103 protein-coding genes, 1 pseudogene and 1 riboswitch (1 of these 105 running past the window's edge) are annotated in these 112,795 nt (G+C 73.8%); of the genes and pseudogenes, 49 read left to right on the top strand and 55 right to left on the bottom strand.

The window, feature by feature from the left end:
• Positions 1-121: the end of a S8 family peptidase gene (locus ACLQ2X_RS01920; RefSeq protein ID WP_425679150.1), read on the top strand. The gene continues 1,364 nt to the left of window position 1, outside the view; 121 of the gene's 1,485 nt are visible here — the last part of the coding sequence; its start codon lies beyond the left edge, outside the window; it ends in the stop codon at positions 119-121.
• Positions 122-229: 108 nt separating this feature from the next.
• The gene (locus tag ACLQ2X_RS01915) at positions 230-730 is read left to right on the top strand and encodes a hemerythrin domain-containing protein (protein ID WP_425679149.1); all 501 of its coding nucleotides are present in this window, start codon (positions 230-232) and stop codon (positions 728-730) included.
• A gap of 67 nt (positions 731-797) precedes the next feature.
• Here the strand turns inward: ACLQ2X_RS01915 and ACLQ2X_RS01910 are convergent, their stop codons facing one another.
• Positions 798-1,604 carry an SDR family NAD(P)-dependent oxidoreductase gene (locus ACLQ2X_RS01910; RefSeq protein WP_425679148.1) on the bottom strand — a complete coding sequence of 269 codons (807 nt, stop codon included), beginning with the start codon at positions 1,602-1,604 and terminating at the stop codon, positions 798-800.
• A 113-nt stretch (positions 1,605-1,717) separates the two neighbouring features.
• Positions 1,718-1,807: riboswitch (ZMP/ZTP riboswitch) on the top strand.
• A gap of 18 nt (positions 1,808-1,825) precedes the next feature.
• Here ACLQ2X_RS01910 and ACLQ2X_RS01905 point away from each other — a divergent pair.
• Complete coding sequence (locus tag ACLQ2X_RS01905) at positions 1,826-3,262, top strand: glycine hydroxymethyltransferase (RefSeq protein WP_425679147.1); 1,437 nt, start codon at positions 1,826-1,828, stop codon at positions 3,260-3,262.
• A 72-nt stretch (positions 3,263-3,334) separates the two neighbouring features.
• On the opposite strand, the gene ACLQ2X_RS01900 is transcribed toward ACLQ2X_RS01905, so the two are convergent.
• The 6 genes from ACLQ2X_RS01900 to ACLQ2X_RS01875 all read right to left on the bottom strand — a co-directional run bounded on the left by ACLQ2X_RS01900 (position 3,335) and on the right by ACLQ2X_RS01875 (position 9,627).
• Positions 3,335-3,586: a hypothetical protein gene (locus ACLQ2X_RS01900; RefSeq protein ID WP_091056082.1), complete on the bottom strand. Its 252-nt coding sequence runs from the start codon at positions 3,584-3,586 to the stop codon at positions 3,335-3,337.
• A 70-nt stretch (positions 3,587-3,656) separates the two neighbouring features.
• Positions 3,657-4,970: a PLP-dependent aminotransferase family protein gene (locus ACLQ2X_RS01895; RefSeq protein WP_425679146.1), complete on the bottom strand. Its 1,314-nt coding sequence runs from the start codon at positions 4,968-4,970 to the stop codon at positions 3,657-3,659.
• A gap of 1 nt (position 4,971) precedes the next feature.
• Complete coding sequence (locus ACLQ2X_RS01890) at positions 4,972-6,072, bottom strand: alpha-hydroxy acid oxidase (protein ID WP_425679145.1); 1,101 nt, start codon at positions 6,070-6,072, stop codon at positions 4,972-4,974.
• Complete coding sequence (locus ACLQ2X_RS01885; protein ID WP_425679144.1) at positions 6,065-7,033, bottom strand: alpha/beta hydrolase; 969 nt, start codon at positions 7,031-7,033, stop codon at positions 6,065-6,067. Before ACLQ2X_RS01885 ends, ACLQ2X_RS01890 begins: the two co-directional genes overlap by 8 nt.
• Positions 7,030-8,253 (bottom strand): cytochrome P450, encoded by a 1,224-nt coding sequence (locus ACLQ2X_RS01880; RefSeq protein ID WP_425679143.1) that lies wholly within the window; start codon positions 8,251-8,253, stop codon positions 7,030-7,032. Before ACLQ2X_RS01880 ends, ACLQ2X_RS01885 begins: the two co-directional genes overlap by 4 nt.
• 63 nt (positions 8,254-8,316) lie before the next feature.
• Positions 8,317-9,627: an SGNH/GDSL hydrolase family protein gene (locus tag ACLQ2X_RS01875; RefSeq protein WP_425679142.1), complete on the bottom strand. Its 1,311-nt coding sequence runs from the start codon at positions 9,625-9,627 to the stop codon at positions 8,317-8,319.
• A gap of 283 nt (positions 9,628-9,910) precedes the next feature.
• Between ACLQ2X_RS01875 and ACLQ2X_RS01870 the strand changes: the two genes are divergently transcribed.
• Genes ACLQ2X_RS01870 through ACLQ2X_RS01850 form a run of 5 tightly spaced genes read left to right on the top strand, consistent with a single transcriptional unit; the run spans position 9,911 to position 14,511 of the window.
• The gene (locus ACLQ2X_RS01870; RefSeq protein ID WP_425679141.1) at positions 9,911-11,491 is read left to right on the top strand and encodes a class I adenylate-forming enzyme family protein; all 1,581 of its coding nucleotides are present in this window, start codon (positions 9,911-9,913) and stop codon (positions 11,489-11,491) included.
• Positions 11,488-12,708, top strand: coding sequence for an MFS transporter (locus ACLQ2X_RS01865; RefSeq protein WP_425679140.1), 1,221 nt, complete (start codon positions 11,488-11,490; stop codon positions 12,706-12,708). Before ACLQ2X_RS01870 ends, ACLQ2X_RS01865 begins: the two co-directional genes overlap by 4 nt.
• A 33-nt stretch (positions 12,709-12,741) precedes the next feature.
• On the top strand, positions 12,742-13,134 hold the full coding sequence (locus ACLQ2X_RS01860) for an MmcQ/YjbR family DNA-binding protein (RefSeq protein ID WP_425679139.1): 393 nt from the start codon (positions 12,742-12,744) through the stop codon (positions 13,132-13,134).
• Complete coding sequence (locus tag ACLQ2X_RS01855; protein WP_425679138.1) at positions 13,131-13,793, top strand: HAD family hydrolase; 663 nt, start codon at positions 13,131-13,133, stop codon at positions 13,791-13,793. The genes ACLQ2X_RS01860 and ACLQ2X_RS01855 overlap by 4 nt, the downstream gene beginning before the upstream one ends.
• Positions 13,794-13,803: 10 nt before the next feature.
• Positions 13,804-14,511 carry an SGNH/GDSL hydrolase family protein gene (locus ACLQ2X_RS01850; protein WP_425679137.1) on the top strand — a complete coding sequence of 236 codons (708 nt, stop codon included), beginning with the start codon at positions 13,804-13,806 and terminating at the stop codon, positions 14,509-14,511.
• Positions 14,512-14,769: 258 nt separating this feature from the next.
• Here the strand turns inward: ACLQ2X_RS01850 and ACLQ2X_RS01845 are convergent, their stop codons facing one another.
• From ACLQ2X_RS01845 to ACLQ2X_RS01785, 13 genes are all read right to left on the bottom strand, one after another.
• Positions 14,770-16,119, bottom strand: a complete 1,350-nt coding sequence (locus tag ACLQ2X_RS01845; protein ID WP_425679136.1) for a hypothetical protein — start codon at positions 16,117-16,119, stop codon at positions 14,770-14,772.
• Positions 16,120-16,122: 3 nt separating this feature from the next.
• Positions 16,123-17,088: an alpha-ketoacid dehydrogenase subunit beta gene (locus ACLQ2X_RS01840; RefSeq protein ID WP_425679135.1), complete on the bottom strand. Its 966-nt coding sequence runs from the start codon at positions 17,086-17,088 to the stop codon at positions 16,123-16,125.
• Entirely contained in the window at positions 17,088-18,059 is a 972-nt protein-coding gene (locus ACLQ2X_RS01835) for a thiamine pyrophosphate-dependent dehydrogenase E1 component subunit alpha (protein ID WP_425679134.1), read from the bottom strand. The genes ACLQ2X_RS01840 and ACLQ2X_RS01835 overlap by 1 nt, the downstream gene beginning before the upstream one ends.
• Positions 18,056-18,853, bottom strand: a complete 798-nt coding sequence (locus ACLQ2X_RS01830) for a DUF3050 domain-containing protein (RefSeq protein ID WP_425679133.1) — start codon at positions 18,851-18,853, stop codon at positions 18,056-18,058. The genes ACLQ2X_RS01835 and ACLQ2X_RS01830 overlap by 4 nt, the downstream gene beginning before the upstream one ends.
• A 2-nt stretch (positions 18,854-18,855) precedes the next feature.
• A complete protein-coding gene (locus tag ACLQ2X_RS01825; RefSeq protein WP_425679132.1) occupies positions 18,856-19,779 on the bottom strand; it encodes a phytanoyl-CoA dioxygenase family protein in 924 nt (307 codons plus the stop codon).
• Positions 19,776-20,849 carry a 4-hydroxyphenylpyruvate dioxygenase gene (gene hppD / locus ACLQ2X_RS01820; protein WP_425679131.1) on the bottom strand — a complete coding sequence of 358 codons (1,074 nt, stop codon included), beginning with the start codon at positions 20,847-20,849 and terminating at the stop codon, positions 19,776-19,778. Before hppD ends, ACLQ2X_RS01825 begins: the two co-directional genes overlap by 4 nt.
• 60 nt (positions 20,850-20,909) lie before the next feature.
• Positions 20,910-22,172 carry a beta-ketoacyl-[acyl-carrier-protein] synthase family protein gene (locus ACLQ2X_RS01815; protein WP_425679130.1) on the bottom strand — a complete coding sequence of 421 codons (1,263 nt, stop codon included), beginning with the start codon at positions 22,170-22,172 and terminating at the stop codon, positions 20,910-20,912.
• Entirely contained in the window at positions 22,169-23,788 is a 1,620-nt protein-coding gene (locus ACLQ2X_RS01810) for a class I adenylate-forming enzyme family protein (RefSeq protein ID WP_425679129.1), read from the bottom strand. Before ACLQ2X_RS01810 ends, ACLQ2X_RS01815 begins: the two co-directional genes overlap by 4 nt.
• Positions 23,785-24,291 (bottom strand): beta-ketoacyl synthase chain length factor, encoded by a 507-nt coding sequence (locus ACLQ2X_RS01805; RefSeq protein ID WP_425679128.1) that lies wholly within the window; start codon positions 24,289-24,291, stop codon positions 23,785-23,787. Before ACLQ2X_RS01805 ends, ACLQ2X_RS01810 begins: the two co-directional genes overlap by 4 nt.
• Complete coding sequence (locus ACLQ2X_RS01800; protein ID WP_425679127.1) at positions 24,288-25,418, bottom strand: beta-ketoacyl-[acyl-carrier-protein] synthase family protein; 1,131 nt, start codon at positions 25,416-25,418, stop codon at positions 24,288-24,290. Before ACLQ2X_RS01800 ends, ACLQ2X_RS01805 begins: the two co-directional genes overlap by 4 nt.
• Positions 25,411-25,656 carry an acyl carrier protein gene (locus ACLQ2X_RS01795; protein ID WP_425679126.1) on the bottom strand — a complete coding sequence of 82 codons (246 nt, stop codon included), beginning with the start codon at positions 25,654-25,656 and terminating at the stop codon, positions 25,411-25,413. Before ACLQ2X_RS01795 ends, ACLQ2X_RS01800 begins: the two co-directional genes overlap by 8 nt.
• Positions 25,656-25,919 carry an acyl carrier protein gene (locus ACLQ2X_RS01790; RefSeq protein ID WP_425679125.1) on the bottom strand — a complete coding sequence of 88 codons (264 nt, stop codon included), beginning with the start codon at positions 25,917-25,919 and terminating at the stop codon, positions 25,656-25,658. The genes ACLQ2X_RS01795 and ACLQ2X_RS01790 overlap by 1 nt, the downstream gene beginning before the upstream one ends.
• Positions 25,920-26,055: 136 nt before the next feature.
• The gene (locus ACLQ2X_RS01785; RefSeq protein WP_425679124.1) at positions 26,056-27,402 is read right to left on the bottom strand and encodes a class I adenylate-forming enzyme family protein; all 1,347 of its coding nucleotides are present in this window, start codon (positions 27,400-27,402) and stop codon (positions 26,056-26,058) included.
• A gap of 455 nt (positions 27,403-27,857) precedes the next feature.
• On the opposite strand from ACLQ2X_RS01785, the gene ACLQ2X_RS01780 reads away from it, so the two are divergent.
• A complete protein-coding gene (locus tag ACLQ2X_RS01780; RefSeq protein WP_425679123.1) occupies positions 27,858-28,007 on the top strand; it encodes a hypothetical protein in 150 nt (49 codons plus the stop codon).
• An 18-nt stretch (positions 28,008-28,025) separates the two neighbouring features.
• On the opposite strand, the gene ACLQ2X_RS01775 is transcribed toward ACLQ2X_RS01780, so the two are convergent.
• From ACLQ2X_RS01775 to ACLQ2X_RS01740, 8 genes and pseudogenes are all read right to left on the bottom strand, one after another.
• Complete coding sequence (locus ACLQ2X_RS01775) at positions 28,026-29,273, bottom strand: beta-ketoacyl synthase N-terminal-like domain-containing protein (protein WP_425679122.1); 1,248 nt, start codon at positions 29,271-29,273, stop codon at positions 28,026-28,028.
• On the bottom strand, positions 29,270-30,541 hold the full coding sequence (locus ACLQ2X_RS01770; protein ID WP_425679121.1) for a beta-ketoacyl-[acyl-carrier-protein] synthase family protein: 1,272 nt from the start codon (positions 30,539-30,541) through the stop codon (positions 29,270-29,272). The genes ACLQ2X_RS01775 and ACLQ2X_RS01770 overlap by 4 nt, the downstream gene beginning before the upstream one ends.
• Positions 30,538-30,948: a cupin domain-containing protein gene (locus tag ACLQ2X_RS01765; RefSeq protein WP_425679120.1), complete on the bottom strand. Its 411-nt coding sequence runs from the start codon at positions 30,946-30,948 to the stop codon at positions 30,538-30,540. Before ACLQ2X_RS01765 ends, ACLQ2X_RS01770 begins: the two co-directional genes overlap by 4 nt.
• On the bottom strand, positions 30,945-31,652 hold the full coding sequence (locus tag ACLQ2X_RS01760; protein ID WP_425679119.1) for an SRPBCC family protein: 708 nt from the start codon (positions 31,650-31,652) through the stop codon (positions 30,945-30,947). The genes ACLQ2X_RS01765 and ACLQ2X_RS01760 overlap by 4 nt, the downstream gene beginning before the upstream one ends.
• A complete protein-coding gene (locus ACLQ2X_RS01755) occupies positions 31,649-33,097 on the bottom strand; it encodes an acetyl-CoA carboxylase biotin carboxylase subunit (protein WP_425679118.1) in 1,449 nt (482 codons plus the stop codon). Before ACLQ2X_RS01755 ends, ACLQ2X_RS01760 begins: the two co-directional genes overlap by 4 nt.
• Positions 33,097-33,579 (bottom strand): annotated as a pseudogene (gene accB, locus ACLQ2X_RS01750) (acetyl-CoA carboxylase biotin carboxyl carrier protein); the annotation flags it as partial. The pseudogene accB and the gene ACLQ2X_RS01755, both read right to left, overlap by 1 nt.
• Positions 33,552-35,264 carry an acetyl-CoA carboxylase carboxyltransferase subunit alpha gene (locus ACLQ2X_RS01745; RefSeq protein WP_425679117.1) on the bottom strand — a complete coding sequence of 571 codons (1,713 nt, stop codon included), beginning with the start codon at positions 35,262-35,264 and terminating at the stop codon, positions 33,552-33,554. The gene ACLQ2X_RS01745 and the pseudogene accB, both read right to left, overlap by 28 nt.
• The gene (locus ACLQ2X_RS01740) at positions 35,261-35,623 is read right to left on the bottom strand and encodes a TcmI family type II polyketide cyclase (RefSeq protein WP_425679116.1); all 363 of its coding nucleotides are present in this window, start codon (positions 35,621-35,623) and stop codon (positions 35,261-35,263) included. Before ACLQ2X_RS01740 ends, ACLQ2X_RS01745 begins: the two co-directional genes overlap by 4 nt.
• A gap of 415 nt (positions 35,624-36,038) precedes the next feature.
• Here ACLQ2X_RS01740 and ACLQ2X_RS01735 point away from each other — a divergent pair, with 415 nt between their 5' ends.
• The 4 genes from ACLQ2X_RS01735 (at position 36,039) to ACLQ2X_RS01720 (ending at position 38,831) form a co-directional block, all read left to right on the top strand.
• Positions 36,039-36,851, top strand: a complete 813-nt coding sequence (locus tag ACLQ2X_RS01735) for an AfsR/SARP family transcriptional regulator (RefSeq protein WP_425679115.1) — start codon at positions 36,039-36,041, stop codon at positions 36,849-36,851.
• Between the two features lie 62 nt (positions 36,852-36,913).
• Positions 36,914-37,261, top strand: a complete 348-nt coding sequence (locus tag ACLQ2X_RS01730; protein WP_425679114.1) for a TcmI family type II polyketide cyclase — start codon at positions 36,914-36,916, stop codon at positions 37,259-37,261.
• A 171-nt stretch (positions 37,262-37,432) separates the two neighbouring features.
• On the top strand, positions 37,433-38,434 hold the full coding sequence (locus tag ACLQ2X_RS01725; RefSeq protein WP_425679113.1) for a helix-hairpin-helix domain-containing protein: 1,002 nt from the start codon (positions 37,433-37,435) through the stop codon (positions 38,432-38,434).
• Between the two features lie 190 nt (positions 38,435-38,624).
• Positions 38,625-38,831, top strand: a complete 207-nt coding sequence (locus ACLQ2X_RS01720; protein ID WP_425679112.1) for a hypothetical protein — start codon at positions 38,625-38,627, stop codon at positions 38,829-38,831.
• Positions 38,832-38,976: 145 nt separating this feature from the next.
• On the opposite strand, the gene paaI is transcribed toward ACLQ2X_RS01720, so the two are convergent.
• Positions 38,977-39,384 carry a hydroxyphenylacetyl-CoA thioesterase PaaI gene (gene paaI, locus ACLQ2X_RS01715; protein ID WP_425679111.1) on the bottom strand — a complete coding sequence of 136 codons (408 nt, stop codon included), beginning with the start codon at positions 39,382-39,384 and terminating at the stop codon, positions 38,977-38,979.
• A gap of 1 nt (position 39,385) precedes the next feature.
• Positions 39,386-40,693, bottom strand: coding sequence for a phenylacetate--CoA ligase PaaK (paaK, locus tag ACLQ2X_RS01710; protein ID WP_425679110.1), 1,308 nt, complete (start codon positions 40,691-40,693; stop codon positions 39,386-39,388).
• Between the two features lie 336 nt (positions 40,694-41,029).
• Here paaK and ACLQ2X_RS01705 point away from each other — a divergent pair, with 336 nt between their 5' ends.
• Complete coding sequence (locus ACLQ2X_RS01705) at positions 41,030-41,512, top strand: FluC/FEX family fluoride channel (RefSeq protein WP_425679109.1); 483 nt, start codon at positions 41,030-41,032, stop codon at positions 41,510-41,512.
• Positions 41,509-41,865 carry a fluoride efflux transporter CrcB gene (gene crcB / locus ACLQ2X_RS01700; protein ID WP_425679108.1) on the top strand — a complete coding sequence of 119 codons (357 nt, stop codon included), beginning with the start codon at positions 41,509-41,511 and terminating at the stop codon, positions 41,863-41,865. The genes ACLQ2X_RS01705 and crcB overlap by 4 nt, the downstream gene beginning before the upstream one ends.
• Before the next feature lie 8 nt (positions 41,866-41,873).
• Here the strand turns inward: crcB and ACLQ2X_RS01695 are convergent, their stop codons facing one another.
• Together ACLQ2X_RS01695 and ACLQ2X_RS01690 are read right to left on the bottom strand one after the other, a co-directional pair.
• The gene (locus ACLQ2X_RS01695) at positions 41,874-42,206 is read right to left on the bottom strand and encodes a hypothetical protein (RefSeq protein ID WP_425679107.1); all 333 of its coding nucleotides are present in this window, start codon (positions 42,204-42,206) and stop codon (positions 41,874-41,876) included.
• A gap of 93 nt (positions 42,207-42,299) precedes the next feature.
• Positions 42,300-43,535 carry an MFS transporter gene (locus ACLQ2X_RS01690; protein WP_425679106.1) on the bottom strand — a complete coding sequence of 412 codons (1,236 nt, stop codon included), beginning with the start codon at positions 43,533-43,535 and terminating at the stop codon, positions 42,300-42,302.
• A gap of 117 nt (positions 43,536-43,652) precedes the next feature.
• Here ACLQ2X_RS01690 and ACLQ2X_RS01685 point away from each other — a divergent pair, with 117 nt between their 5' ends.
• A complete protein-coding gene (locus ACLQ2X_RS01685; protein WP_425679105.1) occupies positions 43,653-44,642 on the top strand; it encodes a LacI family DNA-binding transcriptional regulator in 990 nt (329 codons plus the stop codon).
• Between the two features lie 7 nt (positions 44,643-44,649).
• Here the strand turns inward: ACLQ2X_RS01685 and ACLQ2X_RS01680 are convergent, their stop codons facing one another.
• Positions 44,650-45,786: an FUSC family protein gene (locus ACLQ2X_RS01680; protein WP_425679104.1), complete on the bottom strand. Its 1,137-nt coding sequence runs from the start codon at positions 45,784-45,786 to the stop codon at positions 44,650-44,652.
• A gap of 162 nt (positions 45,787-45,948) precedes the next feature.
• On the opposite strand from ACLQ2X_RS01680, the gene ACLQ2X_RS01675 reads away from it, so the two are divergent.
• The 17 genes from ACLQ2X_RS01675 to ACLQ2X_RS01595 all read left to right on the top strand — a co-directional run bounded on the left by ACLQ2X_RS01675 (position 45,949) and on the right by ACLQ2X_RS01595 (position 61,070).
• Positions 45,949-46,410: a nitroreductase/quinone reductase family protein gene (locus tag ACLQ2X_RS01675; protein WP_425679103.1), complete on the top strand. Its 462-nt coding sequence runs from the start codon at positions 45,949-45,951 to the stop codon at positions 46,408-46,410.
• A gap of 141 nt (positions 46,411-46,551) precedes the next feature.
• A complete protein-coding gene (locus ACLQ2X_RS01670; protein ID WP_425679102.1) occupies positions 46,552-47,415 on the top strand; it encodes an LppM family (lipo)protein in 864 nt (287 codons plus the stop codon).
• Positions 47,416-47,539: 124 nt separating this feature from the next.
• Entirely contained in the window at positions 47,540-47,905 is a 366-nt protein-coding gene (locus tag ACLQ2X_RS01665) for a hypothetical protein (protein WP_425679101.1), read from the top strand.
• A gap of 15 nt (positions 47,906-47,920) precedes the next feature.
• A complete protein-coding gene (locus tag ACLQ2X_RS01660) occupies positions 47,921-48,529 on the top strand; it encodes a glycine zipper family protein (RefSeq protein WP_425679100.1) in 609 nt (202 codons plus the stop codon).
• Positions 48,526-49,206 carry a carboxypeptidase-like regulatory domain-containing protein gene (locus ACLQ2X_RS01655; RefSeq protein WP_425679099.1) on the top strand — a complete coding sequence of 227 codons (681 nt, stop codon included), beginning with the start codon at positions 48,526-48,528 and terminating at the stop codon, positions 49,204-49,206. The genes ACLQ2X_RS01660 and ACLQ2X_RS01655 overlap by 4 nt, the downstream gene beginning before the upstream one ends.
• A 16-nt stretch (positions 49,207-49,222) precedes the next feature.
• On the top strand, positions 49,223-50,461 hold the full coding sequence (locus ACLQ2X_RS01650) for a phage tail sheath family protein (RefSeq protein WP_425679098.1): 1,239 nt from the start codon (positions 49,223-49,225) through the stop codon (positions 50,459-50,461).
• 1 nt (position 50,462) lies between these two features.
• On the top strand, positions 50,463-50,945 hold the full coding sequence (locus ACLQ2X_RS01645) for a phage tail protein (protein ID WP_425679097.1): 483 nt from the start codon (positions 50,463-50,465) through the stop codon (positions 50,943-50,945).
• Positions 50,946-51,828: 883 nt separating this feature from the next.
• Entirely contained in the window at positions 51,829-52,434 is a 606-nt protein-coding gene (locus ACLQ2X_RS01640) for a hypothetical protein (protein ID WP_425679096.1), read from the top strand.
• On the top strand, positions 52,434-53,189 hold the full coding sequence (locus ACLQ2X_RS01635) for a hypothetical protein (protein WP_425679095.1): 756 nt from the start codon (positions 52,434-52,436) through the stop codon (positions 53,187-53,189). The genes ACLQ2X_RS01640 and ACLQ2X_RS01635 overlap by 1 nt, the downstream gene beginning before the upstream one ends.
• Positions 53,186-54,757, top strand: coding sequence for a phage baseplate assembly protein V (locus tag ACLQ2X_RS01630; protein WP_425679094.1), 1,572 nt, complete (start codon positions 53,186-53,188; stop codon positions 54,755-54,757). The genes ACLQ2X_RS01635 and ACLQ2X_RS01630 overlap by 4 nt, the downstream gene beginning before the upstream one ends.
• Positions 54,757-55,095 (top strand): hypothetical protein, encoded by a 339-nt coding sequence (locus ACLQ2X_RS01625; RefSeq protein WP_425679093.1) that lies wholly within the window; start codon positions 54,757-54,759, stop codon positions 55,093-55,095. Before ACLQ2X_RS01630 ends, ACLQ2X_RS01625 begins: the two co-directional genes overlap by 1 nt.
• A complete protein-coding gene (locus ACLQ2X_RS01620) occupies positions 55,092-55,553 on the top strand; it encodes a GPW/gp25 family protein (protein ID WP_425679092.1) in 462 nt (153 codons plus the stop codon). Before ACLQ2X_RS01625 ends, ACLQ2X_RS01620 begins: the two co-directional genes overlap by 4 nt.
• Positions 55,550-58,171 (top strand): putative baseplate assembly protein, encoded by a 2,622-nt coding sequence (locus ACLQ2X_RS01615; protein ID WP_425679091.1) that lies wholly within the window; start codon positions 55,550-55,552, stop codon positions 58,169-58,171. The genes ACLQ2X_RS01620 and ACLQ2X_RS01615 overlap by 4 nt, the downstream gene beginning before the upstream one ends.
• A complete protein-coding gene (locus ACLQ2X_RS01610; RefSeq protein ID WP_425679090.1) occupies positions 58,152-58,838 on the top strand; it encodes a phage tail protein in 687 nt (228 codons plus the stop codon). Before ACLQ2X_RS01615 ends, ACLQ2X_RS01610 begins: the two co-directional genes overlap by 20 nt.
• On the top strand, positions 58,835-59,755 hold the full coding sequence (locus tag ACLQ2X_RS01605; RefSeq protein ID WP_425679089.1) for a hypothetical protein: 921 nt from the start codon (positions 58,835-58,837) through the stop codon (positions 59,753-59,755). Before ACLQ2X_RS01610 ends, ACLQ2X_RS01605 begins: the two co-directional genes overlap by 4 nt.
• Positions 59,756-59,810: 55 nt before the next feature.
• A complete protein-coding gene (locus ACLQ2X_RS01600) occupies positions 59,811-60,287 on the top strand; it encodes a hypothetical protein (RefSeq protein ID WP_425679088.1) in 477 nt (158 codons plus the stop codon).
• Positions 60,288-60,305: 18 nt separating this feature from the next.
• Complete coding sequence (locus tag ACLQ2X_RS01595) at positions 60,306-61,070, top strand: hypothetical protein (protein ID WP_425679087.1); 765 nt, start codon at positions 60,306-60,308, stop codon at positions 61,068-61,070.
• Between the two features lie 12 nt (positions 61,071-61,082).
• Here the strand turns inward: ACLQ2X_RS01595 and ACLQ2X_RS01590 are convergent, their stop codons facing one another.
• The 9 genes from ACLQ2X_RS01590 to ACLQ2X_RS01550 all read right to left on the bottom strand — a co-directional run bounded on the left by ACLQ2X_RS01590 (position 61,083) and on the right by ACLQ2X_RS01550 (position 70,084).
• Positions 61,083-62,435: an ABC transporter substrate-binding protein gene (locus tag ACLQ2X_RS01590; RefSeq protein WP_425679086.1), complete on the bottom strand. Its 1,353-nt coding sequence runs from the start codon at positions 62,433-62,435 to the stop codon at positions 61,083-61,085.
• Between the two features lie 62 nt (positions 62,436-62,497).
• Positions 62,498-63,112 carry a bifunctional 4-hydroxy-2-oxoglutarate aldolase/2-dehydro-3-deoxy-phosphogluconate aldolase gene (locus ACLQ2X_RS01585; protein WP_425679085.1) on the bottom strand — a complete coding sequence of 205 codons (615 nt, stop codon included), beginning with the start codon at positions 63,110-63,112 and terminating at the stop codon, positions 62,498-62,500.
• Positions 63,109-64,152, bottom strand: coding sequence for a sugar kinase (locus tag ACLQ2X_RS01580; protein WP_425679084.1), 1,044 nt, complete (start codon positions 64,150-64,152; stop codon positions 63,109-63,111). The genes ACLQ2X_RS01585 and ACLQ2X_RS01580 overlap by 4 nt, the downstream gene beginning before the upstream one ends.
• Positions 64,149-65,039, bottom strand: coding sequence for a PmoA family protein (locus tag ACLQ2X_RS01575; protein ID WP_425679083.1), 891 nt, complete (start codon positions 65,037-65,039; stop codon positions 64,149-64,151). The genes ACLQ2X_RS01580 and ACLQ2X_RS01575 overlap by 4 nt, the downstream gene beginning before the upstream one ends.
• On the bottom strand, positions 65,036-65,665 hold the full coding sequence (locus ACLQ2X_RS01570) for a hypothetical protein (RefSeq protein ID WP_425679082.1): 630 nt from the start codon (positions 65,663-65,665) through the stop codon (positions 65,036-65,038). Before ACLQ2X_RS01570 ends, ACLQ2X_RS01575 begins: the two co-directional genes overlap by 4 nt.
• Complete coding sequence (locus tag ACLQ2X_RS01565; protein ID WP_425679081.1) at positions 65,662-66,531, bottom strand: carbohydrate ABC transporter permease; 870 nt, start codon at positions 66,529-66,531, stop codon at positions 65,662-65,664. The genes ACLQ2X_RS01570 and ACLQ2X_RS01565 overlap by 4 nt, the downstream gene beginning before the upstream one ends.
• Positions 66,532-66,586: 55 nt before the next feature.
• Positions 66,587-67,567 carry a carbohydrate ABC transporter permease gene (locus ACLQ2X_RS01560; protein WP_425679080.1) on the bottom strand — a complete coding sequence of 327 codons (981 nt, stop codon included), beginning with the start codon at positions 67,565-67,567 and terminating at the stop codon, positions 66,587-66,589.
• Between the two features lie 29 nt (positions 67,568-67,596).
• The gene (locus ACLQ2X_RS01555) at positions 67,597-68,940 is read right to left on the bottom strand and encodes an ABC transporter substrate-binding protein (protein WP_425679079.1); all 1,344 of its coding nucleotides are present in this window, start codon (positions 68,938-68,940) and stop codon (positions 67,597-67,599) included.
• A 97-nt stretch (positions 68,941-69,037) separates the two neighbouring features.
• Positions 69,038-70,084 carry a LacI family DNA-binding transcriptional regulator gene (locus tag ACLQ2X_RS01550; protein WP_425679078.1) on the bottom strand — a complete coding sequence of 349 codons (1,047 nt, stop codon included), beginning with the start codon at positions 70,082-70,084 and terminating at the stop codon, positions 69,038-69,040.
• 241 nt (positions 70,085-70,325) lie between these two features.
• Here ACLQ2X_RS01550 and ACLQ2X_RS01545 point away from each other — a divergent pair, with 241 nt between their 5' ends.
• The 8 genes from ACLQ2X_RS01545 (at position 70,326) to ACLQ2X_RS01510 (ending at position 79,833) form a co-directional block, all read left to right on the top strand.
• Positions 70,326-71,654: a Gfo/Idh/MocA family protein gene (locus ACLQ2X_RS01545; RefSeq protein ID WP_425679077.1), complete on the top strand. Its 1,329-nt coding sequence runs from the start codon at positions 70,326-70,328 to the stop codon at positions 71,652-71,654.
• Between the two features lie 16 nt (positions 71,655-71,670).
• Entirely contained in the window at positions 71,671-73,104 is a 1,434-nt protein-coding gene (uxaC, locus tag ACLQ2X_RS01540) for a glucuronate isomerase (protein ID WP_425679076.1), read from the top strand.
• Complete coding sequence (locus ACLQ2X_RS01535) at positions 73,101-74,402, top strand: enolase C-terminal domain-like protein (protein ID WP_425679075.1); 1,302 nt, start codon at positions 73,101-73,103, stop codon at positions 74,400-74,402. Before uxaC ends, ACLQ2X_RS01535 begins: the two co-directional genes overlap by 4 nt.
• Complete coding sequence (locus tag ACLQ2X_RS01530; protein ID WP_425679074.1) at positions 74,393-75,877, top strand: mannitol dehydrogenase family protein; 1,485 nt, start codon at positions 74,393-74,395, stop codon at positions 75,875-75,877. The genes ACLQ2X_RS01535 and ACLQ2X_RS01530 overlap by 10 nt, the downstream gene beginning before the upstream one ends.
• A complete protein-coding gene (locus ACLQ2X_RS01525; RefSeq protein WP_425679073.1) occupies positions 75,874-77,046 on the top strand; it encodes a Gfo/Idh/MocA family protein in 1,173 nt (390 codons plus the stop codon). Before ACLQ2X_RS01530 ends, ACLQ2X_RS01525 begins: the two co-directional genes overlap by 4 nt.
• Positions 77,047-77,074: 28 nt before the next feature.
• Entirely contained in the window at positions 77,075-78,394 is a 1,320-nt protein-coding gene (locus ACLQ2X_RS01520; RefSeq protein ID WP_425679072.1) for a pectate lyase family protein, read from the top strand.
• Positions 78,395-78,632: 238 nt separating this feature from the next.
• Positions 78,633-79,076 (top strand): ATP-binding protein, encoded by a 444-nt coding sequence (locus tag ACLQ2X_RS01515; RefSeq protein WP_425679071.1) that lies wholly within the window; start codon positions 78,633-78,635, stop codon positions 79,074-79,076.
• Positions 79,077-79,083: 7 nt separating this feature from the next.
• Complete coding sequence (locus tag ACLQ2X_RS01510) at positions 79,084-79,833, top strand: HD domain-containing protein (RefSeq protein WP_425679070.1); 750 nt, start codon at positions 79,084-79,086, stop codon at positions 79,831-79,833.
• Between the two features lie 4 nt (positions 79,834-79,837).
• Here ACLQ2X_RS01510 and ACLQ2X_RS01505 read toward each other — a convergent pair whose 3' ends face one another.
• The 3 genes from ACLQ2X_RS01505 to ACLQ2X_RS01495 all read right to left on the bottom strand — a co-directional run bounded on the left by ACLQ2X_RS01505 (position 79,838) and on the right by ACLQ2X_RS01495 (position 95,339).
• A complete protein-coding gene (locus tag ACLQ2X_RS01505; RefSeq protein ID WP_425679069.1) occupies positions 79,838-90,589 on the bottom strand; it encodes an amino acid adenylation domain-containing protein in 10,752 nt (3,583 codons plus the stop codon).
• Entirely contained in the window at positions 90,586-91,812 is a 1,227-nt protein-coding gene (locus tag ACLQ2X_RS01500; RefSeq protein WP_425679068.1) for an MFS transporter, read from the bottom strand. The genes ACLQ2X_RS01505 and ACLQ2X_RS01500 overlap by 4 nt, the downstream gene beginning before the upstream one ends.
• A gap of 596 nt (positions 91,813-92,408) precedes the next feature.
• A complete protein-coding gene (locus tag ACLQ2X_RS01495; RefSeq protein WP_425679067.1) occupies positions 92,409-95,339 on the bottom strand; it encodes a M36 family metallopeptidase in 2,931 nt (976 codons plus the stop codon).
• A gap of 335 nt (positions 95,340-95,674) precedes the next feature.
• Here ACLQ2X_RS01495 and ACLQ2X_RS01490 point away from each other — a divergent pair, with 335 nt between their 5' ends.
• Positions 95,675-96,349 carry an HAD family hydrolase gene (locus tag ACLQ2X_RS01490; protein WP_425679066.1) on the top strand — a complete coding sequence of 225 codons (675 nt, stop codon included), beginning with the start codon at positions 95,675-95,677 and terminating at the stop codon, positions 96,347-96,349.
• 26 nt (positions 96,350-96,375) lie between these two features.
• Here ACLQ2X_RS01490 and ACLQ2X_RS01485 read toward each other — a convergent pair whose 3' ends face one another.
• The 3 genes from ACLQ2X_RS01485 to ACLQ2X_RS01475 all read right to left on the bottom strand — a co-directional run bounded on the left by ACLQ2X_RS01485 (position 96,376) and on the right by ACLQ2X_RS01475 (position 99,910).
• Positions 96,376-96,696 (bottom strand): hypothetical protein, encoded by a 321-nt coding sequence (locus ACLQ2X_RS01485; RefSeq protein ID WP_425679065.1) that lies wholly within the window; start codon positions 96,694-96,696, stop codon positions 96,376-96,378.
• On the bottom strand, positions 96,693-98,870 hold the full coding sequence (locus ACLQ2X_RS01480) for an EAL domain-containing protein (RefSeq protein ID WP_425679064.1): 2,178 nt from the start codon (positions 98,868-98,870) through the stop codon (positions 96,693-96,695). The genes ACLQ2X_RS01485 and ACLQ2X_RS01480 overlap by 4 nt, the downstream gene beginning before the upstream one ends.
• Positions 98,871-99,064: 194 nt before the next feature.
• Positions 99,065-99,910, bottom strand: a complete 846-nt coding sequence (locus tag ACLQ2X_RS01475) for an alpha/beta fold hydrolase (RefSeq protein WP_425679063.1) — start codon at positions 99,908-99,910, stop codon at positions 99,065-99,067.
• Positions 99,911-99,984: 74 nt separating this feature from the next.
• On the opposite strand from ACLQ2X_RS01475, the gene ACLQ2X_RS01470 reads away from it, so the two are divergent.
• Positions 99,985-100,203, top strand: coding sequence for a hypothetical protein (locus ACLQ2X_RS01470; RefSeq protein ID WP_425679062.1), 219 nt, complete (start codon positions 99,985-99,987; stop codon positions 100,201-100,203).
• A gap of 45 nt (positions 100,204-100,248) precedes the next feature.
• Positions 100,249-100,752, top strand: coding sequence for a hypothetical protein (locus tag ACLQ2X_RS01465; protein ID WP_425679061.1), 504 nt, complete (start codon positions 100,249-100,251; stop codon positions 100,750-100,752).
• Positions 100,753-100,758: 6 nt separating this feature from the next.
• Here the strand turns inward: ACLQ2X_RS01465 and ACLQ2X_RS01460 are convergent, their stop codons facing one another.
• Complete coding sequence (locus tag ACLQ2X_RS01460) at positions 100,759-100,998, bottom strand: winged helix-turn-helix domain-containing protein (RefSeq protein WP_425679060.1); 240 nt, start codon at positions 100,996-100,998, stop codon at positions 100,759-100,761.
• Positions 100,999-101,309: 311 nt separating this feature from the next.
• On the opposite strand from ACLQ2X_RS01460, the gene ACLQ2X_RS01455 reads away from it, so the two are divergent.
• Positions 101,310-101,585 carry a DivIVA domain-containing protein gene (locus tag ACLQ2X_RS01455; protein WP_425679059.1) on the top strand — a complete coding sequence of 92 codons (276 nt, stop codon included), beginning with the start codon at positions 101,310-101,312 and terminating at the stop codon, positions 101,583-101,585.
• Between the two features lie 56 nt (positions 101,586-101,641).
• On the opposite strand, the gene ACLQ2X_RS01450 is transcribed toward ACLQ2X_RS01455, so the two are convergent.
• On the bottom strand, positions 101,642-102,187 hold the full coding sequence (locus tag ACLQ2X_RS01450) for a hypothetical protein (protein ID WP_425679058.1): 546 nt from the start codon (positions 102,185-102,187) through the stop codon (positions 101,642-101,644).
• 4 nt (positions 102,188-102,191) lie between these two features.
• Positions 102,192-102,866, bottom strand: a complete 675-nt coding sequence (locus tag ACLQ2X_RS01445) for a hypothetical protein (protein ID WP_425679057.1) — start codon at positions 102,864-102,866, stop codon at positions 102,192-102,194.
• A 354-nt stretch (positions 102,867-103,220) separates the two neighbouring features.
• Here ACLQ2X_RS01445 and ACLQ2X_RS01440 point away from each other — a divergent pair, with 354 nt between their 5' ends.
• Complete coding sequence (locus ACLQ2X_RS01440) at positions 103,221-103,928, top strand: hypothetical protein (RefSeq protein ID WP_425679056.1); 708 nt, start codon at positions 103,221-103,223, stop codon at positions 103,926-103,928.
• Between the two features lie 44 nt (positions 103,929-103,972).
• Here ACLQ2X_RS01440 and ACLQ2X_RS01435 read toward each other — a convergent pair whose 3' ends face one another.
• On the bottom strand, positions 103,973-104,848 hold the full coding sequence (locus ACLQ2X_RS01435; protein WP_425679055.1) for an endonuclease/exonuclease/phosphatase family protein: 876 nt from the start codon (positions 104,846-104,848) through the stop codon (positions 103,973-103,975).
• Between the two features lie 223 nt (positions 104,849-105,071).
• On the opposite strand from ACLQ2X_RS01435, the gene ACLQ2X_RS01430 reads away from it, so the two are divergent.
• Positions 105,072-106,106, top strand: coding sequence for a glycoside hydrolase family 43 protein (locus ACLQ2X_RS01430; RefSeq protein ID WP_425679054.1), 1,035 nt, complete (start codon positions 105,072-105,074; stop codon positions 106,104-106,106).
• Positions 106,107-106,184: 78 nt separating this feature from the next.
• Here the strand turns inward: ACLQ2X_RS01430 and ACLQ2X_RS01425 are convergent, their stop codons facing one another.
• A complete protein-coding gene (locus tag ACLQ2X_RS01425; protein WP_425679053.1) occupies positions 106,185-106,742 on the bottom strand; it encodes a M23 family metallopeptidase in 558 nt (185 codons plus the stop codon).
• Between the two features lie 169 nt (positions 106,743-106,911).
• Between ACLQ2X_RS01425 and ACLQ2X_RS01420 the strand changes: the two genes are divergently transcribed.
• Positions 106,912-109,680, top strand: coding sequence for an AAA domain-containing protein (locus ACLQ2X_RS01420; RefSeq protein ID WP_425679052.1), 2,769 nt, complete (start codon positions 106,912-106,914; stop codon positions 109,678-109,680).
• 76 nt (positions 109,681-109,756) lie between these two features.
• On the opposite strand, the gene ACLQ2X_RS01415 is transcribed toward ACLQ2X_RS01420, so the two are convergent.
• Positions 109,757-111,541, bottom strand: coding sequence for an ABC transporter ATP-binding protein (locus ACLQ2X_RS01415; protein ID WP_425679051.1), 1,785 nt, complete (start codon positions 111,539-111,541; stop codon positions 109,757-109,759).
• 81 nt (positions 111,542-111,622) lie between these two features.
• Here ACLQ2X_RS01415 and ACLQ2X_RS01410 point away from each other — a divergent pair, with 81 nt between their 5' ends.
• Positions 111,623-112,042, top strand: a complete 420-nt coding sequence (locus tag ACLQ2X_RS01410) for a MarR family winged helix-turn-helix transcriptional regulator (protein WP_425679050.1) — start codon at positions 111,623-111,625, stop codon at positions 112,040-112,042.
• A 49-nt stretch (positions 112,043-112,091) separates the two neighbouring features.
• On the opposite strand, the gene ACLQ2X_RS01405 is transcribed toward ACLQ2X_RS01410, so the two are convergent.
• Positions 112,092-112,715: a TetR/AcrR family transcriptional regulator gene (locus tag ACLQ2X_RS01405; protein ID WP_425679049.1), complete on the bottom strand. Its 624-nt coding sequence runs from the start codon at positions 112,713-112,715 to the stop codon at positions 112,092-112,094.
• Positions 112,716-112,795 lie beyond the last annotated feature (80 nt).

Genomic DNA, 112,795 nt, shown 5'->3' with positions numbered 1-112,795 from the left:
GTACAACCCGGTGCCGCTGATCCCGGCCGGCCCGAACGCCTATGACGCCACCTGCTCCGGTGGGAAGCGCAACAGCTTCTACGGCGCCGGCGTCGTCGACGCGTACAACGCGGTGAAGTAGCCGCGACACCGACGGAACGGGCTCGGCGTGAGCACGTCGGGCCCGTTCTGTTTGTCCAGTTCAGGACGCGGGTACCCGGGCATCGTCAGCCGATTTGGGAGGTAGCCGGTGTCCACAGACGCGATCGTCCTGCTCAAGGAGGACCACAAGGAGTTCCGTCGTCTCTTCAAGGCCTTCCAGGGGGCCGAGGAGGGGCCGGCGAGCGAACGCGGGAAGATCGTCAAGCGGATCCTCGAAGCTCTGACGGTGCACACCTACCTGGAGAACGAGGTGATGTACCCGGAGGTCCGCAAGCTGGTGCCCGACGTGGAGGACGACATCCTCGAGTCGTACGAGGAGCACCACGTGGTGGACGTGCTCTGCTTCGAGCTGTCCACCATGACCCCCGACGACGAGCGGTACAACGCCAAGACCACGGTGCTCATCGAGAACGTCCTGCACCACGTCGAGGAGGAAGAGGAGGAGTGGTTCCCGAAGGTCCGGGAGGCACTCGGCCGCAACCAGCTCCAGGAGATCGGTCAGCGGATGCTCGACCTGCGCCCCACGGCGCCGAAGACGCCGACCGCGCCGAAGGCGTTGAAGAAGGCGCTGGACGCCGTGGTCGCCTGACCTGCGCCAGCACACGCCGAGCGGGACCCGCCCTCCCGGGGACGGGTCCCGCTCGGCGTGCCGGCGCTCAGTCTCCGGCGCCGGGCTCGGCCATCTTCCGGTGCTGCTCGGCCTTCAGCCGATCTGGAATGATCTTGCCGGCGGCGGTCTGCAGCTTGTTGACGAACGAACCCGCCGCCACCTTGTGCTCCCCCTTCATCAGCGCCTCGAACGCGTCGGCGGCCACCGTGCGCGGATCGTCCTTGGGCCCCTGGCCGACCCGGGTGTCCCCCAACTCGGCCCGGTCGAAGAACTCGGTGTCGGTCGGGCCGGGCATCAGCGCGGTCACCGTGACACCGCTGTCCTTCAGCTCGTTGCGCACCCCCTCGGCGAAGGACTGCACGAACGACTTCGAGGCGTTGTAGACCGCCTGGTACGGGCCGGGCATCGTGGCGGCGATGGAGGACGTGAACAGCACCCGCCCCGCGCCCCGGCGGACCATCTCCGGCAGCAGCAGCTTGGCCAGGTGCACCGTCGAACGCACGTTCAGGTCGACGATCGTCAGCTCGTCGGCGAGGTTGGTGCCGCCGACGAAGTCCCCGCCCGCGCCGCGGCCGGCGTTGAGCGCCAGCGCGTCGACCGGGCGACCACGCCCGGTCACCGCCTCGGCGAGCCGTTGCACGCCCTCGGGCGTAGCCAGGTCCACCTGGACCGGGTAGACCTCCGGGCCGCCGTCGCGCCGCAGGTCCCCGGCCGCCCGTTCGATCGCCGCGTCCTCGGCGGCGACCACCACGTCGTACCCGTGTTCGACGAACTGCGCCGCCAGCTCGTACCCGATGCCGCTGGACGCGCCGGTCACCACGGCCAGCGGCCGTCCGGTGGTGGGTGTGGTCATGCTCGTGCCTCCTCTCCCGGGGCCGGACCGCGCTCGCGGTGCCTGCCCTCCCGGTGGGTGTGCCCCGCGACGGGCGGCCCAACCCCGCCGGCCGCACCCCGGCCGGTAGGATCGGCGCGGGCCGTGACTGGCGCGTGGAGATGGAGCACCATCGGGGAGCGGCCTCGTCATGAGGACGCATGCCGAGCGCCTGGGCCTTCCGCACGTCACCAGGAGGTCGCATGTCGCCCAACGCCGAGTCCACCGCCTTCCGCAGCGCGTTGGAGGTCATCCGCGGCGTCGAGCCACGGGTGGCGGACGCCATCGCCGCGGAACTGGCCGACCAGCGCGAGTCGCTCAAGCTCATCGCCAGCGAGAACTACGCCTCCCCGGCGACGCTGCTGGCCATGGGCAACTGGTTCAGCGACAAGTACGCCGAAGGCACCATCGGGCGGCGCTTCTACGCCGGCTGCCAGAACGTCGACACCGTCGAGGCGCTCGCCGCCGAGCACGCCCGGGAACTGTTCGGCGCCACCCACGCCTACGTGCAGCCGCACTCCGGCATCGACGCCAACCTGGTCGCCTTCTGGGCGGTCCTGGCCGACCGGGTCGAGTCCCCCGCCCTGCGCAGGGCCCAGGTCCGCCAGGTCAACGACCTCACCGAGGCGGACTGGTTCGCGCTGCGCCGGGAGCTGGGCAACCAGCGGATGCTGGGCATGTCGCTGGACGCGGGCGGCCACCTCACCCACGGGTTCCGGCCGAACATCTCCGGCAAGATGTTCGACCAGCGCAGCTACGGCACCGACCCGACCACCGGCCTGATCGACTACGACCGGGTGGCCGAGGCGGCCCGCGAGTTCAAGCCGCTGATCCTGGTGGCCGGCTACTCCGCGTACCCGCGCAAGGTCAACTTCCGGGTGATGCGGGAGATCGCCGACTCGGTCGGCGCCACCTTCATGGTCGACATGGCCCACTTCGCCGGCCTGGTCGCCGGCAAGGTCTTCACCGGCGACTTCGACCCGGTGCCGCACGCCCACATCGTCACCACCACCACGCACAAGTCGCTGCGCGGCCCGCGCGGCGGCATGGTGTTGTGCGGGCCGGAACTGGCCGACCAGGTCGACCGGGGCTGTCCGATGGTCCTCGGCGGCCCGCTGCCGCACGTGATGGCCGCCAAGGCGGTCGCGCTGGCCGAGGCGCGGCGGCCCGACTTCGCCGACTACGCCCAGCGGATCGTGGACAACGCCCAGGCGCTCGCCGACGGGCTGCTGCGGCGGGGGGCCACGCTGGTCACCGGCGGCACCGACAACCACCTGGTGCTCATCGACGTGTCCGGCTACGGCCTCACCGGCCGGCAGGCCGAGCAGGCACTGCTGGACTCGGGCATCGTGACCAACCGCAACTCGGTGCCGCAGGACCCGAACGGCGCCTGGTACACCTCCGGCATCCGCATCGGCACGCCCGCGCTGACCACCCGAGGGCTGGGCGCCACCGAGATGGACGCCACCGCCGAGCTGATCCACACCGTGCTCAGCCGGACCACGGCGGGCACCGGCCCGGACGGCGCCGCGTCGAAGGCGAAGTACGTCCTGGACCCGGCGGTGGCCGAGTCCGTCGGCAAGCAGGCCGCCGACCTGCTCATCCCGTTCCCCCTCTACCCCGCCGTCGACCTGGGCTGAGTCGACCACGCTGCGGTCTGTCACGACGTCGGCGCCACCGTGCACACGGGGGCGCCGACGGGCGGACGGGCGTCAGCGCAGCGGGCGTTTGAGGTGGTAGCGGTGCACCTCGGTGCTGCCCTGCACGTTGTTCACGTCCTCGGCGGCGGAGACCAACTCCCAGCCCTCCCGGCCGACCCGGTTGAGATGCGCGACCGCGGTGTCGCCGTACGCGGTCACGTCGGTGCGGGACCCGTCCGGGCCGTACCAGACGAACGAGACGTGGAAGTTCCTCCCCTGCCCCTGATAGCGACGGACCAGCAACGCGTACTCCCAGGCAACCATCGGTCCATTATCAACGGATCCGGCGGGCCGGAGAACACGGGCGGTGCCGCGACCGCGACCCCCTGCGGTGTCAGGCCGGCACGCCGGCACGCGCGGCGGTGTCCGTGACCAGCGCGGCGAGCCGGTCCAGACCGACATCGATCAGCTTCGGTGTGACCGCACTCACCGACAGTCGCAACGCGTTCACCGGCGTGCCCGCGTCGTAGAAGTGCGCCATCGGCGTCCACAACACCCCGTACTCCCCGGCCGAGCGGTGCAGCAGCGCGTCGTCCACCGGGAACGGCACACTGACCACCACGAAGAACCCGCCCGCCGGGACGGTCCAGGTCACCGCGCCGCCGGCCGGGAACCGCCGGGCCAGACCGTCCACCAGGTGGCGCAGGTTGCGGGCGTACGCGGCCCGCTCCCGGGCGTTCGCGGCCACCAACGAACAGTCGTGCGCCAGCAGGGCGCCGCCGATCACCGCCTGACTGATCGGCGAGGTGTTCACCGTGACCATGCTCTTGATCTTCGCGAGGTGGTCGGCGAGCGGCACCACCACACCGTCCGGGCCGCCCACCCGCTGGTCGGCCACCACGTAGCCGACCCGCGCCCCGGGCAACACCGTCTTGGCGAACGAACCCAGGTAGATCACCCGTCGGTCGGTGTCCAACGCCTTGAGCGTGGGCCGCCGCGGCGTGCCCTCGGCCGGGAACAGGCCGTACGGATTGTCCTCGATCAGCAGCAGGTCCTCCTCGGCGGCCACCTCCAGCAGCCGCCGCCGCTGCCCGGTGTCCATGCTGACCCCCGACGGGTTGGCGAAGTCCGGCATCACGTAGCAGCCCCGCGGGCGCAGCCCCGCCGCGCGGGCCCCGCGCACCTGCGCGCGCAGGTCGACCAGGTCGACCCCGTCGGGGCCGCCGGCCACCGGCCGCACCGGCATGTCGACCAGGCGGGCCGCCCCGGTGAGCCCGACATAGGTGGGCGCGACCGCGAACAGCACGTCGGCCGGCCGGGCCCGCAACGCGCGCAGGACCAGGAACATCGCCTCCTGGCAGCCCACCGTCACCACGATGGACTCCGGGTCGACGGTGAGCCCCTCGTCGACGGCGAGATTGCGGGCGACCAGATGGTGCACGATGCCCTTGGTCCGGCCGTACTGCAACAGCATCCGGTCCACCTGGACCCGGTCGAGCCCCAGGTCCTCGTCCAGGTGCCGGCGGAAGCGGTCCAGGTGCGCGTGCAGCAGCGTGGAGTCGAAGAACTCCTCGTACGGCCGCCCGGCCGCCAGCGACACCGCCCGCGGGTAGTGCTGCGCCACCTCGTTGAGGAAGTTCATCGAGTTCAGCGCCGGGTCACCGACGCTGCCGTGCAGGGCCGTGACGGCCAGATCCACCGACTGCACGTCAACCCCCGATCCGGGTGGACAACAGGCGGGCCGCCGCCGGGTCGGCGCAGCCGCTGAGGATGAGCGCGTCCCGCAACTCGGCCGCGAGCAACGCCAGCGCCGCCTCCGCGCCCGCCCGCCCGCCGGCGGCCAGCGCCCACAGCAGCGGCCGGCCGACAAGCACCCCGGCCGCGCCGAGCGCCAGCGCACGCAGCACGTCCACGCCGCCGCGCACGCCGCTGTCCAGCAGCACCGCGCACCTGTCGGCGACCGCGTCGACCACGTCGGGCAGCACGCCCACGCTGGCCGGGGCGGCGTCGAGCTGCCGGCCGCCGTGGTTGGAGACGACCACCGCGTCGACGCCGGCCGCCGCCGCGCGGACCGCGTCGCGCGGGTCGAGGATGCCCTTGACCAGCACCGGCACCGGGGTACGCGCGCGCAGCCAGTCCAGGTCCGCCCAGCTCAGCGCCGGGGCGAAGACCGCGCCGGTGTGCACCGCCACCGCCGACACCCCGGGCGTGCCCTGGTGGGCCAGGTCGTCCCGGCCGCCCGGCAGATTGGCGGCGGTGACGTGCGGCGGCAGCGCGAAGCCGTTGCGCGCGTCACGCAGCCGCCGGCCGAGCACCGGCACGTCCACGGTCACCATCACCGCCGCGCACCCGGCCGCCGCCGCCCGGTCCAGCAGGTCGGCCACCAGAGCGCGGTCACGCAGCCAGTAGAGCTGGAACCACACCGTCGCCCCGGTCGCCGCGATCTCCTCGATCGGCGTGCTGGACAGCGTGCTGATCACATAGGGCACGCCGGCCGCGCCGGCCGCCGCCGCGAGCGCCGGCTCACCGTCGGGATGCAGCAACCGCTGGTACGCCATCGGCGCGACCGCCACCGGCAACGCGGCCCGACCACCGGGCAGCGGCGCCTCGGTGGACGGGTCGTCCACCCCGGCGAGCATCCGGGGCAGCACCGCCACCCGGTCCAGCGCGGCCCGGTTCGCGGCCAGAGCGGTCTCGGTGCCGCTGCCGCCCTCGACGAAGTCCCACACGTCGGCCGGCAGCACCGCCCGGGCCAGCCCGGCGAACTCCGCCAGGCTGGCCGGCGCGACGAACCCGGACCGGTCAGCCATGGTCGACCCCCACCGGCGCCTGCGCCCCGCCGACGCCGAAGTGCCGCCGCAGGAAGGCGGCCGCCCGCTCCTGCGCCTCGCGACCGGCGTCGAACACCCCCGGCATGGCGAAGAACCCGTGCACCATCCCCGGATAGTGGGCCGTCTCGACGGGCACACCGGCCTCGTCCAGCCGAGCCGCGTACCGCCGGCCCTCGGCGCACAGCGGGTCGTACCCTGCGGTCACCACCAGCGCCGGCGGCAGCCCGGTGAGGTCCTCGGCGAGCAGCGGCGAGGCCAGCGGGTGCGCCGCATCGTCGGGGCCGGCGAGGTAGTGGCCGCGGTACCAGCCCACCGAGTGCCTGTTGAACAACAGCGGATCCTCGTCGTCGGCCGGTCGCCGGCCGGGACGCTGGTCGGTGTTCGGGTACACCAGCAGCTGCGCGGCGAGCCGGGGACCGCCGTCGGAACGGGCCAACAGCGTCACCGCGGCGGCGAGGTTCCCGCCGGCGCTGTCCCCGCCCACCGCCAGCCTGTCCGGGTCGACCCGGAACCGCCCGGCGTACGCGGCCAGGTGACGCAGCGCCGCGTGGCAGTCCTGCACCGCGGCCGGGAACGGATGCTCGGGGGCCAGCCGGTAGCCGACGGTCACGCTCTGGCAACCGGTGAGGTTGACCAGCCGGCGGCAGATCCCGTCGGCGGTGTCGACGCTGCCGAGCGTCCAGCCGCCGCCGAAGAAGTAGACGAGGGTGGGCAACGGACCGTCACCGGCGGGCCGGTGGATCCGCACCGGCAGCGGCCCGGCCGGGCCGGGCACCGTCGTGTCGCGTACCTCGGCGACCGGCTCGACCGCGCCGGAGCCGGCGCGGATCGCGGCGAGGTCGGCGGCACGGGCCTCGGCGAGGCTCTGGGTGTAGAGCGGCGCGGCGCCGGCGGCGGCCCGCGCCGCCCGCCACGCGACGACCTGCGGGTCCAGTGTCATCCGGCCTCCCCGGTGGTGACGAAGAGTTTGTCGACGCCGCGCAGGAACAGGCTCCCGCTGTAGGTGTACGGCTGGGTGACCGCGAGGCGGGGGAAACGCGCGAACAGCCGGGGCAGGGCGATGCGGCCCTCCAGCCGGGACACCGCCGAGCCGAGGCAGAAGTGCAGCCCCACCCCGAAGGCCAGCGGCGGCGGGCCGCCACGGCGCGGGTCGAACCGGTCCGGGTCGGGGAACCGGGCCGGGTCGCGGTTGGCGGCGGCGATCAGCAGCAGCACGTTGTCGTCCCGGCCGACCGGCACCCCGCCGATGTCCACGCCGGCCGGGGCGGAGCGGGCCAGGAAGTGCACCGGGCTCTCCATCCGCAGCACCTCCTCCACGCAGCCCTGGGCAAGGGCGTCGTCACCGGGCAGCGCGGCGGTCACCTCCGGGTGGGCCAGCAACAGCGGCAGACCGTTGCTGAACATGTAGACGGTGGTGACGAAGCTGGCGTTGAACAGCACGATCAGGTTACTGATCAACTCCGCCTCGGTGAGGTCGACGCCGCCCGCGTCGAGCACCTCGACCAGGCCGCTGATCAGGTCGGTGCCCGGCGTGCGGCGGCGCAGCGCGATCAGGTCCCGATAGTAGGCGCGCAGTTCCTCGGCGGCCTGGTTGGCCCGGGCCAGGCGCTCCGGGGTCTTGCCGGCGACGTCCATGTACTCGTCGATCCAGTCGACCCGCTGCCGGTACCAGGCCAGGTCCGCGGCGGGCAGCCCGATGAACTCGGCCATCACCAGAGCCGGGACCGGGTACGCGAAGTCGGCCACGAAGTCCACCTCGGTGCCGTTCGCGCCGGCCTCGGCCATGTGGTCCAGGCGTTCGTCGACGATCCGCGTCACCACCGGCTCCAACGCGCCGAGCCGGCGCGGGGTGAACGTCTTCGCGAACACCGCGCGCATCCGGGTGTGGTCCGGCGGGTTGACGAACATCATCGAGGTGAGGAAGGTGCGCAGGATCTCCTGCTCCTCCCAGCCGGGCGGGAAACCCTTGTACCAGCCCGGGTCGCGCAGGATCTGGTCCACCACGTCGTACCCGCCGGCCACGGCGGTCACGGTGCTGTGCTCGGCGCGGGCCGGAACGGCGTTGATCGGCCCGTGCTCGTGCAGGGCCGCGTAGAAGGGATACGGGTTCTGCCGGCCCTGTTCGCTGTACAGGCCGGTCAGGATCTCGCTGACGTCCACGTGCTTCCTCCCCAGGAATGGCGGCGGGGGCGGCGTCGTGTCGACCGCCGCCCCCGCCCGGTGTCACAGGCCGAGCAGTTTCAGTGGCACGGCGTTCGCCATCGCCTGCGCGCCCGCGTCGTTCGGGTGGATGTGGTCTCCGGAGTCGTACGCCGGCAGCAGCCGGCTCGGGCGGGCCGGGTCCCGCAGCACCGCGTCGAAGTCGACCACGCCGTCGAACTCGGCCCGGCCGGGGCCGCGCAGCCAGGCGTTGACCGCCTGCCGGGTGGCCTCCTTCTCCTCGGTCCACACGCCCGGCCCGCCGTTGCCCTCGTACGGCGTGAGCGTGCTGACCAGGCTGGTCAGGTCGCGCGCCTGGACCTGCCGGTTGAGCTGGCGCAGCGAGGCGATGATCGCCTCCGGGCTGTCACCGCTCATCCAGATGTCGTTGATGCCCAGTTGGGTCACCACGGTGCGCACCCCGGTCTGCGGGAACACGTCCTCGTTGATCCGGGCCAGCGCGTTCGGGCCCAGCTCGTAATAGCCGGGGAAACCACCCGCGCCGGGCTCGGTGCCCTCGTGGTTGAGCCGGTTGCCGGCCAGGCTGAGGTTGAGCACACCCGGCGTACGCGGCTCCGGGCGGGCGTCGAGCAGTCGCTTCGCCAGCAGGTCCGGCCAGCGGCGGTCGGCGTTGACGGTGCTGCCGTTGCCGTCGCTGATCGAGTCGCCGAGCACCACCACGGAACCGGGCGTGACCTTACGCTCCACGTCGATGCCGGACAGGAACATCCAGCAGCAGTTGGGCCGGATGGTGAAGCCGGTGCCGTCGGTGGCCGAGGTCAGGTCGGTGGCGCCGATGAAGTTGGTGACCCGGGACTGGCCGTGGAAGGTGACCGGGCCGGTGAGCACCGGGAAGTACAGGGTGACCACCAGGTCCTCCTGCTCGGCCACCGGGAAGGTCAGCGGGTCGCTGAGCAGTTCCGCACCCTTGTTGATGGTCGACGAGCCGGACCCGGAAAACGTCAGCGGCCGGATGCTGGCCGGGTCGACGTCGGACAGGTCGTCGGCGGTCGCGGTGTTCGGCCGGGCGATCGTGGCCCGGCCGACCTGGACGGCCTGCTGCCCGTACAGGTTGGTGAGGCGCACCCGCAGGCGCGGACCGCCGACCGAGGTCTGCACGGTCATCCGGATGCTCTGGTCGTTCAGGCCGGTCTCGGTGAGGCCGACGGTGTTCCCGCGGGTCACCGCCGCGGCCCAGGTGCCGGTCCAGTCGGCGCGCCCGTGCCCGGCGCGGTCGGTTGCGGTGGGGCCGGCGCTCGCGGTGACCGCCGGGGTGGCGGCGATCAGCATCGTGACGGCGGAAGCTATGACGTGCCATCTTCTCGGGGTCGGCATCGATCCTCCATGGTCGGCAACCCCGGGCGTGCCGCGTTGGGCGCCACTGCCCGGGCGATGGACCGGAAACTAGCCGCCGGTCGCGACGAGCGTCAATCAACCTGATCGACATGATCAAATGCCCGCGGGGCGGGACGCAACGACGATCGGCTCTGTCCCCGGTGGACCGCGGCTGCCTAGGCTCGCACTGGCGGCGGTGCGGTCGCCTACCCCGGCACCCGCCGTCACGTACCGGCCACGTTCCGGCCGGACGCCGCTAGCGGACCATGATGGGGGCTGCCCGATGACCAACCGGCCGAACTACGTACGCGAGGCGCTGGAACTCTTCGCCGGCTTCGGCGACCGGGAGGCACTGGTCGGCGGCGAGCGCCGCCTCACCTACCCCCAGGTCGCCGCCGACGTGCGTGACCTGGCCGCCGCGCTGCACCACCACGGGGTACGCCCCGGCGCGGCGGTGCTGGTCATGCTCGGCAACACGGCCGAGGGGCCGCTGTTGCAACTGGCCCTGCACCTGCTCGGCTGCCGGAGCATGTGGGTCGCCCCGGTCACCTCCCGGCGCGAGGTCGACGAGTTCGTCGCGCTGGCCGCGCCGGAGGTGTTCGTGCACGACCCCCGCGACCCGCTGGCCGTCCAGATCGCGGCGGGCCTGACCGGCGTACCCGTGCTCTGCCTCGGCCCCGGCGGCACCGGCCCCGACCTGACCGCGGCGGCCGACCCCGACGGCCCGCCCGTCGACCTGCCCGCCGACGTGCCCGCCCCGGAGTCGTTCCTGCAGACCAGCGGCACCACCGGCACCCCGAAGCTGGTGCACCACCGGGAGAGTTTCTACCGGCAGGTGCTCGCCCTGGCCGCCGATTTCCGGGCCGCCGGCTTCCCGCTGCTGCGGCACCTGTCGCACTCGCCGATGTGGCTGGCCAGCGGGCAGGTGACCACGCTGTTCAACCTGTTCACCGGCGGGGTGCTGTTCCTGCGCGAGCAGTGGGACCCGGCGGCGTTCATCGCCACCGCGCACAACGAGCGGCTGACCTCCACGTTCGTCACCCCGCCGATGCTCTACGAGGTGCTTGACCACCCCGACCTGCCGGGCGCGGACCTCTCCGCCATGTTCATGTTCAACGTGGGTGCCGGACCCGCCGCACCGGCCCGGCTGCGCCAGGCCATCGCCCGCTTCGGCCCGTGCCTGCGCATCGTGTACGGGCTCAGCGAAGCCGTGATCATCTGTGCGCTGCCCGGACTCACCGAGGACCCGGAGCACCCGGAGCGGCTGCGTTCCTGCGGCCGCCCGTACGGGGACGTGACGGTGCAGATCCGCGACACCGACGGCCGGGTGCTGCCCGCCGGGGTCGACGGCGAGGTGTGGGCGCGCACGAAACTCAGCTTCGCCGGCTACCACGGCCAGCCGGAGCTGACCGCGGACACGCTCGTCGACGGCTGGGTGCGCACCCGCGACATCGGCCACCTCGACGCCGACGGCTACCTGTACCTGGTGGACCGGTTGCAGGACCGCATCCTCACCCGCCAGCGCAGCTGGCCGATCTACTCCCGTCCGATCGAGGACGCGCTCGCCGGGCACCCCGAGGTACGCGCCGCCGCCGTCATCGGCGTGCCCGACCCGGTGGCCGGGGAACTGCCGTACGCGTACGTGGTGCCGACGCCGGACGCCACGGTGACCGGGGACGAGCTGATCGCACTCGTGGTGCGGGAACTCAGCGAGACCTGGGCGCCCGGCGCGGTGGAGTTCATCGACGCGCTGCCGCTGAACCGGTCATCCAAGGTGGACAAGCGGGCGTTGCGCGCCCGGTACGCCGCCGCGCGTCCCGCCGACGCCGACTCGCCGGGCAGTGGGATCGGCGCCCCGGCATGAACCCCCGCCGGGAGTTGTACACCCTGGTCGGCGCTGACCTGCTGTCCAACCTCGGCACCCGCATCTCGGTGGTGGCCATCCCCTGGCTGGTGTTGGAGACCACCGGCAGCCCCACCCGGATGGGTCTGGTCGCGGCGGCGGAGACGCTGCCGTACATGCTTTCCAGCGCGCTGGCCACTCCATGGGCGGACCGGTTCGGGGTGCGCCGCACCTCGGTCTTCGTGGACGCGGCGAGCGCCGCGGCGATGGCGGTGGTGGCGCTGGCGCCCTGGCTCGGGTTCGGCACGCTGCTGGTGCTCGTGGCGATCGCCGGTGGGCTGCGCGGCATCGGCGACCGGGTCAAGCACGTGCTGTTCAAGCCGGCCGCGGAACGGGCCGGGGTGCCGCTGATCCGGCTCACCAGCGCCTACGACGGGCTGGCCCGGGGCATGACGCTGTTCGGCGCGGTGCTCGGCGGGCTGCTCATCGACTGGGTCGGCCTGACCACGGCGATCTGGATCGACGCGGCCACGTTCGCGGTGTGCGCGCTGCTGATCGGCGTGCTGGTCCGGCCGCCCGCGCCGACGCAGGTCGCGCCCCGCGAGCCGTACCTGCGGGCGCTGCGCGGCGGCTTCGCGTACCTGCGAACCGACCGGACGTTGCTGACCATGCTGATCGTGGTGTCGGTGTCGAACATGTTCGCCAACGCCAGCGTCGCGGTCTGGATCCCGCTGTGGGTCAACGAGGTGCTCGGTGACCCGGCCGGGTTCGGCTTGCTGCTGGGTCTGTTCTCGGCCGGCGCGCTGCTGGGCAACCTGCTGTTCACGATGCTCGGCACGCGGCTGCCCGGCGGCGTGGTGTTCGCGGTGGGGCTGGTGATCAGCGGCCCGCCCCGGCTGCTCGCGCTGGGGCTCAGCGAGAACCTGCTCGTGGCGCTTGTGGTGACGTTCCTGTCCGGCATCGGCATCGCGGCGGTGAACCCGCTGCTCGGCACCGCCCTCTACCAGCGGGTACCGGCGGCGTTGCAGACCCGGGTGCTGGGCATCTCCGGTTCGGTGGCGTTCCTCGGCCTGCCCGTGGGGGCACTGCTCGGCGGCTGGTCGGTGGCGTTGCTCGGGCTGACCCCGGCGCTGCTGGTGATGGCCGCGGTCTGCCTGGTGCTGACCGTGGGGCCGCTGCTGCTGAACCGGTCGTCCCGGCACCCGGTCGCGGAGCCGGCGACACCCACGCCGGTCTGACCCGCGCGACAGGGCTTCGGTAGGGTCGTGGCCATGGCGACCTGGGACGACGTGCGGCGCATCGCACTGGCCCTGCCGGAGACCACCGAGCGGCCGACGTACGACCAGGCGCCCGCCTGGCGGGTCCGCGACAAGTCGTTCGTGTGGGAGCGGCCGCTGCGCCGCGCCGACCTGGAGACGCTCGGCGACGCCGCGCCCGACGGCCCGGTCCTCGGTGTCCGGGTGCCCGACCTGGGCGCCAAGGAGGCGTTGCTCGCCGACGACCCGGCGGTCTACTTCACCACACCCCACTTCGACGGCTATCCGGCGGTGCTGGTCCGACTCGACCGGGTCGACGTGGACGAGCTGACCGAGTTGGTCACCGAGGCGTGGTGTGCGCGCGCACCGAAGCGGCTCGCCGCCGCGCACCGGGCGGAGCACGGATGAGCGCGCCGGTGGACGCGGTGGTGTTCGACATGGACGGCACGCTCATCGAGTCGCACGAGGTGGTGCCCTCGGCGTACCGGGCGGCGGTGCGTGCCGGGGGCGGGCCCGAGTACACCGACGCGGAAGTCATCGCCGGCTACTCGCTGGGTTCGCCGGTCGACCTGCTGACGCACCTGCTCGGGCGGCCGGCCACCGACGAGGACCTGGCCCGCTACCACACCGAGCTGGCCGACGTCGCCGGGCGGGTGTGCGTCTATCCCGGCGTCGCGGACATGCTCACCGAGGTGGCCGAGCGGGTGCCGGTGGGCCTGTTCACCGGCGGGAGCCACGTCGCGGCCGGCATCATGCTCGACCGGGTGGGCATCCTCGACCGGTTCGGGGTCGTCCTCGGCGGGGATCAGGTTCCCCGACCCAAGCCGGCGCCCGACGGCGTGGTGTTGGCCTGTCGACGGCTCGGGGTGTCGCCGGGCCGGGCGGCGTACGTCGGTGACTCGCCGCTGGACCTGCGGGCCGCCCGGGCCGCCGGCGCGGTGGCGGTGGCCGCGGCGTGGGGGCACCAGTACGATCCGGCCGAGCCGGCCGATCTCACCCTGTCCCGGCCGGCGCAGGTGCGGTCCCTGCTCGACGGGCCTCTTTCCCCGCCCGGGCGGCTCGGCTAGCCTGCCGGGCATGCCATCGACGCTCACCGAGGCGACGGACCCGTGGTGCCTGCGACCCGGCGAGGCCGCCGACCTGCTGCGTGGGCATCCGTGGCAGCGGTTCGTGGTGCTGGGCGACAGCGTCGCGGAGGGCCTGTGCGAGCCGGTCGACGGCTACCCCGACGTGCAGTGGGCCGACCGGGTCGCGGCCGAGCTGCGGGCGGTGCGACCGGGCCTGGCCTACCTGAACCTGGGCCGCCGCGGGCTGCGCGCGCACGAGGTCCGCGCCACCCAGTTGGCCGAGGCGCTGGCCTTCCGGCCGGACCTGGCACTCGTGGTGTGCGGCGGCAACGACGCGTTCCGCTCCTCCTACGACCCGGAGGCGGTCGACGCGGAGCTGGCCGCCGTGGTCGCCGCGCTGCGGGACGCCGGGGCTGACGTGATCACGGTGGGCATGTTCGACGTCTCGCACAGCCCGGCGGTGCCCGACGCGCTGCGGCCGGGCCTGGGCGAGCGGATGCGCCTGCTGTCCCGCCACACCCGGGCGGCGGCGCACCGGCTCGGCGCGCTGCACGTGCACCTGACCGACCACCCGCTGGTCGCCGACCCGTCGCTCTACAGCAGCGACGGCCGGCACGGCAGCGCCCGCAGCGACGCCATCGCCACCGCCGAGACGCTGCGCGTCCTCGCCCGCCGGCCGGCACCCGACGCGCCTGCCGTGGACCCGCCGCCGCGGTAGCCGGACGCCGACCACCACTCGGGCGTCACACCGCCACGGTCGGACGCTCCCCACCGCGACTCCGGTGCGGAACCGGGAGACCGGCTCCTGACCCAGCCCGGGACCCGCGGTGGGACTCTGAGACCGGACTCCGGCCCGGGCTTCGGGGCGAGTTCCGACACCGGGCTGCGGGACCGGTAGCGGTGTCGGTGAATCGTTCCTGGCATCAGCTCGAAAGGCGGCGGGCGCCCTCCGGGACGGTGGGCGCGGCGGGGTCGGTCAGTCGGTGAGGAGAATGCCGGTCATCAGGACGCCTCGGGCCAGGTTCAACACGCCCTCACAGCCGGGGTAGCCGACCCGGGCCAGGGCGCCGGAACCGGTGCGGCCGAACAGGTACGGGGCCAGGCTGTAGGGAACCTCGGCGGTCACCGTCTCCCCGGTCTCGATCTGCACGAAGTCCATCGCCACCCGGTCCGCCTCGTGGTAGCGCTGCAGGATGTTGCCGCCCGCGTCGATCGCCGCGCGCACCCCCTCGGCCCACGCCGCCGCGCTCATCTCCGGGCCGATCAGCACCCCGTGCCCGGCCGAGCCGCCGGCCGGCTTGGCGACCAGGTCGGCCTGCTCGGCCAGCGCCCGGTCGAGCTGGTCGGCGGTCAGCGCGACGGTGTGCGGCACGTACCGGCGGACCAGCGTCCGGTCGTCGGCCGGCAGCAGGTCCAGGTCGTCCCAGAGCCAGGCGTAGTTGAGCTTGTTGCTCAGCAGCCAGGCGGCGGTGCTGACGAACATCGGCAGCGTTCCGGCGGACAGGGCGCCGGCCACCGCGTCCAGCCCGGCGCTGGGCGTGACCCGGTTCGGTACGAACAAGCGGAACAGGGCGTCCACCGGGGCGCCACCGACGACCAGCCGACTCCGCTCGTCCAGGGTGGCGGTGGAGACCGGGGCGATGACCAGGTCGATGCCGAACCGGCGGGCCTGGTCGGCCAGCGGGGACAGGATGCGGATGAACGTCTCCGGGTCGTCCAGCCCCGGATAGTCGGCGTCGAAGTCCATCAGCAACGCCACCCGGGCCCCGTCGGGCAGGTCGAGCGTGTCCCGGATGGCCACGAACCGCTGGTCCAGCAGCGACGGCGCGGGCCGCACGCCGTCGAGCAGGCCGTGTGAGCGGTACAGGTCGGCGTACCGCTGGATCACCGTGTCGGCGTCGAAGCCGCCACCGAGGCTGCTGTCGATGTTGTACTCCACGATGCACGGCACGCCGCCGGAGAACAGCACATCCGGCCGGTACGCGGCGAGCAGCCCCTCGTGCAGCACCTCGTCCGGGTCGAGCAACTGGGTCTCCCCGTCCGGCACGTCGAGCAGCCGACGCAACTCCCCCGCGGTACGCGCACGACGCCGGCAGGCGTCCAGGATGAGCTGCACGATCCGGTCGCTGACCTCGTTCAACTCGCGGAACGCGTCCGCGGTGAGCACCGGCGGGCGGGCCAGCCGCCACTGCTTGTTGTAGGTGGCCCGGCCGTGGAAGATCTCCTCCCACGCCCCGGCCCCGGCGGCCACCATCGCGGTGCGGGTGGACCCGGGCAGATCGGTCCACGCCTGCCCGAGCGGCGGCCACGCATAGTTCGGGTCCATCGTTCATCCGTCCTTGACAGTCAGTTGGATGGCGGCGGTGAGCTGGTCCCGGCCGGGTTGCACGGCCCGGTCCAGAGCCGGCGCGAAGGGCAGCACCGCGCCGTCGGGACGGGTCACCCGCCGGGGCGGCGCGGCCAGCCGGACCCGCTCCACCACGGTCGCGATGATCTCCCCCGCGATGCCGCAGGAGCGGTTGCCGTCGTCGAACACGACCAGGCGGCCGGTGCGGCGCACCGACTCGACCAGCCCGTCCCAGTCGAACGGGTACAGCGTGCGCGGGTCGAACACCTCCACCGACGCCTGGCCGGCCAGCTCGTCGGCGACCGCCAGCGCGTCGTGCACCAGGTGCCCGACGGCCACCACCGTCACGTCGATGCCGCCGCGCCGGATCACGCCCCGGCCCAGCGGCACCGGCGTCAGGTCGGTGACGTCGGCGCGCAGGTCCAACGCGCCGGCCGGGGCGAAGACCACCACCGGGTCGTCGCAGCGGATCGCCGAGACCAGCAGCCCGTACGCGTCGGCCGGGGTGGCCGGCACGACTGTGGTCACCCCGACGTGGGCGAACAACGCGTACGGCTGGTCGGAGTGCTGCCCGGCCCAGCCGGTGCGGGAACCGGAGCCGGGCACCACGTAGGTGACCGGCACCGCGCACTGGCCGCCGGTCATCAACGGAAACTTGTGCGCGTGGTTGACGATCTGCTCGAACACCAGGAACAGCAGCGACGGGATCTGGAACTCCACCACCGGGCGGGCCCCGGCCAGTGCCGCGCCGGTGGCGAAGCTGGTGAACGCCTGCTCCGACAGCGGGGTGTCGCGTACCCGCTCCGGGCCGAACTTCTTCAACAGGCCGGTGGTCACGTTGGCGGCGGCCACCCGGATGTCCTCGCCGAGCACGATCACCGAGTCGTCGCGGGTCATCTCGTCGGCGAGCGCCCGGGTGAGCGCCCTGCGGTAGGAGAGCCGGGGCATCAGCCACCTCCGGTCCGGGCACGCAGCCCACTGGCGTACAGGTGGTCCAGGGCGGTCGCCGGGTCCGGGTGCGGGCCGGCCAGCGCGAAGTCGACGGCGGCGGTGAGGACCGCCTCCACCTCGGCGTCCACCTCTGCCCGCACCGCCGGGTCCAGCCGGGCGCCGGCGATGTCGACCGGGTCCCGGGCCCGCCCGGCGGCCACCTCCTGCGGCGACCGGTAGTCCAGGCGTACCCGGTGCTCGAACGTGTGGTGGGCGTCGAACCGGTAGGTGTGCGCCTCGACCAGCTCGGGGCCGCCGCCGGCGCGCATCCGCGCGACGGCGGCGGCGGTGATCTCGCGTACCGCCGCCGGGTCCTGCCCGTCGACGGCGGTCGCGGGGATGCCGAACGCGGCGGCCCGCCCGGCGATCGTGCCGGCCACCGCCCCGGCCACCGGCATCGTGGTGGCGTAGCCGTTGTTCTCGCAGACGAACAGCACCGGCACCCGCCACAGCGCGGCCAGGTTGAACGCCTCCAGCAGCATGCCCTCGTTGACCGCGCCGTCGCCGAAGAACGTGACGCCGACCAGGTCGGCGCCGCGCCGCCGGCGCTCCCACACCGCTCCGGTGAGGATCGCGCCGGCGGCCCCGACGATGGCGTTGGCGCCGAGCACGCCCACGCCGAAGTCGGCGGCGTGCATCGACCCGCCCCGGCCCCGGTTGAGCCCGGTGACCCGCCCGCACAGCTCGGCCAGCATCCGGGCCGGGTCGGCCCCCTTGGCCAACACGTGCCCGTGTCCCCGGTGGGTGCCGGTGACCAGGTCGTCGGCGCGCAGCGCCGCGCAGACCCCGGCGGCGACACCCTCCTGACCGAGGTACGGGTGGATGCCGCCGACGATCTCCCCGGCGTCGACCAGTTCGATCGCGCGTTCCTCGAAGCGGCGGATCAGGCGGACCATCCGGTAGAGCCGGAGCGGGTCGGGGTCGGTCACGCCGGCCGGCCCTCCTTGACCGCGGTGAGGATGTCGTCCCAGAGCCGGGCACGGGCGGCCAGCGCCATGTTCACCGTGTCCGCGCACTCCTGCCACTTGGTGTCGTCGTCACCGCACAGGTCGGCGAGCATCTGCATGGCCATCGGGGTGTGCTGCTCCCCGTCCACCTCGATGTGCCGCTCCAGGTAGTCGACGAACTTGTTCAGCCGGTTGCTGCGCTCGTTGACGGCGACGACCTGGGTGAACATCTCCGGGATGAGGTCCTCGCGGCCGAACGCGAACGCCGCCGCCTGGCAGTGCACCGGCGTCGACTCGATGATCTGCCAGGTGGTGCCGGCGAACGCCGCCGACGCCGCGGGTACGCCGGCCGCGCCGAGCGCCTCGGTCACCGGCATGCCGGCGCGCAGCAGGTCGACGAGCTTCTCCACTGCCGTGGTGTCCGCGCCGGCCTCGGCCATGCCCTGCACGTACAGCTCGAAGTGGCTGATGTAACCGTCGCCGAGCTCGTCGCTCTCCTCCACCATGACGATGTCGTTGATGAGCCGGCGGCTGCCGGTCGGACCGGTCGGGATCCACGGCACCGTGACGCAGGTGAGCTGCCGCTGCAACGACTTCAGCAGGGACATGAAGTCCCAGACCGCGAAGACGTGGTGCTCCATGAACGTGACGAGCGCGTCGTGGGTGTCCAGGTTGGCGTAGAGGGGGTGCTTGACCACCACGTCGCGGCGCTCGGTCACCGCCCGCTCCAGCCGCTCGATGCCCGGGTGCGTCTTACCCCAGTCGTACCGTGACATTGTCAGCCTCCCTGCTGGGCGCGATCGCGCCAGATGACCGGGCAGTAATCGGGGTCCGCGTAGTCCGGCCGGCCCTCGTGGGTGCGGCGGACCAGCACCTCGTGGTTGTACGCGGCGCGTGTGCCGTCGGAGAGCGGATACTCCCGCCAGGCGTTGTCGCCGTCCTGCAGGTGCAGCGAGACGGCCCGCCGGGGCCGCCCGCTGACGTTCGCACCGCTGCCGTGGTAGGTGCGGCAGTGGTGGAAACTCATGTGTCCCTTCGGGATCACCATCGGGATCTTGCGGATCTCGGCCCCGTTGTACGCCGCGTTCTCGGCCAGCATCGTCTCGAGCTGGTCGCGGTCCCGGTCGGCGAAGTGCCGCACCACCGTGTCGTCGGCGCCGATCTCCCGCCACCGGTGCGAGCCGTCGACCATGGTGATGGTGCCCATCTCCACGCCGCAGTCGTGGAACGGGATGAACGCGGTGAGCATGTTCTCCGACGACGAGGACGCCCAGTAGTGCTTGTCGAAGTGCCAGGGCACGATGTTCGACGGTTCCCCGGCGATCGGCGGCTTCCAGATCAGCGTGGACTGGAAGATCCGGATCTCGGTGGCGCGGGCGAGCCGGGCGGCGACCGCCCCGATCAGCGGCTTGCGCAGGATGCGGGCGATGCCGTCGTGCTCGTGGTGGACGTAGTCGTTGTGCCGCTGCACGTCGCCCCTGGCCGGCTCCCAGTAGGCAAGCTTGGGCGGGCGCACCGGCAACCGCCGGTCGCGTTCCCCGGCGTAGTAGCTGTCGGTGGCCGCGACCAGCTCGTCCACCTCGTCGTCGGTGAGCAGCTTCTTCGACAGGTACCAGCCGTGTTCGGCGTAGTGCCGGACGTCCTCGTCGGAGGGCAGCAGCGCCTCCTCCTCGGCGGTCAGCCCGGGATCGATGGTGGTCATGCCTTCACCCCTCCGGCCGCGGCCAGCTCGCGTTCCTTGGCCTCGTAGAGCGCCTTGATGTTGCCGCTGCCGAAGGTGCGTGCCCCGCGCCGCTCGATGAGTTCGAGGAAGAGGGTGCGCCGCACGTGCATCGACTCGGTGAAGATCTGCAGCAGTTGCCCGTCGTGGTCGGAGTCGACCAGGATGCTCAGTTCGCGCAGCCGGTCCACGGGGGCGTCGAGCCGTCCGACCCGCTGTTCCAGGTCGTCGTAGTACGCCACCGGGGTGCGGGCGAACCGCACCCCCCGACCGGCGAGCGCGTCGACCGCGCCGACGATGTCATCGGTGCGCAGCCCCAGGTGCTGCACGCCGGCGCCGGCGTGCCAGCGCAGGAAGTCCTCGATCTGCCCCGGTCGGGCACCGGTGTCCGGCTCCAGCAGCACGAACGTGACCTGCCCGGACGGGCTCTGCACCACCTTGGAGTTCATCGCCTGGCCGGCGACCTCGATGTGCTCGGTGAAGATGTCGGCGAAGCCGAACACCTTCTGGTAGTGCGCGACCGTCGCGGCGAGCTGTCCCGGCGGCACGCACACCGCCAGGTGGTCGACCTCGGCCAGCAGCGGCTCCCCGGCCGGGCCGGGGACCGGCTCGATCGCCCCGGGCAGGAACACGCCCGGCTCGCCACTGCGCTGCACCAGGCGGTGCACCACGTCGCCGAAGCCGCCGACCTCGGCGAGCACCACCTCGGCGCCCGCGCCGCGGTAGGTACGCGGCGGCGTCAACCCGGTCGCACCCCGGGCCACCATCTCCGCGTACGCCCCGGCGGCGTCGTCGACCGCCAGCGCCACCACGGCCACCCCGTCGCCGTGCCGGTGCACGTACGTGGCCGCCGGGTGTTCCGCGGACAGTCCGGTGGTCAGCAGCAGCCGGATGCCGCCCTGGGCCAGCAGCAGCGAACGCTGCCCGTCCAGCCCGGTCTCCGGCCCGCCCTGTCCGTGCAGCCGGAACCCGACCGCGTTGTCGAAGTAGAAGGCCGCCTGCCGGGCGTCTCCCACATACAGTTCGAGGTGGTCTATGCCGTTGATGTGCATGGGCTTCCCCCTGTTCCCCCCGTGATCGCAACCCGGGCGGACGCCCGGGGATGGTGTCGGTCAGCCCGCCGCCGGGGTGGCGGACCGGCGGGCCGGCGTGGTGAGCCGGCGCAGCAGCAGGCTGACGTTCTGGCCGCCGAACCCGAACGAGTTCGTCAGCGCGTGGTCGGCCCGGGTGGGCCGGGGCGCGGCGCGGACGTGGTCCGCCTCGCAGTCCGGGTCCGGGTCGTCCAGGTGGTAGGTGGGCGGGAGCAGGCCACGCCCCAGTGCCAGCGCGGTGACCGCGGCCTCCAGCGCCCCGGACGCGCCGAGCAGGTGCCCGGTGAGCGCCTTGGTGGAGCTGACCGGCACGCCGCCGGCCCCGAACACCTCGGCCAGCGCGGTGGTCTCGGCGAGGTCACCGAGTTTCGTGCCGGTGCCGTGCGCGTTGACGTACCCGACGTCGTCCGGGCCGATCCCGCCGGCGGCCAGGGCCCGGCGCATGCACGCGGCGGCGCCCGCGCCGTCCGGCCGGGGCGCGGTCGGGTGGTACGCGTCGGTGTTCGCCCCGAAACCGGCGACCTCGGCGTAGCCGTCCACCCCACGGGCGGCGGCGTGCCCGGCGCGTTCCAGCACCAGCAGCGCCGCGCCCTCGGCGAGCACGAAACCGTTGCGCCGCTTGTCGAACGGGCGACTCGCCTCGGTGGGCTCGTCCCATCCGCGGGCCAGTGCGCGGGCGTTGCCGAACGTGTCGGCGAAGGTGGGGAACAGCGGCGCCTCGCTGGCCCCGCAGACCACCACGTCGGCCTCGCCGGTGCCGATCAGGCGTACCCCGTCGGCGATCGCCTGGGCGCCGGAGGCGCAGGCCGTGCCGACCGCGGAGCTGTAGCCGCGGATGCCGTGCGCGATGGCGATCCGCGCGGAGGGCATGTTCGGCAGGATCCCGGTGAGCAGGTACGGGCTGACCGCCGCCCGGCCCCGGGCGGCCCGGGCCAACACCTGCGACTCCAGCGTGGACATCCCGCCGACCCCGCCGACGATCACCGCGATCCGGTCCGGGTCGACGTCGCGGCCCACCTCGACGCCGGCGTCGGCGAGCGCCTCGGCGGCGGTGAGCAGGGCCAGCAGCACCACCCGGTCGAGGACCTTCGTCTCCGGCCCGGAGGCGACCGTACGCGGGTCGATGGCCGGCAGCACCCCGGCGACCTCCAGGCTGCCGGCCGCCGGGTGGTCCGCGGGCGGGCGGCGCAGCCCGGACCGGCCGGTGAGCAGCGCGTCGAACGTCTCCTCGACGCCGCGCCCGGCCGGGGTGAACAGGCCCATGCCGGTGACCAGCGCGGTCACGACGGCGCCTCGGTCAGGTAGCGCTCGCGCAACGCCACCTTGCGGACCTTGCCGGTGACGGTGACCGGGATGTCGTCGGCGCGTACCGGGACGACCCGGCGCAGCGTGGCCGCCAGGTCCGGGTCGAGTGCGGCGCGGACGCGGTCGGTGCGGTCGGCCGCCGGGTCCGCGCCCGCGGAAAGTTCCAGCAGCACGTCGGTGGTCACCGAGTCGTCGTCCGCCCGGACGATCACCACGGTGCAGTCGGTGACGTCGGGGCAGGCGGCGAGGATCCGCTCCTCGGACAAGGCGGTGAAGAACCGCTTCCCGTCGCGTGTGGTGACCGAGTCGACCGCCCGGTCGAGGTGGTAGTAGCGGCCCTCGTCGTCGGCGTACACCAGGTCACCTGTGAGATACCAGCCGCGCAGCCGGAAGCGGTAGGTGGTCACCGAGTCGTTCCAGTAGCCGCGGAACAGCGACGGCGAGTCGATGCCCAGCCAGCCGACCTGCCCGGCGGGCAGCTCGTTGCCGTCGGCGTCGAGCACCGCCACCGTCGCGAACCGGTACGGGCGGCCGACGCAGCGGCCGTAGCGGTCGGTGTCGGCGGTGTGGGTGATGTGGAACATCGAGTGCCCCATCTCGCTGGAGCCGAGCCCGTCGATGAACACCGAGCCGGGTACCCGGGTCCGGCCGTCGCGGGTCACCACGTCGCGGGAGCCGACCGCGACGAGCCGGCGGACGTGCGGCTCGTGCGAGCAGTCGCCGGTGTTGAACCACAGCCGCACCGAGTCCAGGTCGTAGCCGGACAGGTCGAAGCGGGCCAGCTCGGCCCAGGTCACCGAGAAGCCGAACACGCCGTCCGGGCGCCACCGCTGGATCGCGTCGAGCACCCGGTCGCCGCCCTGCTCGGAGAGCAGGAACATCTCCGCCCGGTTGCCCAACGCCTGGTTGACCATGAGCACGGTGGCGGTGTGCGGGGCCGGCAGGGCGTTGAGGATGCGTGTGGTGCCCTGCGCCTGCGGCATGGACAGCAGGTGGCGGGTGGCGGCGAAGAGGCTGGCGTGCGAGTGCAGCACCGCCTTCGGCACGCCTGTGGTGCCGGAGGTGTGGGTGATGACGATCGGGTCGTCCGGGTGGTGCCGGTAGTGCGCGGGGGCGGCGGCCGGGTCACCCTCGCCGGCCTGCGCGGGCTCGCCGAGCATCGGCGCCCCCAGGTCGTGTCCGGCCAGTGCCGCGGCGTGCCCGGCGTCGGCGAGCACCCCGGCGGCGCGCAGCCGGCGGATGTACTCGGCGGCGATCTCCGGGCGCAGCTTGCCGTTCATCAGCGCCGGGACGGCCCCGAGCCGGGTCAGTGCCAGGAACGACAGCACCATGTCGGCGGCGGTGCCGGCCCACACCGCCACCGGGTCGCGGGGCTTCACCCCGCGCTCGTGCAGCCAGGCGGCCCGGGCGGCCACCATCGCGTCGAGCCGGCCCAGGGTCAGTGGGGTCTCGGCCGGGTGGCCGTCGACCTCGGTGTCGAACGTCAGCCCCGGCCCGTCCGGGTCGGCGCCGTGGGCCAGCACCCGGGCGAGCATGTTGCCCGCGCCCAGTTCGGTGTCGGCGGCGAGTGCGCCGCGTAGCCCCTTCGTCCTCATTGCCGTGTCCCCTCCCCCAGCAGCACCGCGGTCGCCTCGCCCGACGTCCCGTCCGGTGCCAGTTCGATCAGGATCAGCAACGCCTGCGCGGCGTCGCCGTCGTACATCAGCAGGTCCGCCTGGGCCTCCCCCTCGGCCCGCGGGTCCCCGCCCGGGCTCAGGCACACCACCGGCCCGTCCAGCCCCCAGCGCGCCGCGACGTGCCCGGCCACGCTGTTGGGTACCGACTGGAAGAAGAACAGCGGCCCGATCCGGCCGCCGGCGGCCACGGTGGCGCGTACGTGCGCCGCGCTGGCCGTGTCCCCACCGGCGCTGACCAGCACCACCGCGGTGCGGTTGCCCGCCGGCAGCGGCCCGTCGGGGTACCGCCGGACCAGACACCGCTGCGCCACCTCCGCCGCCAGCGGCGCGAACGGCGAGTGCACGAACCCCGGCACTTTCGGCGGCACCCCGTCCCCGGGCTCGGGCCACCGCGCCTGCGCGAGCACCGCCAATCCCGTCACGGGGTGCTCACCAGAAGGGCGGTGTTGGCGCCGCCGAACGCGGCGTTCAGGGTCAACGCGTGGGTGGTGCCGGCGGGGCGGGGGGCGTCGCGGATGACGTCCAGCGGGCACTGCGGGTCCGGGCCGAGCCAGCCGGCGGTGACCGGCAGTTTGCCGTGCCGCAGCGCCAGCGCGGTGACCACCAGTTCCAGCAGCCCGGATGCCTCCAGCGCGTGCCCGTGCACCGCCTTGGTGGAACTGACCGGCAGCCGCCCGCACCGGTCGCCGAAGACCCGGGTCAGCGCCGCCGCCTCGGAGGCGTCGCTGAACGGGGTGCCGGTGGCGTTGGCGTTGACGTAACCCACCTCCCCCGGTGGCAGCGCGGCCCGGCGCAACGCCCCCTCGACCGCCCGGGCCAGCCCGAGCCCGCCCGGGTGTGGCTGACACGGGTGGTACGCGTCCCCCGCCCGCCCCCACCCGTCCACCGTGGCCAGTGTCTCGGCGCCCCGCCGGGCGGCGGACGCGGCCGATTCCAGGACCACGGCGGCCACCCCGTCCCCGAGCAGCAGGCCCTTGCGGCCCGCGCTGAACGGTCGTACCGCGCCGTCGGCGGCGAGCGCCCGGCCGGCGTCGAAGAGCGCGTACTGGTCCGGTTCGACCAGGTAGCCGGCGGCGACCACGACCCGGTCCAGGTCACCGCGGCGGATCAGCGTGGCGGCGTCGGCGACCGCACTGCTCGCCGACACGCAGGCGGTGGTGTAGACCCGGGTCCGCCCGCCGAGACCGCAGCGCGCCGCCAGGTGGTCGGCGAGCGCCGGACCTGTCGGCTCGTGGCGGCCCTCGGGTACGGGCAGCGACGCCGGGCCACCGTGGGTGGCCAGGAACAGCGCGGTGTCCACCCGGTCGGCCGGGCCCAGGCCGGCGGCCCGGCCCGCGGAGTCGACCGCGTCGGCCAGTTCGTCGGCGAGCGTGCCGACCTCGGGCAGGGTGGCCGCCACGGTGACCCGGCGGCCGCCGGTGTCGAAACGGCGCACCGGCCCGAACGCCGGGGTGCCGGTGAGCACCCCGGACAGCAGCGCGTCCGCGCCCCTGCCGAGGGCGCTGAGCGCGTACGTGCCGGTGATCCGTACGGTGTCCCGCTCAGCCATCTGCGGCAGCGGTGAGCGAGGTGTGGAACACCGCGAGCGCGTCGTCGACGGTACGGATGCCGGCGAGCTGGTCGTCGCTGAGATCGAGCCGACGGTCGTAGCGCTGCTCGACCAGGTGCACGAGCCAGGCCAGCTCCATCGAGCCGATCCGGTCGGGCACCTGGTCGGCGGGTTTCGCGGTCAGTTCGGCGAGCATGCCGACCAGGTCAGCTCGCCCCAGGTCGGGCTGACCGGACATCAGGAGTTGTCGCTGTTCGGGGCCGCCCGGTCGGCGACCATCGTGATGAACTCGCCGACCGTCATCAACGCCAGCTTCTCCGACTCGTCGTCGGCGAACTTCAGGCCGTAACGGTCCTCGACGCGGACGGCGAGGTCGGCCAGGGCCAGCGATTCGAGGTCGACGCCGGACGGGCCGAGCGTGGTGTCGTCGTCGAGTTCCTCGACGTCGTAGTTCATGTCGGCGAGCTGCTCGACGACGAAGGTGCGGACCTCGTCTCGCATGGTGTTGCCCTCTTTTCCTGTACCAGTTGGTGGTGTCCGGTCGGGACACCGTGCCCGGGTGGGCCGGCCGCGCCGCCGCGAACCGGCGGGGACCGGCGGGGTGGCGCGGCGGGGTGCGGTGGGCGCAGCGGACCGGTCACGGGACCGCGTCCCGCAGCGCCGAGGTCGAACGGACGAGCTTGCCGGTGGTGGTACGCGGCAACTGGTCGAGCAGGCGAAGTGTGCGTGGGCGTTTGAAGCCCGCCAGGCGCTCGGCGATCAGCCCGTCGAGCGTGTCCTCGGTCAGCGAGCCGTCGGTCTGCGCGTACGCGGTGATGCCGTCGTCCCAGACCACCACCGCGGCGGTCACGCCGGGAAGCCCGGCCACGGTGGCCTCGACCTCGGTCAGGTCGACCTTCAGGCCGCCCACCGACACCTGCGAGTCGAGCCGACCCTTGATGGTCACCAGCGCGGTGTCCGGGTCGACCGTACCCGCGTCGCGGGTGTGCAGCCAGCCGTCGGCCCAGCGGGTCGGGTCGGCGAGCCCGACGTACGGGTTGTCCGGGCAGCTCACCCACAGTTCCCCGTCCTGCTCGCGGACGCGGATGCCGGGGGCGGGCGCGACGGCGGGGCGGTGCCGTCCGTACAGGTCGGTGCCGATGACGCCGACCTCGGTCATCCCGTACATGTTGCCCAGCGGCACGCCGTAGCGGTCGGTGAAGGCGGCCGCGACCGCGGCGGGGACCAGTTCGCCGCCTGTGGTCATGCGCTTGAGCTGCGGCAACGGCCCGGCGGGTGTGGTGGAGGCGAGCAGGCCGATGTGGAACGGCACGCCCAGCACGGTGGCCGGGGTGTCCTGGGCGGCCACCGCGGCGAGGATGGCGTCGCCGCCGAGCCGCTGCGGCGGGCACAGTTCGACGCCCGCGTGCAGCCCGTAGAGCAGGCCGCCGACCAGGCCGAGCACGTGCACCATGCTGGGCAGCAGGATGATCCGTTCGCCGGGCAGCGCGACGCCGTCGATCCGGGTGTAGCGGTGCACCTCGGCGACGAGGTCGGCGGCGGTGCGTCCGATCACCTTGGACGGTCCGGTGGAGCCGGAGCTGAGCTGGATGACCGCGTGCGGGCTGCCGGCCGGCTGGTCGGAGTACGCGCTCACCCCGGCCGTGACGTCGACGAAGACGCGCAGGGCGCCGCCTCCGGAGCGCACCGGCGCGACCACCACCTGCGGGGTGAGCCGGTGCAGCGCCCGGTCGACCTCGTGGTCGGTGAGCCGGTGGTCGAGCAGGATGGCCTGGGCGCCGGTGCGCCAGGTGGCGAGCAGGTGCGCCACGTACGCCAGCGAGGGTGGCAGGCGCAGCGCGGCGGCGCCGCCGGCCCGCAGCCCGGCCTCGGCCAGCCGGGTCTGGGCCTCGCCGACGAGGCGGCGCAGGGTGCCCTTGTCCACCGGCTCGGGCAGGCGGAGACACACGTCGGTGTCGCGTCCGGTGAGAAGGATGTCGTCCACCCAGTCCACCGCCGTCGACGCAGGATTATCCGTCACGGGATGTGCAGTCACGACTGGCCACCGTTCCGCCTCGGAGACTGGGCGGAGCCGCCCAGCGGGTACGTCGTTCGGGGTATGGACGGAACCCTACGACGGCCCTTCTCCGCATTACCAGATGCAAATGGCTAGATCAAAAACGGCGGCTGGGTGGATTGCTCAGGCTCGATCGGACAGGCAGGATCGGACCCACGCCGGCAAGGTAGCCCGCCGGCCGCCCGATGCTGTGCTGCGCCGGAGTGCCCCCCCGGTGCGGTCGACGGCGGCTAGGGTCGCGGCATGTTCCGTTCGGCCCGACCCGACGATTTCGCGCCGGTCATCCGCCTCTACCGGCAGCTGAACCCGGACGACCCGGAGCTGACGTCGACGAGTCGCGCCGCGGCACCGGCCCGGGCCGGGCCGGGCCGGGCCGGCAGATCATGGCCGGCACGCTCCAGGCCGCCTGGGACGCGGGCTGCTACAAGGCGATGCTCATGACGGGATCGCGCCGGCCCGCGACCCACGCCTTCTACCGGGCCTGCGGGTTCTCCGGCGACGCCAAGACGGCGTACCTGGCCCGGCCGTCGTGACACGGCCCGGCGGCCACCTCAGCGCTCACCCGCCGGCGGGGGCGCGGCGCCCCGCAGCACCAACGCGCTGTTGAAGCCGTCGAAGCCGCGCGCCCCGACCAGCGCGATACGGCTGCGCGGCGCGCGGGGCTCCCGCAGGAAGCCCAGCTCGCAACCGGGCGCGGGCTCCTCCGGCCCCGCCGAGGCGGGCAGCACCCCACGGCGGAACGCCAGCAGCGCGGTGGCCGCGTCCAGCGCCGACCCGCCCTGGTGCGCCCGGCCGGTCAGCGGCTTCTGCGTGGTCACCGGCGGGGTCCGGTCGCCGAACACGGCGCGCAGCGCCGTCGCCTCTGCCCGGTCGTACGCGGGCACGCCGAGCGCGTCCGGCCAGACCACGTCCACGTCGTGCGGGCGGACCCCGGCGCGCTCCAGCGCCAGACGCAGCGCGCGGGCGTAGTGGGTCGGGTCCGGGCCGGCCGCCGCGTCGGTGGGCGCGGCGTCGTGGGTGGCCGCCCAACCGGTGATCTCCCCGTAGACGCGGGCGCCCCGGGCCAGCGCGTGACCCAGCTCCTCGACCACGAAGACCGCGCCGCCCTCGGCCGGCACGTAGCCCCTGGCCGCGACGTCGAACGGCCGGTACGCCCGCGCCGGGTCGGCCACGTCGCTGAGCAGACCGGAACGCAACTGGCAGGCCAGCGCGTACGGGCTCAACGGGCACTCGGTGGCCCCGGCGAGCACCACCGGGGTGCCGCGGCGGACGGTGCGCACCGCGTGCGCCAGGCTGTCCAGCCCGCCGGCCGACTCCGACACGGTCACCCCGGACGGCCCCTTGAACTGGTGCCGGATCGACAGCTGTCCCACGCTGGCGGCATAGAACCAGGCGATGGACTGGTACGCCCCGACGGTGCGGCTCGACCCGCCCCACAGCCGTTGCAGCTCCCGCTGGCCGAACAGGTTCCCGCCCGACGAGCTGGCCAGCGTGACCGCCCACCGGTACGGGTCCGGCGACACCTCGGGCAGGCCGGCGTCGGCCAGCGCCATCCGGGTGGCCGCGAAGCCGAGGTGGGTCCACCTGTCGGTCTGCACCCGCTGCCGGGTGTCGACGAACCCGGCCGGGTCGAACCCGGGCACCTCCCCGGCGACCCGGGTCGGGTAGCGCGCCGGGTCGAACAGGGTGATCGGCCCGGTGCGCCGGGTGCCGGCGAGCACGGTGGCCCAGTGCGCCTCGGCGCCGACGCCGCTGGGCGCGACCACCCCGATCCCGGTCACCACCGCTCGTACGGTCATGGCGCCGTCACCGCCAGCCGGCGGAACACCATCGCGGACTGGAAGCCGCCGAATCCGCTGCCCACCGACAGCGCCACGTCCACCGGCACCTCCCGGGCCTCGTTCGGCACGTAGTCCAGGTCGCACTCCGGGTCACGGGTGGTCCAGTTGGCGGTGGGCGGCACCACGCCGTACTCGACGGCCAGCGCGCAGGCGGCCATCTCGATAGAGCCGATGGCGCCCAGCGAGTGGCCGACCATCGACTTGATCGAACTGATCGGCACCCGGTACGCGGCCGCGCCGAGCGCCCGCTTGAACGCGGCCGTCTCGTGCCTGTCGTTCTGCCGGGTCCCGGAGCCGTGCGCGCTGACGTACGACACGGCCGACGGGGCGAGCCGGGCCTGGCGCAGCGCGTCGGTGATGGCCACCGCCATCTCGGCACCGTCCGGGCGCAGCCCGGTCATGTGGAAGCCGTTGCTGCGGCTGGCGTAGCCGGCGACCTCGCAGTAGACGTGCGCGCCCCGGCGGCGGGCGTGTTCGGCCTCCTCCAGCACCAGCACCGCCGCGCCCTCGGCGAGTACGAACCCGTGCCGGTCGGCGTCGAAGGGCCGGGAGGCGTGCGCCGGGTCGTCGTTGTCCGGGCTGGTCGCGCCGATCGCGTCGAACGAGGCGACGGTGACCGGGGAGATCGGCGAGTCGGCGGCGCCGGCCAGCACGATGTCCGCCTCGCCGTCGGCGACGAGCTGGTGGGCGTACCCGATGGCGTCGATGCCTGACGTGCAGCCGGTGGAGACGACCTGCGCGGGGCCGTGCAGGCCGTGCCGGCAGGCCACGTCGGCGGCCAGGCTGCTGGGCACCAGCGCCTGGTACAGGTACGGGCCGCCGAGTGCGTGGTCGACGAGCCAGTGCCGGCCGGAGTCGCTGACCCGCACGTACTCCCGTTCCAGCGCCATGGTCCCGCCGACCGCGGTGCCGAGCACCACCCCGGCGCGTTCCCGTTGCGCGTCGGTGAGGTCCAGCCCGCTGTCGGCGAGCGCCTCGACGGAGCAGGCGAGCGCGAACTGCACGTACCGGTCGGCGCGTTGCCGTTCGGCCAGGGTGATCCCGGCGGCGTCCGGGTCGAAGTCGCACTCGGCGGCGATCTGCGAGCGGAACGGCGACGGGTCGAAGAAGCTGATCCGCCGGGTGGCGGTGCGCCCCTCGGTGATCGTCTTCCAGAACCGGTCCCGGGTGGCCCCGCCGGGCGCGACCACGCCGATGCCGGTGACCACGGTGCGCCGGCCGGTCACGACGGCTCCCGGGGCGGCGGCGCGGCGCTTTCGGTGTCGACGTGGCCCAGCTCCGGGCGGGGCGCGAGCGGTCCCAGGTGGAACACCACCTCGGCGGGTTCGTCGCCGGTGTTGCGCAGCCGGTGCCGCACGTTGACGGGTACGTAGAGCGCCTCCCCGGCGGTCAGCGGCGCCGGCACGTCGTCCAGGTCGACGGTGATCGCGCCGCGGGCGACGTAGAGGAACTCCTCGCTGTACGGGTGGTAGTGCTCGGCGATCCGCTCCCCCGGCGCGAGCGTGGCCACCCCCATGAAGCCGGAGGTGCTGCCGACGGTCTTCGGGCCGAGCAGCACCCGCAGCTCCCCGCCGCGCCGCCGGTCGGCGGGCACGTCGCGGGCGCGGATCCGGGCGGTGGTGGTGTCGGTCATCGGGTGCCTCCCGCGTACGCCCGCTCGATCTTGTCCTTGATGACGGCGAGCTGCACGGCGCTGTTGGTGTTGATCCGGGCGGTCATGCCGGCGTTGTCCACCGGCGCGGTCGGTTTCATGGCGAAGTCCTGCGTCCACGTCATCCGGGTGCCGTCGGGGGTCTCCTCGTAGCGCCAGTGGATGCGCATGTACTCGAACGGCCCGGTCTCCACGCGCCGGGCGTGCACCTGCCGGGTGGCCGGGTCGGCGGTGCGTTCGCTGACCCAGCTCCACGACACGCCGTTGGAGTCCGGGTGCATGGTGAGCCGGAACCGCACCGTGTCGCCGTCGCGGTGCAGGATCTCCACCACCGCGTACTCGGTGAACAGCTCGGTCCACCGCGGCACGTCGTTGGTGATCTCCCAGACCAGTGGCAGCGGCGCGGCGATGTCCACGGCGTTCTCGGTGTGCCCGGGCGGGTCCGCGCCGCGGGCCACCAGGTCGGCGACGCCGTCGATGCTGAGCCGCCCGGCCTGTTCGGGGATCCGCACCCGCCACCGGTCGGCCACGACCGCGGACAGTTCCAGCAGCGCCAGCGAGTCCATGCCCAGCTCCTCCAGGCTGGCCTCGGGTGTGCCGGCGGCGGCGTCCGGGTCCAGACCGCAGTGCGTGACCAGGATGTCGGTGATCTCGCGGGCGAGCGGACGGTCGGGAGCGACGGTCATCGGTTCCTCCAGGTGGTCGGGCCGGCGGCGGGCACGGCGGTGACGGGGCTACGGCCGGTCGCGCCGCGCGGGTCGGGCACGGCGGCGCGCACCGGCGGCGGGGTGAGCAGGCGCTCCACCAGGGCGGTGGTGTGCCGGGCGGCCCGGAACGCCGGGTCGCGCAGCACCCGCCGGGCGAACGGGATCGTGGTCCGCACGCCGGGGCCGGCCACGTCGAACTCGGCGAGCGCCCGGTCGAGCCGGTCCAGGGCGGCGTCCCGGTCCGGCGCCCAGGTCACCACCTTGGCCAGCAGCGAGTCGTAGTGCGGGCCGACCACGTAGCCGACGTGACCGTGGGTGTCCACCCGGGTGAACGGGCCGCCCGGGGGCCGGAACCGGTCCAGCCGGCCGGGCGTGGGCGCGAAGTCCCGGTCCGGGTCCTCCACGTTGACCCGGCACTCGACCGATACGCCGCGCAGCCGCACGTCGGACTGCCGCAGGCGCAGTGGCGTGCCGGCGGCCACGTGCAGCTGTTCGCGCACCAGGTCGACGCCGGTGACCATCTCGGTGACCGGGTGTTCCACCTGGATCCGGCAGTTGATCTCCAGGAAGTGGCCGTTCCCCGCGCTGTCCACCAGGAACTCCACCGTGCCGGCGCCGGTGAAGCCCACCGACAGGACGCCGCGCAGGGCGACCTCGGCGAGGTGGTCGAGGGTGTCCGGGGGCAACGCCGGCGCGGGCGCCTCCTCGATCAGCTTCTGGTGCCGGCGCTGCACCGAGCAGTCCCGGGTGCCCAGGTGCACGCCGTCGCCCAGGCCGTCGCAGAGCACCTGCACCTCCACGTGGCGGGCGTCGGCGAGGTACCGCTCCACGTACACCCGGTCGTCGCCGAACGCCACCTGCGCGGCGGCGCGGGTACGGGCGTACGCGCGGGGCAGCTCGCCGGCCGACCGGACCACCGTCATCCCCCGCCCGCCCCCACCCGCCGCCGCCTTGACGATCACCGGGTAGCCCACCTCGGCGGCCACCTGCTGCGCCTCGGCGACCGTCGGCAGTGTCCGGACGCTGCCCGGCGGCAACGTCAGGCCGGCCCGGCTCATCAACGCGCGCGCGGTCGACTTGTCGGCCAGTGCGGCCATCACCTGCGGCGGCGGGCCGACGAAGACCAGGCCGTTCTCCGCGCAGATCTCGGCGAAGTCGGCGTCCTCGGACAGGAAGCCGTAGCCGGGGTGGATCGCCTGCGCGCCGGTCTGCCGGGCGGCCTCCACGATCGCCGCCGCGTTGAGGTAGCTGCGCCGGCTCGACGCCGGCCCGATCCGGACCGCCTCGTCGGCCAGCCGCACCGGCAGCGAGTCGGCGTCGGCGCTGGAGTGCGCCACCACCGTGCGCACGCCCAGTTCCCGGCAGGTCCGCAGCACCCGCAACGCGATCTCGCCCCGGTTGGCGATCAGCACCTTGTCGAACATCAGGTGTCCTGTCCGGTGACCGGGTCCAGGGCGATCAGCGGCTGGTCGTACTCGACGGGTTTGCCGTCGGCCACCAGCACCTCGACCACCCGTCCGGACTGGCCGGCGGTCACCTCGTTCATCAGCTTCATGGCCTCGACGATGCCGACCACCTGACCCGGTCGGACCAGGTCGCCGACCGCGACGAACGGCATCGCCCCGGGCTCGGGCGCCCGGTAGAACGTGCCCACCACCGGGGACCGGACGCTGGCCCGGTCGGTCGCCGGGGCGGCGGGGTCGGCGACCGGTGGGGCCGGTTCCGCGGCGCGGGGCGCCGGGTCGTGCCACTCGACCTCCAGCGCGTGCCCGCCGCTGCGCAGCCGCACCCGGCGTACCGGGCCGGCCAGGTCGGCGACCAGCCGGCCGGCCTGCCGGCGCAACCCGTCGAGCACCTGCTCGGCGTCGGCGTCGCTCATCACGCCACCTCCGTACGCCCGGTGACCGGCGCGGCGAGGCCGGGCGACACGCTCGCGCGGGCCGCACCGAAGCGGCGGAACCGTTGCCGGCGGCGGCGGACCAGCGTCGCGGCCGGCACGGCCAGCAGCGGGGCGAGGTTCGCCGCGACCGCCAGGCGCAGCAGCTCCGCCGCGCCGGTGGGGTCGGCGTGCGCGGCCGGGCGCGGCTCCGGCACCAGTTCGTCAACCACGCCGAGGCGGCACAGGTCGGCACCGGTGAGCCGCAACGCCCGGGCGGCCTGCGGCGCGGCCGAGCCGTCCGGCCAGAGGATCGCGGCGCAGCCCTCCGGGCTGATCACCGAGTAGACGGCGTGTTCCAGCATGAGCACCCGGTCGGCGACCGCCAGCGCGAGCGCACCGCCGCTGCCGCCCTCCCCGGTGACCACCGCGACGACGGGCGTGGGCAGCACGGTGAGCGCGAGGATGTTCTCCGCGATCGCGGCGGCCTGCCCCTGCTGCTCGGCGGCCACGCCGGGGTCCGCGCCGGGCGTGTCCACAAGCGTCACCACGGGCAACCCGAGCCGGGCCGCGAGACGCATCAGCCGCAGCGCCTTGCGGTGCCCGGCCGGGCTGGCCATGCCGAAGTTGCGGGCGACCAGATCGGCGGTGGTGTGCCCCTTCTGGTGGCCGATCACCATCACCGGCTGGCCGTCGAGGCGGGCGAGGCCGCCGACGATCGCCGGGCAGTCCGCGCCGAGCCGGTCGCCGTGCAGCTCCAGGAACCCGTCGAACGCGGTCTCCAGGTAGTCCAACGTGGTCGGTCGGCCCGGGTGCCGCGCCGTGCGCACCGTCTCCCACGGGTCCCGGGCCGGGTCGGCGGGCGGCGCGACGGGCCGGGGCGGCGCCGGCCGGGGCACCGGCGCGTGACGGCCCGCCGCCGCGGCGGCCAGCAACACGGCGAGCCGTCCGCGCAGCGCGTGCCGGGGCACCACCAGGTCGACCTGGCCGTGGCGCAGCAGGTACTCGGCGGTCTGGAAGCCCTCCGGCAGCGTGGCGCCGGTGACCTGGCGGATCACCCGAGGGCCGGCGAAGCCGAGCCGGGCGCCGTTCTCCGCGAGCACCACGTCGGTGTTGGTGGCGAACGAGGCCGCCACCCCGCCGTACGTGGGATCGGTGACCACGCTCACCGTCAGCAGACCCGCCTCGCGTAGCCCGGCCACCGCCTGGCTGACCGTGGCCATCTGCATCAGCGACAGCGCGCCCTCCTGCATCCGCGCCCCACCGGACGCGGTGACCAGCACCAGCGGGACGCCGTCGGCCAGTGCCCGCTCGGCGGTCCGGGTGATCAGCTCACCGACCGCGCTGCCGAGGCTGCCGCCGAGGAAGCGGAAATCCATCACCGCCAGCGCCAGCGGGTGCCCGCCGAGGCAGGCGGTGCCGCAGAGCACCGCCTCGTCCAGACCGGTGCCCGCGCGCGCGCCGGCCAGTCGGTGCGGATACGGCACCGCGTCGACGAAGCCGATCGGGTCGACGCGTACCGCCCGGTCCGGCAGCGGGGTGAACGAGTCCGGGTCGACGAGTTGGGCGACCCGCTCCGGCGCGTCCAGCCGGGCGTGCGCGCCGCACTCCGGGCAGACGTCCAGGTTGCGGCGCAGTCGCTTGCGGTAGAGCAGCGAACCGCAGCCGTCGCACCGCGACCACAGTCGCTCGTCGCGGGGGGCGGTGGTGGTCACGGTCGCCGCCCGGCCGGGTCGGACCGCTGCGCGGCGAGCCCCGGGGCGTCGTACCGGTAGAAGCAGTGGGCCATCGCGTCGCGCGGCGACCGCCAGGTCGGCAGGTACGGCGAGATGTACGGCCGCAGCCGCTCGCTGATCCGGATGAACTCGGGATGTCCGCGGGCGTCCTCCACCGCGCCGTGCGCCGGCATCTCCGTCTCCAGCAGGTGCACGTAGAGGTCGTGCAGCCGGTAGAGGGAGCGGTGCCGCACCCCGACCAGACCGGGCAGCTCGGTCGCGTCGGACTCGGCGAAGATCTCGGCGACCCGGTCCTCGGCCGTGGGCACCACCTTGGCGACGATGAGCGAACGGTCCATTCGCGGCCTCCCCTGCGAGACGTCCCGGTGCGCGGCACAGCGTCGCGCCGTACGGATCGGTCCACAGTGCCGCCGGTGGCGTCTACCGGGCGTCAACCGCGCCCCATCGGCTCACAAACTCGGTGACGCTGCGTTGACGTAAGCTGTGCGTGAGCTATGCGAAGATCACGTCCCGACTCTGGCGATCACCACTCCGCCGCAGATCAAGGGCGTGCCGCAGGCCACGTCACGGACAGTCAAGAGGCCGACCGAACGTTGACCCAGAGTAACAGCCGTTGATATTCTCCGTCTCGGTCGGCCCGGCCGCGCCGGAGGTTCCGGGTGCGGCGGAGACGTTCCGACACCGGCGCCGCGGGCGACGGTCCGGGCAACACAGGACGGTCGGGACGAGGGTTCCGGTGCTGGGGGGTGCGCCGTGTCCGGTGGATCGAGGACGCCGACGGCGGGAGAACCCGGCCCACGGGTGGCACTGCACCTGCTCGGCGGCTTCCAACTGCTGCACGACGGCACCCCGGTGGTGGTGCCCCGCGGGCTGCAACGCGTCATCGCCCTCATCGGCCTGCGCCCGGCCGCCACCCGCAGCCACCTCGCCGGCCTGCTCTGGCCCGACACGCCCGAGGAACGCGCGTTGTCCTCCCTGCGTACCGCCCTGTGGCGGCTGCGGCAGGACCCGTGCTGCCCGCTGCGCACCGACGGCGACACGGTCCGCCTCGGCCCCACCGTCCGCCTCGACGTGGAGGAACTGGTGGCCGCCGCGACGCAGGTCCGCGAGGGCGTCGTGCCGCGCGGCGCCACCGGCGCCGGCCGCCACGACCTGCTCCCCGGCTGGTACGACGACTGGGTGCTGCTGGAACGCGAACGGCTGCGTCAACTGCGGCTGCACATGCTCGAGGAGTTGGCCGGCAGCCACCTCACCGCCGGCCGGCACGGCGAGGCGCTGGAGGCGGCGCTGGAGGCGATGGCCGCCGAGCCGCTGCGGGAGACACCGCACCGCCTGGTGGTCCGCATCCACCTGGCCGAGGGCAACGCGTTCGAGGCGGTCCACTCGTTCTACGTCTACCGCGACCTGCTCCTGCGCGAACTGCGCCTGGAGCCGTCGCCGGCGATGACCGCGCTGCTCGACGACACCCTCGCGCCGATCCGCCGGGCCAGCCGTCCCGAACGGCCGCCGTCGCCGCGCCGCACCCCCCGGCCCGCACCACCATCAATGCCCACCGGTACGCCGTGACGGCGAGGTGACAGCGTCCCCGGCACGGTGGACGCAGCACCGGCACGGCGAGAGGGGTCCCGATGAGTCGACTGTTGGTGGTCAGCCGGATCGTGCCGGGAGCACAGGGCCGGGTGGCACAGATCTTCGCCGAGTCCGACACGACCGAGCTTCCCCACCTCACCGGCGTCCGGCACCGCTCGCTGTACCACCTCCACGACCTGTGCGTCCATCTGATGGAGACCGTCGACGTCGCCCCGGACCTGGCCGCCGAACTGCACGGCCACCCCCTCTACGAGCGCGTCAACCAGCGGCTGTCCGCGCACACCGCGCCGTACCTGCCGACCTGGCACTCCCCCCGCGACGCCGTGGCCGGCTGCTTCTACAGCTGGGACGCCGCCGGCAGTCCGTTGCACGACCGGGCCCGCTGACCGGGCGCCCGGTCCACGGGACACGCTCGGTCATCCGCCGGCCACCGGCCGGCACCATCGATCCCACCGTCGACCTCCGGCCCCGGCCTGCCTGTCGCCCCCGGCGTACGTGTGCGAAGCTGCCCCGAGCTTCTCGCGACCATCGTGCACGTACATACAAGGAGGTAGGCCATGCCGTCGAGCTTCGGGCAGTGGCTGTTCGTGATCCTGGCCCTGCTCATCGGACTGGTCCTCGGTTGGGTGATCACCGGCCGCCGGTCCCGTACCGGCAGCCCGGAGTCCACGGTGGACAACTCCGCCGACGCCGGGGCGACGGTCACCGGGACCGGGGTGGGCGCCGTGGCGGCCCCCGAGGCGACCGTGGCCGGCGGCGGGACGGGCACCGGCGTGACCGCCGTCATCGACGAGCCCCGGCCGGCGGCCGTGGTCGACGAGGAGCCGCCGTCGGCGGTGCTGGCCGAGTCGCCGGGTCCCGCCGAGACGCCGTCCGCCGAGCCGACGATCGCCACCGCCGCCCAGGACCCGGACGTCGAGCCGGTGCTGCCCTCCGCCGAGCCGGTCTCCTCCCCCGCGACCGACGACGGGTCGCTCCCGGCCGGGCCGGCACCGTCCGAAGCGGTCACGACGACGCCGGCGCAGGTGGATGCCGCGACCCCGGAGCCGACGGTCGACACGACCCCGGAGCCGGTCGCCGGCACGAGGCCCGCCGAGCAGCCCGTCGCGGTGCAGCCGGCCGGCGCGGACGCCACCTCCGGCGAGCCGGTGACGGTCGGCGACCCCGTCGAGCCGGCGCCCGCCGTCGAGCCGGTGACGTCACCGTCGGCAACCGCGCCGGTGGCCCCGGCCGCCACCGAGGCGTCGCCCGTTGCGGCGGTCGTGCCCGCCCCCCGGGCCTCGGTCGAGAACGACGCCCCCGCCGCGACGGGCGACGACGCCCCCGACGACTTCCGGCGTATCCAGGGCATCGGGCCGAAGCTGGCCGCCGCCCTCCAGGACGCCGGGATCCGCACCTACCGGCAGCTCGCCGAGCTGGACGAGGCCGCGCTGCGGCAGACCGTGAAGGCCGCCGGCCTGCGCGCCGCCCCGAGCCTCGCGACGTGGTCCCAGCAGGCGAAGGTGCTGGCCGGTGCCCGGGCCGAGGCCGAGCGGGCGCTCCCGGCCGACGCCGGGTAACCGTCATCCGCAGGCACGGGCCGGTGGCGACGCCAGTCGCCGCCGGCCCGACGTCCTCTCCGCCCCGATGACGGCGGCGGCGGTAATCGGAATCGGCCGCGCCGCGTCAGGTGCGTCGTTTGGCGGATCACCCGCACGGGGTACATGCCCTGCACCTCGAAATCCACCACAACTTCAGTGGAGGCAACTGATGCGCGGCACCTCGATACTCGGCGTCCTGGTCGTCATCTGGCTCATCATCGGCGCCGTCGCCGCCGGGCAGCGCGGCTACTACGGCAACGACGACACCAACTGCGCCGAGGCGGGCACGATCCTGGTCACCATCGTCGCCGGCCCGCTGAACTACATCGGCGCCAACCCGAAGATCGACTGCGCGCTTCCGGAGCCGTCCAAGTAGGCCCCACGCCGTAGGCCATCGGCCCGCGCCCGCCCGGCGAGCGCGGGCCGTTTCGTGCGTCCAGCTGGACAGCTCACGCCCCACAGCGCGTCCTAGGAGGCTGCGTTGCCTGCTGTCGCCAACGCGGGCGGGGCGGCGCGCCCGGTCAGTCGCGGGCGATGGCGCGGCTACGCCCCCGGAACTCGGCGACCACCTCGTCGCCGCGCCGCACCGTCACGTCGTAGATGCCGCTTCGCCCGTGCCGCACCCGCTCGGTGGCATACGCCTGCAGCAGGTCACCCTCGTGCACCGGGCGCAGGAAGCTGATCTCCCCGCCGGCGGCCACGGTGACCGGGCCGTGGCTGTTGCAGGCCAACGCGAACGCGGTGTCGGCGAGCAGGAACACGAAGCCGCCGTGGCCGATGGCGTGCCCGTTGAGCATCGCCGGGGTGACCCGCATCCGGGCCACCGCCGCGCCGTCACCGGCCGAGACGAGTTCGATGCCGAGCCCCTTGGACGCCACGTCGGCGTCGAACATGTCGTGCGCCGCGGTGCGGCGGTCGTCGGCGGGCATCTCAGCGGCCCTCCCGCCGGTCGACGATGCGCCGCATCTTGCCCAGCGAACGCTCCACCCCGTCCGGTTCGACCACCCACACCGTGACGGACACCCCGATGGTGTTCTTGACCTGCTCGGCCAGGGTCGCGGCGGCCCGCTCGGCCTCCTCGACCGTGGCGTCGGGTCGCCGCTCCACGGGCACGGTGAGCGTGTCCAGCCGCCCCTGCCGTTCCAGCACGCACTGGAAGTGCGGCGACAACGCGGGGGTACGCAGGATCAGCTCCTCGATCTGGGTCGGGAAGACGTTCACCCCCCGGACGATCATCATGTCGTCGGTGCGGCCGGTGATCTTCTCGATCCGCCGCATCGGGCGGGCCGTGCCGGGCAGCAGCCGGGTCAGGTCGCGGGTGCGGTAGCGGATCACCGGCATGGCCTCCCTGGTCAGCGAGGTCAGCACCAGTTCGCCCCGCTCGCCGTCGGGCAGCACCGCGCCGGTGACCGGATCGATGATCTCCGGATAGAAGTGGTCCTCCCACAGGTGCAGGCCGTCCTTGGTCTCCACACACTCGACGGCGACTCCCGGGCCCATCACCTCGGACAGGCCGTAGATGTCCACCGCGTGCATGTCCAGGCGCTGCTCCAGTTCCCGCCGCATGTCCTCGGTCCACGGCTCGGCGCCGAAGACGCCCACCCGCAGCGAGGTGGCGCGCGGGTCGACGCCCTGGCGTTCCATCTCGTCGACGATGGCCAGCATGTAGCTGGGGGTGACCATGATGACCTCCGGGGCGAGGTCGCGGATCAGCATCACCTGGCGTTCGGTCATGCCGCCGGATACGGGGATGACGGTGCAGCCCAGTTCCTCCGCGCCGTAGTGCGCGCCGAGCCCGCCGGTGAACAGTCCGTAGCCGTACGCGACGTGCACCCGGTCCCCGCGCCGGCCGCCGGCCGCCCGGATCGACCGGGCCATCAACACGGCCCAGGTGTCCAGGTCGGCGCGGGTGTAACCGACCACCGTGGGACGGCCGGTGGTGCCGGAGGAGGCGTGCAGCCGGGCGATCCGCTCGCGGGGCACCGCGAACATGTCGAACGGGTAGTTGTCCCGCAGGTCCGCCTTGGTGGTGAACGGGACGCCGGCCAGGTCGGCCGGGTCGCGTACGTCGTCGGGGTGCGCGCCGACGGCGTCGAACGCCCGGCGGTAGTGCGGCACGTGGTCGTAGGCGTACCGCAGCGAGTGGCGCAACCGGTCGCGTTGCAGGGCGCGCAGCTCGTCGACGCCGCTGCGCTCGACGGGGTCCAGCTCCTCCGGACGGGGGGCGCGGTCCTGCACGGCTGCCTCCTGACACCCCGGGCCCGGCCGCCGCGCCAGGCGATGCCGCCACCGTACGCCCGCCCCGCCGTTCCCGCCCGTTCCGCCCCGCCTGCCCTCCCCGCCCTGCCCCTCCCCCCTCCCTCCCCGCCTTGTCGATCTTGCACTTGTCGCCCGCCAACTGTCCTCTTTGCGCACTTTGCCCGAGCGGAGAGTGCAAGATCGGCACGGGTGTGGGCGGGACACGGGAGGCGTGGGGCGGGCGAGGGCGGGGGCGGGGGTTATGCTCGCGGACGGCGGGGCCGGGTGGCGGGAGAGCGCCACGTCGCCGACCGGTCCGGCCGGTGACGGGTCCTGGTGGGAGGTGCGGTGTCCGATCGCCGGGTCGATCCCGACGTCGACCTGCGGGTACCGGCCGACCGGACGGAACTGGCCGCGCACCCCGCGGCGGTGCTCGGCGTGATCGCCGCCGGGGGCGTGCTCGGCGCGCTGGCCCGGGCCGGTGTCCAGGCCGCCGTGCCGCGCCCGCCGGGCGGCTTCCCGTGGGCCACGTTCAGCGTCAACGTCACCGGCTGCCTGCTCATCGGCGTGCTGACGGCGGTGCTCACCGCCCGCACGGCCCACCCGCTGACCCGGCCGTTGCTCGGCGTCGGCGTGCTCGGCGGGTTCACCACGTTCTCCGCGTACGCGGTCGACGCGCAGCGTCTGCTGACCGCCGGTGCGGTGGGCACGTCGCTCGTCTACCTGGCCGCGACCGTGCTGGGCGCGCTGGCGGCGGTGGCCGTCGGGGACACGGTGACGACCCGGCTGCTGGCCTCCCCGGCCGGGGAGGACCGGTGACCGTCCTGCTCATCGCGGTCGGCGCCGCGGTCGGCGCCCCGCTGCGTTACCTCACCGACCGGGCGGTGCAGGCCCGGCACGGCTCACCGTTCCCGTGGGGCACGCTCGCCGTCAACGTGGCCGGGTCGCTGCTGCTCGGCGCGCTGCTCGCCGCGCCGGTCGGCCCGCACGTGACCGCGCTGCTCGGCACCGGCTTCTGCGGCGCGCTGACCACCTGGTCCACGCTCAGCTACGAGACGCTGCGCCTGGCCCGAGCCGGCGAGCGCCGGAACGCGTACGCAAATGTGCTGGTCAGCGTGGTCGCAGGGCTCGGCGCGGCATTCCTCGGCCACGCGGTCGTCGCGGCGTTCTGACCGGCGGCTCAGGAGGCGCGGCGCTCCGGGTGGGCCCGGTTCCACGCCCGCATCCGCTCCGGGTAGCCGGTGCGGGCGGCCTCGTACAGCGGCACCGCGTGCTTGCGGGCGATCTTGCCGGCGGCCCGGGGCGAGCCGGTACGGCGGCGGATCCACTCGCCGTCGTGGGCGATGGCGACCACCGTGGTGTCGGTGGCGGTGGTCTCCGGTTCCAGGTAGAACTCGACCCCGCGCCGGCTGGTGACGAACGCCTCCAGCTGCGCCAGGTCCTCCCGGTCGCCCTCCCGGTCGAGCTTCGTCGGGGTCGTCGGGTCGGTGCTCCGGCGGCGTAGCCAGCCCATACCCGCCTCCTCTCCTCGGCGTCCCGCCCAGTGCAGCACGCCCGCCTGGCAGGCGGCTGGGAGCACGGTGGGAGGGGGCTGGGCCGGGCCGGGTCAGCGGGTCGGGCTGTCCGCGGCGGCGGGCGGGCGCAGCACCGGCACCAGCGCGAGGGTGGGCAGGAGCAGCAGCGACACCAGGCCGAGCGCGGACAGGATGCCGATGTGGTCGCCGAGGAAGCCGAGCAGCGGCGGGCCGGCGAGGAACGCGGTATAGCCGATCACCGCGACCACGCTCACCCGGGCCGGGGCCTTCTCCTCCTCGTCGGCGGCGGCGCTCATCCCGATCGGGAAGCCGAGGGACGCGCCGATGCCCCACAGCGCCACGCCGACCACGGCCAGCGCGCCGGAGCCGGCGAACACCGTCAACGCGGCGCCGACGGCCGCCATCACGATGGTCGCGAACAGCACCGGCACCCGCCCCCAGCGGTCGATGGCCACCGTGCCGACGGTGCGGCCGAGCGTCATGCCGACCACGAACACGCCGAACACCGCCGCGCCGACCGCCTCGTCGACGCCGTACCCGTCCACGAACGCCACCGCCAGCCAGTCGTTGGCACTGCCCTCGGTGAACGCCATGACCAGCACCAGCAGGCCGAGCAGCAGGGTGCGCGGTTCGCGCCAGGCGGCCAACAGCGCCCGCCGTCGGGTCGTCGGCGCACCGCCGCCGGTGTCCTCGGCCGGCGCGGCCAGGAACGCCCGCGCGCCGAGCAGCGTGCCCGCGAGCACCAGCACCGTCAGGACCGGCAGGTGCACCCCCACGGGTACGCCCAGCCGCGCGGCCCCGGCGCCCAGCCCCGCACCGGCGACCGAGCCGAGGCTCCAGGCGGCGTGGAACCGGGGCAGGATGGTGCGGCCGAGACGTTTCTCCACCGCGGCGCCCTCCACGTTCATCGCCACGTCGCACAGGCCGGAGCCGAAGCCGAACGCGGCGAGCCCGGCGGCGACCCCGACGGCGGAGCCGGCCAGCCCGGCGGCGAGACCGGCGCCGGTGAGGCCCAGCGCGACCAGCACCACCGACACGGCGACCGTGCGCGCCGGACCGAGCCGCTGGGTGACCAGGCCGGCGGTGGGCATCGCCACCAGCGCGCCCGCCGACATGCACAGCAGCAGCAGGCCGAGCCGACTCGGGGTGAGGTCCAGTTCCTGCCGGACCGCCGGGACCCGGGAGAACCAGCTCGCCACCGCGAGCCCGTTGAGCGCGAAGACGACGGCGACGCCGTTGCGGGCGGTCAGCACCGCCCGGGGCACCGGCGGGCGCTGCCCGGCCGGCGCGTCGATGGTGCTGCTCACGGTGCGGTTTTCCCTCCCACGGTTGACCCCGACGACAATCGCACACCTGAGAGCGCTATCACCACAAGCGCCCATATCGCTTAGCTCACCAGCGTCCGAGCGGGCATGATGCGGGGCATGAGTACGTCGACCGCACGCCCCGCCACCCTCGACGACGTGGCCCGCGACGCCGGGGTCTCCCGGGCCACCGCCTCCCGGGTACTCGGCGGTTACGGGTCCGCCTCGGCGCACGCCCGCGCCCTGGTGCAGGCCGCCGCCGAACGGCTCGGCTACGTGCCGGACATCACGGCCCGGGCGCTGGTGCGCGGGGTCGGGGTACGCCTGGTGGTAGCCGTGATCGGCCGCGACGACACGGTGCTGGACGACCCGTACGTGCACCGCGTGGTCGGGGCGGCGTCGCGGGTGTGCGCGCCGCACGGCGTTGGGGTGGCGTTGGAGTGGCTGGCGCTGGCCGACCCGTCGCGGCTGACCCGGCTGGGCGCCGACCGGGGCGTCTGCGGTGTGATCCTGGTCAACACCACCCAGGCGGCGTTGGACGCGGTGCCGCCGAGGCTGCACGGCCGGGTCGTCTCGATCGGTCAGGGCTCCGCGGCGGTGCCCTCGTTCGACGTGGACAACGCCGGCGGGGCCGGCGAGGCGCTGCGCCACCTGTACGCCACCGGCCGGCGCCGCATCGTCATGGTGACCGGGCCGCGCTGGCTGAACTGCGCGGAACGCGCGGTGACCGCGTACCGGGAGTTGATGCGCGCGTCGGGGTCGCCGGAGCGGCTGGTCACCGGCGACTTCACCGCCGCCCGGGGCGGTCGGGCCGCGCTGGAGGCGCTGCGCCGATGGCCGGACGCCGACGCGATCTACGCGGCGAGCGACGCCACCGCGTTCGGGGTGATCGCGGCGCTGCGTGGGCGTGGCCTGCGGGTGCCGCACGACGTGGCGGTGGCCGGGTTCGACGACCTGCCGTACGCGGCGATGAGCAGTCCGTCGCTGACCACGGCCACCCACCCGGTCGACCGGATCGCCGCCGCGGCGGCCACCGCCGTGCTGACGCGCGCGCCGGTCGCCCCGAGCACCGCCTTCCCTTCGACGCTCGTCGCCCGGGAGAGCGCCTGAGCGCCGGTCAGCGCCCGGCGGCAGCCGCGTCGACCCGGTCGGGGATCGACTCGTCGTCGCCGGCGCCCACGGCGCGCAGCAGGTCGACGGCGGTGTCCCGGACCTGACCGGTGACCATCGCCAACGGCAGGGTGGCGTCGCCGGTGAACAGCCGTCCGGCGCCGCGGACGGCGGTCAGCGCGCACTCCTCGGTGTGCGCGCGGTGCCGTGCCGCCGCGCGTTCCTGCCCGTCGACCTCGGCGGCGAGCGCGTCACCCGCGGCGCGGACGGCCTCGGCCAGGGCGCGCAGCGCGTCGCCCAGCTCGGCGGGGACGGGCGCGCTGCCCCGGGTGAGCGTGACCGCGGCGCGGACCAGCACGCGCACGTCACGGACCGCCAGGTCGGTCTGCCGCAGCGAGCCCGCCACCGAGCGCAGCCGGCCCAGGCCGCGCCGGCGGCGTACGGTCAGTCGCAGCCCTTCGCCGGCGGCGCGGGTCGCGGCCCGCAGCCGGTCCACCGCGGCGTCGGCGTGCCGGGCACGGGACAGGACGGCGCGGGCGGCGTCCGGGTCGCCGCGCCGGAGCGCGTCGGCGGTGTCGTCCAGCACCCCGGCCAGCTCCGCGAAGGTGCGCCGGACCTGCGCGGCGAGCGGGACGAGTGGCCGGCGGGCGCCGAGGACCTGGCTGGTGACCAGCGCCACCGCGCCGCCGATGAGCGCGTCGACGAACCGCACCGGCACCAGCGTCTGGTCGGGCGGGGAGACCACCGCCAGGTAGAGCGCGGAGAGCGTGGCCTGCACGGTGCTGACTGAGCTGGCGTCGAACGCCACCGCCAGCGTGACGGTGAGCAGGATGACGGCGAAGACGGTGCCGGTGGTGCGCGGGCCGAGCGCCTGCACCACCAGTTCGGCCACGAGCACGCCGGCGGCCACCCCGAGCACCACCTCCGCGGTGCGGCGGATGCGCCGGCCCCGGGCCTGGTTGAGCACGTTCAGGGCGGCGGCGGGCGCGAAGAACGGCAGTGGGTGCCCGGCCAGCCGGGTCGCGATGATCCAGGCCACGGTCGCCGCCACGGTGTCCTGGAGCACCGGCCGCCAGCCGCCGTGCCGCAGCCGCCCGACCGCCTGCCGAACCGCCGCCGTGGCCCGGCCCGCGGTCGCTGTCATCGCTTCCCCTCCGGTCCCCCGTGCCTCATCCTGCGGCCCGGTGGGCCCGGCCGGTGGTCCGGCAGGCGGTGGTTCACGCTGCCGTGGACGGGCACGGGCCGGTCGGCCCTGGCCGCCACGGCGCGCCCGCCGGTCAATGGGTACGGAAGAAGGAGGGGTCCGATGGGCGGAACCATGACGTGGATGTACCGGGGCGGCCGGCCGAACCGGCTGGCCCGGATGATGAACGCGCTGTCGGCGTGGCAGTACGGCGCCGGTCTCGCCCCGCGGAACTGGGTGACCATGGAGGTGCCGGGCCGCCGCACCGGGCGGACCGTCTCGGTGCCGATTGTGGTCGCCGATCACGACGGCGGGCGGTACGTCGTGTCGATGCTGGGCGAGCGCGTCAACTGGGTGGCGAACGTGCGCGCCGCGGGCGGTCGGGTGGTGCTGCGCCGTCGCCGTCGCGAGCCGGTCCGTCTGGTCGAGGTGCCGGTGGCGCAGCGGCCACCGATCCTGCGCCGGCACCTGGCGCTCGCCCCCGGTGCCCGGGCGCACGTGCCGGTGGACCGGCACGCCCCACTCGCCGACTTCGCCCGGGTCGCCGCCGGCATCCCGGTCTTCCGGATCATTACCGCGGAGTGATCCGCGGGACAACATTCCAGAATATCGAGCACGACGGTTTCCGGGGGTCGGCCGAATGGGAGCAGGCGGCCGTAAGATCGGCGACACGAAGCCGGCTGATCGCTGACTGTCCCGCCTGACGTGGGCGCGCACACTGAGCCCATGAATACGAGACTCCGCCGCAGCCGGGCATTCCGCCTCGCGGCGTGTCTCGCCCTCGTGGCGATCCTGAGCGGCTGCATGCAGCTCAACATGGGGCTGACCGTGAACAACGACGACACGGTCTCCGGCCAACTCCTGCTCACCGCCCCGAAATCCGCGCTGCGGCAGCGCAACCCGGATCCCGCGGTGGCCTTCGCCGACCTGCGGCCGAACATTCCCTCACTTCCGGCCGGGGCGGAGAGCCGGTACGAGGACGCCACCTCGTACGGCATTCAGGTCGCGTACCGGAAAACGCCGCTGGCGCAATTCACGAGCGAGAGCGTGAATCTTGTTCGGGACGGTGATCTGTATCGGTTCTCGCTTCCGCTGGATCCGAAGAAATACGGCGGCAAGGTCGGCCAACAGGATCCGCGTCAACAGCAGGCGTTCATGACCCTGATGGCGTTCGAGATATCGGTGACATTCCCGGGCCGGGTCCTCGACACCAACGGCACGGTCAACGGGCGCTCGGTGACCTGGACGGTGGTCGCCAACCAACCCAAGCCGGCCGAACTGCGGGCCGTCGCCCAGGCGCCCCCGCCGCCCGCCACCAACCCGGCCGCCGCCGTCGCCGGCAACGGCTCCGTCCCCTGGCTGCCGGCCGTCGCCGGCGTGGTCGTCCTGCTGCTGGTCGTCGCCGCGGTGGCCGTGCTGCTGCGGCGGCGCTCCCGTGGCGGACCGGGTCCGGCCGCGACGCCGACCACCCCCGACGCCCCGGCGAGCACCGGCCCTCCGGCCAGCAGCAGGCCCCCGGCCAGCACCGGATCCCCGGCCGCGCCAGGCGGTCCGGCCGCACCCACACCTCCCGCCGGCCCGCCGGCCTGAGCGCCTGCCCGACCCTCCGACCACCGACGGCGCCCGCGCCGGCGGCCCACCGCCAGACCGGGCGGAACCCGAGGTCAGCACCCCGGGCCGCCGCACCATCGCACCCCGACCGCACCGTCGCACCGTGGGAAAGAGGGGGATCGCCGTGGACGATCTCTTCACCTGGTCGTCGCTGGGCAGCCTCACCGGTGCCAGCGCCGCCACCCTGCTCGCCACAAACGTCATCGGCGGCCTGATCGGCCCCAGTGGCGACAAGGCCCGCAAGTGGATCGCGCTGGGCTTCGCGCTCCTGCTGTCCTACCTGACCGCCGCGTTCGCCGACCAGGCCGGACCAGAGAAGTGGATCATCGCGTTCTTCAACGGGCTGGTCATCTTCTCCGCCGCGCTCGGCGTCAACCAGCTCCCCCCGGGCAACCGGCAGGCGACACAGGCGTCGTCGACCCAGCTCGCCCAGGGACGCGAGCCCCGCTTCGTCCGCTCGTGGGTCTGAGAGAGAGGTGACCCCATGATCTTCGGCATCCTCAGCGCCGCCGTCCAGATCCTCTTCGGCGCCCTGCTCGGACAGTTCGCCGCCGGCCCCGTCGGCCTGCTCGTCGGCGCGGTCCTCGGACTGCTCGTCGGCGCGCCCTTCGGCTGGGCGAGCGCCTCGGCCGGCACGTACGGCCCCGATCCGAAGGGCATCTTCCTGTTCGTGGTCGACCACACGTGGAGCCTGCTCAACACGTTCGTCGGGGCGCTGTTCCTGGCCCTGCACCTGGTCTTCGGCCACCGGCTCGACCGGATCGTCTCGGCCGGCAGCGGCCGGGTCAACGTGGTCGAGGGCGTCTCCCCCCGGTACGCGACCACGATCGGCACCGTCTGCGCCGGTTCCAGCCCGGGCATCCAACGGCACGAGGACGTGCACGTGTTCCAGGCCCGTCTACTCGGCCCGCTCTACCTGCCGCTCGTCGCGCTCAACTACATACTGTTCACCGTCGCCCCGGTGTGGCTGCTCTGGCACGACCACACCAACGCGCCGATCAACCGGTTCACCCGCTATTTCGAGATCGGCGTCTACCCGCACGTGTGGAACGAGGCCATCGCGTACCGGATCCAGGGGACACCGCCGCGATGACCGGCGCGATCGAGGCCGCCGTCGCGGACGTCACGACCTGGCTGACCGGGGCGGCGGGTGGACCCGTACCGGTCGGCCCGCCCCGCGACGACCCGGACGGCGGCCTCACCGTCTGGCCGCTCGGACTGCGGTCCGACCGGCAGACCGCGACCGGGGGCGCGGCCCGCGAACCGTACCGGTTCATGGTCCGGATGCTGGTCACCGGTGGCGGCCCGGCCGCGTTGGCGGCGCTGGACCGGGTCCTCGCCGCCGCCACCACCGGCGGATGGCCGGAGCTGACGCTCGACGCCGGTGATCCGGCACTGTGGCGGGCGCTGGGGGTGCCGCCCCGGCCGGCGCTGCTGCTCGACGTGCCGGCCCGGGTGGACCGGCCGACCCCGACCGCGCCGCCGGTGCGGCAGCCGCTGCGGCTGCGGCAGCTCGACATGCGCACCCTGCACGGGCGGGTGGTCGGACCGCAGGACCAGCCACTGGCCGCCGTCCGGGTGGAACTGGTGGGCACCGCCCAGTCCACCGTGACCGACGCCGCCGGCCGGTTCCGGCTGGTCGGCGTGCCGCACGACCCCGACGCACCGGACCGTCCGGTGCGGCTCCGGCTGGCCGGCGCCGGTCGTGTCCACACCGCCGAGATCGACCCCACCGGCGACGGCCTGGTCGTCGTCCGTGCCCCCGACTGACGTCCGAGGAGGACCGATGCCCACCTACTTCTCCCCCGGCATCTACGTCGAGGAGGTGCCCGGCGGGGCCCGCCCGATCGGCCCGGTCGGCATGAGCACCGCCGCGTTCGTCGGCGTCGCGCCCAACCGCACCGCCCACGTCGACCAGGCGTTGGCGGTCAACAGCTGGACCGAGTTCCTCCGGCTTTACGCCGACGGCGAGAACCTGGAGAGCACCCCGCTGGCCCGCGCCGTGTTCGGCTTCCTCGACAACGGCGGCACCCGCTGCTGGGTGGTGAACGTCGGCGAGGACGGCCGGCTGACCGGCACCGGCGGGCGGCGCGGCGGCCTGCAACTGCTGGAGGCCATCGACGAGATCTCCATCCTGGCCGCGCCCGGCTACCACGACCCGGTCTCGCACGAGGCACTGATCAGCATGGCCGAAGGGCTGCGCACCGTGGTGGCGATCTGCGACCCGCCGCCGCAGGTCACCGACGTCTCCCGGCTCGCCCGGGTCGCCACGCCCGGCAGGGCGGCCCGGCCCGCGTCGTCCGACAAGCCCGCTGAGGGTACGTCGGGCGACGCCGACGACGAGCCACCGGGCACCGGCGGTGACCGACCCCGCCAGTCGGACTACGCCACCTTCTACTTCCCCTGGATCGGGGTCCGCGACCCGCTCAGCGGCGACCTGGTCCTCACCCCGCCGAGCGGGCACGTGGCCGGCATCTGGGCGCGCACCGACGCGCTGCGCGGCGTGCACAAGGCCCCGGCCAACGAGCCGGTACGCGGCGCGGTCGACCTGGCCTACCGGGTCACCCGGCCCGAGCACGACGTGCTCAACCCCAAGGGCGTCAACGTGATCCGGTTCTTCGCCGGGGAGGGCATCCGGCTGTGGGGCGCCCGTACGCTCGCCGCCGAGGCCAGCGAGTGGCGCTACCTGAACGTCCGGCGGCTGTCCATCTCCATCGAGCGGGCCATCGCCGACGGCACCCGCTGGATGGTGTTCGAGCCCAACGACTTCACGCTGTGGCGCTCGATCCGGCGCGACATCGGCGCGTTCCTGACCCGGGTGTGGCGCGACGGGGCCCTGCTCGGCCGCACGCCCGAGGAGGCGTTCTTCGTCAAGTGCGACGAGGAGACCAACCCGGCCGACGTACGCGACGCCGGCATGGTGGTCGCCCACATCGGCATCGCGGTGGTCAAGCCCGCGGAGTTCGTGGTGTTCAAGCTGAGCCAGTGGGCCGGCGGCACCGAGACCGAGACGATCGGAGGCTGACATGCCGACCACGGCCACACCGCAGCCGGGCGCACCCGTCGACCCGTACCGGGCGTACCACTTCAAGCTGCTCGTCAACGGCATCACCAACGGACACTTCACCGAGGTCAGCGGCATCGAGGTGGCGATACCGGCGCTGTCCTACCGGGAGGCCGGCAACGAGCGCATCCGGGCCGTGCCCGGGCAGGTCGAGTACGCCCCGGTGACCCTGCACTTCGGCCTGACCAGCTCGCGTGAGCTGTGGGACTGGGTGAACGCGGCGGCCAAGGGCACGGTGAACCGGCGCAACGTGTCGGTGGTGCTGCTCGACCCGGCCGGCACCGCCGAGGTGCTGCGCTGGAACATGATCAACGCGTGGCCGTGCCGGTGGCGCGGCGCGCACCTGAACACCCTGTCCCAGGAGATCGCCATCGAGGCGCTGACCCTGGCGTACGAGGGCCTGGAGTTGGAGGCCGGCGGTGCCGCCGCCCCGACGAGCGCGTGACCGGCTGGCCCGGGCACTGCGGGCCACCGCCGACCGCCTGTCCCAGCCTGACCCCTTGCCCGACGTGTCACGTGCCGCCGGCCAGCCGCCCGAGCACTGGCGACGGCTGGTGGCGGCGCACGCCCCCGGCCTCCTGCGTGACCTGCCCCCGTCTCCGTCTCCCGTCGATCAGCCGCCCGGCGCCTCCTCGCGCATCGGCCGGCCCGCCGCCGGCGGCTCACACTCGGGCCGGGCTCGACGGACCCACCCGGCCCGGCGCGCAGTCGGGCGGGCGTGGCAGAACTGGAAGGCGCGCCTGGCCGATCGCCTGGCCGCACCCGCCCGACTGTCCACACCCGACTCCCCCACCCCGCACGCGGCCGACCCCGGCACGCCGTCGAGATCTTGGTACGAAATGGCCCCCATAGGGGCCCTGCCCTACCAAGATCTCCCGCATGTCCTGGATGGTGAGACGGGGGTCTCGGAAGATGGGACAAGTGCGTCTGTGGGGCGGGCGGGAACGGCGTTTCCGGGGAGGGAAACGGCCGGGTTCGCGGCTTCCGCACCGACGGCGGGCAACCGGTCCCACCCGGTCGGTGCGGTACCGGCCAGATCGTCCGGGGGCACTACGGCGTGCCGGTGCGGGGCGTCGAGCGGCCCGGCCGCGACGCCGGGCCCGACGAGAGCGGCGGGCACCACCGAGACGGCCCGGTCACGGGGCACCCTCGGCACGACCGACAGCACAGAGCTCATCGGCACCGGCAGGTCTGCGGGCACCGGCACGGCGGGGCCCGCCGACCCGACCGGCAGCGGTGACACGATCGGATCGCCGGGCGCCGCGACCTCCGGCGGGTCGGGGCGGCGGCCCGCATCCGACACCGGTCGGGGACACCTGCTCCGGGGCGTGGCGCGGGCCGGCCGGGAACGGCAGCGGGATGACGCCGGGGCGGACCTGCCGCCCGCGCGGGACGACGTACTCCCGCTCGCCTTCGCGGCTGCGCCACCGTCGCTGCCGCACGAGCCGGCCGTACCTGCCGGGGACGGCCGAACCGGGCTGGCGGGCGGCCGGGGCGAGACCGGCCCGGCGACCGGTGGCGCCCGGCCCGCCGACCGCCACGCGGGGCGGGCCGCCGGCTCCCCGTACCCGAACGCGCACGACCCGGCGCCCGGCGACGAGACCGGCGCGCGGCGGTGGCGGCGACCCGGGCGGGCCGCGCCCGGCGACCCCTGGCCGGCCCTGCCGGCTGGCCCCTGGCCGGCCCTGCCGGACGAGGCCGACCCGACCCGGACGGCCGACCCGACCCGGACGGCCGACCCGACCCGGACGGCCGACCCGACCCGGACGGCGGACCCGGCGACGGCCGGCGCGGACCGGGCGGCCGAGGACGGCGGGGCGTACCCGGATCCGTGGCCGGCGCTGCCGGGCGACCCGGTGAGGTGGACCCCGGCGACGCGGGCCATGTCCTGGGGCGACGTCGCCAGGCTGGACCGGGAACAGGCGGGTCCCTGATGGAGCGCGTCGCCTTCCTCGTGGACGAGTCCGGCACCCGGGTCGACTGCCTGCTCAACCCGGAGACCGTGCGGGTCACCCGGCTGGCCGGGGTACGCCCGCGCGGCGGGCCGGACGGTTCGCTCACCGGCGCCGGGCTGGCCGACGACCCGCTCGTCTTCACCGGTGGCGGGCGCACCGAGCTGGTGCTGGACCTGCTCTTCGACGTGGACTTCGTGGAGTCCCCGGCCCGGCCCGGGGACGTCCGCGCGCTGACCCGGCCGCTGTGGATGCTCGCGGAGAACTCGGCGGTCGAGCACGGCTGGCCGCGACCGCCGCTGGTCCGGTTGGTGTGGGGCAAGACCTGGAACGTCCCGGGCGTCGTCACCGCGATCGCGGAGCGCTTCGACGCGTTCACCCTCACCGGTACGCCCCGGCGGTCCTGGCTGCGGCTGAAGCTGGTCCGCGTCGCGGAGGGCGCCGAGGCGGCACGTGCCGGGTTCGAGGAGGAGCTGGCCGCGGTGAGCACTCCCGCCGTCGCGCCCGGGTCGGCGGTGGTCGCCACCGCCGACGGCGCGGCCGAGCCGGGCTGGTCCGGGGTGCGCTTCGACCTGCTGGCCCACGACGCACTGGGCTCGCCGCTGCGCTGGCGGCTGCTCGCCGAACACAACCGGATCGCCGACCCGCTCACCGTGCCGGCCGGCACCGCGCTCGCGGTGCCCCCGACCGGCGCCGCCCCGCAACCGCACGCCGTCCCGACGGGAGGCACGCCGTGAGCCGGGCCGCGCTGGTGACGGTCGACGGCCGGCCGCTCGCCGACCCGGCCCGGCTGCGCGGCATCCGCGTGGCCGGCCGGCTGGACCGGCCGGCGCAGTGCGAGCTGACGGTGGCCGCCGCTGCCGGCGTGGGACCGCTCGACCCGCCGGTACGCCCCGGCGCCGCCCTCGACGTGCGTCTGGACGGGCAGGCGGAGGCGCTGTTCACCGGCGAGGTGACAGCCGTCGAACGGGAGTACGCCGGTGACGGTGTCGCGCTGGCCCGGATCCGGGCGTACGACCTGTTGCATCGGCTGCGCAAGCGGCAGGAACTGCGGGTGTTCGAGTCGGTGACCGCCGCCGGGCTGGCCGGTGAGCTGTGCGCCGGACTGGGGTTGACGGTGGCGGCCGAGGACGACGGGCCTCGCCTGGAGCGGCTGTCGCAGCACCGGCACACCGACCTGGAGCTGCTGTGCGAGGTCGCCGGCCGGGCCGGGCTGCACCTGTGCGTGGACGGCGACCGGCTGCGGTTGTTCACCCTCGACGGTTACGGGGAGCCGCTGCCGCTGACGCTTGGCGCGACCGTGCACGCGCTGCGGATCAGCGAGAACCTGGACCGGGCGGGCGCGGGGTGCGCGGTGCTGGGGTGGCATCCGCAGCGCGCCGAGCCGCTGGGCCAGCGGGCCGGCGAGGCCCGCAGCGGGCGGCGCATCCCGCTGTGCCCGCAACCGGGTGACGTGGGCGCGGACGGGGTGCGCACGGCGGTGGACCAGCCCGGCCGCAGCGACGACGAGCTGGCCGCGCTGGCCCAGGCCGGCTGGGACGCCCGGGTGGCCGCGCTGGTCACCGCCGAGGGCACGGCCGAGGGTGATCCGGCGTTGCGGCCGGGCCGGCGGATCACGCTGGCCGGCGTGCCGGAGCCGCTGGCCGGGGTGTACGTGCTCACCGAGGTGGTGCACACGGTGGACGCGGACGGGCACCTGACCCGGTTCGCCACGGCACCGCCCGACCCGCCGCCGACGGCCGCGCCCCCGGCGGCGACCGTCACGTTGGGCACGGTCACCGACGTCGACGACCCGGACGGATCGGCTCGGGTCCGGGTGACGCTGCCGGCGTACGGGGAGTTGGACGCCGGCTGGTTGGCGGTGCTGTTTCCGGGCGCCGGCCGGGGCAAGGGGATCGTCGCGCTGCCGGACCCGGGCGACACGGTGCTGGTGGCGCTGCCCGGTGGGGTACCGGCGTCGGGGGTGGTGCTCGGGTCGCTGTTCGGCGCGGTCGAGCCGTACGACACCGGGATCGTGGCCGGCCGGTCGCGCCGCTGGTCGATGCGTACCGGCACCGGCCAGTCGATAGTGATCGACGACGACGGTCGCACGTTGCGGCTGGCCACCGACGCGGGCAGTTTCGTCGAGCTGCGGCCGGAGCTGACCACCGTGCACGCCGCCGGCGACCTGGTGTTGTCCGCGCCGGGGCGGGCGATGGTGCTGCGTGCCCGCACGGTCGACTTCCGGCACGCCCCGACGGCCGAGGACGCCGAGACCGCCGCGGCCCAGGCCCGTACCCTCGCCCGCGCCCCCGGAGGTGGCTGATGCGTTGGCTGCACCGCGATTCGTTGATCACCTGCGGTCACGACGGGCGGGTGGTGAACCGCCCGTCGCAGGGGTGGGTCACCGTGCGGGGCGTGCCGGCGCTGGTGCGGCCCGACCCGCAGGGGCGCGAGATCACCGCCTGCCCGAACTACGGCCCGACGGTCAAGCCCTGCCTGCGCACCGTGACGGTGACCGTGGGCTACAGCACGTGGGTGCGGGTGGACGGGCAGCCGGTGGTGCTGTCGCACCTGGACGGGCTCACCGACGGCACCCCGCCGGGTGCGGTGCACCACCAGGTCCGCGACCCACGGCAGAGTTTCCTGGGGGCGGACCGGTGAGGGCCTTCCGCTTCGTCGGCGCCGGCTTCGACGCCGGTCGCGCCGGTGGTCTCGCGTTGACCGCCGCCGGTGGCCTGGCCATGACCGACGGCGACGAGACGGTACGACAGGCGCTGTACCTGCTGCTGTCCACGACGCCCGGGGAGCGGCTGATGCGCCCCGGGTACGGCTCGCGGCTGCACCGGCTGGTCTTCGCGCCCAACGACGACACCACGGCCGGCCTGGCCATCCACTACGTCCGGCAGGCCATCCGGCGCTGGGAGCCCCGGGTGGAGGTGCTGGACGTGGACGCCGGCGGGGACCCGGACGCCCCGTGGCGGCTGGTGATCCGGCTGGACTACCGGGTGCGGGCCAGCCTCTCCCCCGGCCACCTGGTGTTCTCCGTGGACCTGCTGCCTGTCGACGACGAGCCGGGCGACCCGACCACCGACCCGATGACCGAGGAGGCCACGCCATGACGCTGCCGGTGCCGCACCTGGACGACCGCGCCTTCCTCGACCTGGTCACCGAGGCCCGGGAGCGGATCGCCCGGTCCTGCCCGGACTGGACGGACCTGTCCGCGCACGACCCGGGGATGGCGTTGCTGGAGGCGTTCGCCTACCTGACCGAGGTGATGATCTACCGGCTGAACCAGTTGCCGGAAAAGGCGTACGTGGCGTTCCTGAACCTGCTCGGCGTGACCCGGCACCCACCGTCGGCGGCGTGGGCGGACGTGCGCCTGACCCGCACCGGAGCGGACCGCGGCCCGGTGCGGGTGCCGGCCGGCACCCGGGTGGCCGCGGCCCGCGGCGCCGACCCCCGGCCGGTGGTCTTCGTGACCACCGAGCCGGCCACGCTGCCGGCGGGGGCAGGCACGCTGACGGTACGTGTGCACCACTGCGAGCCGGTCGAGGCGGAACTGCTGGGCACCGGCACCGGCCAGCCCGGCCAGGTGTTCCGGGCCGCCCGCGCGCCGCTGACCCGGACCACCGAGGCGCTGGACCTGCTGCTCGGCGTGGAGGTGCCCACCGGCTCGGTGGAGCTGGGCGCGGCGGCGCGGGAGCACGACGGCCGCACGTATGAGATCTGGCGACCGGTGGACAGCTTCGCGGGCCTCGGCCCGCAGGCCAAGGTCTACCTGGTCGACCGGGCCGCCGGGGTGGTCACCTTCGCCCCGGCGTTGGACCTGCGCCCGGCCGTCGAGGGGGCGGCCGGGTCAGCAGGTCCGAGCACCACGGTGGCGGCGGTGCCGCCGGCCGGGCGGCAGGTCCGGCTCTGGTACCGGTGCGGCGGCGGCCCGGCCGGGAACGTGGCCGCCGGTGTGCTGACCAGCCTGCGCGACCCGCTGCCCGGCCTGAGCGTGGACAACCCGGCGCCGGCCACCGGCGGGCGGGACCTGGAGTCGTTGGAGTCGGTGCTGGCCCGCGGCCCGTACGAGTTCTTCGCCCAGCAGCGCGCGGTGACCGCGCGGGACTTCGAACTGCTCGCCACCGGCTCGGGGGCGGTGGCGCGGGCGCGGGCGTTCACCCGGTCCGCCGTCTACAGCTTCGCCCGGCCGGGCGAGGTGGAGGTGGTGCTGGTGCCGTACGTGCCGGAGCAGGCCCGCCCCGGCGGCCGGCTGCCGGTGGCGGTGCTGCGCGATCACGAGGTGGCGGAGGCCCGCCGCCGGGTCGAGGCGGACCTGGAGCGGCGGCGGGCCCTGGGCACGGCGGTGCGCGCCGGTTGGGCCCGGTACAAGGCGGTGTCGGTGCGGGCCCGGGTGGTGGTGCGCCGGGAGGAGGACGTGGACGCGGTGCGCCGCCGCATCCACGACCGGCTGCACCAGACGCTGAGCCCGCTGCCCACCCCCATGAACCCGACCGGTTGGGCGTTCGGCGAGCCGCTGCGCGCCTCGAACGTCTACCGGATGTTGGAGCACGCCGAGCCGGGCGTGCGGTACGTCGAGTCGGTGCAGTTCGTGGTCGACGAGGCGCCGGACACCCGCGTGCGCACCGTGGCCGTGGACCAGTACCAGGCGGACACCTGGTACGCCGGTGGCGGTCCGGTGCTGTTCCGTTCCACGAACGCCGGCGCGGGCTGGGAGCCGGCGGGCCGGTTCGACGGCGACGAGACCGTGGTGCGGGTGGTGCCCGCGCCCGCTCCGGCCCGCCCCGGTGTGGTGGCGCGGGCCGGCTCGGTGGCGGTGGTGACGACCCGGGAGTCGGGTGGTTCCCGGGTACGGCTGAGCACCGACCTGGGCGAGACGTGGACGCTGCTGATCGACCTCGACTCCGGCGTACGCGACCTGGCCTGGATCGACCGGGACGGCACCGGCGCGCTGCTGCTGGCCACCGACGCCGGCCTGTACGAGGTGCCGTTGCTGCCCGGCGCGGTGCCGCTGCAGATCCTGGTCGACCCGGGCGACGCGGACCGGGGGTTCTACGCGGTGCGCGCGTTCGTCTCCGAGCGGGGCGCGCCCGGCGTGGCGGTCGCCGCGCAGGCAGGTTTCGGGGTCTACCTGTCCACCGCGGCCGGGCGGCCCGGCACGTTCGCCCACGTGGGCCTGGCCAACGTGGACAACCGGGTGCTCGCCGTGCAGTACGACGGCCCGGCGACGCTGCTGTGGTGCGGCGCGGGCGAGCCGGATCCGAAGAAACCCGGGCAGGGGTGCCACCGCACCAGGTTGTTCGAGTCCGACGTGCAGTGGCAGTCGATGGCGTCGGGTTGGATCGGCGGCACCTGCCGGGACCTGGCGTTCAGCGGGCCGCTGGCGTTGGCGGCCACGCAGAGCGGCGGGGTGGTCCGGCTGGACACGCTCGCCAGGCAGCCGCAGTGGACGCCGGTGATGGTCAACTGCGGTCTGCCGTTGCGGGACCGGACCCGGTTCGTCCCGGTCGACGCCATCGCCGCCACCGCGCCCACCGGCACGTCCGGCGGCGGGCGGCTGGTCCTGGCCGGCGGCGAGCGCGGCGTGTTCCGCAGCGGCGACGGCGAGGACTGGACGGCCAGCGCCAACCAGGCCACCGCCGACGTGGTCACCGTCCCCGGCACCTGGCTGCTCTGCTCCGGCGAGCACGACATCGAGGTGGTGCGGCAGGATGCGCCGAGCGGCGATTGAGCGGCTGCTGCCGTCCGCGTACCAGCGGGCCGCCGGGCCGGGCAGCGTGCTGGGGGCGCTGCTGGACGTGATGGAGGCGTTGCACGCGCCGGACGAGGCGGTGCTCGCCGACGTCGACGCGTTGTTCGGGCCGTACCGGACGCCGGACGGGTTCGTGGCGTACCTGGCCCGCTGGGTGGCGATGGACCACGTGGTTGCCGCGCCCCGCGCGGACGCGCCGCTGCCGTTGCCGGTCGGCCGGCTGCGGGACCTGGTCGCGCACGGCGCGCTGCTGGCCCGGTGGCGCGGCACCCCGTACGGGATGCGGACCGCGCTGGAGCTGGCCACCGGGGTGACCGGGTTCCTGCTCGACGAGCCGCCCGAGCGACCGTTCCACCTGGTGGTACGGGTGCCGCCGGCCGCCGCCGACCGGCTCGCGCTGGTCACCCGCATCGTCGAGGCGGAGAAACCGGCGGCGGTCACCGTCGAGATCGTCGCCTCCCCGACCGACGCCGCACCACCCTGGCCGGACGCCGTCGAGCCGGACGCCATCGAGCCGGACGCCGCCGGGCCGGACGCCGTCGAGCCCGCCGCCGCCGAGCCCGCCGCCGGGGTGGCGACGGTGCGCGCGGTCGGCCGGGCGCACGTGCCCCCACCACCCCACGATCCGCCCGAGGAGCCGTCATGACCACCGACTGGACAGTCGTCGCCGCCGCCGAACAGTTCACACTGGACGCCCGAAACGCCGGTGAGCTGACGTTCACCGTGTCGAACCCGGGCACCGCGCCGGACACCGTCGTCTTCGACGTCGCACCCGGCGAGGGCAGCCAGCGGGCCTGGTTCACGGTGGCCGAGCCGCAAAGGGTGGTGCCCGGGCAGGGGTCGGTGTCGTTCCTGGTCCGGCTCGTCGTGCCGCCCGGCACGCCGCCCCGGCGCTACGACATGACCGGGTTCGCCTACTCGGCGAACACCGCACCGGAGGAGAGCTCCCGCTCCAGCGGCCGGGTCACGTACGACGTGCGGGCGGTCGTACCCCCGAAGCGCGCGCCGTGGCCGTGGATCGCGGCCGCCGCCGCGCTGGTGCTGGTCGTGGCCGGGGTGGTGGCCTGGCTGGTGACCCGCGGCCCGGACACCCCGGCTCCCCCGCGGGCCCGGGCGGTGACCGTGGAGGCGGAGACGCTCGTCTCCGGCGCGGTGGTGCAGTCCGCCACCGGCGCGAAGGCGGAGGTGGTGGCGCAGAAGAACTGCTGCGACGTGGTGTGGTCCGGCGACGCGCAACTGTTCTTCCTGGGCCGGGGCGTGGGCGACCGGGTGACGGTGCAGGTGGACGTGCCGTCCGACGGCACCTGGCGGTTCTCCACGGTGCGCACCACCTCCTTCGACTACGCGAACACGATCTGGTTGGTCGACGGCCGGCAGGTCGGCGACACGTTCTTCGGGTTCAGCCCGACTGTGATCCGCACCGACGAGGTGGACGTGGGCACCGTGGAGCTGACCCGCGGCCCGCACAGGCTGACGCTGGTGGCGGTGAGCAAGACCCAGGGCACCGACAGGTACTTCGCCGGGGTGGACGAGATCCGCTTCACGCCCGTCGTCCGGCCGTGAGCGCGAGGAGTGAGCCGGTGTGGCGAGCCCCGCGGTCGCGAACAGGGACCGCACCGTGACCACCAGGCAGAAGCTGCTGCTGGTGGCGCTGGCCGTGCTGCTGGTGGCGCTGTACGTGGTGGCGGTGGCCGGGCGCCGCGACGACCCGGGCGACCCGGCCGCGGGGCCGGGGGCGCTGGCCCGCCTCGGGCGCGGGGCCGGGACCGTGGATCCGGCGACAGTGACGGTGACGTGCCTGCCACCGGCCGCCGAACCGGCCACCACCGCCGGCGGGGTGGCGCTCACCTTCGGGACGGTGTGCCGGCTGCGGGTGGCCGACCCGGGCGCGCTGCGCACGCTCGTGCTGCGCGGCACGACGCCGTTCCGGGTGACCGCCCGCGCGCCGGGCGACGCGGACGTCACGGTCACCGACGAGGTCGCCCCCGACGCGAACGGCCCGGCGGTGGCGAAGGTGGCCGTGGACCGGGAGACCGAGGTGCTCCTGCGCTGTCCGGGAGGTGGCGGATGCGCTGTCACCCTGGCCCGGTCCTGACCGGGACGGAGACGCGGCATGGGTGAGTTGCGCAAGCCGTTCCTGCTGCTGGCCCTGCTCGCGGTGGCGCTCGTGGTCGGTGTGGAGCTGGGCGCGGCGGCGCTGACCGGCGGCGGCGACGCCAGCGGCGCGCTGCGGGGCAGCGCCGGGCAGCTCGGTGTGGAGCTGGGCGATGTCGGCGCGGTGTCCGAGCCGTCCGGGCGGGGCATCGGCTACCTGGCGCTGATCGACGTGGTGGCGCTCTGGACGACAGGGCTGTTCTGCCTGAGCCTGGTGCTGCCGGACCGGGTCCAGGGCGGGGTGCAGGGCGTGGCCACGCTCGTCTTCGCGATCGTGCTGCTGCTGGTGTCGCTGGTCCTGCTGGTCGTCGCGTTCGTCGAGCTGACCGTGATGGTCTCGCTGTTCCTGGCGCCACCGTTCGGCACGCTGGCGTACCTCGCGGTGTGGGGGTTCTTCCCGGTCGACGACGCGGCAGCGCTGCTCGGGCTGGCGCTGCTGCTCAAACTGGTCTGGGCCGGACTGCTGCTCGCCGCCCAGCCCCGGTTCCTGCGCAACAAGGGGCTGGTGCTGCTGGCGCTGACCACGCTGCTGTGCACAGTGGTGCTGCAGTTCCTGCACGCCCTGGTGCCGGTGATCCTGGTCAGCATCCTGGACGACGTGGGCGCCGTGGTGTTCGCCGTGGTGGCGCTTGTCTGGGCGCTGGTGCTGCTGATCGGGTCGATCCCGGCGATCGTCAAGGCGATCCGGACCACCGCCACGACGTCCGGCCGTACGGTCAGGTGACCGCGCGGCCGGTCAGGCGATCGCGGCCGAGGCGGCGGCGACGAACTGTTCCGCCGCCCGGGCCGGGGTGGCCCGGGCGGACTGGGCGTCCTCAGCGGCCTTGACCAGCTCGGACTTCACCGTGCGGTGTCCCCTGAGCGGGGGCCGCGGGCCGTCGCCGAACGTCTTCGCCAGCTCCGACTCGAACCGGATGGACCGTTTCAGGGCCGGGTCGGTGACCGTCTCGCTGAGCTTGGCGCGCAGGTCGACGTTGGGCGGCAGGCCGCGGTCGGTGCCGAGCAGCACTGCCGCTTCGGGATCGTTGAGCATGAAGTTGATGACATCGACGGCGACGTCCTTCTTCCTGCTGCGGCTGTGCACCGACCAGTACGTCTCGGCGCGGGCCCACTGGCCGCTCGGGTCACCGGGGTACGCCACCACGCCCAGCTCGTCAGTGGTGCTCTTCTGCAGGTCCGGCATCTGGCCGGCCCAGACCCAGGACGTGGCCGCCCCGCCGGTGACCACCAGCTGCTTGGTGACGTCGCTGGTGTTTCCCTCGCGGATGACGTCCGGCGCCGGCGTCGCCCTCCGGTCGCGGGCGCCGGACCACAGCGCGAACCACCGGGTCACGTCCTCGACGGTGAAGCCGAGGCTCTTGTCCTGGTACAGATCCTTGCCCTGCTGGCGCAGCCACACCCAGAACGCCTTGTAGTCGGCGCTCGGATCCTGCGTACCGGGGACGTTGGTCTTCTTCGTCACCTGCTCGGCCCAGACGATGTGCTGCTCCCACGTCATGCCGGTGGTCGGCTCGGGCAGCTTGTGCCTGGTCAGCAGCGTCCTGTTGTAGACCAGGCCCTGGGTGTTCCCCCCGGCGGGCACTCCGACGAAACTGCCGTCCACGTATCCGTACCGCCAGAGACTGTCGTGCATCGGGCGGGTCTCCAGCTTGCGCGTCCCCTGGTAGTAGAGCAACCCGGCGAGCGTCCGCCGCGCCGCGTACTCGGCCAGGTGGTCGTCGTCGATCTGGAAGATGTCCGGCGCCTTGTCGCCGGCGGTGAGCGTGGCCAGCCTGTCGAAGTAGCCCTGGTCGGTCTGCCAGGTCTTCGTGAAGGTCACGTTCGGGTGCTTCCTGGTGTAGAGGGCCAGCACGTCGTCGGTCAGCCTGGCCCGCGCGTCGGTGCCCCACCAGAAGACGGAGAGCTCGACCGGGGCGTTCGGGTCGACGGGGGCGTCCTCGTCGTCACTGCAGGCGGCCGTGGCCGTCAGCGGCACCCCGGCCGCCCCGGCCAGCAGGCCACGCAGCAGCAACCGCCGGGACAGAGGGCTGGACAGCGGCACGCCGTCGGCGTGCCTGGCAAGAGCGCGGATCAGATCCTCCTCGGCCACCGGGTCCTGGAGTCGGCTACGACGATACGGTCGTCGCGCCACCGGACCCCGCCACGCGGCGGTCAGGTGACAGCGCCGCCGGCCGCGAGCGTGGCCAGGCGCGGCAGTTGCGCCGGGTCGGTGAGCGCCGACCCGACCGCCACCACGCGCGCCCCGGCGGCGAGGAAGTCGCCCGCGTTGCCGGCGTCGACACCGCCGGTGGCCACGAACCGGGCCTCCGGCAGCGGCCCGGCGACCGCCCGGAACCAGGCCGGACCGAGGCTGACCGCCGGGAACGCCTTGAGCCACACCAGGCCGTGGTCGAGCGCCCGCTGCGCCTCGGTCGGGGTGGCCACGCCGGGCAGGTGCGGCACGCCGAGACCGGCCGCCGCGTCGGCCACCGCCAGGTCCAGGCCGGGGGCCACGGTGAACGCCGCCCCGGCGGCCACCGCCTGACCGACCTGCGCCGCGGTACGCACCGTGCCCGCGCCGACGATCCGGTCCCGCCGCCGCCCGGCCGTCACCGCGGCGCGCAGCGCCGGCACCGCTTCCGGGGTGCGGATGGGCACCTCGACCACGGCGATGCCGAGATCCCAGGCCAGTTCCGCCAGCCGGACCGTCTCCCCGGGCGGCAGGTCACGCAGGATCACCATCACCCGCGCGTCGCCGAACAGGGGCCCGAAGTCGTGCCCGCTCATCTCCCGCTCCCTCCTGGGACGGCCGTCGTCACCGGTGCCGCCCCGGTCCACGCCTCGTCCGCCAGCGCCAACGCCCACGCGATCGTGTCCGGGTCCGGCGGCAGGGCGGTGTCGCCGGGCACGGCCAGCACCGGCGCGGCGGTCAGGTGGCCCAGCCGCAGGCAAGCGCGCAGGTCGAAGCCGCGCAGTACACCGGAGAGGAACCCGGCGGCGAACGCGTCCCCGGCGCCGACCGGCTCCACCACGTCCACAGGCAACGCCGGCACGAACACCGCCGGCCCGGTACGCGGCAACGCCGTCGCGCCGACCGGCCCGTCCTTGACCACCACCAGCTCCGGGCCCGGTAGCAGGTCGCGGACGGCGACCGGCTCGTCCGCCGACCAGAGGACGTCCGCCTCGTCCAGCCCGACCAGCACCACGTCGGCGCGGTCGGCCAGGTCGCGCAGGACCGGGCCGGCCCGGTCGGCGGGCCAGAGCGCCGGGCGGTGGTTCACGTCGAAGCTGACCTGCGCGCCGGGCAGCGCCCGCCCGTCCAGCGCGGACACGAGCAGGTCACGGCAGGCGCCGGACAGCGCGGCGGTGATCCCGGACAGGTGCAGCAGCCGCGCCCCGGCCAGCCCGGGACGCGCGAGGTCGGTGGCGTCGAGGCGGCTCGCTGCCGACCCGGCGCGGTGGTAGTGCACGCGGGTGCCGTCCGGCCCCGGGTCCTTCAGGTAGAGCCCGGTCGGCGCGTCCGGATCCACGGCGACCGCTGAGACGTCCACGCCCGCGGCGGCGACCTCGGCCACCACCCGCCGCCCGAACGGGTCGTCGCCGACCCGGCTGACCCACGCCGCGCGGTGCCCGAGCCGGGCCATCCCGGCTGCCACGTTCGACTCCGCGCCGCCCACGCCGACCGTCAGCCCCACGGCGTGTTCCAGCGACCCGCCGTCGGCGGGGGCGAGCACCACCATCGTCTCGCCCACGCAGACCACCTCCGACCCGCTCCCGGCGCCGCCCCGGCCCGCGACCGCGGCGCCGGAGGTGAGCGGCTCGCTCACCGGAGGACCGCCGCGTCCACCCGGGCAGCGAAGTCGGCCGGGTCGAGGTGGCCGTCGGCGACGAGCACGCGGTGCCGGTTATGCCGGGGCCGCCCGGCCGCGACCACGGCCGGGCGGTCGAACGCGTACGCGACGCAGACGCCCGGGTACATGGCGGTGCGCACGAACCACCTGTCGCCCGGTCCCAGACCGGTGAACACCAGCGTGTACGCACCACCGCCGGGCGCCGAGGCGGACAACGCCAGCCAGGGCGCGGCCGAGCCGTTCACCGCTTCCTCGCCCGCCGCGTCGGCGGTACGCACCTGCGGTTGCCCGTCCGCCACGGCACGCCAGAAGAAGCCGCCGTACCCGGCGCCGCCGGAGCGGCCGTTCGTGGCCGGGCTGCCCAGGTGCACGTCGGCACCGGTGGCGGAGGTGAGCGTGCCGGACAGGTCCAGCCACCAGGCATCCGCCCCGGCCGGGGTGGCGGTGATCCGCCGGTGCTCGCGCAGCAGCGTCCGGCCGTGCCGGTCCCGCCATTCCAGATCGTGGTCGAGCCGGTCGGCGGCCCGCTCCCGCCAGCCGGTGTGCGCGATCACGCCGTGGTCGTCGCGCCAGGTGTAGCCGGTGCCGCGCACGTACGTCCGGCCGCCCCACAGGTTGGCGCCGTCCACGTCCTGCACGGCCAGGGACACGCCGAGGTGCCAGACGTGGTCGGCGGGGAGCGCGTCGGTGACCGGGGTGCCGGCCCGGGTCCGCACCGGGTGCAGATAGGGCCGGGGGCCGTGGCGCGGGTCCAGGTCCGGCCGGAGCACGTAGCGGGCCACCTCGGTGCCGTCCACGGCCAGCCGCTGCTCGGCGTCGACATCACGAAGGCGCGACCCGGCGGCCTGGGAGTCGGCGGTCACGACGGGTCCGGGGCGGGGGCCGGGCGCCGGGCGTCGAGCGCGTGCAACGCGGCCAGGGCGTACCCGCCGAGGATCGGCACCGCGACCGGCGTGACCAGCACGGCCAGCAGCGCGGCCAGCGCGCAGACGCCGGAGGCGGCGGCCCACACGCCGGGGCGTTGCGGGCAGGTGCCCGCCACGTGGCGGGCGGCGGCCCGCCAGCCCCGGCCGCCGGTGCGCCCGAGCGCGACGGCGACCAGGCCGGCGTACCCGAGCAGGGCCGCCACCACGACGGCGGTGAGCGCGAGGGCGGGCCCGCCGCCGGGCACCCGGCCGGTGGCGAGCGCGAGCAGGTCGGCGGCGAGCAGCGCGGCGGCGGCGAGGGTGACGGCGCTGGCCACCAGCCCGGCGGGCAGCGCGCGGCCGAACCGGGTGAGGCTGGTCCGCGCCGCGGGCCAGGAGCCGGTGACCGACCGGTCGTGCAGCGCGGCGCTGGCGGTGGCGAGCGCCGGGGCGAGCGTGAGCACCGGCAGCGCGGCCAGCGCCACGGCGAAGCCGAGCAGCGCCAGGTCCGTCGCCTCGCGCAGCGTGTCCCGCCAGTCGCCGCGGGCGGGCACCGTGTCGGCGCGGGCGGGCACGGCGGTCATCCCTTCAACCCGCTGGTGTTGATGCCCTCGACGAGCATCCGCTGGAAGGCGAGGAAGAACAGGAACACCGGCAGCAGCGACAGCACCGACATGGCGAACATCGGGCCGACCGAGCTCTGGCTGGTCGAGTCGATGAACAGGGTCAGCGCCACCGGGACGGTGTAGTCCTCCAGGTTGGACAGGAACACCAGTTGCCGGAAGAAGTCGTTCCAGGTCCAGATGAACGAGAAGATCGCGGTGGTGACCAGCGCCGGGCGGCTCAGCGGCAGGATGACGTGCCGGAACACGCCGTACGGGGACGCGCCGTCGATGGTGGCCGCCTCGTCCAGCTCGCGCGGGATGCCGCGCATGAACTGCACCATGAGGAAGACGAAGAACGCCTCGGTGGCCAGGAACTGCGGCACCAGCAGCGGCAGGTACGGCCAGTCGCCGCCGACCAGGCCGAGACTGCGGAACAGGATGTACTGCGGCACGATCAGCACGTGCCCGGGCAGCAGCAGCGTCCCGATCATCACGGTGAACCACAGCTTGCGCAGCCGGAACCGCAGCCGGCCCAGGGCGTACGCGGCGAGCAGGCAGGACAGCGCGTTGCCGACCACCGTGAGCACGCTGACGACCGCGCTGTTGAGGAAGAACCGGCCGAAGCTGATGTCGAAGTTCGTCCAGCCGTCGAGGTAGTTGCCGGGGGTGAAGCGTTCCGGCAGCAGGCCGACGTTGTTGGCGATCTCGGCCTGCGACTTGACCGAGGTGCCGAGCATCCAGAACAGCGGGTAGAGCACCACCGCGACGATCGCCACGAGCACGACCAGCCGCAGCACGTTCCGGCCGCTGCCCGGGCGGCGGCGGACCGTGGCGAGGGCCGTCACCGCGCCTCCTCTGTTCGCGACTGCAGGGCTCGCCGGCCCCGCTCACTCCTCGCGCTCACGTGTCATCTCCGTCCGAGTAGTGCACCCAGAACCGGCCGGTGCTGAAGAAGACGGCGGTGACCACGCCGATCGCCACCAGGAACACCCACGCCATCGCCGAGGCGTAGCCCATCTCCAGGTCGGTGAAGCCGGAGATGTAGAGCTTCAGCGTGTACATCAGGGTGGAGTCGACCGGGCCGCCGGTGCCGTTGCTGAGCACGAACGCGGCGGTGAAGCCCTGGAAGCCGTTGATGGTCTCCAGCACCAGGTTGAAGAAGATCACCGGGGAGAGCATGGGGAGGGTGACCGCGCGGAAGCGCCGCCACGCCCCGGCGCCGTCCACGGCTGCCGCCTCGTACAGCTCGGTGGGCACCTGCTTGAGCCCGGCCAGGAAGATCACCATGGGCGCGCCGAACTGCCAGATCGCCAGCACCATCAACGTCTGCAGCGCCCAGTCCGGGTCGTTGACCCAGGGCAGCCCTTCCACGCCGAACAGGGCGAGGAACGAGTTGAACGCGCCGTCCCGGTTGAACATGTTGACCCAGACGATGGCCAGCGCGACGCTGCCACCGAGCAGCGACGGCAGGTAGAACAGGCCGCGGAACAGCCCGACGCCGCGCCAGGCGCGGTTGAGCAGCAGCGCCACGCCGAGCGCGGCGGCCAACTTCAGCGGCACCGCGACCAGCGCGAACGTGAGCGTGACCCGCACCGCGTGCCAGTACGACGGGTCGGCGGTGAACATCCGCTCGTAGTTGGCCAGTCCGACCCAGCGCACCTCGGACAGCGGGGTGAGGATGTCGTAGTCGGTGAAGCTCAGCCAGAGCGAGAGCAGCATCGGCAGCGCCGTGATGCCCATCAGGCCGATGAGCCAGGGCGAGAGGAAGACGTACCCCGCCAGGCCCTCATCGAGCCGGGCCCGGCCGGCCCCGCGCCGCCTGGGGCGAGGGCCGGACGGTCCGGTTCGAGCGGGCCGGCCGGGCGCCGTGGTGAGGGCCACGGGCCGGGTCCTTTCTTCTCGGCGGGGGGTCAGGCGATCGCGGCTTTGCAGGCGGTGACGAACTGCTCCGCCGCCTGGGCCGGGGTGGCGCGGCCGTACTGGGCGTTCTCCGCCGCCTTGGTCAGCTCGGCCTTGACCTTGCTGTGCCCCTTGATCGGGACCTGCGGCGAGGCACCGAACTTCGGTGCGAGGTCGGATTCGACCTGGATGGACTGCTTCATGGCCGGGTCGGTGACGCTCTGGCTGATTTTCGCCCGCAGCTCCAGGTTCGACGGCAGCCCTCGGTCGGTGCCGAGCAGCGCGACCGCCTCCGGGTCGTTGGCCAGGAAGTTGATCACGTCGACGGCGGCGTCCCGGTGCTTGCTGCCCCTGAACACCGACCAGTACATCGACGCCCGCGCCCACTGGCCGCTCGGATCACCCGGGTACGCGACCACGCCAAGCTCGTCCTTGGTGTTCTTCTTCAGGTCCGGCATCTGGTTGACCCACACCCAGGAGGTGGCCGACTTGCCGGTGACCACGAGCTGTTTGCTGATGTCGCTGGAGTTGCCCTCGTGGATGACGTCCGGTGTCGGGGTGGCGCCCCGGTCCCGCGCGCCCTTCCACAGCTCGAACCACTTCGTCACGTGCTCGGCGGTGAAACCGATCTCCTTGCCCTGGTATAGGTCCTTGCCCTGCTGGCGCAGCCAGACCCAGAACGCCTTGTAGTCGGCGCTCGGGTCCTGGGTGCCCGGGATCTTCGTCTTCTTCGCCACCTGCTCGGCCCAGGCGATGTGCTGCTCCCAGGTCATCCCGGTGGTCGGCTCGGGCAGACCGTTCTTCGTCAGCAGCGTCTTGTTGTAGACCAGTCCCTGGGTGTTCTCCCCGGCTGCCACGCCGGCAAGCTTGCCGTCGACCACGCCGTACTCCAGCAGGCTCTTGGGGAACTTCGACACGTCGATCTTGCCGGAGTCGCGGTAGCGGCCCAGGTCGAGCGTGGTGCTGCGACCCGCGTACTCGGCCAGGTAGTTGTCGTCGATCTGGAACAGGTCCGGCGGGTTGCCGCCGGCGGTGAGCGTGGCGAGCTTGTCGAAGTAGCCCTGGTTGGTCTGCCAGGTCTTCTCGAACGTCACCTCGGGGTGCTTCCTGGTGTAGAGGGCCAGGGCGTCCTCGGTCAGTTTGGCTCGCGCGTCGCTGCCCCACCAGAAGATGGAGAGCTTGACCGGGCCGCCGTCACCGCCGGCGGAGTCGTCGCCGCAGCCCGCCGCGCCCAGGGCGAGCGGCACGGCGAGCGCGACGGCGGCCAGGCCGCGGACGAGTCGGCGTCGGGTCAGGGGGGTACGGTGATGCCGCCCGGCGGGTGCGCCGGCGGTGGGGGACGTTGCGGGGTGCATCTGCGCTCACTCCTCGGATGTGGGAGGCGACGACGTCACCGGCGGCCGTCCACGGGCCGCCCGGGTCCGCAGTGCTGTGCGGGCCCGGGCCACCTGTTCAGGCTCCGGTGCCGTCCCGGCCGGGCGCGGGGACGGGCCCGGTCGAGTCGCGGACGACCAGTTCGGTCTGGAGCATTACCTGTGCGGTGGTACGACGGTCGCCGGCTGCCGCGCCCCGGCCCCGGGCGCCGCGCGGCGCGTCGGAGTCCAGTTGCAGCAGCATGTCGACGGCCGTCCGGCCGGCGGCCGCGGTCGGCGTGGCCACCGTCGTCAACTTGGGGCGGGTGAGCCGGCTCAACGCGATGTCGTCGACGCCGACGACGCTGACGTCGTGCGGCACCCGCGCCCCGAGCGCGTCCAGCCCTTCGATCAGGCCGATCGCCATCAGGTCGTTGTAGGCGAGCACGGCGGTGACGCCGCTGCGGCGGATCTGCTCGGCGAGCGCGCCGCCGCCGGTCTCGGTGGGTTGGTTGGGTCCGAGGACGGTCAACTCCGCTCCCCCGCCGCGGGCGGCGGCGGTCGCGGCGCGGCGCATCTCCCGGGCGGTCCAGGAGCCACGCGGACCGCCGAGCAGCGCGATCCGGCGGTGACCGAGCCCGAGCAGGTGCTCGATCGCGGACCGGGCACCCTGTCCGACGTCCATCATCACGCAGGGCAGGCCGGTGACCTGGCGGTTTATCACCACCACCGGGACCTCGCGGCTGACCTGCTCGATGAGGCTGTTGCTCATCCGAGGGCTGCACAGCAGCACGCCGTCGACCTGCTTGGCCAGGGCGTGGACCAGGTCCTCCTCGGCGGCCGGGTCCTCGTTGGTGTCGGCGACGAACACGTGGTAGTCGCGGTGCCGGGCCTGCCCCTCCGCCGCCTTGATCAGCGGCGGGAAGAACGGGTTGGCGATGTCGGCCACGATCAGGCCGATGTTGTGCGTACGGCCGGTGATGAGGGCCCGGGCGGCCCGGTTGGGCCGGTAGCCGAGGTCCTCCGCGCAGGCCAGCACCCGGACCCGGGTCTCCGGGTTGACCAGGTGCGGGGCCGAGAACGTGCGGGACACGGTGGAGATGTGCACACCGGAGGCGCGGGCGACGTCCCGGATGGTGGCTGGCACGGCGGGCTCCCTCGTCCGATGTGGTGGGGGTCACGGGTGCCGCCCATTAATGCAAACGGTTGCGCCGGTGTCAACGGTCCATTGTTGCGGGTCGATTGCGGCAGCGTGCCCATCGGGCGCGTGAAACCTCATCAATGCGGATGGATGGGGCGGCTTGGCGGGCAACCGTTGACGACGCATCCATCGTCATGGTTTCTTCGGCTGCAAACCTTTGCAGTCGACTGCCGGGGAGGCCGACGTCATGTCACCACCGGCCCGGGAACGGGTCCGCCACGCACTGGTGGGCGCGGGGGCGCGCGCCGAGATGTTCGTCCGCGCGCTCGCGCTCGACCACGCCGACACCGCCGAGCTGGTCGCGTTCGCCGACGTCAACCAGAGGAGGATGGACGCGCACAACCGCTGGCTGGCCGAGCTGGGCCACCCGCGGGTGCCCACGTACGCCGCCGGCGACTTCGCCACCATGCTGGCCACCGAACGGGTCGACGTGGTGCTGGTGACGAGCGTCGACGCGACCCACGACGGATACGTGACGGCGGCGCTGCGGGCCGGCTGCGACGTGGTCGTGGAGAAACCGATGACAGTCGACGCCGACCGCTGCCGGCGCATCCTGGACGCGGTCGCCGAGACCGGCCGCCGCGTCACCGTCGCCTTCAACTACCGCTACAACCCCCTGCACGAACAGGTCCGGCGGCTGCTGGCCGACGGTGCGGTGGGCGAGATCGGATCGGTGCACTTCGAGTGGCTGCTCGACGTGCGCCACGGCGCCGACTACTTCCGCCGCTGGCACCGGGACAAGGCCGTCTCCGGCGGGCTGCTGGTGCACAAGGCCGGCCACCACTTCGACCTGGTCAACTGGTGGCTGGACGCCCGCCCGGTGCAGGTGCACGCGTACGGCCGGCTGTTCTTCTACGGCTCCGACGGCCGCCGGCACGGCTACGCCCGCGACTACGACCGGGCGCACGACTGCCCCGCCGCCGACGGCGACCCGTTCGCGCTGCGCCTGGCCGACCACCCGAGGCTGCGCGAGCTGTACCTCGACGCCGAGGCCGAGGACGGCTACCACCGCGACCGCAACGTCTTCGCCCCCGGCGTGACCATCGAGGACGACCTCGCGGTGCTCGCCCGCTACGACACCGGCGCGACCATGACCTACCACCTCACCGCGTACGCCCCCTGGGAGGGCTACCGGGTGATGGTCAATGGCAGCCGGGGCCGCCTGGAACTGGAGGTGACCGAAAGCGACCACGTCAGCCCGGCCGTCGCCGGGGCCCTCAAGGGCGCGGCGCTGCACGGCGACGAGGCGGCCGTGGAACAGGGCGCGGCCCGGCTCACGCTGCGACCGTTCTGGGCGCCGCCGGTGGACATCCCCGTGCAGGGCTGGACCCGGCGCGGGCACGGCGGCGCGGACACCCGGATGACCCGGGTGCTGCTCGGCGGCGAAACCGACCCGCTCGGCCGGGCCGCCACCGCCCGGGACGGGGCGCTGGCCCTGCTCACCGGCCTGGCCGCCAACCGTTCGCTGGAGACCGGCGCGCCCGTCCGGGTCGCCGACCTGCTCACCCTGCCCTGACCGAGGAGCTCTCGCTGTGCCGATCATCTCCCGCGGCGATCTGCTGCTGCCCGCCGAGCCCTGCCTGCGCGCCCTGGCGCGCGAGTTGTACGCGCTCGCCGCCGAGCAACCGATCATCTCCCCGCACGGGCACGTCGACCCCGGGCTGCTGGCCGAGGACCAGCCGTTCCCCGACCCGGCCCGGCTGCTCGTGGTGCCCGACCACTACCTGACCCGGATGTTGCTCAGTCAGGGCGTGCCCCCCGCCGACCTGGGCGTGCCCAGCGTCGACGGCAGCCCGGTGGAGACCGACGGGCGGACCATCTGGCGGCGCTTCGCCGCGCACTGGCACCTGTTCCGTGGCACCCCGTCGCGGCTGTGGCTGGAGCAGACGTTCCGCACCGTGTTCGGGGTCGACACGCCGCTGGGCCCGGCCACCGCCGACACCGTCTACGACGCACTCACCGCCCGGCTCGCCGAACCGGGCTTCCGGCCCCGGGAGCTGTTCACCCGCTTCGGCATCGAGGTGCTGGCCACCACCGAGTCACCCCTGGACGACCTGGGCCGGCACGCCGAACTCGCCGCCGACGGCTGGGGCGGGCCCGGCGGGCGGGTGGTCACCACGTTCCGCCCGGACGACGTGGTGGACATGGAGTTCGACAACTGGTCGGCCAACGTGGACCGGCTCGCCGAGGTCTCCGGACAGGACACCGGCACGTACGCCGGCTACCTGGCCGCGCTGCGCGCCCGGCGGGAGGCGTTCGCCGCCGCCGGGGCCACCTCCACCGACCACGGGCACCCCACCGCCCGTACCCTCGATCTCGGCCCGGCGCAGGCCGCCGCGCTGTACGACCGAGGCCGGCGCGGTCTGGCCGACGCGGGCGACGCGGAGGCGTTCCGGGCGCACATGCTGCTGGAGTTCGCCCGGATGTCGCTCGACGACGGCCTGGTCATGCAGCTGCACCCCGGCGCGGTGCGCAACCACAACCGCTGGCTGTACGCCCGGCACGGCCGCGACGTCGGCGGGGACGTGCCGCAGGCCACCGAGTACGTGCACGGTCTCGCGCCGCTGCTCGACGCGCACGGCAACGACCCGCGGCTGACCGTGGTGCTCTACACGCTCGACGAGGACACGTTCACCCGGGAACTCGCGCCGCTGGCCGGCGGCTACGCGGCGCTGCGCCTCGGCGCGCCCTGGTGGTTCCTGGACTCCCCCGAGGTGCTACGCCGGTTCCGGGAGACGGTCACCGAGACCGCGGGCTTCTACAACACCGCCGGGTTCGTCGACGACACCCGCGCGTTCTGCTCCATCCCGGTACGCCACGACGTGGCCCGCCGGGTCGACGCCGGCTTCCTCGCCCGACTGGTCGCCGAGCACCGGCTGACCGGGGACGAGGCCGCCGAGACCATCGTCGACCTGGCGTACCGGCTGCCGAAGCAGGTCTTCAAGTTCGGAGGTGGGCCCGCATGACCACGATCGTCGACGTCGAGGTGCACGACGTGCGCTTCCCCACCGCGGCCGGCGGCGACGGCTCGGACGCGATCAACCGGGGCGACTACTCGGCCACATACGTGGAACTGAGCACCGACGGCGGGCCGACCGGCACCGGGTTCACGTTCACCAACGGGCGGGGCAACGAGATCACCTGCGCGGCGGTACGCGCGCTCGCCCACCACGTCCGTGGCCGTACGGTCGCCGAGATCGCCGCCGAACCCGTCGCGTTCTGGCGCTCGCTCACCGCCGACGTGCAACTGCGCTGGCTGGGCCCGGAGAAGGGCGTGATCCACATGGCCACCGGCGCCCTGGTCAACGCGGTCTGGGACCTGCGCGCCAAGCTGGCCGGCAAGCCGATGTGGCGGTTCCTCGCCGAGGCGCCCACCGACGAGCTGGTGGCGACCGTGGACTTCCACCACATCACCGACGCGCTCACCCCGGACGAGGCGGCGGCCATCCTCGACGCCGGACGCGAGGGCCTCGCCGACCGGCTCGCCGCGCTGGAGCGCGACGGGTTCCCCTCGTACACCACGTCGGTGGGCTGGCTGGGCTACCCGGACGAGCGGGTGCGCGCGCTGACCCGCGCCGCGTACGCGGCGGGGTGGCGCGCGATGAAGATGAAGGTCGGCGGGCGGATCGAGGACGACCTGCGGCGGGCCCGGATCATCCGGGCCGAGATCGGCCCGGACGCGCTGCTGATGATGGACGCCAACCAGGTGTGGGACGTGGACGAGGCGATCACCGCGATGGGCGTGCTGGCCGAGGTCGACCCGTACTGGATCGAGGAGCCCACGCACGCCGACGACGTGCTCGGGCACGCCCGGATCGCCCGCGCGGTGGCCGAGCTGACCGGCGGTCGCTGCCGGGTCGCCACCGGCGAGGTCGCGGCCAACCGGGTGATCTTCAAGCAGCTGCTCCAGGCCGAGGCGATAGGCGTGATGCAGGTCGACGCGTGCCGCGTCGGCGGCGTGGACGAGGTGCTCACCGAACTGCTGCTGGCGGCGAAGTTCGGGGTGCCGGTCTGCCCGCACGCCGGCGGCGTCGGCCTCTGCGAGTACGTGCAGCACCTGGCGGTCTTCGACCACCTGCGGGTCAGCACCGGCCTGGACGGCCGCATGATCGAGTACGTCGACCACCTGCACGAGCACTTCGTCGACCCGGTCCGCACCCGGGGCGGGCGCTACCTGCTGCCCACCGCGCCCGGCTACAGCGCCACCATGCGGCCGGAGTCGATCGCGCGGTTCCGCTTCCCGGACGGGCCGGCATGGCGCTGACCGAGGGCCGGCTCGGCCTGGCCACGCTGCGCCGCCTGCCCGAGGCGAGCCGGCCGTTGCTGCGCCCCGGCACCGTACCGGCCGGCATCGTCCACCTCGGCCTCGGCGCGTTCCACCGCGCCCACCAGGCCGTGCACACCGAGGCGGCGGTCGGCGCGGCCGGCGGCGACTGGGGCATCGTCGGCGTCGCGCCGCGCAGCACCGGCGTGGTCGAGGCCCTCGCCGCGCAGGACTGCCTGTTCAGCGTCACCGCGCTCGCCGCCGACGGCGCGGCGACCCGGGTGGTCGGCGCGCTCGCCGGGGTACGGCACGCCGCGAGTGACCCGGACGCGGTGGTCGGCCTGCTCGCCGACCCGGCGATCCGGGTGGTCACGCTCACCGTGACCGAGAAGGCGTACCGGCTGGACCCGGTGACCGCCGCGCTTGTCGCCGACGCGGACCTGACCGCCGACCTGACCACCGACCGGCCCCCGACCACGGTGCCCGGCCTGCTGGTGCGCGGGCTGCTCGCCCGCGCCGCCGCCGACGCCGGGCCGGTGGCGCTGGTCAGCTGCGACAACCTGCCCGCCAACGGGCGTCGGCTGCGCGGGCTGGTCGAGCAGTGCCTCGCGCTGGCCCGGGTGCCGGACGCGACGGTCGAGCGGGTGACCGGGCAGCTGTCCTGCCCCGGCACGATGGTCGACCGGATCGTGCCGGCCAGCACCGACGGGACCAGGGCGGCGGCGCGGCGGGCGCTGGGCGTGACCGACCTGGCGGCGGTGGCCGCCGAACCGTTCTCGCAGTGGGTCATCGAGGACGACTTCCCGGGCGGCCGGCCGGCCTGGGAACACGGCGGGGCGGTGCTCACCGACGACGCCGGCCCGTGGGAGCGGTTGAAGCTGCGCGCGCTCAACGGGGTGCACTCGGCCACGGCCTACCTCGGGGCGCTGGCCGGCGCCGAGACGGTGGCCGAGGCGTTGGCGCTGCCGCACCTGGAGGCGGTGCTGCGCCGGCTCGTCGTCGAGGAGGTCGCGCCCAGCTTCACCCCGCCGCCGGGGGTGTCCGTGCCCGGCTACGCCGAGCAGGTGCTCGCCCGGTTCGCCAACCCGGCGATCCGGCACCGGACGTGGCAGGTCGCCATGGACGGCTCGCAGAAGCTGCCGCAGCGGGTCCTGCACACCATCGCCGACCTCCGCTCGGCGGGCCGGTCGGCGCGGTGGAGCGCGCTCGTGGTGGCCGCCTGGCTGCGGTTCCTGCTGGGCTACGCCGACGACGGCCGGCCGCTGCCGCTCGACGACCCGCTCGCCGACCGGCTGCGCGCCGCCCTGGACGCCGCGGCGCGCACCCCGGCCGGCGTGGTGGACGCGGTGTTCGCGATCCGCGAGGTGTTCCCCGCCGACCTGGCCGCCGACGACGAGGTACGCGCGGACGTGACCGGCTGGCTGACCGCCCTGGAGCGGCACGGCGTCCGCGCCACGCTCGCCGGTGCCCGGTGACGGGCGACGGGCCGCCACGGGTGGCGCTCGTCGGCGCGAACGGGCACGGGCGCTGGCACCGGCGGGTCATCGCGCCGCTGCACGCCGCCGGCCTGCTGCGGCTGGTCGCGCTCGTCGACGTGCGACAGGTGCAGGTGGAACCGGACGCGCCCGTGCCACCGCGGGCGCGGATCTTCACCGACCACCGGGAGATGCTCGCCGCGTCGCGCCCCGACGTGGTGGTGATCTGCACCCCGCCGCACACCCACCTGCCGATCGCCCTGGACGCCCTCGACGCGGGCGCGGACCTGCTGCTGGAGAAACCGCCGGTGCTCGACCTGGCCGGGCACCGCACGCTGCTGGCCGCGGCGGCCGCCGCCGGGCGGGCCGTGCAGGTCAACTTCCAGGCGCTCGGGTCGGCCGCGCTGACCGAGCTGACCGACGCGCTGGCCGCCGGGCGGCTCGGCCCGGTCACCGGCGTCGCCACGGTGGCCGCGTGGCAGCGCCCGGACGCCTACTACGCCCGCTCCCCCTGGGCCGGGCGGCGGTCGGTGGACGGCCGTCCCACGCTCGACGGGGCGCTCGCCAACCCGCTCGCGCACGCGCTCATGCAGTGCCTCGCGGTCGCCGCGTCGGTGACCGGCGCGCCGGTGCGGCCGGCCCGGATCGAGGTGGAGCGCTACCGGGTCCGCCCGATCGAGGTGGACGACACCACGGTGCTGCGGCTGACCCCGCACGCCGGGCCGCCGGTGCTGGCCGCGCTCACCCTCGCCGCCGAGGAGCACGTCGCCGGGGAGGTGCTGGTCACCGGCGGGCGGGGACGGGCGGTGCTGGAGTACCCGACGGACCGGCTGTGCCTGCCCGGCGACCCCGGGCCACGCCCGGTGCCCGGCCGGCGGGGGATGCTCGCGAACCTGCTCGACCACCGGGCATACGGGACGCCGCTGGCCGCGCCGCTGGCGCGTACCGGGCCGTTCACGGCGGTGCTGGACGCGCTGCGGGCCGCCCCCGAACCGACGCTGCTCGGCGGCGACCTGGTCCGCACCCGCGGCGACGGGCCGGACCTGGTGCGGATGCTGCGCGGGATCGGCGCGGTGCTGCGGACCGCCGCCGAGACCGGGGCGCTGCCGTCGGAGGCGGGCGTGCCGTGGGCGGTCCGGCCGTACGTGGTGGACCTGCCCGCCCCCTGACCGACTATCGACAGAACGGAAACAAGCCATGCGTGTCCGCACCGCGACCGCCGCGCTCCTCGCCGCCGCGCTCGCCGCCACCACCACCCCCGCACCTGCCGCGTCCGCCACCTCGCTGTCCCGGGCCGCCGCGCTGCTCGGCCGGCAGGCCCTCCCGGCCAACGACGGCTGGGCCGCCGCGGGCACCGGCACCACAGGCGGCGCGGCCGCCACCCCCGACCGGGTGGTCGTGGCGCACACCCGCGCCGAACTGGTCGCCGCGGTCGCCGGGGACACCCCCAAGATCGTGTACGTGGCCGGGACCGTCGACGGCTTCGAAGGGCCCGACGGGCGGCTGCTCGACTGCGCCGACCTGGCCGACCCGGCGTACTCGCTGCCCGCCTACCTGACCGCGTACGACCCCGCGGTGTGGGGCCGGGTCGACCCGAGCGGCCCGCTGGAGGCCGCCCGGGTCCGGTCGGTGGCCAACCAGACCCGACAGACCCAGGTGAACGTCGGGTCGAACACCACACTCGTGGGGCTGCGCGGCGCCCGCCTGACCGGGCTGACCCTGATGATCGACCGGGTCACCAACGTCATCGTGCGCAACATCGAGTTCGACGACGCCCGGGACTGCTTCCCGGCCTGGTCCCCCACCGACGGTGAGGCCGGCAACTGGAACTCCCAGTACGACCAGATCTCGGTGCGGCGCAGCGAACACGTCTGGGTCGACCACAACACGTTCACCGACGGCGACAACCCGGACAGCGGGCAGCCCCGCTACTTCGGCCGCCCCTGGCAGGTGCACGACGGCTCACTCGACGTCACGCACACCGCCAGCCTGGTCACCGCCTCCTGGAACCGGTTCACCGGCCGGGACAAGGTGATGCTGATCGGCTCGTCCAACACCGTCGGCCCGGACCTCGGCCGGCTCGACGTGACCGTCCACCACAACCTGTTCGACGGCGACCTGCAACGGCTGCCCCGGGTGCGGTTCGGCCGGGTCGACGTGCACGAGAACCACTACCGGCTCGGCGGGGCCGACTTCGCGTACGCCCTCGGCGTCGGCGTCGGCTCGGCGATCCACGCGGAGAACAACTTCTTCACCCTCGCCGCCGACGTGGACCCGGCCGACCTGGTGCACGACTGGGGCGGCACCGCGCTCACCGAGCGGGGCAGCTGGGTGCGGACCGGCCGACAGCTTCCCCGGCCGGTGGACCTGCGCGCCGTGTACAACGCCGCCCACGACCCCGACCTCGGCGGCGACGCCGGGTGGACACCGACGTTGCGCGCCGCCCCGCCGCTGCCCACCCCGCTGGTCCCGCTCGTCGTCGACGCCTGGGCCGGCGCCGGTCGACTGCCGCTCTGACCGCCACCCCGGCCGCTCGTCCGCGGGCCGGCCTCCCCCGCCGGGGGACGTCGGCCCGCCGCCGCGCCCGGGTCGTACGCTGACACGTCGCCCTCGATGAGAGATGATCACCTTTGGCCGATACCGGCCGTCGGGGGATTGAATCGGCGGCCAACGGGGACAACAGGGTGTGTATCAGGCGGTCGGAGCGCGAGTGGGCGCCCAGGTCCGGGGACGGGAACGGGACGGAGGGCCGGACGTGACGGGTGGGACATCCGGTGGGCTCGACCGCGTCCTCATCATCGACCTACCGGCCGACCCGGGTCGGCTCGCCGGCACCCGGGAGCGACTGCGCGGCTGGCTGCGCGCCCGGGGCGTCGACGACTGGGACGTGGAGACGGTGCTCATCGCCACCGGCGAGGCGTGCGCCAACGCCATCGAACACGGCTACCGGTTCGCCACCGAGGGGATCACCACGCTGCGGGCAGAGCTGCGCGACGGGCGGCTGGAGATCGAGGTGCGCGACCACGGCGGCTGGCGCGCGGCCGACGAGGACAGCGGCGACCGGGGCCGCGGGCGACTGATCATGGCGCGGGTGATGGACGAGGCGACGATCGTCGGCACCCCGGAGGGCACCTGCGTGCGTCTGGTCAAGCGCCTCGCCGGCCGGCCGGCCCCACAGTCGAGCGAAGATCAGCTATAAGGGACGCATGGAGTTCCCCGCGTACCTGGCCACCATGCCGATGCACGCGATCACCGAGATCCACGGTGAGCCGGGCCTGCTGGCCCGGTTCCGCCTGGAGGTCGAGGCGTTCGACGAACCCGCCCGCGCCCGGTTGACCGAGGCCCTCGACCTCGCCGCCGACCTGCACCGCGACGACCGGCGGGTCCGCGAGCCCTACCTGAACCACCTGCTGCGGGTGGCGATCCGGCTGATGCACCACTACCAGGTGCGGGACGTGGACGTGATCGTCGCGGCGCTGCTGCACGACGCGGTCGAGGACCACCCGGCCGAGCTGGCCGCCCTGGCCCCCGACGGCTCCGCGGCGGGCACCGACGTGACGGCGGCCGCGCTTGTGGCGTTGTCCGCCCGGTTCGGGGCGCGGGTCGCCCGGCTTGTCGGCGCGGTCACCAACCCGGCGTTCGACCCGGAGCGGGACCGCAACGCGCAGTACCGCGACCACGTGGCGGCCAGCCTGGAATCCGAGCCCTGGGCCCGGGTGATCAAGGTATCGGACTTCACCGACAACGGCGTGGGCGTGATCCACACCGTCGGGCCGAAGGTGGCCCGCTCCGCCGCCAAGTATCGCCCGCTGGTGCCGGTGTTCCGCGACCTGATCGCCCGGCCGGACACGCCGCTGTCCCCGCCGGTCAAACAGCACATCTTCGCCCAGCTCGACCTGGCCGAGGAACGGTTCAGCGCCATCCTCGACCAGCCCGACCCGGCCCGCCGCCCCTGAGTCGTCACCCCAGGCCCTGGTCGACCTCGGCCAGCAGCTCCACGAACCGCCCGCACCAGGTGTCGACGGTGGACCGGTCGAACAGATCGGTCGAGTACTCGACCACGCCGCGCAGGCCGCCCTCGACCGGCGTGACCACCATGGCGAAGTCGCGGCGCGCGCAGCCGAGCCCCTGATCCGAGACCCGCACACCGACGCCGGGCAGGTCGACCCCCGGCATCTGCGGGTTGAGGCCGAACAGCGCGGTGGCCACCGGCGGCGGCGAGCCGACCCGCCAGTCGGGATCGACCGCGGCGTAGATCGCGGGCAGGGGCGCCGGCTGGTGCCGGACCGCGTCCAGGAAGGCCTGCTCGGTGCCGGCCACCAGGTCGCCGTGCGACGCCGCGCCCGCCAACGGCGGCCGCAGCAGCAGAGGGCTGGTGAACAGGCCGACGACCGACTCGTGTGCTCGGTCGTCGCGGTGTGCGTAGGGGCAGGCCAGCACGACGTCGCGGTGTCCGGTGAGTTCGCCGACCAGCAGCGCGTAGCTCGCCGCGAGCACACCGAACACGGTGGTGCCGCGGGCCGCGGCGGCCCGGTTCAGCCGGGCGGCCAGTTCCGGGGGGACGTCGAAGGCGAATTCCTCGCCGCGGCCGGACAACCGGTCGGGCCGCGGCCGGTCGGTGGGTAGCGACAGCGTCCGGGGTGCGCCGGCCAGCTGACGCCGCCAGTACGCCAGCACGTCCGGCGCCACCGGCGTGGCCCGCTGCCGGCGGGCGTACGTCAGGTAGCCGACGGCAGGCGGTGCCGGGACGGTCCCCTCGCCGCGCTCGGCGGCGTACCCGCGCCCCAGCTCGTCGAGGAGCTGGAGCATCGACCACCCGTCGCCGCGGAGATGGTGTACGACGAACATCAGCACCCAGGTCTCGTCGTCGAGACGGGCCACGTCGAGACGGGCCCAGGGGCCGCGCCCGTCGGCGAAGGCACGCCGGCCGACCCGCAGGCACCACCTGTCGACCTCGGATCGGTGGAGGTCGACCACGGGCACGGCCACCGGTTCGGCGGGCAACACCTCCTGGGTCAACTCACCGTCCCGGTCCACCAGGCGGGCCCGCAACGCCTCGTGCCGGGCCACGAGGCCGTCGAGTGCCCGTTCGAGTGCGGGCAGGTCGAGCCGACCGGTGAGGTCCATCCGCACCGCCATGTGCACGGCCGCGGGATTCGGCGCCTGCCGCTGGCGCTGCCACATCAGTTCCTGCTGGTAGGTGGCGGGTGCCCGGGTCACGACCTCGTCACCATCCGCCGGCAGCAGCGCGGCCATCTCGCGGATGCCCCGGCTGCGCAGCACCTGGTGCACGCCCACAGGGACCTGGCCGGTGGCCGTCAACCGGTTGGCCAGGCGAACGGCGGCCAGTGAGTGGCCACCGGCGGCGGTGAAGGGCACCTCCAACGGCAGTTCGGCCACGCCCAGCTCGGCGCACCACGCGTCGTGGACGAACCGTTCCCGGTCGGTGCGGGGCGACTCGCCGACGGTTGCGGCGGGCGGTGCCGGCAGGCGGCCGGCGTCGACCTTGCCGGCCTCGGTGGTGGGCAGGGCGTCGAGGAACACCCAGGCCGCCGGGACCAGGTGCGCGGGCAGACATCCGGCCAGCCGGGCGGTCAGACCTGCCACCGACGTGTCCGCGGCCGGGTGTTCGTCGTCGACGACCACGTAGGCGGCCAGGTACGGGTCGTCGCCCCGGTCGTGCCGGGCGGCCACCGCCGCCTGCCGCACACCCGGCAGGCGGGCGAGTTCCGCGGTGACCTCCCCCGGTTCGACCCGGTGACCGGCGATCTTGACCTGGTCGTCGCGCCTGCCGACGAACTGGAGGGTGCCGTCGCCGCGCACCCGGGCGAGGTCACCGGTGCGGTACATCCGCTCCCCGGGCCGGAACGGATCCGGCACGAACGCCGCCGCGGTCTCGGCGGGGCGTCGGAGGTAACCCCGGGCCACGCCGGCGCCGCTCACGTACACCTCCCCCACCGCCCCGGCCGGCACCGGCAGGCCGGCGGGATCGAGCAGGTGCAGTCGCCGGTTGTCCACGGGCGTGCCGATGTCGATCGGTCCGGCGCCGTTCGGCGGGACCGGGCCGGCCGTGGTCACGATGCTGCACTCGGTCGGGCCGTAGGCGTTGAGGACCTCGGCGGGGAAACCCGCGGGCGGGCGGCGCCGCAACTGGCTGCCGCCCACCACCAGGGTCCGCAGCGACGCGGCCGGGACGGTCGGCATCGCGAAGACGAGTTCGGCAAGCGGCGCCGCCAGGAAGGCGACGGTGACGCCGTGGCGGGACCAGTCCGCGACCAGGGCAGCCGGATCCGAGCGGGCGTCGTCCGGGACGAGGTGGACGGTGGCCCCCACGGCGAGCGCCGGGTGGAGCTCGGCGAGGTTGGCGTCGAAGCCCAGCCCCAGGCCGTGTGCCACCGTGTCGTCCGGGCTCAGCGCCAGCGCCCGGACATGCCAGGAAACCGCGTCGACGGCGTTGCGGTGCCGGACCAGGACCCCCTTCGGGCGGCCGGTGGAGCCCGAGGTGTAGACGCACCAGGCCAGGTGCTCCCCGGTGGGCACCCGGCCCGGCGGGGGCAGGTGGGGATCCGCGGGCTCCTCCACGAGGACGTGGTCGACCCTGCCCGGGTGGTCGATCCCGGCGGTGGTGAGCAGCAGCCGCGCGCCGCTGTCGGCCAGCAGGGCGTCGACGCGGGCACCGGGCAGCGACGGGTCGAGGGGCAGGAACCCGGCACCGGCCATCAGGACGGCGAGCTGCGCGGCGACGAGCTCGGGGCGACGGGGCAGCAGCACCGCCACGACGTCGTCCGGTCCCACCCCGGCGGCGGCGATCCGGCGCGCCAGCAGATCGGCCCGCCGGTGCAGCTCCCGGTAGCTCCACCGGGTCGGTCCGCAGACCACCGCGACGGCGTCGGGCGTGCGGGTGGCCTGCCGGACGAACGGGTCGTGCAGCCGTTCGGCGAGGGGTTCCCGGTGCGGCCCGCAGAGCTGGTCAGCGGGGCCGTACAGGTCGGTCGCGAGGTCGGACAACCGCTCCCCCGGCCCTCGGGTCGCCCGGTCGAGGACCTGCTGGACGTGGTCGAGGAGGCGCCGCACGGTGGTGCGGTCGAACACCTGGGTCCGGTATTCGACGTGGCAACGCACGGTGTCGCGGTGGGACAGGTAGACGACGAGGTCGACAGGCGCCTTGTCCAGTCCCACCCGCAGCGGCGTGGCGGTGACACCGGGCAGGTCGAAGGCGAAGAGTTCGGCGCCGCTGTCGTACTCGACGACGACGTCGAAGAGCGGATGACGACCGGCCGGCCGGTCCGGGGCGAGCGCGCGGACGAGGACGTCGAAACCGACGGCGTGGTCGTACCCGTCGACCGCGCCGGTCTGGGTCCGCGCGACCAGCTCCCGGAACGTGGGGTCGCCGGTGAGGTCCAGCCGCAGCGGCAGGGTGTCGACGAAGAACCCGATCAGGTTCTCGGTGGTCTCGTCGCGTCCGCTGGTGCCCGTGCCGACGATCAGGTCGGGCTGGCCGCCGAACCGGGACAGCGTCACCCCGAACGCGCTGAGCAGGGTGCTGAAGACGGTCACCCCCTCGGCCCGGCTGAACCGCCGGATCCGGTCGCTCAGGTCGGCGGGGAGGTCGACGAAGAGGCTCTCACCGGCGGCCGACGGAACCGCCGGCCGCTGCCGGTCCGAGGGCAGGACGAGAGCCGGCGGCAGCGGGTCGAGACGGCGGAGCCAGTAGTCCAGACGCTTGTCGGTGTCGTCCGCGGCGGCCCGGTCGCGGGCGAGTTCCGGGTAGCTCACCGGCAGCGGGGGCAGCTGCGGCACGCGGCCGGCGACGCGGTCCCGGTAACACGCCGACAGTTCCCGGGTCAGCACCGCGTACGAGCCGCCGTCGGTGGCGAGGTGGTGGAACGACATCACCAGCACGTGGTGCGTCGGGGAGAAACGCAGCAGTTCGAAGGCGAACAGGGGGCCCTCGCGTAGGTCGAACAGCCGGGTACTCACCGCAGCCATCGCGTCCCGGACGACCGTCTCCTCGTCGGCGCCCGGATGGTCGCGCACCACGACGCCGGCTTCCAGTCGCGGGTGGATGATCTGGTGGGGCTCGCCGTCGATCTCCCGGTAGGTGGTCCGCAGCGGGGCGTGCCGGTCCACGACGTCCTGCACGGCGTCGTGGAGCGCGGCCGGGTCCAGCGCACCGCGCAACCGCACCGCCGCGCCCTCGGTGTACGCGGGGGTGCCCGGGTCGATCTGTTCCGCCAGCCACAGGCGTCGCTGGCCCGGCGACAGCGGTGCCGTGTCGACCCGCGCGGTCGTGTTCCTGGGGGCCCGGCGGGTGGTGCGGCGCAGCGCGTCGATGACCGGCAGTCCGTCGCGGACGGCCCGCGCCGGCAGGCCGAAGTCGACGAAGCAGGCGATCTCGTCGGCGCCCGAGGCGAGGACCGCCTCCAGCACCGGCCGGCAGCTCTCCGGCGACCCGATGAGCGCCCGCTGGTCGCAGTACCGCTGGTAGGCCCGGGAGAGGACGAACCGCACGTCGTCCTCGGGGGTGTCGGCCAGGTCGATGGTCATGCCGAGGCTGTTGGCCACCTGGCCGAGCAGGCTGAACGAGGAGCGCAGGTAGGCACAGAACGGCTCGAACGCCGTCGCGCGGGCCCGCTCGGCATCCGCTTCGAGGTACGTGTGCATCAGCACCACGACCCGGCCGGCATCGGGGTCGAGCCCATGCTCGGCGCGGGTACGCCGGTACAGCGCGATGTTCTCCGCCAGTCGCGCGACGTCCTGCGTCATCAGGTTGGTGACCACGCCCAGGCCCCGGCGGGCGGCCTCACGGTAGCTGTCCGGGTTTCCCACGATGGCCGTGAACATCGGCGGTTCCGCCTGCACGGGGCGGGGGAAAAGCCGTACGTCGATGTCCTCGCCGGAGCCGGAACGGGCCCGGATGGCCTCGCCGCGCCACAGTCGCCGGACGGTGTCCAGGTTCTCGTACATCACCTGCTTGTGCCGCGGGAAGTTCTCCGGGTAGAAGACGAAGTCGTTGGCGTGCCAGCCGGGCGCGCAGCCGAGGCCGATCCGTCCCCCCGAGAGCCGGTCCACCATGGACCATTCTTCGGCTACCCGGATGGGATGGTGCAGCGGCAGCACCACCGAGCCGGCGTTGAGCCGCAGCCGACGGGTCCGCGCCGCGATGGCTGCGGCGAGCACCGAGGGGTTGGGGAAGATCCCGCCGAAGGAGTGGAAGTGCCGCTCCGGCAACCAGACGGCGTGGAAGCCGTGGGTGTCGGCGAACTCGGCGGCATCCAGGATGACCTCGTACGGGTCGTCCCGGCCCGGGTCGGCGTAGTCGCCGAAGAAGTAGAGGCTGAAGTCGACGGTGTCGGCCGCTTCGCTGTCCGGCACCGCCGGAACGGGCGGCACCGGCGGAACGGGCGGCACCGGCGGTGCCGGCGGGGTCGCCGCCCCGAGCAGCGCGAGCTGCTCCCGCATCAGGTCGAGCTGGCGGTGCACGACGGCGGCGAGGTCGGTGGGCACCTCCCGGGCGGTGTCGGCCGGCGGGGTGGCGGGTTCCGACGGCGGTGGCGGCACGCTCTGGCGCACGGACGACGGTTGCGCACCCGTCGGCGCCGGGCCGACCGGAGTCGTCGAAGCAGGCGGACCTGCCGAAGCAGGCGGACCTGTCAAGGTGCTCGCCGCGACGCCCGCGACCACCGTCTCGGCGAGCCGGCGCGGGGTGCCGACGGCACCGAACAGGTCACGGACCGGCACCCGGACCCCGAACTCGTTGTTGATCTCCCGGCTCATGGTCATCAGGAGCAGGGAGTCCGCACCGGCCCGAAGAAACGTCTGGTCCGGGTCGACCGCCGACACGTCCATGCCCAGCCGCTGCGCGGTCAGGGCCACAACCCGGGTCAGCGCCGAGTCCGCTGCCGGGCCGGCGGGCATCTCCCGGGCGGGCGCACCGGCTCCGGCGATCACCGGCGCCGACCCGGCCGGTGTCGGTTCCACCGGGTCCGGCGTCGGTTCCACAGCCGCGGGCGTCTCGACCCAGAAGTGCTGCCGCTGGAAGGGGTACGCCGGCAACGTCACCCGTCGACCACCACACCCGGCGGTGATCGCGGCCCAGTCGACCTCGACGCCCGCGACGTGCAGCTCGGCCACGGCCTGCCAGATCCCCTCGACCGGCTCGCGGTCCCCGCGCTGGGACGGCACCCATCGCGCCGTCGACCCGGAGCCCCGGGCGATCCGGGTGAGCACGCCGTCGGCGCCCGCCTCCACCACCGTGGTGACGTCCTGCCCGACGAGGGTGTCCACCGCGGCGTCGTAGGCGACCGGGCGGCGGGCCTGGTGGCACAGGTAGTCCGCGTCCGGCAGCCAGCCGGGTGGCCGGAGCCGACCGTCGACCGAGCTGACCACCGGCAGCCGGGTGGGCCGCAGCGACACCTCCGCGACCCGCCGCCGGAACCGGTCGAGCACCGGCTCGACAGCCGCGGAGTGGAAGGCCCGGTCCACCGCGAGCTGGCGGGTGGCCACGCCGAGCTTCTCGGCGTGATCGGCCAGCGCCGCCACGGCCGCCGGCGAGCCGGACAGTACGTACTGGTGGGGACCGTTGCGCGCGGCGACCTCCACCTCGTGCCCGGCGAGCAGTTCCGTCATGGCGGGCTCGTCCGCCAGCACCGCGAGCATCGCGCCGGGCGGGAGATCCCGGTGCATGAGCCGACCGCGGTGGGCGGTGAGGGTGACCGCGTCGGCAAGCGACAGCGCCCCCGCGACGCACAGCGCGGCGTACTCCCCCACGCTGTGCCCGACGACGAACCCGGGGGTCAACCCCCAGGACCGCCACAGGCGCGTCAGTGCCACACCGGTGATGACCAGGGCGGGCTGGGCCACATCGGTCGGGTGGACGCCGCCCTCGGGTCGTTCCCGCAGCCGGGCGACCAGGTCCCCGCCGACCGCCCGCCGGTACGCCTCGGCCCCCTCGTCGAGCACCTGCCGGACCACCGGGAAGCGCTCGGCGAGGTCGAGCACGGCGCCCCGCAGCTCCCCCTGGCCGGGGAAGGCCAGCGCGAGCGCGTCGGAGGCGTCCGTGGCGGCCGTTGCGGCCAGCACGCCGTCGGTGCTGCCCCCGTCCACGAACACGTCCAGGGCGTCGGCCAGCGCGGCGGTGGATTCGCCGCGTACGACGAGGCGGTGCCGCAGGTGACGGCGCCACGGTCCGGCGGTCGAGACCACGTCGGCCACAGTCAGGCCGGGTTCGGCGCGCAGCCGGTCGCGGTAGCGGGCGGCCAGTTCCCGCAACGCCACCGGGTCGGCCGCCGACAGCGGCAGCAGACCCGGCGCCGGGTGGAGACCGGCCCCGGCGGCCGGAGCCGAAGGGACCGGCGGCTGCTCGACGATCACGTGCGCGTTCGTGCCGCCCACGCCGAGCGCGCACACCGCCGCCCGGCGCGGGTGACCCGACGCCGGCCAGTCCGTGGGGCTGGTGACGATGGTGAACGGACCGCCCGGCAGGTCGATCGCCGGGTTCGGCCGGGCGAAGTTGATCTGCGGGGGGATCCGCGCGTCGCGGACACTCAGGATCGTCTTGATCAGCCCGGCCATGCCCGCGCAGCTGTCCAGATGGCCGATGTTCGCCTTCACCGAGCCGAGGACCGGCCGCCCACCCGCGTACGCCTCGGCGAGCGCGTGGTGCTCCACCTGGTCGCCGAGGGCGGTGCCGGTGCCGTGGGCCTCGACGTAGCCGACCGATCCGGCCGGCACCGCCGCGGCGCGAAGCGCCCGTCGGACCACGTCCACCTGGCCCGACACTCCGGGTGCGGTGAAGCCGACCTTGCCGGCGCCGTCGTTGTTGACCGCCGTGCCGAGCAGGACGGCGTGGATGCGGTCCCCGTCGGCGAGTGCCTGGTGCAGCGGTTTGAGGATCACCGCGGCGACCCCGTTGCCCCCGACCGTGCCGTCGGCGTCGACGTCGAAGGGCCGGCAGCGTCCGCGGGCGGACAGGATGGACCCGGGGGTGTACCGGTAGCCGGTCACCTGCGGCACGTGCAACGCCACCGCCCCGGCGACCGCCAGGTCCGCCTCCCCGCCGAGCAGGGCGCGCACCGCGAGGTGCACGGCGACCAGCGAGGTCGAGCAGGCGGTCTGCACGTTGATCGCCGGGCCGGTCAGCCCGAGACGGTAGGCGACCCGGGTGGCCAGGAAGTCGGGTTGGTTGCCGAGCGCGGCGCCGATGGCGGTCACCGGGTCGGCGCGGGGGTCCAGCGCCGCCGGTTGCTGGCGCAGGTATGTGTGGTGCGGGTACAGGTTCATCCCGCTGCCCGCGTACACCGCGGTGCGGCGGCCGGGCCCGTCGCCCGGGTGCCCGGCGTCCTCCAACGCGTGGTGGCACGTCTCCAGGAACAGGCGGTGCTGCGGGTCAAGCGTCCGGGCCTCCCGGGGGCTGATGCCGAAGAAGCCCGCGTCGAAGCCGGCGATGTCGTTCAGGGTCGCGCTCGCGCCGACGAAGTCGGGTGCGGTGGCGATCTCCGCCGGTGTGCCCGCCGCCGTCATCTCCTCCGGGGTGAAGGTACGGACGCTCTCCACCCCGTCGAGCAGGTTGGCCCAGTACCGCTCGACGGTGTCGGCGCCCGGAAACCGGGCCGCCATGCCGATCACCGCGACGTACCGTTGCGACGGCTCGGACCCGACCGGCTCAGGCGCCGGTGGCACCGGGGCGGCGGCGAGGTGGGCGCTGAGCGCGTCGACCGTGGGGTGGGCGAAGAGCGTGGGCCGGGGAACCGGGCGGCCCAGTTCCCGCTCCAGTCGCGCCCCGAGCTGGGCGATCTGGATCGACCCGATCCCGAGTTCGTGGAACGGCACGCCCGGGTCGACCGGGCCGCCGGTCAGGTCCGCGAGGATGCCGCTCACCAGAGCCCGCACCGCACCCCGGCCGGGTCCGGCCGGTCGGTCGCCGACCGCCGCCGACGCGTCACCGGCGACGGTGCCGGCCGCGCCGTCGTGACCGGCGGGCACCGCCGGGTCCCCGGGCAGCCGGCGGCGCAGCGCCGCACGCAGGACCTTGCCGCTTGACGAGCGCGGGAACTCCTCGGCCGGGACCGCATGGACCTGGGCCGGCTTGACCTGCCAGCGACGGCTCACCGCGGCGGTCACGGCGTGGGCCACCCGGTCGGTCGGCCCGGTGCCGTCGTCGGCGACGTAGAAGATCGCCAGCGATTCCGTGCCGGTTCGCTGCTCCGGTACGCCGAGGGCGGCGACCCAGCCCGCACGAACCCCGTCCACCGAACCCACCACCCGTTCCACCTCGTGGCACGGAAGGTTCTGCCCGTTGACGATGACCAGGTCCTTCACCCGTCCGGTGATCGTGATCTCGCCGGCTCGCATGAACGCGAGGTCGCCGGTGTCGAGCCAGCCGTCGCCGCGCGGGAAGGCGAGCCGGGTCGCCTCCGGGTCGTCGAGGTAGCCGGGGGTGATCCGGGCCGACGCGACCTCGAGGCGACCGATGCGACCCTCGGGAAGCACCGTGCCGTCGGCGTCCACGATCCGCAGGGTGGTGCCCGGCGCCGGGCGTCCGACGGAGAGGTATTCGGTGACGGACTCCGGTGGGTCCTCGTCCGTGGCCCATTCCAGGTCACCGTCCAGGCTGGCGGTTCGGACGCGGGGCCGGGCCTGGGGTGTGCCGTAGGTGGCGTAGGTGATGCCGGTGACGGTCTCGGACATGCCCCAGGCCGGCCGCATCGTGGTGGCCGGCACTCCGGTGGCGGCCACGAACGCGTCGAAGGTGTCCGGCAGGCATTGTTCCCCGCCGCTGACCATGCCGCGCAGGCCGCTCAGATCCCACCGGCGGTCGACGGCTTCGGCCGCCAGTCGCAGGGCGAAGTTCGGCGCCCAGCTGTGCGTGACGTGATGCCGGGACATCAGCTCCAGCCAGCGCCGCGGGTCGGCGAGCACCAGGTCGGTGGCGACGTGCACGGAGGCGGCGCCGAGGAAGATGCCGGCGACGTGGTAGAGCAGCAGCCCGGCGGAGTGGTCCAGTGGGAGCCAGTTGAGCAGGACGTCGTCCGGGCCGATGTCGAGCATCGCCCGCGCCCCGAGGGCGTTCTCGGCCAGCGCCCGGTGGGTGAGCGGAATGATCTTGGGCGTGCCGGTGCTGCCGGAGGAGAGCTGCAGCAGCGCCACCGCCGCCGGGTCGACCGGCTCTCCGGCGTCCGGCGCCGGCCGCGGCCCGCGGTCGGTCTCGTGCCCGGTGGCCGCCAACCCGGCGGCCGCCACCAGCCGGTCACGCACCGGCAGGCGAGCCAGCAGGTCCCGGTCGGCCGTGCCGGCCACGACCGTCGGCTCTCCCAGCTTGCGCCAGGCGTGCAGAAGCGCACCGACCGCCGGAGTGTCGGGGTCGTAGCCGCCGAGAGCGCCGACGGTGAGCGGGACGATGCCACCCAGCACGCAGCCGGCGAACACGGGCCAGTACTCCACGCCGGACGTGATCCGAAGGACGACGTAGGAGCCGGCGCGCAGGCCGTACGCCCGCAGGCCGGCCAGTGCCGTCTCCGCCCGGGACAGCAGGGTCCGGTGGTCGAGGAACTCCTCTCGCCCGTCCGCGTCCACCACTAGCATGCCGGCGTCGGGGAAGTCCACGGCGGCCCGGCGCAGCGCGGCCCGCAGGCTGCCGGGGAAGGCGGCGTCTGCGGGCAGGTCGCCGCCGTAGCTGACGGCGGGCGGTCGGACGGTCACGTCTGGGCTCACGGGGCGGCCTCGACTTTCTGCGCCACCGGCCGGTGGGGTCGGCGGTCTGGGGGGCGTAGGCGGGTGGCGAGGAACGCGGCGGCGGCGGCCAGCGCCAGCCCGTGCGCGGCGGCGATCACCGCAAAGGGGGCGAGGTGTTCGAGGGCGAACGCGCTGATGATCATGCCGATGCCGAATCCGGCGTTCTGGCACGCTCCGGCGAGGCCGAACAGGTGGGCCCGGCGGGACGGCTCGACGTTCTGCAGGCGGGTGGTGTAGCTGATCTCCGCGTAGCCGTCCGCCATCCCGGCGGCCACCACCACGACGACAAGCAGCCACATCGCAGGGCCGGTGAAGGCGAGGACGAACAGCACCGACATCGCGCAGGTCGCGAAACCGAAGGCGGCCGGGGAGGTCGGCGCGGGCCGGCGCGCGAGGAGGCGGCTTACCGACAGGCTGCCGACCGCCCACGCGGCGGTGAAGACGGCCGCGAACGAGGCGGGCGCGTCGGGGCGGGTCAGGGTCGCGTACACCGGAAGCCCCACGTTGTGGGACGCGGAACCGAAGGCGTCGAGCGTCCGGACCGCGACCATCGCCAGCACCACCGGGGCGACACCGGACAGCGCGTGCCGCAGCGCGGGGCGGCGGGGCCGGTCGGTCGCCCGGGAGTGCGGCACGGCGGCCGACCGCCAGGCGCCAACCCGGGTCAGCAGCAGCGCGGACAGGACGTAGGAGGCGGCGTCCAGCAGGAACGCGGTGTGGTAGCCGAGCAGGGTGACGACGAGGCCCGAGGTGCCGAAGCCGAGCAGCATGGCGGTCGAACGAGCGGCCACGAGATGCGCGTTGGCCCGAGCGAGCCGCTCGGGCCGGACCAGCTCGGGCATCCCGCTGCGCAGCGCCACCCCCCACAGGGTCTGGCCGGCGCCGACGACGACGGCGAGGCCGTAGAGCACCACCGGTTGCGCTCCGGCGGGGGCCACGACCAGCAGCACGAGCGCGGCGGCCGACAGCAGGTCGGCGGTGATCATCAGGCTTCGGCGCGGGTACCGGGCCACCAGGACACCGGCCATCGGCCCCATCAGGAAGCCGGCGGTCAGGCGGACCGCCATGAACAGCCCGGTCTGGACCGTGGAACCGGTGAGGTCCAGGGTGAACAGTCCCAGCGCCACCATGTTGAGGAAGCTGCCCCACGTGGAGCAGGCGTGTGCGGCGATGGCGAAGCGGACGGGACGGGTCGTCCGCACCCCTGTCGGTGGCACGTGTGCTCTACCCCGCCCGCACACCGGTGGCGGCCACCGGAGGGGGGTCTCGGCGTGGTCGCCGGCCCGTGCGAACAGGGCACAGGTTTCCCACCACGACACCTCCCCGTAAGTGTCCAGCAGCCGCCGGAAATGAAACCGGCCATGTCATGAAACTGTTGCGGATAGTGATGGAACCGATGCCACCCTTTGCCGCAGGCGCCGGAAAGAAATGACTTAACGGTCGGTCAACCAGGATTCCGTCCACGCGAACCTAGTCGCCACGAAGATCACCGTCAAGCGTCGAAACCCTCACCACGGCGGGGTTCCCGGCCCTCCGACGGTCGGCGGGAGCGCCATGACCGACGCCCGCACCGGCTCGGGATTCGTCACCGTGAATGAAATGGCGAGGCGCGGCAAATCAGGAATTCGTCATATTTTTCGTAGTCGATTCCCGGACCAAATGGGGCGTCGACGGCCCGGGCAGATGCCCCTTGTCGGTGCGTTCGACGCACGGGAATGGGACCGGCACCCGCCGGTGACCACACGCGGCGGCGGGTGCGGCCGGGCGTTCACCGCCCATCCGCACCCGCCTTGGGAGATCAGCGCGCGTACGCCTGGAACTCGGCTATCCGTACGTTCTGCGCCTGCGGGCTGGCGGTGGCGCAGTCGGTCGCCGCCCGGGGGTCGGCGTCCTGCTCACCGGCGTAGTCCGGCGCGCCTGTGCACTGGTTGGTCAGCACCTCGACACGCAGGTGGGTGGCCTTCGTGCGGGGGATGTCGAACGACCGCATGATCAGCTCCGGTGCCCGGGGCCGGGGCGCGACCGCCGGGAACGCGTCCGGCCGGCTGGTGTAGACAGGTCGGAAGTCCGCCCCCCCGGCGCAGGTCACCGCGCCCTTGACGGTGCACGCCAGGACCCGGAACTGCCGCAGCGCCGAATACCGGCTCTGGCTGCCGGCGTCGGCGTCACCGACCACCGGCGGGCGCAACATCGCGCTGACCTGCACCCGGCGTACCTGCTGGACACCGCCGGCCAGGTCGACGGTGACCTGCCGGCCGGCGACCGGCGCACCGAGCGCCGCCCAGTTGGTGGCCTCGTCGTCGTCGACGAGGTGCGGAACGTTGATCCCGTCGCCGCCGGCCGTCGCACCGGCCGCTGTCGAGGCCAGGTTGGGCCGCATCGACACCGCGAGCGTGCGGTTCTGGCCCGCCCTGACGGTCACCGGGCCGATCCGGGTGTGCCCGTAGCCGGGTGCCCGGATGATGAACTCGTAGCGGCCGGGGACCAGGTTCACCCGGTCGGTCAGCGGGGTGGCCGCGTCGGTGTCCGCGACCGGCACCGCCCGCGCCTGGTAGCGCCCCACGAACAGTTGCGCGCCGGCCACCTGGCCGCGCTCGCCGATCGGCAGCAGCCGCAGCGAACCCTCCCGCGCGTACGGGGAGGTGAAGCCCGGCGTGGGATCGGCGTCGGTGTGCCCGACGCTTGCCGCCCCCTCACCGAGGCCACGCCCGGCGAACGCGTTCCACAGCAGGTCCTGGTTGGCCCCGCCGAACCGGATCCGGTCGGCGGCGAGCATGGCGTCTCGGGCGTCGACCATGCTGACCTGGCTGACCGCCATGAGCAGGAACGAGTCGAAGACGAGCTGGATCCAGCGCCGGTTGCCCGGGCAGGCCGTCACCGGTCGGGTGCCGTTCGCGCACGCCTTCTGCACGGCCGGTGTGCCGCTGCCCCACCGGCGCATCATGGCCGAGCGGATGTCGGCGTTGGTGGCGCTCCACACCTCACCGGAGGCGTGCACCTGCAGGCCGACCAGGTCGTAGTCGACCGAGCTGTAGTTGAGCGGGCTGCCGCTCATGTTGTGGTTGCGGATGCCGGCGTTCGGGTCCTGGGTGGTGTACTCGCCGATGGTGAAGCCACGTCGGCCGGGTGCGGCGTACCCGTGCTCGAAGAGGTACTCCACGGCGAGCTGGTCCGACCAGCTCTCGCTCATGCCCTGCGGCGAGCTGACCCCGGCGCTGGGACCGGCGATCATGCGGTTGGAGACGGCGTGGCCGTACTCGTGCGCGATCACCGACATGTCGAAGTCGCCGTCGACGCACGGCGCGTAGAACGAACCAGCGATGGGCTGCCACAGGTACATGTTCGTGATCGGGGCGACCCCGTCCGGCGGCGTGATCTGGTTGGCGTTGTTGCGGGCCGCGAACGTGGGCGGGCCGCCGCTGACGCCGCCGGCCTGGGCGTTGCCCTGCTCGGGGTCGTTACCGAGGCCACCCCGGCCGAGGTTGTCCCGCTGCAGGTTCCAGGTCTGCTCGGTGAAGCCCAGGTGGTAGGTCCAGTCGTGCATCCGGTTGTGCATGGCGAACAGGTTGGCCCGGGCCGCGTCGATGTCGTTGGCCTGCGGCGAGGTGAACACCTCCGAGTTGCACCGCTCCCGCTGCCACTGGTTGGTCCACGGGTAGGCGTAGGTGCGGTCCGGCCGGGGCGTCGCGCTCTCCGTGCCGACGCTGGTCCCGTCGTTGCTGAACCAGTTCTCCACCGCCATCGCGTTGTTGCCCCTGGTCGTGGTGGTGGACGCCCCGGTAGCCGGGTCCGCGTCCCACGCCGGGTGCCCCGGCACGCCCACCACCTCACGGCAGCCGGCGGCCGGCGCGGCGCACCAGCGCACCCGGGTGTCGACCGAGGACCGGTCGACGCGCGGCGAGTTCGGGAAGACCTCCCAGGAGGGGTTGTCCGAGTCGTGGTCGATGAGGTCCTCACGGACCAGCACGGCGCCGTCGCGGGCGTCCACGTAGGTGGAGTAGGCCGCCGGGTCCGTGCCCGTGGCGTCCGCGCCGAGGACGACCTCCCAGGCCGCGCGCGGCCCCCGGTCCGCGGTGGGCACCGCGACCAACGCGGTACGCATGACCTGCGCGTCGGCACGGCCGGCGTCGGCGATGGCGGCGGTGCGGGCCTGCTCGGCGCTGATCGTGGCCGGGGCCGGCGTGGCGGCGTCGCGGGCCAGCGAGGAGCTGACGTGCCACACCGCGCCGTCGCGGACCCCGACCGACAGCATGCCGTCGACGGCGGCCGGCAGGTCACCGAAGCGCTGCCGGAACAGCACCGTCGCGCCCTGGCCCATCGGCGCCACGGTCAACTGCTCCAGCGCGGCGGCACCCTCGGCGGTCAACCCGAGCACGTCCCGGTTCGCCACCACGTACGCCCGCGCGGCGGCGGCCGGGTCGGCGGGCAGCCCGGTCGCGAGCGGCTTACCGAGGGAGGTGAGCGTGGCCGGCGTACCGAAGTCGGTCCAGCGCACGCGCGCGCCAAGCGCGGCGGCCCGGGCCCGCTGCCGGTCGCTGGCCGCGACCCGGCCCTTGCGGTTGTCCTTGGCCAAGCTGTCGTGCCGGTCGCCCGGCAGGTGGTCCGGTGGCGCCTCGGTGCGGGCCTGCTCCCGGGGTGCCGCCTGGCCGCTGCCGGCGGCGGTCAGGACCAGGCCGGCTGCCATCAGCAGCGCGGTGGTCCCCGTCAACGCACGGGATGGTGTGCGCACGGTCCCTCCTGTCATCGTCGAACGGCGATGTCCGTTCCGCCATCCGACCAGGACGATCGACGCGCCGGCACCAGCCGAACATCCAAAATTGTTGCTGCGTCGATTTGTTGGCGGATCAGGTGGGGCGGGCCGCCGGCGGGGCTCGACAGCTACCTCGCCGGATGCTGTCCGAGCTGCGACACCACGGCTCGCTGAAGCACCGCAGTCGTGCCCAGCACCGTCCCCGCTGGCCCTTCGGCGGTGTCCGTGACGAGGTAACTGCGCTCACCCAGGTACTCGTACGTCTGCTCATTGAAGATCAGCGGCCTGATATCGTATTGATCTAGGGTCATGCGATGACCGCCATGCCCGTGACGACGGTACTGTTCGACTTCGCCTGGACTCTGTTCGCCCGCGACCCGGAGCGCTGGGTGGCCAACGCGGCGGCATCGATCGACCGGACCGTGGCGGCCGGCGAGGCGCACCGTATTGCTGGCGACTACGCGGCACTGTTGCGGGAGACGGCCACGGATCCGGCCCACATCACCCGAGATCTGGACCCGCGAGTCTGGGATCGGGCGATCCGCTCCGTGCTGGAACAGATTCCCGGGGTGGACCAGGCGCTGGCCTCGGCCTTGCACGAAACACACGCCGAAGCCATCGAGCCGTACGCCGACACCGCCGCCACCCTGTCCGCATTGCATGATGGCGGTGTCCGCATCGGCGTCGTCAGCAACGTCGGCTGGGACATCCGTAAATGCTTTGCGCGGCACGGGCTCGACGGCTATGTCGATGCGTTCGTCCTGTCCTACGAGGTCGGCTTCGTCAAACCGGACCCTCGGATCTGGGGCACCGCCCTCGAAGCCCTCCATGCCGCCCCGGGCCAGACCCTGATGGTCGGCGATCATCCCGCCGGCGACGGCGGATCGGTTTCCGCCGGCATACCAGCGCTGATCCTGCCAATGGTGGATTCGCCCGCGCGGAAACGCGGCTTCGAACACGTGCTCAGGCTCGCCCAGATTCCGTCCTGACAGGTCTGAAGACGCGCCGGCCAGGATCACTCATCCTCGAAGAGTGGCTGAAGCTGCGCGAGAAGCTGGGCCCTACTGACATTGCGGGGCAAGTCGACTTCAAGGTCGATCCCCGACCCTTTGACGGTAAGGGTCACCGACGGCCGGGGGTCACGTAGTCGCCAATTCCGGATTGCTGCCACCAGTTCCCCCAGCTGAGGCTGCAAGGCGGCTAAAGTGGCGAGATTCGCCATGACGCTCACCGCGTCGACCGCGAGGGTTATCCCAGAGGCATCGCGGACGCCCTCGTAGGGAAGATCAAGTTCCTCCATGACGTCTGCCGGCAATAGCAGCTTGACGGTGGTCATTCCTCACCCCTCACCCGGGTGGCGACGCGGTCCCGGACCGCCTGATCGAGCGGATGCAGCGCGGTCGTCGCAACCTCTCCGCAGAAATACCCCTGGACGTGGTGGATGCCGAGGTCGTAGATCTGCTTGAGCCCCACCGGCGCCTCGTCGTCGTAGCCCTCCACGATGACTGCACGGGCGTGTGGCGTATGCCCCCGGTCGAGCGCATCTCGCGCTACCCGGGCTACGAGCGCGAGTTCCTCCAAGGCCAGGGGATGGTGCAGGACAGCCCGATCAACCTTGATCTGGGTCAACGGCAACTCAGCCATGCGCGCCAGCGATGCATAGCCAACGCCGAAGTCGTCGACCGCGAATTGGATCCGCAGCTCGCGAGCGAGGGCCGTAAGCCGCCCATGAAAGTAGGCGAGCGGTTCCTGCGGCCACTGTTCGCCCGGGCCCGGTTGGATCGGGTCCTGTTCGGATATCTCCAGCGTCAGGGTTCGCGGATTGAGGCCGGCCTCAGCAAGCGCCCTACTCACATGGCCCAGATAGGAGTCGCTGAGCAGGGAGCGTACCGCCACGTTTACCGAAAGCGGCTTTGTACCTTGCCAGGGCGCGTCGGCATCAGCGTTAGCATAAGAGGTGATCGCCTTCTCGAGGAGTTGAGTATCGCGTTCGATGATGAACCGGTCGCCCCAAGCATGCGCCATCTGCAGCGCCATAAGGGGAGCACGCTTCTCCTTCTCGGTGCGGCGAGCCAATGCCTCATAGCTCTGGATACTCACTCCGGCCGGACGCTGGTCGAGTTCCACCACAGGCTGGAAGACCATGGTCATCGAGCCGATCAGCTTCTGATAGAGGCTGAAGGCATACTGGTAGAGGGTGAGCGGCAAACGTCCAAAGTTACTACGCAGAGCGGTCATCACCCGCATCTCAGCTTCAGTCGGGTTGTCCAGCGGATCCGACTCCCAGATTGTCCGTAAGATGATGGCCAACGGCTCGCCCATGTCGAGCAGGGCCACTGCGGGGTCCGCCACGATCAGCGCGAGCGTCCGGTCGTTGTCGAACGACACGGGTACGCAGAGCAGCCGCCGGTCGGCGTCATCCGAGACGATGTGCCCCGGGATCGAAGTGCGGAATTGCATGGTGTCGGGGGCACTGCGCTCAAGCAGCGGCCACAGCTTGTCCTTGTCGAACCGGCCTGTCGAGTTGACCACGCCGATCCCTTGGCCCGAGAACTCGATGACTGCCGCGGACTCGGCATCGAGGGCGTGCCGGATGAGTTCTACCCGCCCGGTTTGGTCCGGCTGACGTGCCGGGGATGGCTGAGAACTGGCCGGAAACACCCGGCTGAGCATCTGCAGGATCGAACTGGCGCGGTCGTCGAGAGGGCTCTTGCACGGCTGGATCGTGCCAGGACTGGCAGAGGAGGTCAGCGTTTCACGCTCGTGGCGTGAGACCGGCGGGTGTGTGAGGACCGTGGTGGGTGCATAGGTCTGGACGAGCGGTACCGGTGGTGGTTCAAGACCCTGAAGTGCGACATACTCGGCCAGTTGACCGAACGAGACCCGCCCGTTGTCACCAGCCTGACCACGCAGCCCGCGCAGCAGGTGATGGGTCAGCAAACCATGTCGATGCTCGTCGCTCTCCCGCGCGGCCGAGCCATTGGGGCAAGCCAGAAGCGCGCTGTGTCGATCAACCTGAGTGCGGTAGGTCTGCATCACCTCGGCGTGCCGCAGGGCGGCATCTCGATAAATGCCCGCATGGCAGCAGTCGAGGATGAGGAAGGAGGTACCGGCGAACATCTCGAACACGTCGCGTTTCAGGAACGCCATCCGCAACCCGTTATCGGGCTGCTTGCGCAGCATATCCGGGCTTAGATCCGCAGTGACCAGGTAGGCGTCGAGTTGACTGTTCCACTCGGGCACCAGCGCGTGACCGGCGAAGTAGACAAGTAGAAGGTCGGACGGACGCGACTCGACAGCAATCTCCCGGAGCCGGGTTTTGATGTCGTGCCACCTGGCATCAGGACCTACGAAGAGGTCGACGTTGTCGAAGGTGCCGATGTTTGGATCCAACAGCACGGCCTGCATCTCCCGCGCATCGTTCTCGGCGTAGCGCAGGGCAGGCAACTGCACGTCGGCCCCGCAGGTGTTCACTCCGATAAGGACGGCCGAACGCCTGGTCGGCGCCATCACACCTCCAGACGATCCGCGGGCAAATACGCAAAGCAGCTGTGCGGGTGCTATGAGTAACCTTAGCGGATCTTCACGCGCAGAACTGAGCCTGAAGTCAGATTCCCGTCAGTATCACTACCGTCCGTAGTGGAGGTACCCACAGACATCGCCTGGCCGGCCGGCAGTTCCCGAAGTCAGCCATCCTCTTTGCCTCACGTTGGGGAGGCGAGGAAGGTGGTGACCGCCGTCCGAAAGTCGTCCGGCTTCTCCACCCACGGCAGGTGACCGGCCCCGGCCAGGCTCACCCGCCGGCAGTTGGTCAACCCCCGGTGCAGCGAGTCCACGCTCCAGCGGGGACGGATGTCCTCGGGGCCGTCGATGATCAGCACGGGCAGGTCCAGCGTGCGGCACCGCGCCGCGATCTCGGACGTACGGAGTTCGTGCTTGACCTCGGCGTTGACGGCCCGGTTGCAGTCGTGGTTGATGCCCAGCCACGGCGTGGCCAGGTCCTCGGCGTGCGTCATGGCGGCGTCGGGGTCGGCGAAGTCGGCCGACCACTGCAGGACCGCCCGTTCGCGTTCCTCGGCGGGTGTGCGGTCACGCGCGCCGAGCGCCTCCCACCGGTGCAGATGCGGCCCGAGTCGCCGCCTGAGGTTCCGTTCGTAGTGCGGATGCCAGCCGCGTTCGGGGTCGATGCCGGTGCCGGAGACGTAGATCAGATGGCTGACCCGCTCGGGGTGTTCGATCGCGTACCGCAGCGCCAGGTGCGCGCCCCACGAGTGGCCCAACACTGCCGTTCGCGGCCCGGCCAGGTGTTCGCGTACCGCGTCGAGGTCGGCGACGAAACGGTCGACCGAGTACGGCCCACGCCGCTCGGAGCGCCCACAGCCGCGCTGGTCCCAGCGGATGGCGCGGGCGTCGCCGTCGAGCAGTCGGGCGAGCGGGCCGAGGTAGCCCCAGACGCCCGGGCCGCCGTGGCAGAACACGAGCGGCGGGCCGACGCCGGTCTGCTCGGCCCACAGGCGGCAGCCGTCTTCGGTACGCACGTTCGCGGTCATCGCCGACAGTATGGCGAGTCGCGCGGCGGCGGGTGGGTGCATGCGGGCGACCGCCGATGTGGCAGTTTTGGCGGATGAGTGCCGAGGAGATCCCGCTCACCGGCGGAAACGTGACGGCGGGTGTGGTGCGGGTCGGGGACACCGTACGCCGGCAGGCCGGCCCCTGGACCCCGGCGGTGCACGCGCTTCTCGACCACCTCTGGTCGGTCGGGTTCCGGGGCGCGCCCCGGCCGCTCGGTGTCGACGAGAAGGGTCGGGAGATCCTCACCTACGCGGCGGGAGAGGTGCCCTAGCCGCTCCGCTTCGACCTGCTCGAACCGCTGGACCGGCTCACCAGGGTGGATCGGCTGACGCGCGAGCTGCACGACGCGCTCGCGACGTTCACGCCACCGCCCGACGCGCGGTGGAACGTCGTGATCCCGGCGGACCGGGACGAGATGATCGTCCACGACCTCGCACCGTGGGACCTCGTGATCGGTGACCGCTGGGTCGTCATCGACTGGGACAACGCCGGGCCGGGATCACGCCTGTGGGACCTCGCCTACGCGGTGCACGGCTTCGTCCCGATGTCGGCGCGTCCGGACTGGCAGCGCGCCGACGCGGGGCAACGTCTGCGCACCCTGGTGGACGCCTACGGGCTGGACGAGCGGCAGCGCCGCGACCTGGTGCCGCTGCTGACCGTGCGGACCCGGGCGATGCACGACTTCCTGCGGGACCAGGCCGCGCTCGGCGTCGAGCCCTGGGCGACCCACTGGCGGACCGGGCACGGTGACGCGTGGCGCGACGACGCCGAGTACACCGAGCGCCACACCGACCGCTGGATGAAGGCGCTGCTGGACTGACGCCGGTTACGGCTCTCGCATCCAGGTCTTCGGGTCCGTGACGAAGACACCCTTGCCCTGCTGCCGGCGGATCACCCGCAACGCTTCGAGACGCGCATACGCCATCTGCACGGTCCCATGGCTCACGCGGTAGCGAGCGCGCAGCTCAGCGATTGAGGGCAGCTTGTCCCCCGGCTTCAGCTTCTTGCCGCTGACGTCGGCGATCACATCGTCGGCGATGCGCCAGTAGTCCGGCACTTCTCGCATGGCACTCCTCGCGTGGCGATCCGATTCGATCACACCGCGACGCGCCTAACAAGCAGCGTTGACTCATCTGACATGTCTAGATAAGTTGATTCCGAGCCGGTCCTCGCGTGGCAACGAGTTCGGCTCATCCCCCGGTCGGGGCGGGTGCGCGTACCCGCCCCGACCCTCCGGACTGCTCCGGCTCCGTACCGCCGATCCGGGCTGCGGGGGCGGGGCGGGCGGGTCGCCCCCGGCCGGCGTGCGGACGGCCCGCCCTTCCAGCCCCACCGCACCGACCCGCCGCGTCTCCGCCCACCCCGGAAAGGACCGAAGTGACGCAGTATCGATCCGGCCGGCCCTACCTGACCGGCCTACCGGCCCGGCCGACCCCGCACGAGGTGCGCACCCACGCCTTCGACCCCCGCAGGCGGGGCGTCGACCCCGACCAGGTGCGCGAGTTCCAGGCCCGGGTCGCCGACGAGCTGACCGAGCTGCACCGGCACGTACGCCTGCTCGCGCAGGAGAACGACAGGCTCAAGCGCGCCCTGCGGGACTGGCAGGCCATGCACGCCCGGGAGTGCCGCCCACCGAACGACGGGCACTGGTAGCGGCGCGCCCGCCACCCGGCGATCTCCCGCGGGTCGCCTGTCGTGCGTCGGCGCCGTCACTGCCGGGTGGTGGAATACAGCGTCCAGGCGTCGATCTCGGTCGGCGCGAGGGGCCGCGCCGGCAAGTAGGCGACCAGGTCCCGGAAGTCGGCCAATGCGTTGTGGACGCACACCGCCAGCGAGGACTGCAGCAGGTCCCGCGCGGGCTGGGCCTGCGGCGTGGACACGTCGTCGAGCAGCTGGCTCCAGACGTCGAGGGCGAAGACCACGTGGCCGGCGCTCTGGTCGGGCTTGACCACGCAGTAGTAGCGTCCCGTGTCGGTCAGCCGGTTGCGGATGTTCGCCCAGGTCATCGCGCCGTGCACGTCAGGCACGTCGGCGCCGGGCGCGCACGCCATGCGGAAGACCCACCGGTTGGGGTCGCGCTCGGGCGCGGCGGCGTAGACAAGCACCAGGGCGCCGCGGTGGAAGACAGTGAAGCCCTGCGCGTCGGGGTTCTCGCTGAGGAAGTCGGGGGTCCACGTCCGGTCGTACTGTCGTTCGGCGACGGATCGCAGGAACCCGACGGCCCGGCCGGCGGCATGGCAGGCGTCCACGGTCATGTACTCAGTCCCTTCCCGCGCCCGGCTCGGCGGGCGTCGGTGCGTCGGCGGTGTGGACCGGCACCGCGAGCCAGCGGAACCGGCCGTGGGGTCCCGGAAGGCGGGTGAAGTCCTGCCAGCGCAGTGGGTAGTCGCCGGCCAGGTGGCGCTGATCCGGCGGGAAGTACCGTTCGTCGCTGCCCCAGCGGAGGACGCCGCGCAGGCTTCGCCCCTCGTGCAGTCGGAACTCGCGGTCCCGGGTCGGCCGGTCCGTGGCCGGCGCCTGCCACAGGGCGGGGTCGTTGGTGAGCAGGAGCGCGACGGCGGTCGTCGGCGGCGGCCGGCCCCGGCAGAAGCGCTCCAGCCGTTCCAGGTCGGTGACGAACCGGTGCCGGGCGAGGTCGGCGGCGGCGTGGTCGCGCAGGTCGTACCGCTCACCTGTGTGCGGGTCGACGCCGCCCCACCGGGCGGTGAGGTAGGTCAGCTCGATCGCGGTCCGCCCGCCCGGGCCGCGGCAGAGCAGGTCCAGGTGGCCGTGCTGGTCGTGCGGGACCTGGAGGCGGACCTGGACGCTCGGGTCGAGCCGGTGTGCGGTCCAGGCGAAGGCGTGCTGGAGGTCCGCCTCGGAGTGGAACACGGAGCGCTCGGCGCGCAACTCCGCCATGACGGTCGGGACCGGTACGGTTCCAGCGATCAGCATGCGCACCCCAGATGGACGTACCTCGTCCGGTCGGTGGCGGATCAGGGACCATCACGCTACGAAGGGCGACGGAGCGGGATCAAGACGTGACGATCGACTTTGGATGGTCGGTCCCGTAGACGGGACCGGGTTCGCCACGGAGTCCCGCGAATAGGACTACCGGCGTGGTCATCCGATCGGTCAGCCGCCCACGTGAACGCCTCCCCCGGGCCCGCCGCGCGCGGCAGCGGGCCTGGGCCGGCCGGGATTGTTAGCGTGGATCACGGATCGCCGCCCGCGGTGCTCCGCCACCCCTCGCCCGTCCGCCCCGCCGTCGCGCCGACGTCGGGGCGGGGAGCCGTGCAAAGGGGTGCGATGACCACGGAGCCGCAGGAACCGGGCCCGGCCGACCGCCGACCGAAGCCGGGCGCGCCGGTCGGCCGGCGGTGGCACTGGGCGCAGTGGTCGCGCACGCTCGGTGCCGCCGCCCACCGGCGGGCCCGACGGTTCTGGGAGGGGGCGCAGCCCACCCTGCGGCAGTGGTGGTGGACCGAGGAGCCCGCGCTGGCGATGACCACCGTCGACCGCCGCTTCCCGGAGCCGCTGGAGGTGTCCGCCCAGGGCCAGGTGTACGGGTTCACGCTGCGAACCACGTTCACCTGGTCCTCGGACACGGCCCGGCCGGAGTTGTTCGGCTGGTACGTCGACTACTTCCAGCCGCAGGCGATCCAGCGACTGCGCCGGCTGGCGGCGCGCTGCGCGACCGAGGTGCCGCCACACCGCCCGCACGAACTGCACACCGCGCTGACCGCGGCGCTCACCGAGGAGGACCCACCCCCCTGGGTGTACGCGCGGGGCGAGGTCACGTTCACCTGCGAGCCGGACGTGACGGTGCGTCTGGACGAGCGGGTGCGCAAGCTGCTCCAGCCGTACTGGGAGCAGCGCATCGCGCTGGAGTGCGAGCGCGACCTGGCCCGCCGCCGAGCCGAGTACGCCGAGGAACGACATCGGCGCGACCGGCCAACCCCGGGACAGCGGCCACGCCCGCGCGACCCCGGCGAGCCGGAGCCGCCCCCGAACTGAGAGGGCGGCCCGGCGACGGGCGCCGCGGAAGCGGTTCCCGGTGACTACGGGGCGAGGACGAAATCGGCCACCACGCCGTTGTGGTCGGAGTTGGTTCCGCCGACGATGGCATAGTCGGTCATCCGCATCACGCGGAATTCCTCGACGCGCTTCCAGAAGTAGATGTAGTCGATGTGCCGGTTGCCGTGCGTGCCGTTGCCCTTCTCGCCGTAGAGGTTGTAGCAGGAACGCAGATTGGGCAGCTCGTTGGACTCGAAGACCTGCCACGGGAACTTCGCGTACCCGTACGCCCGGTCGGCGCTGAAGTCGACGTTCAGGTCACCGCTGACGATGACCTGTCCGGTGTCCTTCTTGTTGACCGCCAGGTTCTTCAGTGCCTGGAACTGCTTCTCGGCGCAGTCGGTGCGGGGCAGGTTCTCGGGCCTCCCGTTGCTCTCGATGCCGGCGTTGGCGTGCGCGTTGATGTGGTAGACGCTGCGCCCGGTCCCCTTGTGCCGATACCTGACCCAGTTGTTGTATCGGGCGGGCGGCACGTCACCCGGCCCGTTCGTGTCGCACACGAAGTTCGATCCCTTGTCGAGCACGTCGAACATGCTCTTCCTGGCCAGCAGTGCCTCGTTCGCCGCCTGGACCGGTGCGGGCGCGTACAGCCACCAGCCGTTGGCGGCGGCCCACTCCTGCAGGTACGCCTTGCGGTTGCCGACCTCGTTGAGACCGACCAGGTCCGCCCGAGAGGTGATCAAATCCAGGTCCTCGGCGAATTGCGCCTGGCTGAGTGCGTTGAGGATGTTGAGCGTCGCCGCCCGGAAGGTCGAGTTCGCCGCGGCGGCCGGAGCCCCGGGCAGCAGGCTCACCAGCAGCACGGCCGCGCCGACGACGGCGCCTGCGCCCCGCGCTGACCAGCGTCTTCCACGTTGCATGGGCACTCCCTCCACGATGCCGGCAGTCGACATGGCTGCAACACGGCGGTGAAGGATATTACCCGGACGGCGGAGCCCACGGAAGGTTTTCTACAGCAATTCGAGAAAATTTTCGTATCGTCGATACTGAATGAAGAATCTTGACAGGTGCGGGGCACGCGGGCACGCTCGTCGCTGCCCTTTCGATTCGCCATCCCCTCGCCCGTCACGCCAAGGAGATCCCATGCGTCCACGAACGATCTGGCGGCCCGTGCTGGCCGCCGCCGTGGCGGCGCTCGCCGTCGTCGGGTCCGCCCCCGCACCCGCCGCAGCAGCCGCCCCACGACCGGTGTACGCGCCGTCCGACAAAAAACTCGCCGACCCCGGAGTGGTGCGGCACAACGACGACTTCTTCGTCTTCACCACCGGTGACATGGCTCCGGTCTACCGGGGTGACACGGCCTCGGGGCCGTGGACCTCAGTCGGCAACGCCCTCGGCTCGAAGCCGGACTGGGCCGAGAACGACAACGTGTGGGCGCCCGACGCGGTGCAGACCTCCGCCGGATGGGTGCTCTACTACTCGTTGCCCGCCAAGGGCATGAACAAGCAGCGGTGCATCGGTGCCGCCACCTCCCCCAATGTCGGCGGCCCGTACACGCCGGTGGGTGCCGCGCCCCTGATCTGCCCTGGAGGCGCGCACAACGCCGACGACGCGGTGCCGGGGCGGCCGGTCGCCGCCGCCGGCGTCATCGATCCGTCACCGTTCGTGGACGCCGAGGGCCGCCGCTTCGTGCTCTACAAGACGCAGGACAAGCCGTCGTCGATCCGGATGCTCCGGGTCAACGACAGCGGCACCCGCTGGATCGGCAACGCCAGCGGGGAGCTGACCCGCAGCGACGGCATCATCGAGAACCCGGTGCTGCGGCAGCGCGGCGACACGTTCGTGCTGTTCGCCTCCCGGTACGGCTACAACAACTGCAGCTACGCCACCGTCTATCTCACCTCCACCAACCGGTGGGACTTCCACGGCAAGGCGGAGCGCCCGTTGCTCACCACCGCCGGTACCGGAATCTGCGGCCCAGGAGGCGCGGACCTGGTCCCGGCCCTGGTCGAGGACGAACAACGGATCTTCCTGCACGGGTGGGTCTGCGACGGCGACGCCCCGTGCCGGCAGGAGGCCGACGGCAAGCTGCCGGCCAAACCCGAACCCCGCCGTGCGCTCTACGCCGCGATCTTCCGCTGGGACGGCGCGACACCCCGCGTCGGCGCGTTCCTCTGATCCGATGCCGGTCCGGGCCCGTCGCCGCAGCCGCGGCGCCGGGCCCGGACGCGGGCGGCGACCCGGGGACGTCGCGGTTCAGCAGTTGTTGGTGCTCTTCTGGTTGGCCTTGCGGCCGTCGGACCAGGTGACGCCCTGGACGACCGCGACCACGACCCTGCCGTTGTGGATCTGCTCGTAGTGCAGGTGCGGGCTGAGGTTGTACTTCGCCGAGGTGGCCCCCACCCGGCCGATGACGGTGCCGCGCTTCACCTTGGCGCCCTTGGCGACAGCGCGCGACTTGAGGTGGGCGTACCGGGTGCGCCAGCCGTCGCCGTGCCCGATGACGATGGTGTTCCCGTAGCCGGAGGTGGTCGAGTAGTACGACTCCAGCACGGTGCCCGCGGCGCTGGCGACCGTCCGGCGACCGAGGTCGTCGGCGCCGCCGCTGGCACTGTAGTGGTTCCAGTCGATCGCGTGGGCGGGGCTGTGCCCGTTCCAGTTGTTGCCCTGCCAGGTCTGGCCGCACAGGAACGGCATCCGGAAGCCGGGCCGGGCCGCCTGCGCGGGCTGCACTCCCAGCAGCGCCCCGGCGACGACGGCGACGGTGAGCACGGCCGAGACACGCAATCGGGCGGCGGTGAACGTCATGGACATGGACCCTCCCGTTCATTAACAACGATGCAGATCGATGCTAGGAGCAACAGCCCCTTCGGTAAATAGCTACAAGCATGAATGCTTGGGCAAAACTTTCCTACGGTTCCGTAGGTTGCCCGACCGGGCGACAGGCCCACCCCCGGTGCGCGTACGGCATAATCGGCCGGCGATGGACGTGGCGAAGATCCTGACCGCGCTCGCCGAACTGGCTCCGGCCGGAGCCGAGCGGACCTTCGACGTGTCCGGCACCGCGCGGCCGCTGATCTGGCTGCCGGAGCCCGACCGCGCGCCGCGCGACGCCAGGCTGGACCGGCTGGCCGCCCTCGACGCGCTGCACCGCGACCAGCGGATCCTGCGCCGGGGCCTGGCCTTCGTCGTCGGCGGGGTCGACGTCGACGGCAGCCGCCGGCGGGTCCGCGTGCCGTTGCTGGCCCAGCCGGTACGCCTGGACCGCACCTCCCGCAGCTACCGGATCGTGCCGGCCGGGGACCTGGAACTGACCTCGTTGGTCGAGGACCGGGACCTCGCCGGCCGGCTGGAGGCCGCCCCCGGGCTGGCCGCGCCCGGCTGGCTCGGCGCGGCCGGCACGAAGGCCTGGATCACCGCCGCCGCCGAGGCCGCCGGCCTGAAGCTGACCACGGTGCGGGCGCGGCCGCCCCGGGTCATCGACGAGGACACGCTCACCGGAATCGCCGCCGCGGCGCTGTTCACCACCCGCGACGTGCTGACCGGCCGACTGCGCGACACGCTGCTCGACTGGGCGGTCCGCCCCGGGCTGGCGGACACGGCGCTGAGCCGGCTCTATACCGACCAGGGCGACGACACCGACCGGCGCGGCGACACCGGCGACGGTCCGACCGACGACGCCGAGGTGCTGTCGCCACTGCCGCTGAACGCCGCGCAGCGCGACGTGGTCCGGCGGACCCGGACCGAACCGGTCGTGGTCGTCTCCGGCGCGCCCGGCAACGGCAAGAGCCACGCCCTGGTCGCCGCCGCGCTGGACACCGTGGACCGGGGCGGGTCGGTGCTGGTGGCCACCAAGTCGGTCCACGCCGCGGACGTGCTCGGCGAGCTGCTGCGCCGGCACCCCGGCCCGACACCCGTGCTGTTCGGCGACGCGGAGCGCCGCGAGGCGATCGCCATCGATCTGGCCGGCGGCGCGGCGGCCGGGACGGACGACGCCACCCTGCTGGCCGACGAGGCCGCCGTGGCGTCCGCCCGGGCCCGGGTGGCGGCCGTGCGGGCCGCGATCGTCGCCGCCCTCGACGAGGAACGTCGCGCCGCCACGCTACCCGGGTGGCAGCCGCTGCTGCCGGCCCTGACCCAGGACGCCCCTGCCCTGTTCGACCCGGACACCGACCTGGAAGCCGTCCGGTCCACCCTGGACCGGGCGAGCGCGACCGGTGACGGCTGGTGGCGGCGCTGGCGGCGGTCCCACGCGAAGCGGCAGCTGCGCCGGCTCGTCGGCGGCGACCCGTCGCCGGACCGGCTGCGGACCGCGCTGGAGGCGGCGGGCGCGGTACGGGCGGCGGCCCGGCTGGCCGCCACCGGCGGCACCGACCTGGCGGCGGCGTGGCGGAGCCTCGACGAGGCGGACGCCGCGCTGGCCGACGCGGTCGGCACCGCGATGCGACACCGGGCGACCGGCGCGCAACGGTGGGCCGGCGAGGCGCGGCGGGCCACCAGCGGGCTCGCCGCCGCGCTGCGCGCCGGACGCAACCGCCGCCGGGAACTGCTTGCCGGGCTGGACGCCCGGGCGCTGGTACGGGCGCTGCCGCTGTGGGTGGGCACGGTCAGCGACATCGAGGACCTGCTACCGCCGACGCCCGGGATGTTCGACCTGGTGGTGCTGGACGAGGCGGCGCACATCGACCAGTTGCGTGCCGCCCCCGCGCTGGCCCGGGCGCGGCACGCGCTGGTCGCCGGCGACCCCCGGCAACTGCGGTTCGTGTCGTTCGTGGCCGACGTGGACGTGACCGCCACCCTGCACCGGCACGGTCTGGACCGGTTCGGCGACCGGCTCGACGTGCGCCGGTCCAGCGCCTTCGACGTGGCCGTCGGCGCCGCCCCGGTCACCTGGCTGGGCGAGCACCACCGATCCGTGCCGCACCTGATCCAGTTCTCCGCGGGCCGGTTCTACGGCGACCGGCTGGAACTGGTCACGCGGCATCCGCGCAACGAACGTGCCGACGTCATCGACGTGCTGACCGTGACCGGGGCGACAGTGGTCGACGGCGTCAACCAGGCCGAGGTCGCCGCCGTCCTCGACCTGGTGGGCCGGCTCGCCGAGGCGCCCCCGGCGGGCGGCATCGCGGTGGTCAGCCCGTTCCGGGCGCAGGCCGACGCGTTGGAGGCGGCGCTGCTGGCCGCGTACGACGTCGAGGCGATCGAGCGCCTCGGCCTGCGCTCGGGCACCGTGCACGCGTTCCAGGGCAGCGAGGCCGACGTGGTGATCGCCTCGCTGGGGCTGGTGGACGGCGACCCGCCGTCGCGGCACCGGTTCGTGGCCGAGCCGAACCTGTTCAACGTGCTGGTCACCCGGGCCCGCGCCCGGCTGGCCGTGGTCACGTCGCTGGGCTCGCCCGAGGGTCTGGTGGGGGACTACCTGGCCTACGCGGACCGAGCGCCCGTGGCGCCCGAGGCGGAACCGGCGACCGGCTGGGCCGCCGAGCTGGCCCAGGAGCTGCGGCGGCTCGGGCTGCCGGTGCGGCCCGGCTATCCGGTGGGCCGCTGGCGGGTCGACCTCTGCGTCGGCGCCGACGCGGACGCGGTCGGGGTGATCTGCGCGGTGCACCCGGACGGGGTGGCGGCGCACCTGGAGCGGCAGCGCTCGCTGACCCGGGCGGGGTGGCGACTGCACGACGTGTTCGCCAGCCGCTGGTCGGACGACCCGATCCGGGCCGCCCTGGACCTGGCCGCCCGCGTCCCCGGCCGCTGACCACGACGACGGCCACGGCCGCCGCCGGCGGCTGCGCCGGACCGCCGCCGGCAGCGGTGGCCGGCCGGCGGGACGCTCAACCGACCAGGGCGGCGTACCGGCCGCGCCGGTCCAGCAGCGCGTCGTGGGTGCCGGACTCCACGATGCGGCCGTGGTCGAGCACGGCGATCCGGTCGGCGTCGCGGACCGTGGAGAGCCGGTGCGCGATGGTGACCACGGTCCGGTTCCGGGCCAGTTCGTCGAGCGCCGCCTGGACCGCGCGCTCGGTCTCGGTGTCCAGCGCGCTTGTCGCCTCGTCGAGCACCAGGATGCGCGGGTCGCGCAGCAGCGTCCGGGCGATCGCCAGGCGTTGCTGCTCGCCGCCGGAGAAGCGGTGCCCACGCGAGCCGACCATGGTGTCGTACCCGTCGGGCAGCGCGGCGACGAGGTCGTGGATGCGGGCGGCGCGGGCGGCGGCCTCGATCTGCGCGTCGGTGGCGTCGGGTCTGGCGTACCGCAGGTTGTCGCGCACGGTGCCGTGCAGCAGGTACGTCTCCTGGCTGACCACACCGACCACGGCGGCCAGGTCGGCCAGGCGCAGCTCGCGCAGGTCGACGCCGTCGATGGTGATCCGGCCGGCGTCCGGGTCGTGCAGGCGGCTGAGCAGCGCGGCGAGTGTGCTCTTGCCGGAGCCGGTCTCCCCCACCAGCGCCAGGCTGGTGCCGGCCGGCACGTCCAGGCTGACGCCGGCCAGGGCCGCGGTGTCGCTGCCCGGATAGCTGAACGTGACGTCCTCGACGCGCAGGTGGCCGCGGACCGTGGCCGGGTCCAGCGGGACCGGACGGGTCGGCTCGGCGACGTCCACGGGCAGGTCGAGGTATTCGAAGATCCGGGCGAACAGGGCCAGCGACGCGGTGAGCGTGACACCGACGTTGAGCAGGCCCATCAGCGGCCGGAACAGGTTGCCCTGCAACGCGGTGAACGCGACGAGCGTACCGATGGTGAGGGTGCCGGCGGTGCCGGGCAGCCCGGCGCCGAGGTAGATCACGGCGGGGATCGCGGCGAACAGGATGCTCATGGCGGCCATCCGCCAGCGGCCCGCCAGTTCCGAGCGCAGCTCCAGGTCGACCAGGCGGGCCGAGGAGGCGGTGAACCGGTCGACGAGCGACGCGCCGGTGCCGAGCGTCTTGGCCAGCCGGATGCCGCTGACCGACAGCCCTTCCTCGATGGTCACCGTCAGGTCGGCCAGTTCCCGCTGGCGGCGGGCGGTGATCTCCCGGCGCAGCCGGGCGACGCGGCGGGTGAGCCAGAGCGCGGGCGGCAGCACGACCGCCGAGACGAGGGTGAGCCGCCAGCTCAGCGCCAGCATGGCGATGGTGGTGGCGACCACCGTGGTGAGGTTGGCGGCGATCGAGGTGGCGGTGGAGGTCACCACGTTCTGCATGCCGCCGATGTCGTTGGTGATGCGCGACTGCACCTCGCCGGTGCGGGTGCGCACGAAGAAGCCGAGCGACTGGCGCTGGAGGTGGGCGAAGACGTCGGTGCGCAGCCGGTGCATGACCTGCTGGCCGACCCGGGTGGAGATCCAGGTCTGCGCCACGCCGAGCACCGCGGTCACCGCGGCGACCGCGATCATGCCGGCGACCAGCCAGGCCAGCAGCGTCAGGTCACGTTCGGGCAGGGCCCGGTCGATCACGGCGCGCAGCAGGAACGGCGAGGCCATCGCGATGATCGAGGACGCCACGATGATCGCGACCACGGTGGCGAGGGGGCGGCGGTGGGCGGTGAACAGGCCGCCGATGCGGCGCAGGGACACCTGGCCGGCCTGGGCCTTCTCCTCGGGTGACACGGTCCGGCCGCGGCCGTCGGGGATGCGATCCAAAGCGTTCTCCTCAGGTCGGGGATATTGCTGAGGTTACCTCAACATGAGGGAACAACAAGAATGGCTGCTATCGTATTCCGGGTGACCGGCAGCGACGCGCAGACCCTGGCCGAGACGTTCTGGGCGGTGACCCGGCGGCTGCGCCACCAGACCAAACGGGCGCTGGAGCCGTGGGAGATCAGCCCGGGCCAGGCGCGCGCCCTCGGCGTGCTGCTGCGTCACGGCGCACTGCGGCCCGGCACGCTCGCCGAGCACCTGCGCATCGCCCCCCGCTCGGCCACCGAGTTCATCGACGGGTTGCAGGACCGCGGCCTGGTCGCCCGCCGGCCCGACCCGGCCGACCGGCGGGCCACACTCGTCGCGCCCACCGCCGAGGGCGAGCGGGTCGGCACGGCCATCCGACAGGCCCGGGCCACCGAGGCCGAGCGGTTCTTCGGCGCGCTCGACCCGGACGACCGGGCCGAACTGACCCGCATCCTGCGCCGCCTGCGCGAGGACTGACCACCGGACGGTCGCCGTGGGCCGGGACCGCCGGCCCCACGCGCCGGGCTCAGCGCAGGCCGGCGGCGATCGCGTCGACGAGCAGCGCGCCGACCGTACGGGCCATGACCGCGCGGGCGGCGTCGAGGTCCAGGCCCAGCGCGTCGCGCAGCATCGACCAGGCCGACCAGGTGCAGGCGACGGTCAACGCGTCCAGCAACTGGTCCCGCCCCGGACCGGCGTGGGCCAACTCCGCGCCGAACACCGCCTCGAGTTCCGCCCGGACCCGGTCGACGGCCGCCTCCCGGTTGCGGCGCAACTGCGGGGAGAACGGCTCACGCAGCGCGGACGCCCGGGCCGACGGCGCCAGCACCTCCAGCAGCCGGGCCCGCTGCTCGCAGAACGCGGCGACCCGGCCGGTCAGCGGCAGATCCGGCTGCACGGGCCGCCACAGCTCGGCCTGCCGCTCACCGACCCGCCGCCCGGTCGCGGCGAACAGCGTCTCCATGTCCTTGAAGTTCGTCCACAGCGTGCGCAGCGAGACCCCGGCCCGCTCGGCGATGCGTTCCCCGGTGGGCCGCAGGTCACCGGCGTCGATCAGGGCCAGGTGCGCCTCCACGATCGCGGCCCGGGTCCGCTCGGCCCGGGCGGCCCGGCCGTCCACCCGCCCCGGCGGGTCGGTCTCCACGATCATGGGTACGGCTCTCCTGTGCTGCTCGACTGCCGGCGGCCACTCTACGGGCGTGGGGGGGGGGGGGGGCGGGGGGGCGCCGC

Source organism: Micromonospora sp. DT31, from assembly GCF_049841795.1.
Taxonomy (GTDB): Bacteria; Actinomycetota; Actinomycetes; order Mycobacteriales; family Micromonosporaceae; genus Micromonospora.
Note: the sequence above shows the minus strand (reverse complement) of the source record. Positions and strands in the feature narration are given on the sequence as shown.

Bases quoted from the DNA above. Each gene is read 5' to 3' on its own strand.
- ACLQ2X_RS01910 (WP_425679148.1), bottom strand. From the start codon at position 1,604: ATGACCACACCCACCACCGGACGGCCGCTGGCCGTGGTGACCGGCGCG.
- ACLQ2X_RS01905 (WP_425679147.1), top strand. From the start codon at position 1,826: ATGTCGCCCAACGCCGAGTCCACCGCCTTCCGCAGCGCGTTGGAGGTC.
- ACLQ2X_RS01900 (WP_091056082.1), bottom strand. From the start codon at position 3,586: ATGGTTGCCTGGGAGTACGCGTTGCTGGTCCGTCGCTATCAGGGGCAG.
- ACLQ2X_RS01890 (WP_425679145.1), bottom strand. From the start codon at position 6,072: ATGGCTGACCGGTCCGGGTTCGTCGCGCCGGCCAGCCTGGCGGAGTTC.
- ACLQ2X_RS01885 (WP_425679144.1), bottom strand. From the start codon at position 7,033: ATGACACTGGACCCGCAGGTCGTCGCGTGGCGGGCGGCGCGGGCCGCC.
- ACLQ2X_RS01875 (WP_425679142.1), bottom strand. From the start codon at position 9,627: ATGCCGACCCCGAGAAGATGGCACGTCATAGCTTCCGCCGTCACGATG.
- ACLQ2X_RS01870 (WP_425679141.1), top strand. From the start codon at position 9,911: ATGACCAACCGGCCGAACTACGTACGCGAGGCGCTGGAACTCTTCGCC.
- ACLQ2X_RS01865 (WP_425679140.1), top strand. From the start codon at position 11,488: ATGAACCCCCGCCGGGAGTTGTACACCCTGGTCGGCGCTGACCTGCTG.
- ACLQ2X_RS01860 (WP_425679139.1), top strand. From the start codon at position 12,742: ATGGCGACCTGGGACGACGTGCGGCGCATCGCACTGGCCCTGCCGGAG.
- ACLQ2X_RS01855 (WP_425679138.1), top strand. From the start codon at position 13,131: ATGAGCGCGCCGGTGGACGCGGTGGTGTTCGACATGGACGGCACGCTC.
- ACLQ2X_RS01850 (WP_425679137.1), top strand. From the start codon at position 13,804: ATGCCATCGACGCTCACCGAGGCGACGGACCCGTGGTGCCTGCGACCC.
- ACLQ2X_RS01845 (WP_425679136.1), bottom strand. From the start codon at position 16,119: ATGGACCCGAACTATGCGTGGCCGCCGCTCGGGCAGGCGTGGACCGAT.
- ACLQ2X_RS01840 (WP_425679135.1), bottom strand. From the start codon at position 17,088: ATGCCCCGGCTCTCCTACCGCAGGGCGCTCACCCGGGCGCTCGCCGAC.
- ACLQ2X_RS01830 (WP_425679133.1), bottom strand. From the start codon at position 18,853: ATGTCACGGTACGACTGGGGTAAGACGCACCCGGGCATCGAGCGGCTG.
- ACLQ2X_RS01825 (WP_425679132.1), bottom strand. From the start codon at position 19,779: ATGACCACCATCGATCCCGGGCTGACCGCCGAGGAGGAGGCGCTGCTG.
- hppD (WP_425679131.1), bottom strand. From the start codon at position 20,849: ATGCACATCAACGGCATAGACCACCTCGAACTGTATGTGGGAGACGCC.
- ACLQ2X_RS01810 (WP_425679129.1), bottom strand. From the start codon at position 23,788: ATGAGGACGAAGGGGCTACGCGGCGCACTCGCCGCCGACACCGAACTG.
- ACLQ2X_RS01800 (WP_425679127.1), bottom strand. From the start codon at position 25,418: ATGGCTGAGCGGGACACCGTACGGATCACCGGCACGTACGCGCTCAGC.
- ACLQ2X_RS01795 (WP_425679126.1), bottom strand. From the start codon at position 25,656: ATGTCCGGTCAGCCCGACCTGGGGCGAGCTGACCTGGTCGGCATGCTC.
- ACLQ2X_RS01790 (WP_425679125.1), bottom strand. From the start codon at position 25,919: ATGCGAGACGAGGTCCGCACCTTCGTCGTCGAGCAGCTCGCCGACATG.
- ACLQ2X_RS01780 (WP_425679123.1), top strand. From the start codon at position 27,858: ATGGCCGGCACGCTCCAGGCCGCCTGGGACGCGGGCTGCTACAAGGCG.
- ACLQ2X_RS01775 (WP_425679122.1), bottom strand. From the start codon at position 29,273: ATGACCGTACGAGCGGTGGTGACCGGGATCGGGGTGGTCGCGCCCAGC.
- ACLQ2X_RS01765 (WP_425679120.1), bottom strand. From the start codon at position 30,948: ATGACCGACACCACCACCGCCCGGATCCGCGCCCGCGACGTGCCCGCC.
- ACLQ2X_RS01760 (WP_425679119.1), bottom strand. From the start codon at position 31,652: ATGACCGTCGCTCCCGACCGTCCGCTCGCCCGCGAGATCACCGACATC.
- ACLQ2X_RS01755 (WP_425679118.1), bottom strand. From the start codon at position 33,097: ATGTTCGACAAGGTGCTGATCGCCAACCGGGGCGAGATCGCGTTGCGG.
- ACLQ2X_RS01740 (WP_425679116.1), bottom strand. From the start codon at position 35,623: ATGGACCGTTCGCTCATCGTCGCCAAGGTGGTGCCCACGGCCGAGGAC.
- ACLQ2X_RS01730 (WP_425679114.1), top strand. From the start codon at position 36,914: ATGAGTCGACTGTTGGTGGTCAGCCGGATCGTGCCGGGAGCACAGGGC.
- ACLQ2X_RS01725 (WP_425679113.1), top strand. From the start codon at position 37,433: ATGCCGTCGAGCTTCGGGCAGTGGCTGTTCGTGATCCTGGCCCTGCTC.
- ACLQ2X_RS01720 (WP_425679112.1), top strand. From the start codon at position 38,625: ATGCGCGGCACCTCGATACTCGGCGTCCTGGTCGTCATCTGGCTCATC.
- paaI (WP_425679111.1), bottom strand. From the start codon at position 39,384: ATGCCCGCCGACGACCGCCGCACCGCGGCGCACGACATGTTCGACGCC.
- ACLQ2X_RS01695 (WP_425679107.1), bottom strand. From the start codon at position 42,206: ATGGGCTGGCTACGCCGCCGGAGCACCGACCCGACGACCCCGACGAAG.
- ACLQ2X_RS01685 (WP_425679105.1), top strand. From the start codon at position 43,653: ATGAGTACGTCGACCGCACGCCCCGCCACCCTCGACGACGTGGCCCGC.
- ACLQ2X_RS01680 (WP_425679104.1), bottom strand. From the start codon at position 45,786: ATGACAGCGACCGCGGGCCGGGCCACGGCGGCGGTTCGGCAGGCGGTC.
- ACLQ2X_RS01675 (WP_425679103.1), top strand. From the start codon at position 45,949: ATGGGCGGAACCATGACGTGGATGTACCGGGGCGGCCGGCCGAACCGG.
- ACLQ2X_RS01670 (WP_425679102.1), top strand. From the start codon at position 46,552: ATGAATACGAGACTCCGCCGCAGCCGGGCATTCCGCCTCGCGGCGTGT.
- ACLQ2X_RS01660 (WP_425679100.1), top strand. From the start codon at position 47,921: ATGATCTTCGGCATCCTCAGCGCCGCCGTCCAGATCCTCTTCGGCGCC.
- ACLQ2X_RS01655 (WP_425679099.1), top strand. From the start codon at position 48,526: ATGACCGGCGCGATCGAGGCCGCCGTCGCGGACGTCACGACCTGGCTG.
- ACLQ2X_RS01650 (WP_425679098.1), top strand. From the start codon at position 49,223: ATGCCCACCTACTTCTCCCCCGGCATCTACGTCGAGGAGGTGCCCGGC.
- ACLQ2X_RS01645 (WP_425679097.1), top strand. From the start codon at position 50,463: ATGCCGACCACGGCCACACCGCAGCCGGGCGCACCCGTCGACCCGTAC.
- ACLQ2X_RS01635 (WP_425679095.1), top strand. From the start codon at position 52,434: ATGGAGCGCGTCGCCTTCCTCGTGGACGAGTCCGGCACCCGGGTCGAC.
- ACLQ2X_RS01625 (WP_425679093.1), top strand. From the start codon at position 54,757: ATGCGTTGGCTGCACCGCGATTCGTTGATCACCTGCGGTCACGACGGG.
- ACLQ2X_RS01615 (WP_425679091.1), top strand. From the start codon at position 55,550: ATGACGCTGCCGGTGCCGCACCTGGACGACCGCGCCTTCCTCGACCTG.
- ACLQ2X_RS01610 (WP_425679090.1), top strand. From the start codon at position 58,152: ATGCGCCGAGCGGCGATTGAGCGGCTGCTGCCGTCCGCGTACCAGCGG.
- ACLQ2X_RS01605 (WP_425679089.1), top strand. From the start codon at position 58,835: ATGACCACCGACTGGACAGTCGTCGCCGCCGCCGAACAGTTCACACTG.
- ACLQ2X_RS01595 (WP_425679087.1), top strand. From the start codon at position 60,306: ATGGGTGAGTTGCGCAAGCCGTTCCTGCTGCTGGCCCTGCTCGCGGTG.
- ACLQ2X_RS01585 (WP_425679085.1), bottom strand. From the start codon at position 63,112: ATGAGCGGGCACGACTTCGGGCCCCTGTTCGGCGACGCGCGGGTGATG.
- ACLQ2X_RS01570 (WP_425679082.1), bottom strand. From the start codon at position 65,665: ATGACCGCCGTGCCCGCCCGCGCCGACACGGTGCCCGCCCGCGGCGAC.
- ACLQ2X_RS01555 (WP_425679079.1), bottom strand. From the start codon at position 68,940: ATGCACCCCGCAACGTCCCCCACCGCCGGCGCACCCGCCGGGCGGCAT.
- ACLQ2X_RS01545 (WP_425679077.1), top strand. From the start codon at position 70,326: ATGTCACCACCGGCCCGGGAACGGGTCCGCCACGCACTGGTGGGCGCG.
- ACLQ2X_RS01535 (WP_425679075.1), top strand. From the start codon at position 73,101: ATGACCACGATCGTCGACGTCGAGGTGCACGACGTGCGCTTCCCCACC.
- ACLQ2X_RS01530 (WP_425679074.1), top strand. From the start codon at position 74,393: ATGGCGCTGACCGAGGGCCGGCTCGGCCTGGCCACGCTGCGCCGCCTG.
- ACLQ2X_RS01520 (WP_425679072.1), top strand. From the start codon at position 77,075: ATGCGTGTCCGCACCGCGACCGCCGCGCTCCTCGCCGCCGCGCTCGCC.
- ACLQ2X_RS01510 (WP_425679070.1), top strand. From the start codon at position 79,084: ATGGAGTTCCCCGCGTACCTGGCCACCATGCCGATGCACGCGATCACC.
- ACLQ2X_RS01490 (WP_425679066.1), top strand. From the start codon at position 95,675: ATGACCGCCATGCCCGTGACGACGGTACTGTTCGACTTCGCCTGGACT.
- ACLQ2X_RS01485 (WP_425679065.1), bottom strand. From the start codon at position 96,696: ATGACCACCGTCAAGCTGCTATTGCCGGCAGACGTCATGGAGGAACTT.
- ACLQ2X_RS01480 (WP_425679064.1), bottom strand. From the start codon at position 98,870: ATGGCGCCGACCAGGCGTTCGGCCGTCCTTATCGGAGTGAACACCTGC.
- ACLQ2X_RS01475 (WP_425679063.1), bottom strand. From the start codon at position 99,910: ATGACCGCGAACGTGCGTACCGAAGACGGCTGCCGCCTGTGGGCCGAG.
- ACLQ2X_RS01470 (WP_425679062.1), top strand. From the start codon at position 99,985: ATGAGTGCCGAGGAGATCCCGCTCACCGGCGGAAACGTGACGGCGGGT.
- ACLQ2X_RS01460 (WP_425679060.1), bottom strand. From the start codon at position 100,998: ATGCGAGAAGTGCCGGACTACTGGCGCATCGCCGACGATGTGATCGCC.
- ACLQ2X_RS01450 (WP_425679058.1), bottom strand. From the start codon at position 102,187: ATGACCGTGGACGCCTGCCATGCCGCCGGCCGGGCCGTCGGGTTCCTG.
- ACLQ2X_RS01445 (WP_425679057.1), bottom strand. From the start codon at position 102,866: ATGCTGATCGCTGGAACCGTACCGGTCCCGACCGTCATGGCGGAGTTG.
- ACLQ2X_RS01440 (WP_425679056.1), top strand. From the start codon at position 103,221: ATGACCACGGAGCCGCAGGAACCGGGCCCGGCCGACCGCCGACCGAAG.
- ACLQ2X_RS01435 (WP_425679055.1), bottom strand. From the start codon at position 104,848: ATGCAACGTGGAAGACGCTGGTCAGCGCGGGGCGCAGGCGCCGTCGTC.
- ACLQ2X_RS01430 (WP_425679054.1), top strand. From the start codon at position 105,072: ATGCGTCCACGAACGATCTGGCGGCCCGTGCTGGCCGCCGCCGTGGCG.
- ACLQ2X_RS01425 (WP_425679053.1), bottom strand. From the start codon at position 106,742: ATGTCCATGACGTTCACCGCCGCCCGATTGCGTGTCTCGGCCGTGCTC.
- ACLQ2X_RS01420 (WP_425679052.1), top strand. From the start codon at position 106,912: ATGGACGTGGCGAAGATCCTGACCGCGCTCGCCGAACTGGCTCCGGCC.
- ACLQ2X_RS01405 (WP_425679049.1), bottom strand. From the start codon at position 112,715: ATGATCGTGGAGACCGACCCGCCGGGGCGGGTGGACGGCCGGGCCGCC.